This window comes from Hanamia caeni, assembly GCF_003721595.1.
Lineage (GTDB): Bacteria > Bacteroidota > Bacteroidia > Chitinophagales > Chitinophagaceae > Ginsengibacter > Ginsengibacter caeni.
The window spans coordinates 1-106,550 of record NZ_RJJR01000019.1 but is presented as its reverse complement, the minus strand read 5'-3'; the positions used below and the strand labels follow the sequence as shown (position 1 = coordinate 106,550).

Below are 106,550 nucleotides of genomic sequence, written 5' to 3'. Positions count from 1 at the left end.
TTTCCAGGTGAAAGAAAAGTTCATTTGCCGAAGCAATCTCCAGGTAAAGAATAACTTCATAACTACGAGATTGCTCGTCGCTATAGTTTTTAATTAAAAAAATGAAATTATTCAAGCTCCCCGCAATGACGATTAAAAGGAGATTGCTTCGTCGCTATGAGATTAATTAAAAAAATGAACATTATCCAAGCTCCTCGCAATGACGATTAAAAGATGAACAGTCACCAACTTATCAGCATCACGAACATTACCAGTGCAAACTCACCACCGCGGCGTCATTGCGAGGCAAAAGAAAAAATTCCAGGTGAAAGAAAAATTCATTTGCCGAAGCAATCTCCAGGTAAAGAATAACTTCATAACTACGAGATTGCTCGTCGCTATAGTTTTTAATTAAAAAATGAAATTATTCCAGCTCCCCGCAATGACGATTAAAAGGAGATTGCTTCGTCGCTATGAGATTAATTAAAAAAATGAACATTATCCAAGCTCCTCGCAATGACGTTTAAAAGTGAACATTCTCCAACTTATCCGCATAACGAAAACTGCCAGTGCAAACTCAATACTGCGGCGTCATTGCGAGGCAAAAGAAAAAATTCCAGGTGAAAGAAAAGTTCATTTGCCGAAGCAATCTCCAGGTAAAGAATAACTTCATAACTACGAGATTGCTCGTCGCTATAGTTTTTAATTAAAAAAATGAAATTATTCCAGCTCCCCGCAATGACGATTAAAGGGAGATTGCTTCGTCGCTATGAGATTAATTAAAAAAATGAACATTATCCAAGCTCCTCGCAATGACGATTAAAAGATGAACATTCTCCAACTTATCAGCATCACGAACATTACCAGTGCAAACTCACCACCGCGGCGTCATTGCGAGGCAAAAGAAAAAATTCCAGGTGAAAGAAAAGTTCATTTGCCGAAGCAATCTCAGCGTTCCTTGAAATAATAAGAAGATTGCTTTGTCGCTAAACGAGGGTCCACATATTGAGGTTGAGTTGCGGAAATTGTACCTTTCCGAAGTGGGACGTTCTGTGGAACCGGCATTCAGATATATTGGCAGCCTTATTGCTATATATCCGGCTAAGGTTACTATACCCTATAATCCAATACTGACTGCAAATCCTACAAACCTCTAAATAAAAAACTTCTGTCTCATCAAAAATATTTCACTTCGGGCGCGAATAACGATACGCTTCTTCAGCTCGCCTTTAGTAATGTAGCACAGGCAAACCTCGTTACGATTGTCAGCAGCGGAAAGATCATATTGACTAATAACGCCGCACGCAAACTGACTGGCTATTCTAAAAGAGAGTTATTAAACAAAAGCATCACATCTTTTTTCACTGCAAACGAAAGCAGTTTTAGAAAAATGCTCAGGCAAAGGAATGCTGAAGGGCAAGCGGTAGCCCGTGTAAAAGTTTTAAAAAAAAGTGGGGAGTCGCTCACCTGTGAAATCACTTCTGCTGTTTTTACGGATGAGGATGGAATTGAAAAAGCGATTACCACCATTGCTGATATAAGTCAACGCATTCTGAAGCAAAAAGAAATTGACAATAGAAAACATGAATTAGTCGAAGCCAATATTATTCTTGCTAAATCAAAGCAAAAAAAGATTGAAGAAAAGAAAGATAAAAAAGTGGCACATGATATCGTTGTTGCGCAGGAAAAATCGGATGCAAGATTTGCGGAAAATAACGAATGGATAAAACACATAGCCAAAACGTCGTACGATGTTATGTGGGACTGGGATATTGTTACCGGTGAAATCTATGTAGGTGATAGTATTGAGGAAGTATTTGGTTATAAAGTGCAAAATAATACCGTATATTTTAATCATTTTAGCCATTGCCTTATCCGGGATGAAAAAAATGTTGTTGAAAAAAAACTATGGGATACCCTTTTTTCAGATAATAAAAGCTGGGACGATACCTATATGTTCAGACGCTGTGACGGATCTGTGGCCTCAACTACCAGCAGGGCGAGCATTGTGAGAGATGAACAGGGAAAAGCGATAAGGCTTATCGGGGCTATACAGGATGTAAGCAAGCTGCAGGAACTTGAAAAAAAGCTTAAGGAAAATTCTAATGAAAAAGATAACAGTGAAATATTGCTGAAAGCTTCCCATCTTTCTTTTGAGGGGATATGGCACTGGAATCTGGTAACGAATGAATTTTTTTTAAGCGACAGATTTGAAGAATTATTTGGATATGGCACAAACCACAATGCCGGCGATATGGCTGCAGATTGGGTTAATTACTTCCACCCTGATGATAAAGAAGCTATCACAAAAGGCATAAACGACGCAATTGCATCACCGGTTATGTACTGGGAAAATACTTGTCGCTTTATTAAGGCCGATGGTTCCATTGCCAAAGTATTTAACAGGGCAACCATTATTAGAAATAAGGATGGAAAGGCCAGCCGTATAATAGGGGTTATGCACGACATTAGCTGGCAAATGGAAAAGAAGGCCGCGGCTGAACCAACGTACGATAAAAAACCGGTTCTTATTGAAAAAATAAAAAACATCATTGTGAATTTGGTTCATCATTCAGATGACCAGTTGCAAATGAATTTTTCAGATTACCTCAGCAAGGAACTGCATTATGATTACACTTATCTCTCTAATCTTTTTTCAGAAGCAGAAGGCATTCCCATCCGCAAATTTATTATTGCACAAAAAATTGAGCGGGTGAAAGAATTAATCATTGCGGGTGAATTAACCCTTACACAAATAGCCTTGAAACTTCATTACAGCAGTATCGCTCATTTGTCCAACCAATTTAAAAAGGTGACCGGTTTAACCCCATCTTACTTCAAACAACAGCACTAAAACCACCTACCGGATTTGTAATATGTGTGAAAGATGTAACTCTTTTCGCAAAATCATGTAACACCTCTACAGATTTTATTGACCTAATGTGGCGTTTTATTATCGTGTAAAAAATAAAAACACGACAATTAATTTAAAACACAGTTATGAAAAACAACTCTCTCCAAAAGGAGAAAACACTTAGGCACACATGTAAAGGCTACTCTCGCATTTTCCACAAATGGTTTATGTTATTACTACTGATTGTTTTTGCAGCGGCATGTAAAAAAGTTAACGAAGAACCGGGGACCATTGGCGTTTGTCCCAAGGTAATATCTACCAGCCCTGCCGATACTGCTTCGGCGGTTAGTCTTAACAAGACAATAGATGTCATGTTTAATGAAGTGATGAACGCTTCTACTATCAATGGGGCGACATTTACCATAACAAGGGGAACAACGCCCATTGCCGGGGTGATCACTTATGCGGGTACAACCGCAACTTTTTCGCCAGCCGATAATTTTTTGCCAAATACCAAATATACAGGAACAGTTACTTCGGGTGTTAAAGACCCGGCAGGCAATGCCATGGTAAGTAATTATGTCTGGAATTTTACAACAGGAGCAGGTCCGGATGTAACAGCACCAACAGTCATTTCTACCGATCCGGTGAATGCAGCCATAGGTGTGGCCCTCAACAAAAAGGTTTCAGCTACTTTTAGTGAAGTAATGGATTCTTTATCCACTACTACCAGCTTTACATTAGTAAATACAACGCTTGGCGGAACTGCCGTAAATGGTTCGGTTTCATATGCAGGAACAACGGTTGTTTTTTCTCCATCCGCTAATCTTGCTGCCAATACCACCTACACTGGTACCATTACTACCGGCGCTAAAGATGTGACCGGCAATGCACTTGCAGGCAAATACGTATGGAACTTTACAACGAGCGGCGATGCTACGCCACCCACTGTAATTGCTACAGACCCACTTAATGCTGCTACCAGCATAGCTTTGAATAAAAAAGTCACCGCAACATTCAGTGAAGCAATGGATTCCTCAACAATTAATTCTACTACCTTTACCCTCAAACAGGGAGCAAATGCAATTTCAGGAACGGTAAGCTACTCAGGTACTACTGCTACTTTTACTCCATCAGTTAATTTCGCTGCAAGCACTACTTATACAGCCACCATTACAACGGCAGCAAAAGACGTTGCAGGCAATTCACTGGTAAGTAATTACGTGTGGAGCTTTACTACAGCGTCAATACCACCTCCATCATTTTTGGGAAGCGCTGCTCTTTTTGGAGCGTTTGGCGGAAATGCGGGAATCACCAACCAGGGATTAAATACGATAATAAACGACGGAAGTATCGGTACAACTGCCGCTTCTACTTTAATAACAGGATTTCATGATGGAAAAACAAACGCTATTTATACAGAAACCCCACTTAATGTAGGAGATGTAACAGGGGGAATTTTCACAGCTCCTCCAACTCCCGGAAATGCAACTTCATTTACCATTGCAACGAAAGCCCTTGCAGATGCAACCATTGCTTATAACAGTATTTCGCCGGCTTCAAAACCAGGTGGAACTGATCCGGGTGCAGGTGAACTGGGAGGACTTACACTGGCTCCGGGTGTCTATAAATCTGCAAGCGGCACTTTTAAAATAACCAATGGGGATCTTACGCTCGATGCTAAAGGAGATCCGAATGCGCAGTGGATATTCCAGACCGCAAGCGGTTTAACAGTTGGTGTTGCCGGTCCATCAGGTGCCCGCAGTGTTAAAATGAAAAACGGCGGTCTGGCAAAAAATGTATATTGGTATGTGGGCAGTGCAGCTACTATTAACGGAGCAGGCGGCGGCATTATGAGCGGAACTATTATCGCTTCTGCAGGTGTTACTTTCTCTACCGCAGGTAATGCAGTTCAAACGGTATTGAATGGCAGAGCACTTTCCTTAAATGCCTCAGTTACCATGGTAAACACAACCATCAACGTACCACAATAACAACAATTATTAAACACCTCTAATTTCATCCCGCCGCAGGGCGGGATTTTTTCCCAATCAATACAATTAATTTTTAAAAAATATTTCATGTTACAATTTCATATATCGAAGAAAAAATTTGCAACCCTATTTCTGATGTTAATTTTTGCAGGGACCGCAGTGAATGCACAAAAGGTAAAGCGAACACAACCCGTATGGTGGTTTGGCGAATCGGGTGCCGCAAACTTTAATACTTATCGCGGTACCACGCAAATGCTGAACAGCAATTTAACAGTGCCGGCTGCATTTCACAAAGGATATGCTGTGAAGCCTTATCTTTCTTTACTTACTGAGTACAGGCCGAATAAAGTATGGGGTGGTATGCTCAATATAGGTTACGATAACCGCGGAGGAAAGTTTGATGGCGTAATAGCACCATGTAATTGTGCAGCAGACCTGTCAACCAATATCAGTTATGTAACTGTTGAACCGAGTTTACGCCTGGCTCCTTTTGCAAATGCCTTTTATATTTTCGCGGGACCTACGTTCAGTTTCAATGTGAGTAAAGAGTTTACTTACACACAGGAAAAACAAGCCGATACCAGGGGCGACTGGAGCGATATACACAAGACTGTATTTTCAGCCCAGGCAGGCGCAGGCATTGACATTCCGGTTTCTGCACGTGCAAGTGCAACACAGATGACCGTTTCTCCATTTGTGTCTTTTCTTACCGACTTTGGTCATGAACCACGGTCTGTAGAATCATGGTCATTCTATACAGTTCGTGCAGGCATAGCATTAAAGTTTGGAACTTCAAGGAAATCAATTGCAAAATCAGTTGAAGAACCTGTAGCAACCATACCGGTTGTCCAGGAAAAGGAAGTGCAGTTTTCAGTTCGCGCACCTAAAGTTGTTCCATTAAGCCGCCAGGTAAAAGAAACATTCCCGCTTATTAACTCAGTATTTTTTAATGCTGAATCAACTGAGATACCTGCCCGGTATATCCTGCTAAATGAAGATCAGGCAACCGCATTTAAAGAAACACAATTACAGGAAGGCCAGCCTGATAATTTAAATAATGGCCGTTCAACAAGGCAATTGGCAGTATATCATAATATTTTAAACATTATGGGAGATCGCATGCGTAACAATCCGAAAAGTACTATTACTTTAATTGGCGCATCAGATAAAAATCCGGCTGAAGGAAAAATAATGGCCGGAAATGTGAAGCAGTATTTGGTTAGCGTTTTTGGAATAGATGGTTCAAGGATAAGTATAAATGGAAGAGATAAACCTGCTATATCATCAGAACAACCCGGCGCTGACAAGGAGCTTGCGTTATTACGTGAAGAAGACCACAGGGTTGATATTGTAAGCACTTCTCCTGAATTGCTGATGCAGGTGGGAGGAAGTAGTTCAGCATTTTTAAAACCTGTAGAAATAAATACTACAGAAGCTAATCCATTAGACAGCTACGTTCTGTTTAATACAGACGGCGCTGCTGAATCATTAAAATCATGGTCGGTTGATGTTACTGACGAACAGGGTAACGTAAAGCATTATGGCCCTTATACACAAGACCAGGCTTCAGTTTCAGGAAAAGAAATTTTGGGCAGCAGCCAACAGGGCAATTATAAAATTATGATGATTGGGCAAACAAAAAATGGCGGTACCATTAAGAAAGAAAGCTCAGTTAGCTTAATGAAGATGGGGGATCCTAAACAGGAAGGATTACGGTACAGCATCCTGTTCAATTTCGATCAATCAAAATCAATTGCTGCTTATCAAAATTTCCTTACTGATATTATAGCGCCACTTGTTCCTGAGAATGGAACGGTCATTATTCATGGCCATACAGATATTATAGGAGATGAAGGATACAATCATACCCTATCCCAGGAAAGGGCAACAGCGGCTCAGCAGACCATTGAGCAGGCACTGGCAAAAGCCGGAACGAAAGGTGTAAAATTTCAATCGTATGGATTTGGTGAAGATGCAGGCACCGCGACTTTTGAAAATACAATTCCGGAAGAAAGATTTTATAACAGAACAGTAATTATTGATATTATTCCTGCTAAATAAACTAAAGAATTATTTAAAACAAAGATGCACAGGACTCAGATAGTTAAATCTGAGTCCTGTGTTTTTATTTTAATCTGACTCGTTCTAAAAAAAGTTTACAGGTTAATAGCTGTAGGCGGGGACGCCAACAGCAGCAGGGGATAGCAGAATAAAAACTCTCTTTAAAAGTTCGTTTACTGTAAACTATACTTTTCGGTCATTCGGTCCTCAAACTCTTTACCGGGTTGCGTGTTGCTGCCTTTAAAGTATTGGCACTTACAACTGCCAACGTTAATAAAAGGATTACTGCGCCTACAATAGCAAACATCCAAATGCTGATGGAAATCCGGTATTCATATTTTTGCAGCCAATTGTGCATCACCCACCAGCTTACCGGAACCGCGATCAGGAAAGCGATTAATACCAACCTCAAAAATTCTTTTGATATCAACAATATCAGTTGTTGTACGGAAGCACCCAAAACTTTCCGGATGCCAATTTCCCTGATCCTTTTTTCTATCGTGAATGCTGCCAGTCCTGCTAAACCTATGCAACAAATGAAAATAGCAAGCGCTGCAAAAAGATTGCTGAGTTTACTGATAAGATTTTCGTTAATGAATTTCTTTTCAAATTCTTTATCTGCAAAACTATAATCGAAGGCAAAACCTGGATTGTATTTCTTGAAAATCGGTCGAATCGAAGAAAGTGCTTTTTGAGGTGTAACGCCGTCGTTCAGCCGAACGCTTATGATGCCGGCATTTTGTTGCTTGTAAAGAATAATCATGGGATCAACCGGTTTAAACGGAGATTCCTGAACCAGATTACCAACGATTCCAAGCACTGTATATTCTTCGGATTTTCTTCCATAACGGATCTTCATTTCTATAGGATCTTTAACATCCATCGCCGTTACCGCCGCTTCATTCAGTAACACATAACTGCTGTCAGCAGGCGTTCCTGTAAAATCTTTTCCCTTCAGCACTTTAATGCCCATTGTTTTTGTAAAATCATTACCTACGAGCAACCCTGTAAAAATCATATTCACGAACCGGGATGGTAGAATAGCCTGTCAACCTGCAAAATTTGCTGGGGCATTGCAGCACACAACTCCTTCGGGAAAGCTGGTATCGTTTCGTGAGCCTGGAACATTTGCAGAGTTGTACATTTTATGCTTTACCTTAGCGCTGTCTTTTCATTGGCAGCATTCAGCCCTCGTTGTGGGGTTTTATCATATGTTGCAATCCGTTTTCAGTTTAGTTATTATCATTTTAGTTACAGGTTTTTGTTTTCTTTTATCAGTTTAGTGTAATGTTCTGGCAGTTATTTTATTGATTAACTTTTAAAAATTAACATTATGAATCTTTCTGAATTTATTGTATTAGGTGAGGCAGAGAAAAAATGGCAACTAATGAACAATGGTGTGGCATTGGCAAAACGAACCTTTGAGCATCAGATCATTTTCCTTTTTCAGTTAGAAGATTATTACGTGGAAGCCTATTGTAACGTTGATGACAAGGCAATTGTGGAGTTCAGGATATTACCGGATACCGATGCAATCAGCCCTTACCTGGAGGCGATTCCGATAGATGAATTGCTGAATTGATTTTTGGTTTATTGAATACACATCGGTTGTTATCCTTTTGAAGGATGAGTGAAGAATTATTTATTTCTTTGGCGATATGAAAATAACAATTACCTTCGCGCAGTTAAATTGAGCCTCGCATTAGTATTCATTAATTTTATTGCTTACGCAAATCTGCATCATAGTTAGTTTCTTACTTCTCGCCTTTCTCATTCATCATTAATCATTTAATTTTTTCAAGAATGAACATTTATGTTTCAAATTTAAGCTTCAACGTACAGGATGAAGACTTAAAAGAATTTTTTACTCCTTACGGAGAAGTTACCTCTGCTAAAATAATTACAGAGAGAGAAACCGGCAGATCAAGAGGCTTTGGCTTCGTTGAAATGGCTGACGAAACAGCTTCCAATAAAGCAATTACAGAATTAAACGGCGCCACTGTAGAAAACAGGGCTATCAGCGTATGTGTTGCGAAACCAAGGGAAGCGCGTCCTGCATCCAACAGAAATTTCAACAGCGGAAATAGTTATAACAAAAACAGGTATTAATATATTTTCCGAACAAGTTTAAAAGAGGCTGTACCGAAAGCGATTTTGGTGCAGCCTTTTTATTTTGCAAAAGTGAATAGATCTTTGTGTGTAACCTTTAGCATTTGTTATCCGCCGCGGGTGTTCCCTCTTTGTCTTCGTATGCTGTTAATCCATTCTTTTTTAGGGCAATGACCAAACTCATCGCCCGGGTTGACTAAAGTTACCGGGTTTGAAAACAGCTAAAGGTATTTTTGCTATGTAAACAATAATTGTATCATCAACTAAAACATGAACTATGAACACACAATTAGCAAGGAGAACAGAACGATTGCCTTTCTTGTTTGATGACTTTTTTATGAACCCATTGCAGGATTGGTTTAGCGGTGGTTTGTCTGCAAAACCTCTTGCAGCACCTCTGGTTAATATTTCTGAAAGAAAAGAGGATTACCTGGTATCATTGGCTGCGCCCGGATTACAGAAAAAAGATTTTAAAATTGATGTAGAAGGAAACCTTCTTACAATCAGTTGCGAACTGGAGGATACAGAAGAAGAAAAAGAAGAAAAATTTAGCAGAAAAGAATACAGCTATTCATCTTTCGAGCGCAGCTTTACGCTTCCGGACGAAGTAAATAAAGAAAAAATTGATGCCCGGTATAATGATGGCATTCTTGAAATTATGTTGCCTAAAAAAGAGGAAGCAAAAAAGCTAACTATCAGCAAACAAATTGAGGTTAAATAATCAACTTAATCCATCCGGAAACATCCCCGCAATTTTTTTGCGGGGTATTTTTTAAATAAATTTTTGGGTGATATATATATCAGGTAGGAAACTGTTTTGTGTTACTCTTTCTGATGTTGTTTGATGATAATTTTATAAAATTTTCAATTGCCTTATTATGACTGTTAACACATTAAATAGCGGCCACGGCAGCGACTCTCACTTAAAAAAATTAAAGAAAGAAATTTCTGCCTGGAAAACCCGGTTGTACCTGCGAATGGAAGAAAACCTTGTTTTAAAAGATATGCTTGCCGATATTCTCAAAAATAATTTTGACAATAGCCGCCTTGACCAGATTGAAGAGTTCCAGAATAATTTTATTAATGAAGAACAGCTAACAAATGATTTAAGAAAAGAAATCGTTGAATTGCAAAAGCAGTCTTCTAGAATAATGGACGACTCAATGCAAAAAGAAGGATTTAATGAAAAAATGAAAAAATTCAATGAAGAGCTAAAGCAATCTGATTTGCGCTTTCAGTCAATGGTTTCCACGTTTCTTAGCTTCCGGAATCAAATAACCGGCTGATATTTATTTTAGAAAATAATTTCTAAATATAACTCAGGCGTTAACTAAATGGATAAATTGTACTAATTGAGCATCAATTCCAGTTTTTTTAGATTCAGGATTTGGATGCTTCCATCATCGTTAATGTCTATCAATTTCTCGTTCTTAAAATCGCTGAGCGTGCGTATCATGGATTCTTTGGCTGTGCCTGCAATGGAGGCCAGGCTTCCCCGGCTGATAACGATACTTCCCGGCTGAGCTTCGTTTGTGTAATACTTCCTGTACAAAATCACAAGTGCGTCTGCCACTTTTTTTCGCAAAGAGTTGTAAGCGAGATTTACCAGGTGCTCTTCTTTTTCGGCAATATTTTTAGCGAGCAGCCTGATGAATCTTTGTGCTAGTTCTCTATTATTATTAATCATCTGTTCAAAATCTTTCCGTGGGATCACTGCGATTTCAGATGATTCAAATGGAACGGCAGAATCCTTGTACAGCGTATCTTCCAGCAAAGGAACATATCCCAGGAAATCACCTTCTGAATAGAGTTCGGTTACCAGTTCTTTGCCATAATCATTACTTTTAAAGGTCTTTACTTTGCCTTTAATGATGTAAAACAGGTAGTAGGGCCGGTCGCCCTCGGAATAAATTGATTGCTTCTTTTTGTATTTATTAATATTGCGCCCCTCGGCAAACAGTTGATAGTCATCTTGTCCTAGTGTATTTTTCATCAGGTATTGAAGTTCATCCATCCGTGAAAGCTCTTCCTTTATGCTGCTTATTTTTTTCAGGCGGCTGTCAACCGCATTTAGCAACTCGGTGCCGGTAAAGGGTTTCGTGATATAATCATCAGCGCCCAGCTCCATCCCCTTGCGAAAATCACTTCTTTCAGTTTTAGCAGTTAAGAATATGAATGGAACATTTTTTAGCGCATCATTTTTATGTATCGCGTGAAGAACGCCATAGCCGTCGAGGAAAGGCATCATAATATCACAAATAATCAGATCGGGCTTGTGTTGCATGGCTTTCACCATTCCGGCTTTTCCGTTTTCAGCCACGATTACTTCATAATTGCCTAATTGCAGAATTTCTGCGGCATTGTCGCGTATGTCCTCATTATCCTCAATTAATAAAATCTTTTTCATTTATTGTGCTTATTATGTTTTAAAAGTAACTGTAAATTTCGTTCCATTATCTACCTCGCTTTCGAAACGAAATTCTCCATCCATCATTTGAACATACCTCAAAACAATATGCAGCCCAAGCCCTGTGCCCTGGATATCCTGGGCATTCCTGGCGCGAAAAAAACGATCTGTAAGGTGCTTTTGATCTTCCTTTGGAATTCCCATACCATTATCCTTCACCGCAAGCATGATTTGGCCATTGCTGCGGCAGGCTTTTATTTTAATAGTGGATGAATCAGATGAAAATTTGCTTGCATTGGAAATAAGATTTATAAGAATGTGTTTTACCAATGAGGGATCCAAAACCGCTGATGGTTCGCCTTCAAATGTATATTTTATTTGCTGTTCTTTTTTAAGCGTATTCTTTAGTTCATCCACAGTTTCGGCCACTAAGTCGCGCAAATTAAATTCTGTAAATTTTGCTTCCAGCTTTCCCGATTCAATTTTGCCAAGGCTAAGAAAATCATTTAGAATATCTGTAAGCATGTTTACTGATGATACAATTCGCTGCACATGCTTTTCGCGTTTTGGCTGATCTTCCTGTGATGTATATTTTTCTATAAGATAAGCAGACGAAAGCACAGTGCTTAGCGGCGTCCTGAATTCATGAGAGGCCATGGATACGAACCTGGATTTTAATTCATTTAATTCTCTTTCAATTTTTAAATCTTCACGGAGATTTTTTTCTGCCTGTTTTAGCATTGAAATATTTTTAATAATCACCCCTATATTATTCACAGAGCCATCTTCTTCAATTAAAGGAAATGCATCCATAATATAAGTTCCATTCGCAATCTGATAAGGAAGCTCAAAGCCAGTAATAAATATTTTATCCTGGAAAATGCTTTCCAGCATTGGAAAAATTATTCTACGCAATGGTTTGGGAAAGAATGGAAATATTTCGTTTCCGATAAGCATTTGTATATCTGCATTAAGAAGTTTGTGCAATTCGCCGCCGGTGTACACAAAATGCAGATCACGATCGATGATGCTGATAGTTCCATCCGGATAATTATTTAATAACTGTAAAAACAGGAACTCCGTTTTTTTAAATTTTTGTTCTGCTTTTATTTTTTCTGAAATATCGAAAGCAATCCCCAAAAAGCCCGTAGGTGCCTTTTGCCCATTTACTAATTGCGTAATGCTCAACCATACGGGAAATATTTCTCCGGATTTATTTATATAATTGAACCTTTCTTCTGCATACAAATTGCGACGCGCTTTTTCCACTAAAACGTCGAAGTCATTAAACTCTTTTTCACCGAACTCATCAATCAGTTGTTGCCTCTTTAGCCGGATTTCCTGTTTATCATGAAAAAGCAACGGTGTTTTTTTGTTCAAAATCTCCTCTTCAGTATACCCCAGCTTTTTGGCTGCTTCCGGATTAAAAAGCCGGATGGTGCCTTTGTCATCTGTAGCAATTATCATGGCGCCTGCATTTTCCAATATGGCCTTTTGAAAAGCCTGCACTTTTTCCAATTCCTGTAAAGTAATTTTTAATTCCCGCGTGTCGCCGTTCGTACTTATAATTTTTTCGTTCCCTGCCATATGTATAGTATGTGATCTTTTAGAGTAATTTACTAAGTTCTTAAATTGGCTCTTCCGCCGTAATGATTTTCATCATCCACTTATATGATTTAGCACATAATGCAGTTAGATGCTAATTTCCAATCGTTGTTCCGGAATTTAAATCTTAATTATTTCCTGGTTTACAGCCTAATACCATTCCGCCGGCTTTTCCTAATCAACTTCTGTACAGGGCTTAAGATTAGAGTATTAGAACGAAACCTAATTTGATTTAAAATCAAAGGGAAAAATATAAGCCGTAGGAGCAAAGGATTATTGCATTAAGTAACGGAGCAGTGACTTTAGAAATCGGGAAAAAGTGCGGACTGATTTTTTAATAAGTATCGTTGTTGATTTCAATCCAATAGCCATCCGGGTCTTTAAAATAGATTTGTTGAACGCCATCTACTCTTTTTGTTATCTTACCCTCTTCGCGCTGCCAGCTATAAAAAGGAACCTTGTTTTTGGTGAGATTATCAATGAATTTTTCCATTGATGAAACGCTGAAACAGAGATGCGCATTTATATCATGCTCCTCAACGGTTTTGGCACCGCTTATCAAATGAAGCTGGCTGTGGGCCGCTATTTTGAACCAAATATGCCTTCCGTCGTGAAAGGGTTCGGGAATCATTTCGAGGCCTACAATGCTCTTATAAAAATCGCCACTTTTTTGCAGGTCGTTTACATACACCGCCACATGATTTAAAGATGGATGATCATTTGCCTGCGCCTTTGTGGTATGGGAAACTATCATAGTGAAAGCAAATAACAGCAGTATTCGGGCAAAAATTTTTTTCATATCAAACAATTTTGAACAGCGCACGAAAATATACATTTGAGCTAAATAAGTAGAAAAAATTTTCTATGATTTCGCGCAGCCAGGTTTAAAATAAAAATCACTGTTATTTCATGGTTTACTGGTATGTAGTATTGAACATAAGCTATCCATTAAAAAACGCTATTGGTGAAAACACCAACGGCGTTCCCGGGGCGGCTTTTAGCAAGAATATTGGATGTGATTTATTTTAGATTGTGAATGTTGCCGAAAAGTATCAGGCAAATATTTCCACTTAGCTATATTAAAACCTGCTTTATAAACTTAATGATCTGTCAACTTATATTTTCTGTAAGAAAGGGGCGGCAACATCCTTTGGGTTTTCGGAGAATGATGGTAACCAATTTTATTCAACAAGCACACCTAAATATTTAATTCATCTGTCCTGGAAAGCGCCCTTAAATGTGAATCAAAGTAACAATATAACATCGTAGGTAAGTTACTAAATTAATTCCAGATTTGGCTTTTAAGTGTAGTCAAAAAAGATTCAATTTCTAATTTAACAAAACCAATGCTTTTATGGCTTTTGCCTGCTCCAGATTTCATAAATTTTGTCACCTTTTGAGCTGAGCCCACTGTGATGCCATTGTGAATCTTTGAGTTCTCCGTTAAATGTTAAGCGCGCGCCCACCCGCGAATTATCTCTTGAAAAAAACTCTATATTTTCAGTGTATTTTCCGTCTGTAAAAGTATAAGTGCCGCCGCCTGTTCCTGAAAATTGTTTTGTATCAGGATTTATGGCAAACCATTGAAACCTGTTACCTGAAAGCATTTTTAAAGTCTTACGTGCGCCTGTTTGGTGTATAGGCACTACCTTCCCTTCCTGCTCGCGGGCGCTTATTTTCCAAACACCGGCCAGTGGCGCGTTTCCAGCATCAATACGGTTATATATTTTTTCTGATCCATTCTCATTGATCGATAATTTATTGTCTTTAACATCCACAATAACCGATTTCTCTTTTCCTACCTCATTGCTGTCTGCTGAATTGAACTCCATAAAAATATTCATGCGGCCATCATTAATTTTTGCAGGCCCGCCCCAGGTTTGCAAAAAACGGTTGGGAGTATATTCACTTTGTGTAAAATATCCATCCTGGTATAGCAATACCGTTTGTTTTGAATCGCTGGTATTTTGCCAGGCTCCTTCTATTTTTTGAGAAGAGGATATAAAACCTGTTAAGAGAAAAATGGCAGTAAATAAAAAATTGATATTCTTCATGATGGTGCAATTTATTATTACTGAAGATAGCCAAAATAAAGGTATTTAACGAATAAACCAGTATGCTGATGATACTTGATTGTTGAGCCCGCCGCTTCATTTTTCAAAATAAAAAATAAAGATATTTATGGCTTTACTGTACTTTTAATTAAAGCCAATATGAATGGTAAATAATTATTTTTTCTTCTTGTTTTTTTTCTCATTTCTGGTTTCAGGCGCTGCAGCTCAACACGTTTCTGAAAACACAAAACACCAAAAGCTCATCTATACGGTTGACAGTATTTTACAAAGCCAGGTGGATAGAAAATTAATTCCCGGTGCGGTAGTTGAAATAAAGAAAGGCAAAGAAATCCTTTGCAAAAAGGCTTTTGGCTTTGCTGAAAGAAATGATTACCACAACAAGCCTTTAGCTCACCCCGAAAAGATGACACCTGGAGACCTGTTTGACCTCGCTTCGCTGACTAAGGTAGTAGGGACTACTACGGCGATTATGTTGTTAGTAGACAGGGGTCAAATTCATGTAGACGATCCTGTAAGCAAATACATTCCTGCTTTTGGCAGCGGCGACAAAAGACAAATTACGATTCGCAATTTGCTTACGCATACTGCAGGGCTCATTACGTGGTATCCGCTCTTTTACCGCGCTTCCGGCAAAGAGGAAACATACAGGCTGATTCATGAATTGCCGCTTGCGTATCCGGTAGGTAAAATCAGAAAGTACAGCGATCTTGGATTTATTCTTTTGGGAGAGATTGTTGAAAAACTTTCAGGAATGCCACTGGAGGAATTCGACAGCCTATATATTTTTCAACCGCTGGGCATGCACCATACCACTTACAATCCTCTTGCAGCAGGCCGCTTTGCAAAATTTGCTGCTACTTCTCATGGTAATCCTTTTGAGACAAGAATGGTGCACGATTCTTCGCTGGGATATGTATTTAAAGAAATAGATCCTAATCAATGGAACGGCTGGCGGCATTATAATTTGCGTGGAGAGGTAAATGATGGAAATGCATGGTATGCACTACATGGCGTCAGTGGCCACGCAGGTTTATTTTCAACAACAGATGATTTGCAAAAGCTGGTTGATATGCTAAAGAATAATGGGAAAGTGGGGGCCAGGCAATTTATATCAAAAAAAACGCTTGAATTGTTTTTAACCAGGGATGAATTCAAAAACGGGCTCGGGTGGATGATGGACACAGAAGATTCTTTTATGAATAATGCGCCGGCAGGCACTTTTGGCCATACAGGCTTTACAGGCACAAGCATTGTAATTGTGCCGTCTTTAAATATTTCTGTTATTTTATTAATTAACCGTCAAAATATGGGATTGTTAGACACTGGTTTTTATTACAATGTGAATCCCGTACGGAAAGAGATTTTTAATGCAGTTTTGAATTATTGCAAATGATCACAAAAATCAGGATTATCATTCCCTGATGCAATTATTGTTATTTTCGTATAAATCGTTTTTAAAAATGAAAAGAGCGCATTCAGATTTTTTATTTGTATATAGTTCTTTGCGGATGGGTTTTCAAAGTGAAAAATATGAATACATACGCAGGTATTTTTCATTTGAAGGCAATGCAAAAGTAAAAGGCCTGCTGAGTGATTTAGGCAATTATCCCGTAGCTACACCCACTGATGAAAATTATTTTATAAAAGGAGAATTGTATAAAATAAATGATCCTAATGAATTTTCTTTTGCCATTGGCCAGTTAGACGATTATGAAGGCGTAAGCCCCGAAATGGATGAAACTGCAACTTACAGGAGGGAATTGTCTGAAGTATACTGCGACGATGGGAGCGTGGTGGATGCCTGGATTTATTGGTACAACGGCAATGTAGCTGGAAAGCCTGTTATAGCTTCGGGCGATGTTATTGATTATGTGCAATCGAAAAGCTAAGCTAACTTTTTGGCAAAATAAAAAATGGTATTATTTTTTGCTTTACTGCTATTTCATGCTGGTTAGCTTTAGATAGCCCGGATGGATTTTATCTTCTTCCACTTCCTCTCCTTTTGAAATAATTACGCTGTACTTTGATTTATGTTCAGGTATTAAAATATCTTCTACCTGGTAAACATCATCAACATCAATTCCATATTTATCATCAATGTGTGAGGTGGCTTCCTTCAGCGTATTTGTTGTAAAAAACGTTGTCTTTTTTGCCTTGCTGATTGCAAGCGCGCGGGTAGGTTGTACAGTCAATATTGTATAGTGCTGCTCTTCCAGCTTATTGGCCTGGTATCCCCCAAGATTGATGAAAAATAATTTGTTTTGCAACTCCCTTTTTTCATCTTTTAAACCGATAGCAATTTTATAATCTTCAACTTTGGTTACTTCCCGCCAGGCGTCTATATGCAGCGTACTGCCTGCTTCCGGCCAGAAAGCCTTTATAGCAGGAACCAATTCTTTTAATTCCCGGGCAATGCCAAAAAAGAAATCATGTTGCTCCACGTTTCGTCCCGGCGCTTTTGAGCCAATCAATAAAAGAAACAACTTCAGTGTTTGATGAGGCTCAGGCAGCTTGTTCATAATTATTTATTAATTTTCGCTAAATTAAATTGTTTGTCGAATTGAAAATTCAATTTCAAATGTTAGTACAGAAATTATCGCAATAGTGCCGAAAAATTGATTTTATAATTCCGAAGCATGCTAACAAAATTGATTGTTGTTCTTGTTTCAATAACTACCTTGCTACAAATTTATTTATGAGATGAAAGAAGTCACCATTGAAGATCTGAAAATTGTGAGCGAGTTTCAGCAGGTTCCCAATGATCAGTTGGAATGGCTTATCAGCCAGGGCGAACCGCAGGAACTGCAAAAAAATGAATTACTGTTTAATGCCGGTGAGCCGGTGGTTACCTGTTATATTTTGTTGGAAGGAAAGATGAGAATTTGTGCGGTTCAATCGGGAAAGCAAAAAGAATTGCGCATTCTTGATCCGGGGCAGGTAACTGGCTATCTTCCTTATTCGAGAGCCACCGTTACGCCCGCGTTTTGCGAGGCAATAAAAGATTCACGTGTATTCAAATGTTCAAAAGACAAATTAATAGCCGGCTTCGGAACTCATTATCAACTAATAGAGGCAATGGTGCACATGATGCTGAGCCGCGTGCGCGAGTTCACGGCTATACAACAGCAGAATGAAAAAATGTTTGCGCTTGGCAAGCTGTCAGCGGGCCTTGCACATGAGCTTAATAATCCGGCTGCAGCCATTTCGCGTGCTGCCGCTTTGTTGCAAACCCAGGTGAGCCGGTTGCCTTACCTGTTCGAATCTGTTGCAAACCTGCAAATAGAACCTGGTAAGATTGAAAAAATCAGCAAGCTTATTATTAACAAGATCAATTCTGAGCCGTCGCCATTATCAATGATGCAACAGGCAAACCTTGAAGATGAACTAACGGACTGGCTATACGAAAACAATTTAGCAGATACTGATCCCGAAGGATTGGCAGAGCGGGGTTTTACAACTTCTGAGCTGGATGTTTTTAAAGAATGTTCTACAAAGGCGCATCTCCCTGTATTGCTGGAGTGGGTGAGCAATTACCTGGTCACTCATAAAATGGCTGATGATATCCGCGTTTCTTCAGATCGGATATCCACGCTCGTGAATGCTGTGAAGAATTTTACTTTTATGGATAAGAATTCCGACAGGCAATTAACTGAAATACATTCCGGCATCCGAAACACGTTAACGATGCTGAATTATAAAATCAGGAAAGGGAATATCACTGTGATAGAAAATTACGATACGACAATACCTGCCATAAAGATTTTTCCGGGTGAAATGAACCAGGTGTGGACCAATCTTATTGATAACGCGATTGATGCGATGGAACCCAACGGCAAGGGCACTTTAACGATTACCACCTCTTATGACGAACGGTTTTTGAAAGTAAGCATCAAAGACGACGGTACAGGCATCCCTGATGAGATAAAACAAAATATCTTCGCCCCGTTTTTTACAACCAAACAAATGGGGAAGGGATCGGGCCTTGGCCTGGATGTAGTGAGCCGCATCATGCTTCAGCATAATGGGGAGGTAAAAGTAAATTCTCAGCCGGGCCAAACAGAATTTGAAATTTGTCTTCCTTTCTAAGCGAAAAAGATAGTAACATGGACCAATCAATCATATTTGTTATAGACGATGATGTGCAGGTGCTTCGCGCCATCACCAGGGATTTGAAAAATAAATACCGGCAGGATTACCGCGTGCTCAGCACTTCCTCAGCAAAAGAAGCGCTTGATAGTTTGCTTGAATTAAAGAACCGTGGCGAATCGGTGGCGATGTTTATTTCAGATCAGCGAATGCCCGAAATGGAAGGTGTAGAATTTTTATCACAGGCGATGCAATATTATGATGAAGCAAAAAAAGTGTTGCTCACTGCCTATTCAGATACTGATGCGGCCATAAGAGCGATTAATAATGTGAAGCTTGATTATTATCTGAGCAAGCCATGGGATCCCCCGGAAGAAAGATTATATCCCGTTATCAATGATTTGCTGGATGACTGGCAAAATAATTTTCATCCTGATTTTAAGGGTATCAAAATAGTTGGCTACCAGTTTTCACCAAAAAGCCACGAAATAAAAGAATTCTTATCAGGCAACCTGATTCCCTACCAATGGCTGGATGCTACTGACGAAGATGGTAAGCAATTGTTGGAATTAAATAACCTGGTGGCGAAAGATTTGCCGGTAATATTTTTTGAAGACGGCTCTTTAATTAAAATACCACGAATAATTGACGTGGCCAAACGTATCGGCTTAAACCCCGATGTCAAAAATGAAATATATGATGTAGTAATCATTGGCGCCGGCCCGGCAGGATTAGCCGCATCTGTGTATGGCTCGTCAGAAGGGTTAAAAACTTTGCTTATAGAAAGAAGAGCTCCGGGCGGGCAGGCTGGTACCAGCTCGCGCATTGAGAATTATTTGGGATTTCCTACAGGATTAAGCGGCGCAGATCTCACACGCAGGGCCATGGCTCAGTCTGTCAGGTTTGGTACTGATTTTCTGTCTCCGAGATACGTGAAGGCCATCCGGACACAGGATAATTACAAAAAAATAATTTTAGGAGATGATAGTGAAGTAATGACCAGGTCGATAGTAATTACAACGGGCGTGGATTACCGCCAATTGACAACGCCGGGAATTGCCCAATTTAAAGGTGCCGGAATATATTATGGCGCTGCGAATACGGAGGCGTCGGCCTGCAAAGGCAAACCTGTTTACATTGTTGGTGGCGGCAATTCTGCCGGGCAGGCTGCTATGTATTTATCAAAATTTGCAAAGCAGGTAAATATTTTGATAAGAAAAGATAGCCTGAGTTATACGATGTCATCCTATTTGATCGACCAGATAAATAGTGTAGAAAATATTTCGGTATGTATTGCCAGGGAAGTGGTAGAAGCCGCAGGCCAGGAGAGTTTGGAAAGGCTGACGATCAAAAATTTAATAACGGGAGAGGTATATACGGAAAACGCTTCTGCTTTATATATTTTCATAGGCGCCAGGCCCTTTACCGACTGGCTGGATGACCAGATAATTAAGAATGAGAAGGGATTTATCGAAACGGGCAGAGACCTTCAGCATTATGAAAATTTTAAAAAGATATGGAAGCTTGAAAGAAATCCCTATCTACTTGAAACGAGCCTCCCTGGAATTTTTGCTGCCGGCGATGTGCGTGCAGGCGCCATGAACCGCGTTGCTTCAGCAGTAGGGGAAGGCTCTATGGCCATAAGTTTTGTACACAAATACCTGGCGGAGATCTAAACTTTCCCTCGAGGCAGTGTTATTAATAAAAGCCTTGCTGTAACTTTTTCAACAGAAATTACTCTAATATTTTGTAATTATTATTTCCATACGATTTTTAGATATTATTTCACTTTAATCAAAAACTATATCATGGCAGATTATCCAAATGAGGAGCATGTTGTAAAAATTCTTAAAACAGAAAATGTAACTCACAATGTAAAACGTTTTACGCTTGCTAAACCTGACAATTATGTATTCACTCCAGGGCAGGCTACCGATATAGTGATTAATCTTCCTGAATGGAAAACGGAAAGAAGGCCTTTTACTTTTACCGGTCTTAATGAATGGGACCATCTTGAATTTACGATTAAAATTTATGATGACCACAAGGGCGTTACCAATAAGTTAGGCACTTTGCATGCCGGCGATGAGCTGATATTACACGACATCTGGGGAGCAATCCACTACAAAGGCGAAGGCGTGTTTATTGCGGGCGGTGCCGGAGTTACTCCGTTCATCGCTATTCTGCGGCAATTGCATAAAGAAAATAAAATCGGAAACAACAAACTTTTATTTTCAAACAGAACAACTAACGATATCATTTTGAAAGACGAGTTTACCACCATACTTGGCGATAATTTTATCAATACCATCACCCAGGAAGAAACGGAAAAATATGATCATCGTTTGATCGATGAAAATTATCTGAAAGAAAAAATAAAAAATCTTGATCAATACTTTTATATCTGCGGGCCTGATCCGATGATAGAAAGTATTAAAGGAATTTTATTGAAAATAGGAGTGAAGGAAGATAAGATTGTTACAGAGGAATTTTAGATTCACCTGCTTTCAAAATAGGCTGTTTCAGTTGGATTGAACTATAATTTTTCCAGCTTTTAAAACCCATTTGCGGTAAGGTGGCAGTAAACAAACCTTTAAGGAAGATTTTTATTTTGAGCAAAATATGGCTTCCCCAAAAAACACCAACATTCAGCAAATCCTACTGCTTAAGAACAAAGTCATTATCAAAGAAACATGCCTTTCTTACCAATTAATACACCCATCCTGCCAATGAATGAGAATATAATACTGTGTAATAATTTGTAAGAAATCATAAAGTATAATAGGTCTATTTTTATAATCCCCTTTATCTAAAGAAAAAAAATACCTATAATTTCTAAATTAAGATTTTCCGACACTAAAGCAAGGCGCTCCGGCTCGCAAGAAGAACAGTAGTAATTATTGAATTGAGTGAAGATTATAATCCATATTCTGTGATACTCAGAATCCGTATTCTTTACATTATAATTTAAATAAGATTCTTGCTCATCAATTATTACATCAAACCCCATCCTTCGTTATCAGCTTTTGTTGATAATTATATCCTGAGTAGTTCGGGCAAGGATAAATACTCATTCGAAAGCTGCTGGCCGGCAAGTAATAAAACAAACATTGCCTTTTATCTTGGCGATAAGCCACAGCATAAGACGGTAACCGAAAACAGCCCGACCTTTTGTGGCAAAAGAAATTGCATCGTAGGGGCTTCTACCGGCCCTGGTGGTATCATCTCTTTTAATGGAAGGTTCCATGCTTTTCTTATGGACTTTAAAGCGAATGGGATAAACAGGATCTTTGGCTTACCCATGTATGAGCTTTCTGATGAGATATTTTCTTTGGAAGAAGTTTTAGGAAACCAGGCCGCCATTTTGGAAGAACAATTAGCCTATGCAACAAACGTCTGGCAAATGGCCTGTATTGCTGATAAATTTTTACTTTCTTTTCTCAGCAGGCGTGTAAAAAATAATACTTTTTCGAACAACATTGCTCTTGCCTCAAATTTAATAAACACCCATCCAAATACATTAAGCATTAAACAGTGGGCCTGCAAAACCAATATGAGCATCCGTAATTTTCAAAGAAGATTTAAAGAGCAGGTTGGCGTTTCTCCAAAACTATATGCAAAAATTGTTCGCTTTGATAAAGTTCTAAAAAGGAAAATAATGCAGCCGGGTGAAAGCTGGTCCTCTGTTGCTTATGAGTGTGGCTATTTTGATCAGATGCACTTAATAAGAGACTTTAAAGCGTTTACCGGTTTTACACCTTTTGATTTTTTTAATCATCAGCATCCTGAACAGGTACAACTGATGCCAATCACGCGTTTTACATTGGCTGATTTTTTTCAGATACAGCGCCTGAAATCCGACGCTGCGGGGATTATGAGCGGCAGAAATAAGAACAGCCTTCCCGCTAATCATGAGGCACCCGAAGAACAACTTGTGATAGTAAACAGGGAAGAATAAAGTTGTCGCGTTTTTACTATTTCCGGAATGCCGGGCTTTTTACTTTTAAAATTATTTTTTTATCCAAATCCGGTAAAACAGCTTTTAAGCAGAATTCATTTCCCCTGACAGCCATCCCGCATTTTAAAACAATCAAACATCAATATGAAACAGACAATTCTTACGACAGCATTCTTAATTTCTATGTCTTTGGCAATTCACGCTCAAACCAGTGTGCAAGACAACAGTGCTGAACAGGAAGTAACGACGGTAGTCGAACAATTAAAAGATGCATTAATGAAAAGCGATGTCGCTTTTTTTGAAAAGTATTTCGCTGATACGTACATCTTTACTGACCCTGGCGGAAAAGTAAATGGCAAGGCAGATTTGGTTGATTTTATTAAAGCAGGCAACCTGAAATTTGAATCAATCATTCCGGATGACAGGAAAGTTACTGTATATGAAAACGTAGCTGTCGTGACCCAACATGATACTGAAAAAGGGCATGTCGGACACGAGGATATATCCGGTGAATACAGATGGATGTACATTCTGAAAAAGCAAGGTGATGATTGGGAAATCGTTGCCATGCAGGGAACGCGGGTTATGCAGGCGAAATGAATTTATGAGATCAATTTAATAGCCTTGTCCTGCTTCCGTAGGGGGAGGGATCAAGGCAAAGCACCTAACAAAGTTTCATTAACTGTTACATTTTCAACCTGGCATCAATGAAAACAATCGAACTTATTTTTTGCAGTCAAACTCAAGTCAAACTCAAGTAAAATGCGAATTAATCTATCCGGAAGTAAAAATGCCAAGAGATTAATATGTACTTTATCTCTTGCCGTTATTATGGTACACTGCTGCGGCCAGGCAACGATTTCGGGCATTGTTTTAAATAAGGAAAATCAACCTCTTGGTGATGCCAGTGTATTATTATTGAACGCTAAGGATTCTTCCCTTGTGAAGGGCACCATTTCTTCTAAAAAAGGAGAATATACTTTTTTCAAAATATCCCGGGGAACTTATTTTATCGCGTCATCATTTGTGAATTACAAGCAAGGCTATTCCGATTCAATATTGATTTCGAGTGCCACACAGGACATAAATCAGCCTCCTCTGCATCTTTCAGAGAATGAAAACACTTTGGAAAAAGTAACCGTTGAGAAGAAAAAGCCTTTGGTGGAAGCGCTTATTGACCGGTTGGTGGTAAATGTTGCGGGCAGTATTACCGCTGCAGGCAGCACCGCCTTGCAAATACTGGAGCGTTCGCCGGGAGTGGTGGTAAACAGGCAGAATAACACCATCGCCATGATGGGCAAAGAAGGTGTGCGGGTAATGATCAATGGGAAACTGAATTATATGCCTGTCTCCGCGGTATTGGAACTGTTAGATGGTATGAGTGCAGGCAACATTGACAGAATAGAACTCATCACAACACCGCCTGCCAATTTTGATGCCGAGGGCAACGCCGGCTATATCAACATCGTATTAAAACAGAATGATAACCTGGGTACCAACGGATCATTTTCCGCTACACAGGGATATGGAAAAGGATGGGTAACACAGGCCAGTCTGAATTTCAATCACCGTACAGCGAAGTTGAATATCTATGGAGATTTTTCGTACTCACGTGTTAAAGGTATATTCGCCGGTACTTCGTATAACCGGATATCTAACAATGGTAGTATCTATGAAACATACGGCACACTCGACAGGACCGATATCACCCGCACGCATACTGCGCGCCTGGGCTTGGATTATCAGCTTAGCCGTCGTACGGTAGTCGGTATTTTGCTTACCAGCAATGGCCGCTGGTATAGACAGTCAGAACATAACCATACTACCTTTAACCTGAACGGCCATCCCGACACTACGTCGGTAAGTACCAACACCGAATTGAATAACTGGCAGGATTACGGAATTAATATAAACCTGCAGCAGCAGTTTAATGAAGGTAAAAACCTTTCTTTTAACGCCTCCCATCTGCATTATAAAAACAACCAGCCCTTCCATTATTACAGCCAGTATTATGATAAAACAGAAAATTTTATGTATGATGAAACTTTTCGTAACGGGAAGATTACGCCATTGAATTTTTGGATTGGCGCTTTAGACTATTCCGGCAAGATGTCACAAAAACTAAATTTTGAAGCCGGTATAAAAGGCACCCTCGCCGATTTTAGGAATAACCTCCTCTTTGAGCGATTTATCCAGAGCAATTGGGTAAAAGATGATGCTCTTTCATCCAATTACACCCTGAAAGAAAATTATTCTGCTGCATACCTTTCTCTCGATATAACGACAAGTGTGAAGACGTCCGTAAAGGGCGGCCTGCGCTATGAATATACCAATTCAAACCTGGGGTCTGAAACTGAAAAAAATATCGTTGACCGTCATTACGGAAAACTGTTCCCTACTTTATACCTTTCTCACAAACTGAATGAAAAAAATAGTATAAACCTTTCGTATAACAGCCGCATAACAAGACCTGCATACACCGACCTGGCTCCTTTCACTTATTATAATACCAAGAATTCATTATTAACGGGTAACCCTGCGTTGCAGCCGGCCATTGCTCATGCTGTTAGCGCGGGATACACTTTTAAAAAATATTTCCTACAGATTACTTTCACAAAAGAAAACAATGCCATCACATCTTTTCAGCCCAACGTTGATTCGGTTTCTAACAAAATAATTAACAAGCCAGAAAACCTGGATAATCAAAAACTGTTAACATTCGTACTCTCTATTCCTGTTGCTGTTACGAGCTGGTGGAGTATGCAATACAATATTACCGGAAAGTGGCAGCAGGTAAACGCGGAATATCAAAAAGAACCGATAAGGATTGAGCACAAACAAGTCATCATTAATATGAGCCAGTCGTTTATACTGCCTGCAAATTTTTCGATGGAATTATCCGGCTTTTACAACTCCCGCAGTCTGGATGGAATTATGGTATTTAAACCATGGGGGTCTCTCGACTTTGCTGTACGAAAAAAATTAGGCGATAGGGATAATATTAACTTTTCTGCCAGCGATCTGCTTAACAACTCCACGGATTACCGTGGGTATACCGACCTGCCAGAAAAGAACCTTGTTGGAGATATTCATTTACGGTTTTCATGGAGAACCTTTAAGCTAACCTATATCCGAAACTTTGGAAAGCAAAAGCTTAAAGCCAGCCGCACAAGAACCACAGGAGCAGAAGAGGAAAAGGGGAGGGCAAATTATTTTAGATAAATCTTTTTATTTAACCCCGCACAATTAAACTAACATGAACCAAAAAGTAACTTCCTTCTTCATTATAACAAGCCTCCTATTATTAAATTTATCTTATTGCATCAATCCAATCAAAGCCCAACAAAAAATAATCCAACTCTACGATAAAGTACCTCCCGGCGCAGAAAGCTGGACCTGGCAGGAAAAAGAAACAACTAAAAATCCATTCAACACGAGGTTGATCTATAACGTTACTCATCCAACTTTAATGGCATTTATACCCAACTCTTCCATAAGCAATGGTACTGCAATTATAGTTTGCCCGGGTGGCGGTTTACAAACTTTATTCATCGAGCAAGTTGTTGATATAGCCCATTGGTTAAATGAAAAAGGAATAACTGCTTTTGTTTTGAAATACAGAACCTATCATTTGGTAACGGATGATGCATGGACAGAAATGGTGAAAAACACCAACGATAAAGATTTTGAAAAGAATGTTGCTCAAATTTGGCATCTGGAACTGGAAGATGCAAAAACAGCCATTACTTACCTTCGGCAACACGCAACAGAATATAAAATTGATACTGCCAGAATTGGCATTATGGGCGGTTCTGCAGGAGGCACTTTATCCGCATTGCTGGCATACCATTATACACCTAAAACAAGACCTGATTTTGTAGCTTCATTGTATGGCTTAATTGCAGATTCTGTTCGTAAATCCGGCGCAGTACATCCCGATGCACCACCTTTGTTTGTTGCAGCCGCAACAGATGACCAAATGATTCCCGTTTCAAATAGCATTCGTCTATATAATGATTGGATAAACTCAAACCATTCAGCAGAACTGCATATTTTTTCAAGAGGCGGACATGGATTTGGCATAAAGAAACAGAACCTGCCTTCAGACCAATGGGCGGATCTTTTTTTATATTGGTTGAATAAGCAAGTCTTATTAAGCCAATAGCGTATTAAAATTAACCCGAACGTAGTTTTTAGCGTCGAATAAAATAAAGAAAAAGTTCGGAACAAGATATGAGCCGGACGAATTAGCAAATTATAAAAATCACTTTAATAAAAAATATTTTAGATGAAAACCAAACTCTTTTTCCTCGTCTTTCTCTTCGCATATCCTTTCCATTTTTTCGGACAAAATATGGCTAACCTAAAACCATGTACACCCTGTGAACAACTCAAAACGCTTCAACTGCCCGACGTTACAATTTTAAAAGCGGAAACGCTCTTGCACGATACCATCAAAAGCCCGGTACCATGGAACTCTTCCTATGTGGTTACTGTGCCGTTCTGCAAAGTGTTTGGAAGAATAAGTAAAGAAATTGATTTTGAGTTGCTGTTGCCGCAACAATGGAATGGCAGGCTGCTGATGTCTGGAGGTGGCGCTTTTGCAGGATCCATTCAAAACGATTTGATTGATTATGTGAACAAGGGATGTGCAACGGTTGGAACCAATACCGGGCATACAGCGGAACCAGATCAGGCAGGCTGGGCGCTAAATAATATGGAGCGGCAGCTTAATTTTGGCCGCCTCGCTGTGCATCGTACTGCCGTTGTGTCTAAGTCGGTTATGCATACTTTTTATTGTGCAGCCCCTTCTTATACTTATTTTTTTGGCTGCTCACGGGGTGGCGGTCAGGCAATGATGGAGGCTCAATTTTATCCTGAAGATTTTAATGGTATAGTAGCCGGCGCTCCTGCGTTTAACTGGCCTGCAATCGGCGCCAAGTATATAAAAGAATCTTTAATGAATTATCTTGACACCAAAAACCGGGACGAGCCTGTTATTACCCGCGATAACCTGAAACTATTGCAGGAGCTTGTGTTAAAGCAATGCGATACTATTGATGGCGTGAAAGATAACATCATCAATGATCCCAGAAGTTGTAAATTCGATCTTTCAATGTTGCCTGTCTGTCCTGATAACAAAGCAGGTCCGGGCTGCTTTTCCCAACAGCAGGTAGCTGCCATTAAAGCTATTTACAATCCACTGATGGTGGACAGCCAAATGGTTTATCCGGGATTTCCCTATGGGTTGGAAGGTGAACCTGGCTCATGGGATATGTGGATAGCCGGGACAAAAGAAATGCCATCCTTTCATTACACGTTGGCGACCGAAATGTTTAAATATTTAATTTTTAATAACCCTTCATGGGATTATAGCAAATATGACTTTAAGAATTTTTTTGAAGAAACCCGCTATGCTTCATCTTATTTGGATGCTACCAGTATAGACTATAGTGATTTTAAAAGAAATAATGGAAAGATGATACTCTACCACGGCTGGAACGATCCTGCGCTGTCTGCCTTTGCAACCATTCAGCATTATGATGATGCTGTGAAAATGGATAGGGATTTAAAGTCTTATATACGTTTATTCTTGCTACCCGGCGTATTGCATTGCGGAGGTGGCACAGGGCCGGATTATGTGGACTGGGTAAAAATCATTGAAGACTGGACGGAAAATAACAAGACGCCTGAACGCATAATATTATCAAAAATTGAAAACGGAAAGACGGTAATGACACGGCCTGTTTATCCTTATCCCGAAGTGGCTGCCTACAAAGGAAAGGGAAACCCGGCTAATGAAAAGAATTTTGAACTTAAGACAAACTAAAAATAATATGAGTAATAAATTTACTCCTTTTCTTCGTCTTTCTATTCGCATATCCTTTGCATTTTTGCGGACAGAATATGAGTATATACTTCACCTGAAATTGACTTGCTAATCCAGTAAACAAATCTTTAAGACAGATTTTTATTTTGTTTACATTAGCATGAATGAATACATTCATATACAGAAACGAAATTGCTCTTGGAAAAGCTGCGGGCGAAAAAGCCGCTCAACTCATCAGGGAAGCGATAGCGAATAATGGAACAGCCAACATTATTCTTGCTACCGGAACCAGCCAGTTTGAAACTTTAAAAACTTTGATCGACGCCAAAAATATTCAGTGGGATAAAGTGGTAATGTTTCATCTTGATGAATACATTTCTCTGCCAATCACGCATCCGGCAAGCTTTAGAAAATATTTACTAGAAAGATTTTTATCCCAGGTAACCCCGCTTAAAGATGCATGGCTAATCAATGGCGAAGGGGATGCTGATGAGGAGTGCCGGCGTTTGAGTGATTTGATCCGGAATCACCCCATAGATGTAGCCCTGATTGGAATTGGCGAAAACGGCCATCTTGCCTTTAACGACCCGCCTGCCGATTTTGAAACTGACAAACCTTATATCATCGTTGATTTAAACGAAGCCTGCAAAAAGCAGCAATTAGGCGAGGGATGGTTTGACTCATTTGAAGAGGTTCCGCAAAAAGCAATTAGTATGTCGGTAAAGCAAATTCTAAAATCAAAAAATATTATTTGCTCTGTGCCTGGCGAAAGAAAAGCCGAAGCGGTAAAGCATACCTTGGAAAATGAAATCAGCAATTTATATCCGTCTACTATTTTGAGAACGCATAGCCACTGTTCTCTTTTTATTGATGATACCTCTGCTTCCGGTCTGCGTTCTGACACAAAAGAAAAAATCAATGCCTGAGCAAATCATTAAAATTATAAACGGCCGTATCATTATCTCTGATCAAATATTGGAGCACGAAACGATTGTTATTTCCGGAAAAAAAATACTATCTATTGACAAGGAAGATAAAGAAGTTGCCGGCGCAAAAGTTATTGATGCCAAAGGAAATTACGTCTCGCCTGGTTTTATTGATATTCATGTTCATGGCGGTGGTGGCCACGATTTTATGGATGGAAGCGAAAGTGGATTTTTAAAAATCGCTGAAACGCATGCTCAATACGGAACTACTTCCATGTTTCCTACTACGCTTACAAGTAGCAAGGAAGAACTGTTTCAAACACTGGCTATTTATAAAAATGCAAATAAAAAAAATAGTAGGGGCGCTCAGTTTCTTGGTATGCATCTCGAAGGTCCTTACATTTCAACGAACCAAAAAGGCGCACAGGATGGACGTTATATACGAAATCCTGATCCATCAGAATACAAAGAAATTCTTTCGGCTACTTCTTCTATTAAAAGATGGAGCAGTGCCCCTGAACTAAGAGGAAGCATTGAATTGGGAAAATATCTTGCATCAAAAAATATTTTGCCGGCCATCGCTCATACAGATGCGATTTATGAAGAAGTACTCGAGGCTTTTGAGAATGGATATTCTTTAATTACACATTTATATTCCGCCATGACAGGCGTTACCCGGAGAAATGCGTTCAGGTTTGCCGGCGTAATTGAAAGCGCCTACCTGATTGACGGCATGGACGTTGAGATTATTGCAGACGGCGTTCACTTACCAGCTCCGTTACTAAAGTTGGTTTATAAAATAAAAGGTGCCAACAGGATTGCCCTTATAACCGATGCAATGCGGGCAGCCGGAATGCCTGAAGGAGAAAGCGTTTTAGGCAGTCTTCATAATGGATTAAAAGTAATTGTTGAAGATGGAGTAGCAAAGCTGCCTGACAGATCATCCTTTGCGGGAAGTGTAGCCACCACCATTCGTCTTTTAAAAACGATGGTAACCATAGCTGGTGTGCCTTTGACCGATGCCGTAAAAATGCTTACAATGACACCTGCGCGCATCATGAATGTTTTAGAAACAAAGGGAGAATTATCACCCGGCAAGGATGCAGATATTGTAATTTTTGATGACGAATTTACCGTCGAAAAAACGATGGTGCAGGGAAGAATAGTTTATAGCAGAGGCGAGGCACCATTCAATTCCTGACATGAAGGAATGGTTTGACATTGTTCAGACATATCATCATTCTCTCAAAAAAAAAATTCTATTACTTATTCTTTTACTGTAAAGCGATTGCGCCTTTATGTTACAAATTGTCGATAAAGAATTTGCTCAAAGTTTCATGTTCGTCACATGTGCCAGCGTTTTGTTTTTTTCGCCGAACGATTGAAATAAACTCACATTTTCAGCTTCTTTAACATCCACATAAGGAACTCCTTTTTGCACAGGTGCTTTAACGAAACGAAAGTCAACGTTTTTTGCACTATCCAAAACGAAAGCCGGCCTTCCGTCGGGATTGATCACATGAAGATTTATGTTTTGCATTTGCAGCCCGTCAATATCGCGGATAAAGAATCCATACGAAGGCAACACGCCAAATCGCCCGGGCTCAGGGTACGCTTTATCCAATTCCGGGTTTAATTTTCCTGCCTGCTGTGCGCTAATTCCTCCTTTGAAATAAATATTAATATCGTGCAAGCTTACGTCTTCAATGTCGTGTCCGGGAATTCCACTGATGATGGCGCCGGTTTTCGCATCCACATTCCAGGCCACCATGTTGCTGATAATTACTCTTCGTAACGAGCCTACAGGAGTTCCTTCCGGGCCGCGCATTCTTGCAGCAAGCCTGATAAATATCGGTGCATTCACAATGTCGCGCATGGTGATATTGTTTATGGTTACATCCTCAAGCAATGCGCCATCCACAGTTTCCAAAGCGAGCCCGCCGCAATAATCAAACACGCAATTGGAAATCGTAATATTTTGAAAACCTCCGTTGGATTCTGTGCCCATTTTAATGCGGCCCGTTGGTCTTCTGCTTTCATTTTTTTTGTAGGTTTTATCTAAAAAGCTTCCTTCTTCAAAACCGCTCACTTCGCAGTTCGTAATCATTACGTCTTTTGTGGGCCTCGCAAAACCAAGGCCATAGCTGCTTTTTAAAACTATCGCATCATCAAGCGGTGAGTTGATGCTGCAATTTGAAATTTTTACATCCTGGCAACAATCAATGTCCATTCCATCGCGGTTGGTATCCATCGTCACATTATCGATGGTAAGATGATCCACGCCTGTTGCCAGCACTGCAAACCATCCTGCGTGCAACATGGTGATATCGCGGATTAAAACATTCCTGCATTGGTAAAGGCTGATTGATTTATTTGGCCGTTTATCATCCTCACCTTTGTTACTTCTTTCCAATCCTTTTCCCCAAATCATACCCTGTCCAACGATGGCAATATCATGAAGATTTTCTCCCCATATCAAACTGTTATGCCAATGCCGGTGCCCAAAATCTTCGAACATATTGTCTACCTTCTGCTCGGGCAAATCGTATTCATTATTGCTTTCAGAAGGCGCTGCGATAAGGGTGGCGCCGTTATCGAAATACAGCGTGATGTTGCTTTTTAAATGAATAGATCCGCTCAGATAATTTCCGGCAGGAAAATAAACAGTACCTCCGCCTGCCTTCGAAGCTCCCTCAATCGATGCATTTATATATTTTGTATCAAGGTCTTGTCCATTGCCTTTTGCACCTGCATTTTTTACGTTGTAAAAGCCGGATGAATTACTCGTTGTTTGGCCGGTTGAACAAAGGGTAAAGAGGCTTACAATTGCCAGCAGCAAAAGAATCTGTTTCATTTTGAAAAATTTGATTGAGAGGTAATAAAAATTTAAAGCTAAGAATTATGAGAAAAAATGACTGTTTTTTTCGGCAAACAAGATCCCAACTCGTTTAGCAATACAAAAAAGGATGGCCTTTTTTCAAAGCTATCCTTTTAGTTTGCAAATTTTGGTGTTGCTATTTTTTACTAAAATCACCTGCGTACACGAGTACGAACTTAGAGGTATCGAAATACTTTTTAAAGGCCGCATGCACTTCATCTACTGTCAGCTTTTTCGTTTTGTCTTCAAATTCAGTGAATTCATCAAGGTTTCTTCCATCTTTCAAATAATCTGAAATCTGTGCTGCCAGCAAAAATTGTTTAGGAAGATGGATTTGTTTTCTTAAGAGCAAGCGGAATAATAAATTGATTTATTTGTTGCTTTACTGCCAAAAAAAATTATTTTCTGTTTATCAGTTTTTCCAAAGCGTTTAGATGGAGGTTAAAAGCTTTACGGCCGGTTTTTGTAGCCCGGTAAGAAGTTTTAGGCTTTTTACCTACGAATTCTTTTTTCACTTCTATGTAATCATTCTTTTCCAAACCCGTAATATGGCTGGCTAAATTACCGTCTGTAATATCTAATGTTTCTTTCATTTCTTTAAATTCAACCCATTCATTCACCATCAGGATAGACATGATCCCCAGGCGAATCCTGCTTTCAAATTCTTTATTTAAAGATTGGAATAAATTCATTTTCGCGAAAAGTTAATGATATTTTTTTTGCATCATAATCCCGTAAACGATGTGCAGTACGCCAAAACCAATTGTCCAAAAGATAAGCCCATAGCCAACCAGGAACAATGAAATTAAACCCAGGATTAGTTCGCAGTATCCCAAATATTCTACATCATTAAAAGTATATTTACTGGCGTTCATCAGCGCGAGGCCGTAAAATATCAGCATGACAGGAGCTACCAAACCAAAATAACCCTGGAAAAAAAGAGCAATACAAAAAATGCCTCCCGCAATAAGAGGAATAAAAAGGCTTATTACAAGCCTTTTGGAAAGCGCGTTCCATATTTTTTGATTGTTTCGTTTGCTTTTTTGAAGGGTGAAATAAACTCCAAAAAATATCGCAATCACCAGTGTTGCCACACAGATGATAATTAGCTTCGTAAGCAATGGTGCAGGCAGATTAACAGGACTGTTTCCAAAATAGGCTCCGCCATTATTTTTAATAAGATAATAGGAGGCCAAAGCTGCAATTAAGGCAACGATTCCTGCTATTACGCCCGACATGCCGTTTAAAGAAATAAAACGCGACGAACGCTCCATCATAGAGCGGATGTGTTCGATATCGTCCTGGTGCTTATTATTCATGTTAAAAGTACTTTGAGCAACAAAGCTAGTTAAGGAATAAGAAAAAAGAAATTTTTTCTAAAAAAGTTGATAATGATTTTAGTTCGCATATCTTCAGAATGAACAAAGCAAAATAAAAATTCTCATTTATTTATCTGTCTGCTGTTTCAATATGAAAAAATAAACACAGTTTGCCAATTGAAATATGTGCTTAATGGCTTACCCTTTTAGCAGATCTTATATTTTTTCTCAATGAAGATTCTCTAATGATCAATTCTGATTTAATAATAATAGTACTGGTGGCGCCAAGGTTGGCTTTTCCTTCGAGATGATTAATTAATGCATTGGCTGTTATGGTTCCCATTTGTTCGCCCGGATAGTTGACCGTTGTTATTTTTGGATTCACCACGCGGCTAATGATATCATTATTAAATCCCACTATGGCAATATCTTTTGGAACAGAATAGCCTGCATCTTTAATGGCTTGCATGCAGACGGCAGCACAGTTATCATTGGCTACAAAAAGGCCGTCAGGCATAAGTTTCATAGACATTAACCGGGCAGCAGCGTCAAGTGCGCTGACCTCGTCCATATTATTAATCAGCAAGTATTTTTCATTAAACGGGATCTTGCTTTCCTCCAGCGCTTCTTTATAACCTTTCATCCTGTCTGCATATACATTTCGTGTAAGGTTGCCCGTTATATGCGCTATTCTTTTACATCCCTGGCTTACCAGGTGGCGCGTTGCTTCATATCCTGCTTTAAAATTATCAATTACCACGTTGGTGCTGGATTGACCGAAGCTTATCCTGTCAAAGAAAACAACAGGAATATCCTTATTAAAAAAGGAATCAAAATGCGAAACGTTTTTCGTGTCAAACGCGAGAGAAACTATTAATCCATCAACACGCCTGTTGAACATGGCCTCTGCGTTAATGGCTTCTTTTACCTGCGATTCCTGCGATTGGGAAATGATGAGATTATATCCTGCTTTATTGGCTACCTGTTCAATTCCGGAAAGGACGGAGGCGATAAAGTTGCTGTTAAGCGTTTGTACGATTATACCGAGTGTGCGTGTCTTTTGGTGCCTTAAATTTTTTGCGAATAAATTGGAACGATATCCCATAGCCCTGGCCGTTTCAATTATAATTTTTTGCGTCTTCCTGTTTACTGAAAAATGATTATTTAAGCCGCGGCTTACAGTTGCGGAGGAGATGTGCAATTTCTGAGCAATATCATAAATGGTAACTTCCTTGCTTTGTTTCATTTAACAATCGGTTGTTTAAAACAGTTTTTTAAAAAAAGGATTAAAAATAAAAAAATTAATTGGTTATAGATTTGAAAACTTTTATCACATGCTAAAACGTTTGACTGTAGCGGGTTTTAAAAAAAAATTGGTCCCGGCAACCGATTGCAGCATATTCTGTTATAAAGAGAAAAATTATTGTAACCGGTTGCATTTTAAAACTTTTTACCTACTTTTATTTTATGGTTTTATTAACGTATTGATAATTCCTAAGGTAACGATTCAGATATGCATCAAATTCGCTTTCATTTTTTATCGCTTTTTTTTTATTGTGTTTCTGTAGCTGAAAATGCATGGAACAGTTTTGGACAGCCAAACAGAATTCCAATTGAAATGGGCAAATAGCCATGCAAAAAGATTATATGATTTTGAAAACATATCACTCAGCATTTTGAAATGAACCAGGGGATGAAAATAAAAAATCAAGATAAAAGCCTGCCTACCGGACAGGTTGATTTGTTTACTGCGATTTTAGATGCAGGAAAATTACAGCGCCTGCTTTTTAAGGCTTTCGTTGTATCATTTATAATCATTCCCATATCTGCACAGAAGTTGACAGCTCAGCAGAAACATGTAAACTGGAAGAAAATACATGTGCTGGTGTATACAAAAAATGGCAAAGGTTATGTGCATGATAACATTCCCTCTGCAGTAGCCTGCATTCAAAGGTTGGGAAAACAAAATGGATTTTCAATAACCGTTTCTGATAATCCTTCGGATTTTAATAATGACAATTTAAAAAAATTCAATGCCTTAATTTTTACCAGTACCAATAATGATGTGTTTGAAACGGATGCTCAGAAAGTGGCCTTGATGCGCTACATCCAGTCGGGTGGCGGGTTTGTAGGCATCCACTCTGTGACAGGTACCGAACGGACATGGCCGTGGTTTATACGGCTTGTGGGCGGAACTTTTGTGCGCCACGCAAAGCATCAGCCTTTCAGCGAAATCGTTATTGACACCACCAATATATCTACTACGTTTTTACCACGTCATTGGCAGGTGAATGACGAATGTTATTACACCAAAGATATTAACCCCGATCTCCATGTGCTTACCGTTCACGATTTAAGCACCGTTACTGATAATGAAAAGCCTGTGATGTATGGAAATGTTTTTCCTTCAAGCTGGTGCCACCAATTTGATGGCGGGCGTGAATGGTACACAGCTTTGGGGCATGATGGAGAATTTTATTCTAACCCGGTATTTGAGAAATTTATTTGGGGCGGAATACAATGGGCCGTTGGAAACGCTAAGCCATTGGATTATTCAAAAGCACATGCAGTAAGCCCGGACGATCCACTGCCCTACTAAAAAAAATCATTAAACTTTTAAAAATGAAAAACCTGAATATGAACTCAAAAGAATCCGAAAGCCAATTGAACAGGAGGAAATTTTTGTCCTCTTCTGTAAAAGGAGCGGCAGGCGCTATCGCTATGGCGCATCTTCCCGGCGCAGCAAATGCCTTTCCCGATATAGTGCCCTCCACTGTATTGGGAAAGGGCGCGCCTTCCAACAAAATCAACATTGGGGTAATTGGCGTTGGCCGTATCGCCCGTGGATGGGACATTCCAGGCACTGCTCAATGGGATTTGGCCAACATTATGGCCGTGTGCGACTTAGACTCCAACCGCATAAAGCAGGGAAAAGAATTTGTGGATGGCCTTTACACCAAGAAAAAAGGAACATCCTACAATGGAACAAAAACGTATGATGATTACCAGGAATTACTCGCCAATAAAGATATTGATGCGGTGCTTATCTGCACACCGGATCACTGGCATGCTTTAGCGGCCGTACACGCGGCCAGGGCAGGGAAACATATTTATATGGAAAAACCAGCTTCACTCACAATTGCCGGCGGAAGAATTCTAAGTGATGAAGTGTACCGATCCGGTATTACATTTCAAATTGGTTCGCAGCAGCGCTCTTTGTCGCCGTGGCCGCAGTTTCATAAGGCCTGCGAACTGGTTAGAAATGGGAGAATAGGAAAAATTGAAACGATTTATGTAGGCCTGCCTACCGATGATCCGAAAACATCGTATCCTGAAAAACCAATGCCCGTGCCTTCCAACCTTAATTATGAAAAATGGTCGGGAAGTACGCCCTATTCAATTTATACCGAGCACCGCGTGCACCCGCAGGATGGAACTTTTTCCCGTCCGGGCTGGCTTCGCTGCGAACAGTACGGCGCAGGAATGATCACTGGCTGGGGAGCACATCATTTTGACATTGCCAACTGGGGAATGGGAACAGAATATACCGGGCCGGTAGAGATTTCCTGCCAGGAGGTCGTGTGGCCGCCCAAAGATGCATTGTGGGATGTGCACGGGCCGTTTAAAACAGAGAGCGTTTTTGCAAATGGCGTGAAAGTGCTTGCCAGCAACAGCTACGACAATGGCGTCAAGTTTGTAGGAACAGAAGGCTGGATTTTTGTTGGCCGTGGCAATTATACCGTTACTGCCAGCGACCCCGTCTCAAAAGAAAAAAATCAAAAATCGTTATCCGCAAGCGACCCTAAAATATTGGATTCTGTTATCGGGCCTGACGAAATTCATTTATACAAAAGCAAAGATCATCACCTCAACTGGCTGGAGTGCATCATCAGTGGCGCGCCTACCATAGCGCCAATAGAAGTAGGCCATCGCGCATGCTCAGTATGCCTGCTCAATGCCATTGCGATGAAACTGAGACGAAAATTATATTGGGATCCGGTGAAAGAAAAATTCAATAATGACACAGAAGCCAATGCCATGCTGCATCGGGCAGAGCGCTGGCCTTATCAATTGAATTTAGAATATGATTTAAAAACAGTAATCTAACTGATACCAATGTATAAAAAAGCTCTTGAATATAACTCTGTAATTATTTTATTAATATCCGCTTTAATGATATCCGGTTGCCAGCAAGGATCAGATAAAGATGCTTCTTCATCAAATGCCTCAAACGGGCAGGAAATAAAATTGATTACCCTTGCTCCGGCTCATTTTCATGCGGCATTGGTGCAAAAAATCATGTACCCGGGCATCGATTCTGTTGTGCATGTATATGCTCCCAAAGGACTTGGATTAACAGAGCAATTGAATTATATCAAACAATACAATAGCCGTGCAGACGATCCCACGCATTGGGATGAAAAAGTATATGAAGGCGAAGATTATTTACAAAAAATGCTGGACGAAAATAAGGGTGCGAAAAACACAGTTGTCGTTCTCGCGGGCAATAACCAGCTTAAGACAGAATACATAAAAAAATCGGTAGATAATAGTTTAAATGTGCTGGCAGATAAGCCAATGGCGATTAACACGGATGGCTTTGAAATGCTGAAACAAGCATTCCAGGATGCCCAAGACAAGCATGTGCTTTTGTATGATATCATGACAGAGCGTTCCGTGGCAGCAACTGTTCTTCAAAAAAGATTGGCTCATAATTCCTCAGTTTTTGGCGAATTGCAAAAAGGCACTAAAGATGCGCCTGCTGTGATAATGGAAAGCGTGCATCGTTATTTTAAGCAGGTTTCGGGCAAGCCCTTAATTCGTCCTGATTGGTTTTTTGACCCCACACAGCAGGGCGATGCTATCACAGATGTGGGAACTCATCTTGTGGATTTGGTTCAATGGGTATGTTTTCCAAACGTGGCGCTTGATTATACAAAAGATATTACGATTAATTCTTCCAAAATATGGCCCACACCGCTTTCGCTGGCCCAGTTTTCAAAAATTACCAATGAAGACAAGTTTCCTGGTTTTTTACAAAAATATGTGAAAGGCGATTCTTTGATGACGCATGGCAACGGTTCGATTAACTATTCTGTTAAAGGCGTTTTTTCGAGGATAACTGCGTTGTGGACTTATGATGCGCCTGCCGGAGCCGGAGATACTTATTATTCTTTATTAAAAGGCAGCAAAGCCCATCTTGAAATCAAACAAGGCGCTGAAGAAAACTGGAAAGCAACGCTATATGTAAGGCCTGTAAATCCAAACGATACAGGCAGTTTATCAAAAGCTTTGAATGAGGCAATAAAAGATATCAACCAGGAAATGCCTGGCGTAAGCATGTCATGGGTTACCAATGGATGGCGTGTAAATATTCCCGCAGAATATGACAAGGGCCATGAATCGCACTTTGGCGATGTGATGAAAAGATACCTGCAATATCTTAAGGAAGGAAATCTGCCAGCCTGGGAAGTGCCTTGCATGATTGCTAAATATTACACCACCACCAAAGCTTTGGAAATGGCGCAGCAGTGAAAAAGCTGATCAGGAAGATGAATTATCCTTATGAAAAATTTACTCTCGTTTGGTCTTTGACCAACGGGATCAAAAAGTTTGAAAGCCTGTTAAAACAAAAAAACTCCTTATTTCTGCTTTTACTGTTTTAGTAAAAAATAAACCAACCTTTCATTTTTTAACACAAAAAATTTTTTATTATGAGACCACTAATTCGAAACACGTTAATGGTTGTTTTCGTCGCTCTGGTCAGCGCGCCAATGTCGCTGCTGGCCCAGAATCTCTCAGTCCAGGGCACTGTAACCAGCGATGATAATCCCGGAGGCATATTGGGGGTTACGGTGGCTGTTTCCGGAACAGCCAATGCTACTTCCACAGATAAAAGTGGACATTATGTGCTCCGTAATCTCAAGCCAACGGACTCACTCGTTTTTTCCTTCGTGGGATTTAAAGATCAAACGGAAGCCATAAAGGGAAGAAGACAGGTTAATATCAAATTAGAACGAAATGTCTCCTCGCTGGATCAGGTGGTCGTAATCGGCTATGGAACCGCAAAGAAAAAAGATCTTACCGGCGCCATTTCTTCAGTAAATGTGGCCAAACTTCAAAATGAAAATCCTACTTCGGTCCAGGATGCCATGCGCGCAAATGTGCCTGGCCTCAGCGTGGGCGTGACGTCGGGCGCTAAGCCTGGTGGGTCTCTGCAAATAAGAGGAACCAATTCGTTAAATGCCGGGACCTCTCCCTTGATAGTGCTGGATGGAGTAATCTATTACGGTGCTTTATCCGACATTAACCCGCAGGATATCGCCACGGTGGATGTACTGAAGGATGCGAGCGCAGCAGCAGTTTATGGCGCCAAATCTGCCAGTGGAGTAATATTGATTAACACCAAAAAGGGAAAACCCGGAAAACCGACAATCAATTTTAATTCTAACCTGGCCATTGCCACTATGGAAATTAATCAGCCAGTTTACCAGGGGCAGGACTTTGTAAACTGGCGCGTGGATGTGCAAAAAAGTATTCATGGTTTTAATGAAAAGCCTTATCAATTTGACGATCCGCGTACATTGCCATCGAATATCTCCATAGACGACTGGCTGGCTTATGATGCTTCCAGTGGCGACCCGGTTTCTGTGTGGCTTACCAGGCTTAATTTTCAGCCGGTAGAGCAAAAAAATTACCTGGCAGGCCATGCCATTAATTGGTACGATATGATGTTTCAGAATGCCTTGCAACAAAACTATACATTAAGTGTTTCAGGCGGCACAGATAAGTTTTCTTACTATTGGTCTGGCGGTTACCTTAACAACAAGGGAATTGTGGTGGGTGATAAATACACTACCATTCAAAGCCGGCTAAAGATTGATGCAGAGATAACTAAATTTCTGACAGTTGGTGTGAATACACAATTTGCAGACAGAGATGAAAGTGGCGTGCCGGTTAATTGGGGACTGATTGTTCAAAATTCACCTTATGGAAGTTTTTATAATGACGATTCTACAGACTACCGGTATAGCCCGCAGGATGACCCGGGGGCGGGAGCAAGAAACCCGTTTATTAAAACAAAATATACTAACCGGCTGAAAAAATATTATACACTGAATTCCATCATCTATGGTAAGGTTTCCCTGCCTTTCGGAATAAAATATACCGTCAACTTTTCTCCTGAATTTGAATTTTATAATTATTTCAACGGCAACGGTGTAAAAGACCCTGACTTTACAAAAATTGGCGGCAGGGGAGAAAGGGAGAACCACCAAATTTATCAGTGGCAAATTGATAATATCCTGAGCTGGAACAAGACATTTAATAATGACCATCATATTGATGTTACGCTTCTTGCTAATGCAGAAAAATACAACTATTGGCAAAATGATATGGTAGGCACCGGTTTCGACCCCAGCGATGTGCTCAGCTATCATAATATGGGAGCGGCGCTAACCCAGACTATTTCAAGTGATGACGAATACAGCACGGGTGCCGCTTATATGGCGCGGGTATTCTATTCTTATAAGGATCGTTACATGCTCACATTGTCTGCAAGGCAAGACGGCTATTCTGCCTTTGGTCAAAAATATCCCTGGGCGCAATTTCCGGCGGCAGCGTTTGGCTGGGTGTTTACAAAAGAATCGTTTTTTAATGCACCATGGTTTAATTATGGAAAACTTCGCCTTTCTTACGGCATCAATGGCAACAGGGACATAGGGCGTTATTCAGCATTATCCAACCTCGCGACAGGCAAATACCTTGTGGTGAATCCTGATGGCACTACCAGCGTGGTTTCGCAGTTATACGTAACCCAAATGGCTAATCCCGATCTTAAGTGGGAGCAGACCAGCGCTTACAACATTGGGCTGGACTTTTCGCTGCTTCGCAATGTGCTCAGCGGCAGCATTGATGTGTATAAAGGGAAAACTACCAACCTGCTCGTAAATCGCAGCTTGCCTGATGTGGTGGGATTTGCTAATGTGCAATCCAACCTCGGTGAGGTGGATAACAAAGGGCTGGAAATAAGTTTAAATTCAAACAATATTAACCGGCAAAATTTCCGATGGAGCACCTCTTTTAATTTCTCTTTAAACAGAAATAAGATTGCGCATTTGTATGGAAATATGGTGGATGTAACTGATGCCGATGGCCATGTTATTGGCAAAGAAGAAGCCAGCGATATACCTAATGGATGGTTCATAGGCCACCCGATTGATGCCATCTGGGACTTGAAAGTGTTAGGCGTGTATCAAACCAGCGAAGCCGATTTAGCCAATACGTACGGTCAGAAGCCCGGAGATTTTAAAGTAGAAGATGTGAACGGGGATGGCAAGTACACCAACGAAGACCGGATGTTTTTGGGTTTTTCAAAGCCTCGTTACAATTGGACGTTGAGAAATAATTTTACTTTCCTCCGGAACTTCGATTTTTCATTTTTGATTTATTCTTCATGGGGATTTATGTCTTCTTTTAACCAGGCAAAAAATAAAGGGGGTTTCCCCGATCGTACGGATGGATATGTGTATCCCTATTGGACACCGGATCATGCCACCACCGACTTTTCGAGGATTTTCTCCAGCGACGGAAGCGCCAGCTATAGCGTGTATCGCAAAAGAAATTTTATCAGGCTGGACAATGTAGCCCTTGCTTATACCTTGCCGAAAAACCTGGTTGAACGAGCAAAAATAGAAGACTTGAAATTTTACATTTCCGTAAAAAATGCAGCGGTGTATGCTCCCGACTGGGAGTACTGGGATCCTGAATGGGATAGTTCCGGTCCGGGCCCAACTCCGAGAACCTTCACTTTTGGATTTAACCTCACACTCTGATTGTTCAACCTTAAATAAAATGATCATGAAATCAATTAATAAAAAAATAATTTATGGGTTGTCAATCACGTTGATAGCTATATTGACCAACCTCAGTTGCAACAAAAGTTACCTGAAACCGAAACCCCTTTCATTTTATACGCCGGACCAGACTTATACCACCGCCGCCGCCTTGCAGGATGCATTGGTGGCGTGCCAGAGAAATCTGAGGTATGATTTTTTTGGGGATGGCGCACCAATGATTACACAATGCATATTTTCTGATGTGGCTGTGGAAGGCACTACCGACAAATCCGGGCCTGCCCAGGATATGAATGTGGACATTACGCCTGATGCGATCAATTCAAAAAATGATAATGCAGACCATAACCGTATTTATTGGTTTTGGGAGCAAGGTTTTTACAGGCTGAAATATGCCAATACAGTTTTGGCCTATATCAATGTGCCAAAATGGGATACCACTGACGCCACCCAATTGGCCGAGAGAAATGCGCTCGTTGGCGCTGCTTATTTTTTCAGGGCTTATACTTACTATGTTCTCACCAATTGCTTCGGTGATGTGCCTTACGCGGGAAAATTATATTCAGGTCCCAAGCTGGATTTTCAAACTGTTGACCGGAAAGTGATTTTGCAGGAAATGAAAAAAGAACTGGAATGGGCTGTGCAGTGGGTGCCGGATGGCGTACCTAAAGGACAGGTATCAAAAGGCGCATGCCAGCATTTACTGGCAAAAATAGATTTGTGCCTTGGGGATTTTGACGGAGCCATTGCAGCAGCTTCCTCTTTGATTGATGGAGGCGTGTACCATCTGATGCAGAACCGCTTTGGTGGAGAAACCGATATGGATCCAAGATTTGCCGATACGGGCTATAATGTGATCTGGGATTTGCACCGGCCACTTAATAAAGTTCTGCCGGCTAACACAGAAGGCTTATTTTATGTGATTGATCTCGAAGGATATATTGACAATGGCGATTACAGCGGAGGCAGTAGCGTAATGCGGCAAACCGTTCCCAACTGGGATAATAAAATTAATACGCCGTTAGGTCACACCGGAACAATCAGAACCACCGGGATTGAATATGATCAGCAAACCGCCTACGGCAGAGGGATTGGCAGATGCCGTGGCACATGGTACAGCACACATGATATTTGGAACAATGATGATGGCGACCTCAGGCATTCCCGGCAAAACTGGATGCGCATGGAAGATATGGTTTACAATAACCCGAAATTGATCGATCAAGACGATCCGTATTATGGAAAAAATCTGCAACTCTACAGTCAGTCGGGTGCGCTTTTGTGCAGCGATACTATCAGGTGTTGGTATGATTGGCCTCAATACAAAACTTTCGTACCTGATCATCAAAATTCATTAAACAATGGAGGGCATACACCATGGTATGTTTATCGTTTAGCGGAAACTTATCTCGTGCGGGCAGAAGCTTATTTTTGGAAAGGAGATCTGGCAAACGCTGCTGCGGATATTAACGTGGTAAGAGAAAGAGCCCATGCACAGCCCATTGATGCGGGCGACGTGACAATTGCCACCATCCTTGATGAAAGAGCAAGGGAATTGTATTATGAAGAATACCGCAAAGTAGAGCTGACCCGCATTGCTTACATTTATGCTCAAACCGGCCAGGCCGATTATAAAGGCCGTACTTACAGCATGAGCGATTTTTCAACAAAAAATTTCTGGTACGATTGGATCATGGACCACACAGAGTTCTACAATAAAGGCGTGCATACCATTCACGGTGATGAATATACGCTCAGCCCGTATCATGTTTTATGGCCTATACCGCAGTCAGCGATAGATGCAAATGTGAATGGCCACATCAATCAAAACCAGGGTTATAGCGGCTCTGCAGGCAATGTGCCTCCGTTGGAGACATTGCCCGAGGACTGATAGGCAGCAAAAGTGACAGCTTTTCAAAAAGGTGTCACTTTTAAAATAGTGAAGCAACCCCGCCTGACCGGGTCAGTAGGGCAGCAAATAACGAGGATTTTTATTTTTATCGCCAGGGTCTGGTCTCACCCAATGAGATCAGAAGAATTATCCGAAACTTTTATGTCGTTGGCCGGTAGACCAGGCGGCGGCAAAAAATAATTTAACTTGTTGCGCGATTGAAATATTCAAAATAATTTCTTTCAAACCCTGTAAGTCTGCCTGTCGGCAGACAGGGGCGCTAGTTTGGTAGAAAAAATTTAATAAAATCACAAAGCTATGTAAGCCTGGCTGTCGGCAGACAGGGGCGATAATTTTTGTGTCGCCCCTACAGGGCTCAACCCAATTAAAATATAACAATTCTACCAAAATGACGCGTCTACGGCGCTTTTGGGGTTATTTTCAATCACACAACGGCTTAATTTAATAATTTAATAATCCAATAATTAATAACCAATAGTCCATGCTCCACACCCAACTAAAAATTCCCATATCTTTGAAATCCATCCCATTACCATCTAATGAGCATATACGCAATTCAGCAATACCACAAAGAGCTTGAGAAGATCATTCACTATGGAGGAAGCAAAAAGGAAACGGCAATCCGCAACAGCTTTTATAACCTGCTGAATGAATACGCCCGCAGCAAAGACCTGATGCTGATACCGGAAATCTCTACAAAAAACAAAGCCGGAAAAGTTATTACGCCTGACGGCACCATCAAAAACAGCATGCGCAACGACTGGGGCTATTGGGAAAGCAAAGATGAAAGTTGTAGTTTCAATTTTAAATACTTCACAATTAGGTGATCAAAAATTTGTAACCTGAATAGAGACTTTTACTAAATTTGTTGGCATGACGGGAAGTGTGGAAATTAAACCATTTAAAAAGGAACTGCCCAGCCAGTTTGCGGATAGGTTAGGACAGTTATATGCAAAGAAAGTTACAACGATTCATAAAAAAATCAACGGCCAGTTTTTTACGCCAACAAAAATTGCTCATTTCATGGCAGGGCTTGCGTCGCAGCCAAAAAATAACGTCAAAATATTAGACCCTGGTTGCGGAACTGCGATTCTTTCAAGCTCTCTTGTTGAAACACTTGTCAGACAGGATAATAATTTGGCAGAAATTGAATTAGTTGCATATGAAACCGATGCGGATATTTTGCCATATACAAATGCGATTCTTGATTATCTAGGCAAGTGGTTAAAGCAATACAAAGTCAAATTTGTTTCAAAACTTGAAACTATCGATTTTGTGCTTGCAAATAATGATTGTTTTGAACAAAATGCCACGCTCTTTTCGCAACCTAAAAATGCAACTTTTGACATTGTTATTTCAAATCCACCATATTTTAAAATAGCAAAAGAAGATAAACGTGCAGTTATTGCTAAACCCATCGTGTGGGGACAACCAAACATCTATTCAATTTTTATGATGGTTGCTGCAAAGCTTTTAAAAGAGGATGGGGAACTAATTTTTATTACTCCGAGAAGTTTTGCATCTGGAAATTATTTTCGGGCTTTCCGTAAAGCCTTTTTTGATGAGATCGGGATTCAGCAAATTCATTTGTTTGGTTCCAGAACCGACACTTTTGATCGGGATAATGTTTTGCAGGAAACATTGATTTTGAAAGGAAAAAAACAAAAAATGAATGGCAACCTTTCTTCTATTCTCGTAACACATTCAAATGGAATAAAAGACATTAATAGTTATACGGAAAAGTTATATAGCACTGACGAATTAATTGATTTTAAAACTAAGGAAAAAATAATACACCTGCCAGCAAACAAAACGGATGATAATGTGATTAAGCTTTTTAAATCGTGGGCAGGAAATTTGCAGAAATATGATATCCAAATTTCTACAGGGCCAGTAGTCTCATTCAGGGCAGCAGAATATTTATTCGAAGAACATCAAAATGGAAATATTTTTTTAGTTCCGCTCTACCAATTAATCAATACATCAAAAATGCATTTCGAGTGGCCTGTAGTGAAACGAAATAAGCCGCAATACATTCAATATTGCGAAGCCACCAAATCGCTTTTGCTGCCGAATAAAAATTATATTTTTCTGCGTCGCTTCAGTGCTAAAGATGACAAGAGCAGATTAGTTGCCTGTCCTTACTTTGCAGATATCTCTCAAGGTGAGTTTATTGGTGTTGAAAACCATTTGAATTACATCTTCAGACGAAAAGGTCTTCTTCAGAGAAATGAAATTTTAGGTATTTCTGCATTATTAAATAGCAACCTTTTCGATACTTATTTTAGGACATTCAATGGAAATATAAACGTCAGCGCCACAGAATTAAGAGAAATGCCATTTCCGCCGTTAGACGAAATTAAAGCAATTGGCAACCAGATAATTTTATTGAACGATTTTTCCCAATCAAAGATTGACCAAATCATAAATGAACACTTTCAGTTAAAACATTTATTTGCTTATGAGTAAAATTGATGAGGCAAAAACAATTCTTAAAGAATTAGGATTGCCTGTAGCTCAACAAAATGAAATTTCTGCTTATACTTTATTAGCACTTTCTGGAATCAAACCGAACCGTAAATGGGCAAATGCCACAAGAGAAAGCCAAAAAATTTCAAAAGGTATCATGGCATTTTGTAAGGATGTTTATAAAAAAGAGTACGCACCTAACACAAGAGAAACTTTTCGCAGACAGGTTCTTCACCAATTTGTTCAGGCAAGAATAGCCGATTATAATCCTGATAATCCTTCTCTTCCTGTTAATAGCCCCAATGCTCATTATGCATTAACTACTGAAGCTCTCGAAGCAATTAAAGCTTATGGCACAAAAGCGTGGAAAGAATCAGCAAAAAGATTTAAATCTGAAGTAGGGGAACTTTCAAAACGATATCTTAAAGAAAGAAAGCAAAATCTGATTCCGGTAAAGTTAAGTAATGGTAAGACTCTTAAACTTTCTCCAGGAAAACATAATATCGTACAGGCAGCAATTGTACAAGATTTTGCGGCACGTTTTGCAAACGGAAGTGAAGTATTGTATTTGGGTGATACTTCAAATAAAGATCTATATGTTGACAAAAAAGTTTTGAAAGAAATTGGAATTCCAATCACACAACATAGCAAATTACCAGATGTTGTTCTATTTGACAGAAAAAGAAACTGGCTCTTTTTAGTTGAAGCGGTAACTTCTCATGGCCCGGTTTCACCAAAAAGAGTCATTGAATTAGAAGAATTATTGAAAGATTGTAAAGCAGGGAAAATTTATGTTACAGCGTTCCCCGATTTTGCTGAATTAAATAAGCATTCGTCCAACATTGCGTGGGAAACAGAAGTCTGGGTGGTCGATTTTCCTGCTCACATGATCCATTTTAATGGAGATCGTTTTATTGGGCCAAGGTAAAAATGTCCCCCGGCCCTCGAATGGATACTCGTTCAATATAAAGAAAAGAAACCCAAAGACCCAACGATAACAGAAAAATTCAACACGTATAAATTCGCTGATTATAAAGATCAGGTGATTGATTTGTTGAAGCGCGTTTGCGCGGTGAGCGTGGAAACGATGAAGGTGGTGGGGGAGATGGAGTAATAGGGTTACCAACCTTCGAAGGTTGGCAACCCTGATGGAAAAAGGATTCTGTCAGTAAACGAACAAAAGACTAAGCTTTTAATTTTAAGATATGCCTGAAGGAAACCAAATCTGAAGGTGGTGAATTACCGGAGTGGCTATTGATGCAACGTTCTCCAGGTTTGTAGTGTCATGATAAAAATTCTTATGCGAAACAATTTTAAATTTATAATTTTTCTGTTTTTATCTCTAATAGTTGGTTCTTGCAAAAAGGCTGGCCATACCGATGAATGTTTTCCCGGAGTTCCGACGATCAGGCAAATTATTGACAGGCCAGCAGTTATCAAAGTAACAGCGACAGTAAATGCAGTTAAAAGTTGTAATATTGTGTTGGCTGTAATGTTGCGACACCAAAATGGACAAAGCGTTAATAATAAAAAATTTGTGTGAACTCCTGCTTGACGATAAAAAGAATGATTGCTTTGATTTTGCAACAACACATTATCCGTTTGCATCCAACACCGTTTTAAAACGGCAATATTCAAAATACCAAATGTGCCGTGTTTTTCTTAGAGACGGTTTTATAGACAGTATTCAGGTGACAAATTATTATTTCCTGGATTGATTAAGTTATTGACAATCGAGTTTCCGGAAATCTTTAGGTATCACAAAAACTGGAAGATGACAGAAACGCATTTAATTTATTGGGAATTATGCCCAACGATTGACCATTTAGTTCCTGTTGCAAGAGGCGGACAAGACAACGAGAACAATTGGATAACCACTTCAATGATTCGTAATTCAGCAAAATCTAACTGGACAATAGAAGAACTTGGTTGGACACTTCATAACAAAGGACAACTTTCAAATTGGGATGGACTTATTAATTATTTTATTGACCTATCAAACAAAAATCCTGATTATGAAAAAGACAACTATATAAGCCAATGGAAAACTGCTCTCATAAAAGCAAAAAAAGAAATACAAGATCAAATAAAATACTAAACTGCTAACTCAACAACAACTAACAATGAAAAAACTTATTCCAACATTTTTATTTTGTTTTCTTTTGGCACAGGCTTTTGGTCAGACGACAAGAAAAATATCTTCTTACATCTTCGCAAATTATAACAATACACTTTACGACTATACCAGTGGTAACAACCCTTGGGGAGTGGGACTTGGACTTCAGGCATTCTTAATTAACAAAACTAAGTTTAAACCCACAATTGAACTTACAGCAGACACTTATTTGGAAGATAATAAAGTTTTGCGTTTGAATCCTGATGGAAGCATACCAAATAATGACAACGCTGTTGAAGGAATGGTAAATTTGCTTGCGGGTGCTTCATTTCACCCCAACCAAAGTGTCTATGTATCATTTATGGCTGGACCTGGTTTTATCAGTGGACAAACTTACTTAGGTATAAAACCTTCATTTGGATTCTATTTTTCAAAAACTCAAAGGTGGACGGGAAAGATTTCTTACATTAATGTTTTTAATCGGACTAAGATAGCTAATGCAGATTTTGGTTCCTTAAGTTTAGCAATAGGCGTGAGATTATTTTGACAATGTACATCATGCTGGCGCAGGTCTCCCGACCTGTGCCTGACCGTCACTAAACCATTATATTTCATTCATAGTTTTTTAAACCGCCAGCGGTCCGCCCGGATTGCATAAATAAGCACCAATAATCTACAGATGCCTCTCCCAAATCTACAAATAACAGCCAATTAATTTTAGATACCTGTATAGTAAGCACAGCGGCCTGCATCAATTGTTCAGATATTGACAAAGTAGCGCCGGATATCTGCCAATACGTTGAAGATAGGTGCGGCTAAAGTGCAGATAACTGCCAATAAGCGCCGGTTATAAGTACAAATGAGACAAATGAACTCACATGATTAAAAGATATGGAGTTCGTTCTCTCAGCGTACTTGATTGTATCGGAATGGATGAGCCTGTCAAAATAAAAGTACCCGGATATTCGTTTGGTATAAACAAACTGATTGATTGATAAATCTTATATTATGAATGAAAAGAGCAAAAAATACAATATTCCCCAGGAAATTCTCTATGCTGTTTGTCTGTCTTCCTGGGAATTGTGTAGAAAAAATCTTGAAACATTTGCCGGATTTAAGGCTTATTATACCGAAGCATTTATTTATGAGGCAATAGCATCAGTACGGAAAGCAAGGGAACTTCCGGGAATTCTCCACAACAGGGCCACAAGCAAAGAAGCGCGCATTGATTTACAATTGGCGGGCAGGCAGGTAATGGACAACTGGCAGTTGCTTAAGCTTTATATCAACAAAGCGTTCGGCAAAGACATGGCAGCTATCAAACTGGAAGCGGCGGGGGCTTCAATTTATACCAAAGCGGCTTTATACAACTGGAGCGCCGTTCGCAGCCTGGCAGATGTGGCTGGTACATTTATAAGAAATAACAAAGAAGCGCTTACGGAGGGCAATAATATGCCTGAAAAATTCCAAACGAGGTTTGTGGCAGATGGTGACAAATTCATTGGCCTGTCAATGGCATTTGGCAGTATCACAATGGAAAACCAAATGGCTACACAATTAAAAATAAATGCCAACAATGCCATTTATGAAAGCGCCATAGAAATGCTGAAAGATGGCCAGCAAATATTCAGGTATGATGCCATCATAAAGAGGCAGTTTATTTTTAATTACCTCGTTTCTGTCCACTCCGGCAAAGGCTCAGCCAGCTTCAGCGGCTATATTACCGATGAAGTTAATCACCCGGTCGAAGGAGCAACCATCCAGTCTCATAATCAAAAATATACGGCGATTGCTGATAGCAAAGGTTACTACTGCATTTCTCACATTGCAGAAGGAACTTACGTTTTCAATATCACAAGGCCAGGTTACGAGCCTGTTGAACAGGCATTCACATTTACGGCAGGCACAGCGCGCAAAGAAGATTTTATTATGAAAAAGCACATGCAGTTGGTTGCATAAAAAAAGAATATCTCCAACGAATGCTTTCTTAAATTGCCTGGCAAAATCTGCATTCAGGAAGTTTATCCTCGTCTGGTCTGGCCAACGGGATAAAAAAATAGTAAAGCAACAAATAGCCAAAATTTATATTTTTGTAATTAGAAAAAAATTTCTAAATAAATTATAAACAATGGATTCAAGAAGAATTTTTTTAAAGAAAACCACCTTCGGAATTGCTGCAGCTACCTTAAGCCCGGTGCTAAGCAGCGCGGGCTCTTTTGCTTATAGCGCTCCAAAAGAAGATGCCTCGCTTCCTTTGGGCATCGCCGATTACACGTTTTTGAATTTTGATATTCCCCAATCCATCAAAATGATGCAGCGGCTGGATATTCATGCGATGACTTTAAAAAACTTTCATTTGCCTTACGACAGTACGAAAGAGAAAATTGATGAAGTGGTAAAGGAATACAAAGATGGCGGCGTCAGCATTTATGGAGTTGGCGTTATTTATATGAAAAACAAAGCAGAAGTGGACCAGGCTTTTGAATATGCAAAAAATGTGGGCGTTTCGATGATCATCGGAGTGCCGGAACACGACCAGATTGATTACGTTCAGGAAAAAGTAAAATCATACAATATAAAGCTGGCTATTCACAACCATGGGCCGGAAGATAAAATGTATCCTAATCCGCAGATAGCTTATGATCTGATAAAAAATAAAGACCCTCGCATGGGGCTTTGTCTCGATATTGGCCACGCCCAGCGGGCCGGAGTCGATCCTGCTAATGCCGTTTTAAAATACAACAAGAGGATTTTTGACATGCACATAAAAGATGTGACAAAGGCGGAGCAGGATGGAAAAGCTATTGAGGCAGGAAGAGGAATTATTAATTTTCCGGCATTGGTAAAGGCGCTTCGCAAAATAAAATATCCGGGCCATTGCGGTATCGAATTTGAAAAAGATATGAAAGATCCTTTGCCCGGAATTGCTGAATCGGTCGGATATTTCCGGGGCGTAAAAGACGGCGTTTCGTAAAATCTTTTTGAAAGTGATTTTTTTGTAAAATAAATTATTTGGTGAAGCTAACGTTGGCTTTTTTATTTCACTAAAGCAGAAAAATAAAATCCAGTTATTTGTTTATTTACCGCTATTCCTGACTATATCAAATTCTATTTTTTTAAAAATGCTGAAGTGCTTGCCTGTACTGCATAAGGGAGGATGTTAGCTGCTAATTTCTATTTTTCTTAACGAGTGTTTTCCCAATTTCGAAAATCGTTTTCCCGATTTCGGAAATCATATTGGTACGCTTACATAATTTTTGCAATTCTTAATAATTCGTAAAACTGTAAGTAAAAATTAATATGATTCAATTCAAAAAGTCCGGGATACTTTATCGGTATATCTTTTTTCTGCTCATGTTCGTTGCTCCATTTTCTGTTCTTCATGCAGAAGGCGATGAAGATGGAAGCTCAAATATAAAAGGAACCATCGTAACCAATGAAGGCTTGCCGGCCGTGGGTGTTACGGTTACATTAAAAGGAACCAAAAGAAATGCAATCACAGATGATGATGGAAATTTTCATTTTAAAAACATCTCTGCCGGAGAATATTTTGTAGGAGTTCATTTGATAGGATATGAAGCCATCGAAAAGAAGGTTGATGTAGATGAAGGAAAAACGGCCCTGGTTCATCTGCAACTGGAGATATCTGAAAAAAAATTGCAGGAAGTAATCGTCACAGCGAACCGCTATAAATTAGTGCAACCAACAAGTGATTATGTTGCGAAAATTCCTTTAAAAAATTTAGAAAATTCACAGGTGTACACCACTATCACCAAAGATCTTTTGAAGCAACAAATGGTCTATTCGGTTGACGATGCAGTTGCCAACGCCGCAGGGATTCAGAAAATGTGGGAAGCTACAGGTCGCGGCGGAGATGGCGGCGCATACTACAATTCGCGTGGCTTTATATTATCAAGCCAGTTACGAAACGGCGTTGCCGGAAATATTACCAGCCGTATTGACGCAGCCAATATCGAAAGCGTAGAAGTAATCAAAGGCCCATCTGCCACGCTGTATGGAAGCCCTCTGACGTCTTATGGCGGATTGATTAATCGCATCACCAAAAAGCCTTATGATAAATTAGGCGGAGAAGTTTCTTATTCAACAGGAAGCTATAGCTTCAACCGCTTGTCTGCCGATTTTAATACGCCGCTTGATTCTAACAGGCGCATTTTATTCCGCATGAATGCCGCTTATAATTATGAAGGCACATTCCAGGATAATGGATTTTCAAAAGGATATATTTTGGCGCCAAGCCTTACCATAAAAGCCAATGACCGGTTGTCTTTTTCATTTGATGCAGAATTGTATAATGGTGCTAATACTTCCAAACAATTTATTTTCTTTTACTTCCCCACTTCACAATTGAATGCAACCAATCCCAAAGAGTTGGGAATTGATTATAACAGAAGTTATAGCGCACAGGACATTCAGCAGGTTTCCAAAAACCAAAATTATTTTGCGCAAATGGATTATAAAATCTCCAGCCAATGGCGCTCGCAAACTAATTTTAGCAGCACCAATAGTTTTTCTGACGGACCTTATGCTTATTTCTATGTAATTCCCAATTCTGTGGTAACCGGAAATCCTGATGCTACCGGCGCAGATTATCTTGCAAGGGCTGACCAATCCACTGCTAACAGTACCGCCCAGGCAACCGAGATTCAACAAAATTTTATTGGCGATTTCAAAATTGGAAATTTAAGAAACCGCTTCGTCGGTGGCCTTGATTTTTTCGCGCAAAATTCCAACCAGCTTTTTTATGGTTTGGATTTCGACACCATTCCTAAAAGCGGAACTATTCCGGCTTACGGAAATTTTGATAAAGACAATCTGAACAAGGCATTACAAAATAACACGCCATGGACTTATCCTTATCGCTATAAAAATAATACCTACAGCGCTTATGTAGCTGATGTTCTCAATATCACTGACAAACTGATTGCGTCTGCTGCTATTCGTGCGGATCATTTTCATAACCTTGGCAACTTTGACCAGGCTACAGGAAAATATTCCGGAGAATATGAGCAGACTTCATTCTCGCCAAAATTCGGATTAGTGTATCAACCGGTAAAAGATAAAATTTCTCTTTTTGCAAATTATCAAAATGGCTTCACCAATGTGGCCGGAACTGATTATGAAGGCAAAACTTTTAAGCCTGAGCAAGCCAATCAGATTGAAGGTGGAATTAAATTAAATGCATTTGGCGGAAGGTTAAATGGAACCGTTAGTTATTACGATATTGAAGTGAAAAATATTGTTCGCCCTTATGCTGAAAATCCCAATTTTTCTATCCAGGATGGAACACAACTGAGCAAAGGAATTGAAGCAGAGATTCTCGCGAAACCCGCCACAGGACTTAATGTAATTGTTGGATTTAGCTATAATGAATCAAAATATGATAAAGCAGATCCTGACGTGCAGGGTCGCAGGCCGGCAACGGCGATGTCGCCTTATGCTGCCAATCTTTGGATAGGGTATAGCTTGCTTTATGGAAAGGCGAAAGGCCTTGGCTTTGGATTTGGCGGAAATTATGCGAGCGATAACAAAATTGTGAACAGTGTGTATTACGGCGTTTTCACATTGCCGGAGCGTGTTATTCTAAATGCCACTGTATTTTTTGACCAGCCTAAATACAGGATTGGTTTAAAAATGGACAATCTTACGAACAAAGAATATTGGATAGGATATACAACAATGAATCCACAGAAACTGAGAAGTGTAACGGGAAGTATTTCTTTTAAATTTTAAAAGTCACGTGCTTTAAAGACCTGTAAGGTTTTCAAAACCTTACAGGTCTGCCCCCGGTTGTTTAATCAAAATAATAAATAGAAATACAAGGTTAAAACAAAGAATAAGAATAAATTCTGATTACAGGTTATGACTTTTAAAAAAATCATCAGCGTATCGCATCTCTGGCTGGGCATGGCTTCCGGAATAATAATCGTATTTCTCGGAATCACGGGTTGCATACTTTCCTTCCAAAGGGAAATAGAAACGCTGCAAACTTTCAGATATGTTGAGCCGCAGGAACAATCATTTCTTTCGCCTTCTGTTTTGAAAGAAACGGCTACTCGTTTGCTTCCGGGAAAGACGTTGCACAGTGTGTTGTATGGTTCCAAAAAAGAAGCCGCGCAAATGATTTTTTATCATGACCTTGATTATTATTATACCATTTTTATGAATCCCTACACCGGAAAAGTGTTGAAGGTGAAGAATATGGATAAAGATTTTTTTCGGATAATAGTAATGGGGCATTATTATTTATGGCTGCCACCAAACATAGGCCAGCCAATAGTTACATGGGCTACGTTTATTTTTTTGATATTGTTAATCACCGGCGTTGTTCTGTGGTGGCCGCGCAATAAAGCCGCCACAAAACAGCGCTTTAAAATAAGATGGAATGTGCGCTGGCGGAGAAGAAATTATGATCTGCATAATGTACTCGGCTTTTACATCACATGGGTGGCAATTATCCTGGCTTTATCCGCGATGATTATGGGATTTCAATGGTTTGCCAAATCGGTCTATTGGGTAAGCTCGGGAGGAAAAACGTTACCGGCTTACTATGAGCCCGTTTCTAAAACAGTGGCTTCAAACAAATCGGCAATTTCTGCGGAAGATAAAGTATATGAAATAATGAAAGCTCATTATACAAATGCAGAGACAATTGAAGTTCATTATGCGGCCAACGATTCTTCGGCAATTGCAGCAGGCGCCAATCCTGATGCGTCCACTTATTGGAAAACAGATTACCGTTATTTTGATCAAAATTCTTTGGAAGAAATACCGGTGACCAGTCTTTATGGCCGTTATAAAAATACCTCGGTAGCAGATAAATTGGCGCGTATGAATTATGATATCCATGTAGGGGCTGTGCTCGGCCTTACCGGAAAAATTCTTGCTTTTTTTGCGTCGCTGATTACTGCTTCTTTACCCATTACCGGCTTTTATATTTGGTGGGGCAAAAAGCATAACAAGAAAAAGACAAGAAACTATAAAATCAAAACCCGCGAGCTGCAGGAAGTTTTTTAATATTCCTGTCGAGAATAAAAAGCGGCTTAATTGTTCCTTCACTGTAAATTTTCTTTAAAAAAAATTTGCTTATTTTCAAAACTGAGAATTGGATTTTTTTCCCATTTTAAAACTATCAGTTTTTTAAAATGTTTTTACCGAAATTCGTTGGATAATTATCCATCAAAAATTTCAAATACTTCTCAAGCCAAATGAAAGGGCATTTTTCAAAATCCAATCGCTTAAAATCCAATCGTTCTTCTTTTTTGATAACCATTTTTTCAGCGCTGCTATTCGGAACGGGCTGCCAGCAAGGAAACAAACAGCTTACGAAAGAAGAATTAAGAAAAAAATTAGACAAAAAGGAATCTCCGGTTCTTGCTCCTTCTGAAACGTTGAAGCATTTTGTTTTAGAAAAAAATTTCCAAATTCAGTTAGCTGCCTCGGAACCGTTGGTGAGTGCTCCCGTGGCTTCCAGCTTTGATAATCAAGGCAGGTTGTGGGTTGTGGAAATGAATGCTTACATGCCCGATACTTCCGGTAATGGCGAGCAGGAGCCGGTTGGTAAAATTGTAATTCTCGAAGACAAAAATCATGATGGTGTATTTGATGACCGAAAGGTTTTTATGGATTCGCTCGTGATGCCCCGCGCTCTTTGTTTGTTTGATGATGGCATCCTCGTGGCTGAGCCGCCAAAGTTGTGGTTTGTAGAAAAAAATGGTGATAAGGCTGGCCAAAAATTTTTAGTGGACAGCGATTATGCAAAAGGAGGAAACACAGAACACCAGCCCAATGGCTTATTGCGCGGACTGGATAACTGGATATACAATGCAAAATCGGCCAACCGTTATCGCAGGGTAGGTAAAAATAAATGGCTGAAAGAGCATACTCATTTTCGCGGCCAATGGGGCATTTCGCAGGATGAATTCGGAAGATTGTATTACAACAATAATTCTTTTAATTTATTGGGAGATTATTTTTCGCCGTCGCTGGGCGCCAATAATCCGCATCAGGCTAGGGTTGCAGGTTTTGATGAGGGCATCGTTTCTGATAACAGCGTATTTCCGATACACCCAACGCCGGGCGTGAACCGTGGCTACCTGAAAGATGTTTTGGATGATAGTTTGCGCTTGATAAATTTTACTGCAGCATGCGCCCCTCTTGTTTTCAACAGCCCTGCTTTCGGAAAAGAATATTATAATAATGTATTTGTGGCAGAGCCTGCCGGAAATTTAATCAAGCGTGATGTACTTACTTTTCATCCGGATTCCACCACGGGAAAAGAAGCGTATCATGATAAAGAATTTTTGGCCAGTGACGACGAACGTTTCAGGCCGGTAAATTTGTATGTGGGGCCTGATGGCGCTTTATATGTGTTAGACATGTATCGCGGAATTATTCAACACAAAACTTACCTGACGCCTTATCTCGCTAGTGAAGCCATTGCGAGAGGTTTGGAAACACCACTTAACTGTGGGAGAATTTATAAAGTGACAAAGAAAGGCACCAGCTTAACAACGCCTTCATTTAATGAAAACAATGATTCTCTTTTATCTTACTTAAACAGCTCCAATCAATGGCTTCGTGAAACGGCACACAATTATATTTTTGACAAACAGTTGAAAAACCTTGCATCGTCTCTTCGAAAAATGCTTAAGACCGATACAAACCTGATTGGTAAAATCAATGCCATGTGGGCTTTGGAAGGATTGGGTGGAATAAGCAATAAAGACCTGGAGGAAATCTGGCCATCGTCTTCTTTTGAGATGCAACAGCAGATATTAACTTGCGCTATCGCAATCATGCATAGTAAAAAAGACGCTGATTTCTGGCTTCCGAAATACGATGCTATGTTGCAGCAAAATGTTCCCGGAACCGCGCCTTACCTTGCTTATCTTGGCGCGGCAATCATAAGGTATACTCCTCAGGGCAATGATTTGCTGATGAAGATTCTCAATCAATTTCCCGGAAATCCGTTCGTTGCCGATGCCGTAATCAGCGGTCTTCATGATAAAGAAAAACCATTCCTCCTGTTCTATCAACAAACTGTAAAAGATACTGCTGATTTTTTTGCAAAACGATTGCAGGCCGTAATTCAGAATGCTGAAAAGCAGCGCCTGGCTGCAATTGCCAGCAAAAAGTTGGATAAAGATATGCTGGCGGGCCTCAAGCTATTCCAGCAGAATTGTAAGGTTTGCCATGGCGATGACGGTGAGGGAATAAAAGGATTGGGCGCGCCGCTGAATGGTTCAAACTGGGTGCTCGGCGATAAGAATAAAGTGATTTCAATTGTGTTGTATGGTCTTACGGGCCCGATAAAAGTTGGAGATAAAATGTATGCGCCGCCGGATGTATCCGAAGCGATGCCTGCGATGGCTTCGAATGAAAGTCTTGGCGATAAAGAAATCGCCGATATAATTTCGTATATCCGTAATGCATGGAACAATAAAGCCAGCAAAGCAACGGAGGAAGAAGTAAAAAACATTCGTCAGAAATATCACGGCCGCCAGGAACCATTTACCATGAAAGAATTGATGAAGTAATTGTTATATTTATCTTCTCAGCAAAATAAAAAATTCAGTTATTTACCGGTTTGCTATACAGTTAGAAATTATTTTCTAAAAGTGATATGACTAATTAAAACAAAAAAGAATGATATGAAGAAAATACAAATTACTTTACTTTTTTTGCTCATTGCAGGCATAAATTCTTTATCTGCACAGGATTTAAAAGCAGAAATTAAAATTGATGCGCAGAGAAAAATCGGCCATATTGATTCTTTAATTTATGGAAATTTTACTGAGCATCTTGGCAGGTGTATTTATGGAGGTATTTATGATCCTTCCTCAAAAGAGGCCGATGAAAATGGATTCAGAAAGGACGTGTTAGCGGCTGTTAAAGATTTGCATGTTACCCAGGATCGCTGGCCCGGCGGTAATTTCGCCAGTGGCTATCATTGGATGGATGGCATCGGCCCTGTTGATAAAAGGCCGAAACGGAAGGACCTTGCCTGGGGCGCGATAGAAACCAACCGCGTAGGCACTGATGAGTTTATGCAATGGGCAAAAGAAGCCAATGTGCAGCCTTATCTGTGTGTAAATTTGGGAACGGGAACTATAGAAGAAGCAAGAGATTGGGTAGAATATTGCAATGCCGATACCGGAATTTATTACAGCAATTTGCGGGCATCAAACGGTCATGTGCAGCCATACAATATAAAATATTGGGGCCTCGGAAATGAAATGGATGGCCCATGGCAAATGGGACACCTGAATGCTGAAGATTATACCAAAAAGGCGCTGGAAGCCGCCAAGCTCATGAAATGGAGCGATAATAAAATTAGTCTAGTGGCCAGTGGCAGCAGTAATTATAGTGCTGATTGGCAACATTGGAACACCACTGTTATTGATGGGCTTTTTGATTATGTTGATTACATTTCTCTTCATCATTACGCCGGCAACCGCGACCATGATCACTATAAATTTATGGCTTCTACAGAAATGGTAAATAATGTGATAGACATTACGAGAGGTGCTATAAAAGCTGAACAACAAAAAAGAAAATCACACAAACCTTTATACATTGCTTTTGATGAATACAATGTATGGTATAGGACCGGTGGAAAAGAAGGACTGGAAGAACATTATAATTTGCAGGATGCGCTGGTGGTAGCGCAATACCTGAACACATTTGTGAGAAACGCAGACATCGTAAAAATGGCCAACATGGCGCAACTGGTAAACGTGATAGCACCCATGATGATTACGAATGACAAACTTTGGAAGCAAACTATTTACTATCCGCTACAACTTTTTGCTGCCAATTGTTATGGCGAATCGCTGGATACATATCTCAATTGTGATACTTATGATGCAGGCGATTATAAAAAAGTTCCTTACCTCGATGTTTCTTCGGCGTATAATGATAAAACAGGCGAGTTGGTGATTAATGTGGTAAACCGTCATCTTGAAAAATCTATTGAAACAAATATTGCAAACCAGTTTGGAAAACTCCAGGGGAAAGCAACTGTTTACACCGTAAATTCAGGAAACATAAGCGATGAAAATTCAGTAGATCAGCAGAAAGTGAAAACTCAAACAAAAGAAATTTCTGTAGAAGAAAACGGACTTGTGTATTCTTTTCCGCCGCATTCTTTCACAATGATAAAAGTGAAATTGAATAGATAACGTGTTGGATGGAAATGAAATATTTTAATTGAAAATACCAGTAAAGCAATAAATATTGATGATTCTTATTTTGTATTTGGATCATTATAGTGGTTCAATCATCAATCCAAAAGGTTGAAATTGATACTAGGCATTTGTCAAGGGGAATGGTAAATTAAGCCCCTCCACAATTAATTTTAATTAGATTTGTAAGAGAATATTAGAACGATGGACAATACACTTTTATACAGTAAACTCTCTCATCTGCCGGATAATCTGAAATCTGAAGTTTCTGATTTTATAGATTTTTTACTGGCTAAAAATAAGAAGCCAAATAAGCGTAAAGCTAAATTTGGGAGCGCCAAAGGTATGTTCAAGATGAAAAAAAACTTTGATGAACCTATTGAGGATTTTAAAGATTATCAATAAAGCAATCAAAATAAGTATAAACAGAGTTGAATTGAATACTTCGTTTGAACAGATTGGAGAAGAGATTAATAATAACAATTTCAAGATGCTTCCGATAACTTTTCAGGATACATTGATTATTTCATCTTTGCCTTTTCATCATAGAGATCCGTTTGACAGACTTCTTATTGCTCAAAGCTTAAACAATAATTTTATTCTTATTTCAAAAGACAAATTTTTTGATAACTATCAGATAAAAACCATTTGGTAATTAGAATCTAGCTAAATATTTTTTTTTAGCTTCGTCTCCTGTGATTCAATTTCTTTAACGTAACTCAAACAAAATTTCATGCAATTCAAATTTCTAAAACATTTTTTGCTCACTGTTATTTTCAGCGGGTTTTTTTATTTTTTATTGCCTGCCCAAACAACTTTCAAACCAAACAAAGAATCGCTGCATCAATACCAATATCCTGAATGGTTTCGTGATGCGAAGCTTGGATTCTGGGCGCATTGGGGCCCACAGGCTGTGCCCCGTCAGGGCGATTGGTATGCGAGGAAAATGTATGAAGAAGGCAGCGACGACTATAAATATCATGTGGCGCATTACGGCCATCCGTCTAAGTTTGGATACAAGGATATTATTCCCTTGTGGAAAGCAGAGCGATGGAATCCGGAAAAATTAATGGCGCTTTATAAAAAAGCTGGCGCTAAATATTTTGTGAGCATGGGCACGCACCATGATGATTTTTTTCTCTGGAATTCCAAAATTCATAAATGGAATTCTGTGAATTATGGCCCTAAAAAAGATGTGGTGGGGATATGGCAGGCTGCTGCAAAAAAGGAAGGATTGAAGTTTGGCGTGTCAGAACACCTGGGCGCAAGCTTTACCTGGTTTCAATCCAGCCATCGGGCAGATACTATGGGCCCAATGAAAGGCATTCCTTATGATGGCGCTAATCCGATGTACCAGGATTTGTACCACGCCAAAGCAGATTCCAACGACCATGGATGGCTAAGCATTAATAAAGAATGGCAAAGAGAGTGGCTTTTTAGCATTAAAGAATTAATTGACAATTACCATCCTGATCTGCTCTATTCGGATAGTCAGTTTCCTTTTGAAGAATACGGCGAAAACATGCTGGCTTATTTTTACAATCAAAATATGGCCAATAACGGAGGAAACCTTGAAGCGGTATATACCTGCAAGCAGCCTTCAGATGGAATGTGGGTGCACGATTTAGAGCGCGGCGTGCAGGATTCTATTAGTCCCTTTCCATGGCAGACAGACACTTCCATCGGCGACTGGTATTACCGCACCGGCCAGAAATATAAAACGCCGACAGAAATAATCCAGATGTTGGTAGATATCGTCAGCAAGAATGGAAACCTGTTAATTAATATTGTACAAACGCCTGAAGGCGATTTGGAGCCGGATGTAATCAAAATTGTAAATGAAATAGGAATGTGGACTTCTGTAAACGGCGAAGGTATTTATGGCTCTCGTCCGTGGAAAATTTATGGAGAAAGGCCAACTGCAGAAGCCGTTGTAAAAAGTTCCAATTTTAATGAAGATAAATTAAAATACAGCGCACAGGATATTCGCTTTACAACAAAAGAAAATGATTTGTATGCTTATTGTTTGGGCGAACCCACAAAAGATATTCTTATTAAATCTCTTGGAAAAAATTCAAAATTATTGGATAAGAAAATTGCCTCTGTCACTTTGTTGGGCAGCAACACGAAAATCAGGTGGACTCAAAAAGGCGATGCACTGATTATCAAAAAGAATTTTAAAATGCCTGTGCAGGAAGTGCCGGTTTGTGGCTTTAAAATTGAATTTAAATAAAAGCAAATGAAAGTTTTGGTTTGTACTGAGCCTGGGAATTTTGAATATAAAACGCTTCAAAAGCCGCACTTGAAGCCGGGTTACGCTATCATAAAAATTAAACGTATCGGAATTTGTGGCACTGATTTGCACGCCTTCGAAGGCACCCAGCCGTATTTCAGCTATCCACGGATTTTAGGTCACGAACTATCAGGGGAGCTGGTTGATTTTGATAATGCGCCTGGCTTCGAAAAAGGGGAGATAGTAACTTTCATTCCATATTTTAATTGTGGCCACTGCATTGCATGCAGGATGGGTAAGCCAAATTGCTGCAGCAGTATCCGGGTTTGCGGCGTGCATTGCGACGGCGGAATGGTAGAATATTTAATGGTTCCTTCCGAAAGTTTATTGCATGGAGAGGGTTTGAGCCTTGATGAGCTTGCATTGGTAGAGCCACTGGCTATTGGCGCTCACGGTGTAAGGCGCACGCAGATTGCGAACGGTGAAAACGTGTTGGTAATTGGCGCCGGCCCCATCGGTTTGGGAACTATGGAAATGGCAAAAATTGCTGGCGCTAATGTGATAGCGATGGATATTAATGAGCAGCGGCTGCAGTTTTGTAAAGAAAAATTACATGTGAGCTTTACGCTGAATGCGGCGGGCAAAGATGTTATACAGCAACTTGCTGAAATTACAAACGGTGATATGCCCACAGTGGTAATAGATGCCACAGGAAATTTGAAAGCTATTAACACGGGCTTTAAATATTTGTCTCACGGTGGAAAATACATTTTAATAGGTTTACAAAAAGGAGAAATTTGTTTCAGTCATCCTGAATTTCATAAAAGAGAAGCTACGCTGATGAGCAGCCGGAACGCTACAAAAGAAGATTTTGAAAAGGTGATGCTGGCGATGAAAAATAAATTAATTGATCCTTCCAACTACATCACACATCGGACAATTTTTACAGACGTCAAACAAGAATTTGCTCAATGGCTTAATCCCGCAAATGGTGTGATAAAGGCAATGGTATCCATGGAATAAATTTTCTGTTCGTCAGGATGGAACATCATTAAGAAATTTTTTGGCCCTTTGCCTGAAGGCAGCACTTTGATGATCGATTTGGGTTTTTATCAGCAATTTTATTTCAGGAATTATCTCAGGATATTTTTTAGCCAGGTTTCCCAAAATCGTCAGAGAGAAAGCTTTAATAGCTACCGCTTCGTTTGGAGATTCAAGGTAATGGAAACAGAGATTCATCACATCGCCTTCATATTCCTCTGGAAGGGGAACAAATTGCAAAAGCCGAACGGTGTTGCGTTTGATTGCATTATGAAGTGGCTCTTTTTTTAAATTTTCAATTAATTCGTCAAAGTTTTCTTTGATAAATCCGGGATGAGCAATCGCACAATAGCTCAGCGGCCATGCAGCTCTTTGTGTTACCCGGCTTTCATCCGTAAGGAAGAACCTGAAAAGTTCATTAAACCGGGAAACATCCTCACCCACCCAGGCAATTATTTTTTCACAATTGGCTTTGGTATGTTCTTTTAATATTTGCCGCCGGAGGTTCATCCTTTTAGAAAATATTTTCTAAATTATTTTTTTGCGCTTTTGGTAAAGTTGTTCAACAGTTTCTTCATATTTTTTACTTCATCTTTGTTGACGGAAATATATTCCAAAACTTCATTCATTTCTTTATTTACAAACTTCATTTCACTTTTTTTCAAAAATGAAGCCGAACTGTGAAATTCTTTGGCGCCTGTTTTTTCGGCTATTGAAATTATGTTTGCGGAATTGATGCCAGAGCCCGGCATTATAATAATCCTTCCGTCTGATTTGCGTATTAGTTGCGATAAAAGGCTGGTACTTTGCTCAGCTTTTGGTTGTAATCCTGATGTGAGAATTCTCTCAAAACCCAGTGCTATAAGATCTTCCATAGATCCAAACGGATCCGCCACCCTGTCGAAAGCGCGGTGAAAAGTAACCCCCATAGGATAGGCAATGTCAACTAATATTTTACATCTTTCTTTGTCCACATGGCCGTCCGGAGTTAGAGCGCCTGTAACGATACCATCGCAACCTGATCGCTTACAGAATTCGACCTCCTTCATCATCATTTCAAATTCATTATTAGTATACAGGAAATCTCCACCGCGCGGGCGAATCATCACATACAAATCAATTTCCAGTTTTTCCCTCGCTGATTGAACTAAGCCATAGGATGGCGTAGTGCCTCCTTCGCCCGGCGAACCACAAAGCTCAATCCTATCGGCGCCTGCTTCCTGGGCGGCAAGGCAACTTTCAATATTGAAACCGATTATTTCTAAATTATTTTCCATGGTAAATCCGAATTATAAAATAATCTCTAAACCGTCTAAACCTCTCCACTATCTAAACCTTTCTAAACCATCTAAACCCTCTCAATCTCTCACTTCTCACTCCAAATCCTATGATACGCCCAAGTCATAAAAGTATTTGGAAGCATAAACTTTTTCTTCGCCATTACTTTTCACTGAAAAAACAAATCCTTTTTGAATGGCATACGCCCCATATTCTCCCTTATTATTTAAAGCCAAAAAGCCTACCTGCACTTTTTTTGCTTTTTCCTCACTGCGATGAATAATTCTCTCAATTGCCTTACGGCAGGCAACTTCAGGCGAATAGCCCTGCCGCATAAATTCTACAACGAGATGCGTACCACATATACGTATCACCTCTTCACCCATTCCACTCGAAGTAGCAGCGCCTACTTCGTTGTCTACAAAAAGGCCCGCGCCAATGATTGGCGAATCACCAACCCGTCCGTGAATTTTAAAAGCCATTCCACTGGTAGTAACTGCGCCGCTCATATTTCCTGATTGATCCAAAGCTACCAATCCCATCGTATCATGATTGATGGAACCGTCATCAAAAAACTGTGGCGCAAAAGGGCCATTGCCATTTTTATTTTTTCTTTCTGCATCTTTATTTTCGATATTAATTTCAGGCTTGTACTCATTTTTTTTCAACCAGTTTTCATACGCCTGCCTTGCAGGCTCTGAAAGTATTTGTGGCTGCCTTTCAAATCCGTTTTCCAAAGCAAATTGCTGTGCTCCCTGTCCTACCAACATGATGTGGGGGGTGGTTTCCATAATTTTTCTTGCTACGGATACGGGGTGCTTAATTCTTTCTAGTGCGCCTACAGAGCCACAGTTGGCTTTTTCATCCATAATGCATGAATCGAGCGTAACAATTCCATCACGGTCGGGATAGCCGCCAAGGCCGATGCAACAGTCTATGGTATCTTCCACATATCTTGCGCCTGCCTCCACCGCATCCAGCGCACGGCCATTTTTAGAAAGAATTTTCCAGGCTTCCTTATTTACAAACCGCCCATTATCCCATGTAGAAACCACAATAGGTTTGGTTTGCGGTGCACCGTTGTTAAAAACATTTTTTAAAGAAACTAGTGGGGCCGAAAGGGTGGAAAGCTGTAAAAATTTTCGTCTGTTGATCATCGGGATTTATTTTTTCAAAATTAAAAAACAATAGTAAACAAATTTTTATCACATTTTTTTATTTTGGAGGGAAGAGAAAATTAAAGCCGGACAAATATAATTTCTTGGTCAGCAGATTGTATTTTTATAAAATTCATTTACGATTAATTATTTCATCACTTTAATACCTAATAGTTTTTTGCATGGCTGAGATGAAGCGGAGTTTAAGCCTGTGGCAGGCGTCAGCGATTAACATGACTGACATGGTGGGCATTGGCCCTTTTATCACACTGCCGATGGTAATTGGAATGATGAACGGCCCGTACTTTTTATATGCGTGGCTTGCGGGGGCTTTTCTTTCCATTGTTGACGGGCAGGTTTGGAGCGAGCTGGGCGCCGCATTTCCTGAAGCCGGTGGCAGTTATAATTTTTTACGAGAAGCTTACGGAAAAAACAAGGCCGGAAAAATGATGAGCTTTTTGTTTGTATGGCAAACGATGATACAGGCGCCGCTTGTGATAGCCTCTGCAGCCATTGGCTTTGCAAAATATTTTTCATTTCTCGTTCCTCTTACATTTTATACGGAAAAATTTGTGAGTGGCGGAGTGGTAATCTTAATTGTGATTTTATTATACCGGAGAATTGAAACCATTGGAAAAATCAGCATCTTTCTTTGGAGCGGAGTGCTTATTACCATGTTTTGGATAATTGGTGGCGGTATTGTTCATGGAAATTTTTTATCGCCGATAAAAAATATCAATAACGGCCTATCGGTAGATTACGCATTTGTGACTGCCATTGGATTTGCCAGTGTAAAATCTGTTTATAGCTATTTGGGCTATTACAATATTTGCCATTTGGGAAGCGAAATAAAAAATCCATCAAAAAATATTCCGCGAAGCATTTTGATTTCCATCATCGGCATTGCAGTTTTGTACCTGATGATGAACGTAAGCGTGGTAAGCGTTATTCCCTGGCAGGACGCAAAAGAAAGCGAATTTGTTATAAGTGAATTTATGCAGGCCCTGATGGGACATACCGCTGCAACCATAATTACGTGCCTGGTGCTATGGGTAGCTTTTGCTTCCGTGTTTTCTGCAACCCTTGGTTATAGCCGTATCCCGTATGCTGCCGCCAGGGATGGCGAGTTTTTTAAAATTTTTGAAAAACTTCATCCGACCAAAAACTTTCCTTATGTTTCTTTATTGTTTTTAGGTGGCGTTGCATTTATTTTCAGTATGCTTTTTAAGCTGAGTGAAGCCATCAGCGCTATTCTCGCAATGAGGATTATGATTCAATTTGTAGGCCAGGCAGTTGGTTTATTGATTCTGAGATCGCGTAAAAATGGAGTTTATTTTCCCTACAAAATGCCATTGTTTCCATTGCCGGTTATAGTCGCCATTTTGATGTGGTTGTTCATACTTATTTCCACCGGAACTAAATTGATGTTTGCCGGATTAGTAGTTATTTTTCTTGGCGGTATTGTTTATTTTATAAAAGCAAGGATTCGAAATGAGTGGCCTTTTCTATCTGCAAAAAAGTAGTAGACAAATAAATAACACGGATTTTTATTCTGAAGAAAGATCTGCTATAGCAGCAATATTTCGCAAATGCAAAATTTCTTTTTGTAACAAATCAATCTTTTGCAATAAATGATTTATCGTCTCAATTCCTTCTACGTTGATTTCAAGATCATAGTGCAGGCGCACAAATTTTTCCAGTTTTTCCAATTCATCGGAAGGAATGTAGGAATTGTGCTCTACCGATGTAACCCTTATCAATCCTGAATCTTGTAAAGAACTGATAAAGGAGTATTCGATGTTATGATAGACACAAAATTCTTCAGCAGGTATTAAGTCATCGTTTTCCATATCAAAAATTTTAGGATGATAATTTTGATAATTCGGTGAATAATTCTTTTTGTTTCGGCGTCAGATTCGTAGGCAATTTGATATTCCATGTAATATACAAATTACCAAACTGGCCTTCTTTTTTGTAAACCGGGAAACCTTTTCCTTTCAACCGGATTTTGGCGCCGTTCTGCGTCTCAGGCGCCACTTTCAGCTTTATCTTACCACTTAAAGTATCAATAGTTTTTTCACCGCCGAGCAGGGCTGTATAAAGATCAAGGTCTTCAGTTTTGTAAAGATTATTTCCTTCGCGCTTCAAGTCCTGTTCATTTGGTATTACGAAAGTTATGAAAAGATCGCCATTGGGCCCTCCGTTTGCACCGGGGCTGCCATAGCCTTTCAGCCTGATTTGCTGGCCGTTTTCAACGCCCGCCGGAATCGTTATCCGCACATTTTTTCCGTTGATAGTGAGTGTTTGTTTATGAGTAGTATAGGCATCTGCTAATGACAGCCGGAGTTCTGCATTATAATCTTGTCCCCGATATTTGGATTGGCTTCTTCTGCTTTTTCCACCGCCGCCAAAAAGAGATTCAAAAAAGTCAGAAAAACTTCCTTCATCGCCGGAAGAATACGTGTATCCTTCGCCGCCACCAAAACCCTGTCCAAATCCGCCAAAATCTCCAAATCCGCCGCCGGCTTGCTGCCCCTGCTGCCTCCTGGCTTGTTCATATTGATCCGCATGCTTCCAGTTTTCACCATACTGATCATATTTTTTTCTTTTTTCGGGGTCGCTTAAAACTTCGTGCGCTTCATTTATCTGTTGAAATTTTTTATGGGCTTCTTTGTCATTCGGGTTTACGTCGGGATGATATTTCCTGGCAAGTTTGCGGTACGCTTTTTTAATATCAGCGGCAGACGCATTCTTTGCAACATCTAATGTTTTGTAATAATCAACAAAATCCATCTTATATTTTAGCTTTTATGAGTTTTGAATAAAATTAAGAGATAATAAAATAAAAATCTGCAAATTTTAAATCCTTTACTTTGCGGGAAATGAGATATCAAAAATAATACTCAATTTTTTTTGCTCCATTAAATGTGCCTTGAAATGAAAAAAATAGCTTTTGTTTTATTGCTGTTTTCCGGCTCGTGTGCGGCGCCACGCGTGACAACAACGAATGTTACAAAGCGCGATAATCTTGTTATCGACGGAAAAATATTTGTGACCGCTTTTCAGCAAAGGTCAGCAGAATATAGAGCGTTGTGTTACCAGGCTTTCAACATAGCTCGCATAAAGCTTGCAGAATTTAACCATGAACGATCCTTGAAGCCGCGCGCAATAATGACTGATATTGATGAAACCATACTGAACAACAGCCCCTATGAGGCTCATCAAATATTGCAGGGCAAAGATTATGATGCTGATTCATGGCGCGAGTGGACTGCAATGGGAAAAGCTGACACCCTGCCCGGTGCATTGCATTTTTTGCAATTCGCTTTCGCTTCGGGAGTAGAAATATTTTACGTTTCAAATCGCGGCGAAGATGAACGCGAAGGCACATTAAAAAATCTGCAGCACTTTAATTTTCCCAATGCTGACGATGCACATCTGCTACTCAAGCAGGAAACATCTTCAAAAGAATTGAGAAAAAATACAATCTCCAACACACATAATATTGTGCTGCTGATGGGCGACAACCTGAATGACTTCAGTAATTTGTTTGAAAAAAAATCTTCAGATGAAAGAGAAAACGTAGCCGACAACTTTTCTGCAGAATTCGGAAACCGCTTTATCGTATTGCCGAACCCGGTGTACGGCGATTGGGAATCTTCGTTGTATCATTATGATTATTCACTTACGCCAGCGCAAAAAGATTCAATTATAAAATCTGCAGTAAAAGGATATTAAGACTGTGTGCTATTGGGAAATCCATTCTTTTGCTACATCCAAATCTTCCATCATAAATCCTTTGGTGTGGCCAGGAATCAGCTTCCCAAAAATATCGGTGAAGTTTTTAATTGTTTTTTGCGAAGAAACAATGCAAATCTTTTTCCATTCGGTAAAATATACAAAGCCGAGCAGTGCATCCTTAAACCAGGCTTCCGCACTGTAATTTTGCAGGTCGGTATTTAATACCAGCAAATAGTTGATTTTGCCCTGCTCTTTGTAAATTTTGCTTACTAAAGGATTTATAACTTCATCATAGTCCTTTCCTGTAATTTTTCCGGTGGCGTTAAAGGCCGCCACATAAGGCGGTAAACCCTGGATAGTTTCAATCATAACTTGAATTTTAAAGAATGAATGGATAAGCAATACGTAAAGTTAGAATTTTTAAACAGAAAACTCCTACCCGTTATTGCAAGTTTTTTATAAGATGAATTGCATCCTATTTTATTAGGGCTAGTGCTTAACTTGATAGACGTTTCAAATATTTGGGTTCGTCAACCATTCCACTCGCAAAAGTTGATCTCTTCCGAACTTTTATACTAATTTTGTATCCGAATGAATACAAGCACAAAATGTACTTTATTGAGAAAACAATAGAATTTGATAAATGGTTGAGGAAGTTAAAAGATGCGAGAGCAAAAGCAAAAATTTTGTTTAGAATTCAGAAATTAGAAATAGATGAACACTTTGGTGATTGTAAACCTGTGGGAAATGGGATTAGTGAATTGAAAATCGATTATGCAAAAGGCTATAGAATATACTTTAAACAAAAAGGCGGAAAGATTATTATTTTGCTTATTGGTGGAGATAAATCAACCCAACAAAAGGACATTCAAAAGGCCAAAGAAATATGGAATAACCTAAAATAATTAGAAAATGGGAACATCAAAATTTGATATTGCAGATTATTTAGATAGCAATGAAATGATTGCTGAATACCTTAATGAAGTTTTAGAAGAAGGGAGCGATTCTGAAATAATTACTGCAATCGGAAATGTTGCAAAGGCAATTGGAATGACGAAAATCGCAGAGGAAACAGGACTTAGCAGGCCAAGTTTGTACAAGGCTTTATCTGAAGGTGCAAAACCTCAATTTTCGACAATAATGAAAGTTTTGAAAGCTGTTGGCGGACAAATAAAAGTAAATCCAATTACTGCTTAAAAACTAACGCATAATATCGGTAAGTTTAAATAAAAAAGGCATTTCAAGGAAGATGGAAAAAGATTTGCACGTTTTTGAATTAAGAGGAAAGTGTGCTTAAAATTTTAATCATTTTTCCTCAACAAAGATAGCCCGGATGCACACACCATACAATAGAATTTATACGGCATCCGCAAAATATATATTTACGGAACGTTTGGTAAAAGAACGATTCCGGCGTTAGTGTATTTACGGAAGATAAAATTTTTATCGTGAGAAATGCCGTCGTCATTCATTTAAAGCCAGCGATTATTGTATGAATCAAAATACAAAATCCTGTTATTTTTTGCTCTACTGATTTTTATTTACAGAGCGAGCTGCATTTGTAACTAAAATTTTACAATAACATTTACCTCACTCATGTTATGCATGTATATATTTGCACAATGATTTTACCGATCATATACCAATTACCCATCGCACTCCGATATTACATCGTCTGCCGACGTTGATAGGAAACCTTTATCCGCTCTGCAACTAACAATTTTTTTTACCCACGTTTTTCTTATTACATAATGAACACACTCCTGGAAATTAATCCTTCCATTTTGCCTGGTACAGCGTTACATGATGCGCCGGCAATGGTTTCCTTTTTAGATACTTTTTTAGAGCAAAAGGAATTAACGCCCCGGCTTGTAGCCGATGATTCCCTTTTAAAAGAAGTGTACCATCTCAGGCTAAATGTGTGGGAACACTCAGGCAAAACAGAATTTGTAAACAGGAATTTATACCCTGATGGATGGTATGATGAATTAGATGAAACAGCTTTTCATTGGATAGTTGTAAATGATGAAAATAAAATTATTGCATCTGCGAGGTTGAACCTGTTTTATTCATTCGCTGACTTTCCCTATCATCTCTCAGTTCAAAAATTTTTATTGCCTCAAAAATGGCCTTTCGCTTTTTATAGCCGCCTGGTAGTGCATCCTGATTACAGGCAGAAAGGGTTGAGCAGAAAATTGTTTAACGTTCGTGATGCGTTCTGCAAAGAAATAGGAGTGCAGTGGTCGCAGGTTTTTATTAACAATCCTGCTATTATGTGCCAGTTTGAAAAATCAGGATTTGTGAACATCGGGAAGGCCCAGGTAGCCTATCATCCCTCAGCAGACGCTCATTCAGTAAATGTGCTTATAAGAAATGATTGAAGATTTTTAAACAATATTATTTGGAAAATCAAATATTTAGTGAGATTTTCCACAATTCGAAAATACCATTGTAAGAATGACCATTGTTTTTTACGAAATTTACAAACCTTGGAAGATTACAATCTAAAATTTTAATATGACAGCAATAAACGAAAAAGTGATGAACCATGCTGTGCCTGCCAGCAATGGGGTAGACATGTTTTTGAAAAATCTGACTAAGAAAAATCCGCATGAAACTGAATTTTTGCAAGCTGCTCATGATGTAGCGGATTCCATCATTCCATTTATGGAAGCGCATCCAAAATATAAAAAGTTTAAAATTTTAGAACGAATTGCAGAGCCGGAACGGGTGATTATGTTCCAGGTGCCATGGCTGAACGATAAAGGCGAAATAGAAATCAACCGCGGATACCGTGTGCAGATGAGCAGCGCCATCGGCCCTTACAAAGGAGGGCTGCGTTTTCACAGCAGCGTAAATCTTAGCATTCTTAAATTTCTTGCTTTTGAACAGGTGTTTAAAAACAGCCTCACCGGCCTTCCAATGGGCGCCGGTAAGGGCGGTTCAGATTTTGACAGCAAAGGAAAATCCGATAACGAAGTGATGAAATTCAGCCAGAGCTTTATGAATGAATTATACAGGCATATAGGCTCTAATGTCGATATACCGGCAGGAGATATTGGTGTGGGCGGAAGGGAAATCGGGTATCTTTTCGGACAATATAAAAGAATCACAGGCAGGTTTACAGGCATGCTTACCGGAAAGGGAAGCGAATTTGGCGGAAGCCTTATAAGGCCTGAAGCCACCGGTTATGGCCTGGTGTATTTTGCAGAAGCTATGCTGAAAACGAGAGGCCAGTCTATAAAAGGAAAAACAATTTGTATTTCAGGCTCAGGCAACGTATCTCAATACACTATTGAAAAATGCCTGGAAATCGGAGCCAAAGTAATTACGCTGTCCGACTCTGAAGGGTTTGTGTATGACCCTGCAGGCCTTGATTTTGAAAAATTGAATTTTATCCTGGAATTGAAAAATGAAAGAAGAGGCAGAATCAGTGATTTTGCCAGGAAATTTAATCTGGAATTTTTTGAGGGTGAAAGGCCGTGGAAAATTCCATGTGACATTGCTTTTCCAAATGCGACGCAAAATGAATTGGATGGAGAAGATGCCAAAACCCTTTTAAAAAATGGTTGTATATGTGTGGCGGAAGGCGCTAATATGCCATCCACTTCTGAAGCCATCCATGAATTTATAAATGCCCGTATTTTATACGGACCCGGCAAAGCAGCAAATGCAGGCGGAGTGGCGGTTTCCGGACTTGAGATGTCGCAAAATTCGCAGAGGCTTTCATGGACAAGGGAAGAAGTGGATAATAAGCTGAAACAGATTATGCAACAGATTCATGGTAAGTGTGTAAAATATGGAACTGACGGAGACGGTTACATTAATTACGAAAAAGGCGCTAATATCGCAGGTTTCGTTAAAGTTGCCGACGCAATGATAGCGCAGGGAGTGGTATAGCCGTTTTAATCTGAAATAATATTTTTATCTTGGGTAGTAAACCAACAAATAATTTATTTTTTTATTCTCCTCGTAAAAAGGTAAAAAATAGTGTTTTATGCACGTAAATAAATTATCGTTTTCAAATAAGTAAACGCTATTATTTGGGGAAAAACTTCCTTCTATCTAAAAATGAAAACTTGCCCGCTGTTTTAGAACTTTCCTTTTTTGATATTTTTTCAGTATAAAATTGATTTAAATGCCTTAGGATTACTGGTTTAAATTATTTCATTTATTAAACCTTTAGTTTGGCATGATGATTTCAATATTCATTTCCAAACCGAATTTAAAAATCATTTAAATCAAAAATTATGAAAAAGATTTTTTTGTTTTCATGTATAATAGCGCTTTTGGCGTCTTGTGACAGCCCCGGCACGCAAAAAGAAGAAGTTAATGCCACAACAGATACTGTTAACAGAAGCCTTGCCACACCTACTCCTTACACTGCTGCAGCTGGCGATGTTAAATTTGAAGATCATAATCTCTACATTTATAAGGAAGACAAATGGGTAACTACTGACAAAGAACAAACTATGGGAAATGGAATAGTTGTTCACACAAATGGAACTGTAACTAATGGTAATCTTACTGATACACTAGCGCAGGGAGAGATTGTTTCGCACTCCGGCGACATGTATGATAAGGCAGGCAATGCCATCAATGATGCGTGGAACGCGGCTAAAGAAGGTGTAAATACTGCCGCAGATTCTATCAATTCAGGTGTGAATGCGGCAGGAGATGCAGCCCGCAAAGGTGTGAGCTCGGCAGGCGAGGCAGCTAACAAAGCCGTAAAAGATACAAAAGATGCTTTGGACAAAAAATAGCAGAAATAAATTTTCTTAAAAAAAGTTGAGTGTAATGCTCAACTTTTTTTATATAAATAAAAAAGCATTCTTTTTATGCGTTTACCGTTAGCTCAACATTTTAAAGAGTGAGCAGGCTACAGCCACGCATATCACTCATATCTCTTCGGCCCATCACCTCAAATGAATTATCAGGATGCAATCTGCCAACATCATCGGTGGCAATGAAGCTGCACGAAAAAAGATTGGCGAAATCAATAATGTTGATGAGGCCGCTAAATGGTTTTTTATTATAAGCCACAGCTTTAACAGCAAATGGGTCGTTATATTCCCTTAAAACAATTTTCATCCAGGGAGGACAAAAGAACACTCCATGGCCTTTAGAATACGCCTGTGAAAGCAGTTCCGTCATTCCATATTCGGAATGAATGGCTGACAAGCCCAATTGTTTTTTTAATTCTGTATGCACTTCTTCGCGGGTAATTTCTTCACGTTTCCCTTTCATTCCGCCGGTTTCCATCACTATGGTATTTTGAAGTTTCAGTGAATATTTTTGTGCAAAATCCAAAAGCGCGTACGTTACCCCGATTAGCAAAGTGGGCTTTTGTGTAATTTCATTTTTTACCAGCGCCTGGTAAAGCTTATCATGTTCATGAAGATAAAAGCCACTTCCATTTTGTACGCTTTTTTGTACAAGATTGTTCACCATATAAACAAGCGATGAATTTTCTCGTTCCAGGTAGCCGGGCAATAAAGCAAGAATGCACCATTGTGCAGGCCTTCCATAAAAATGATTGAATGTTTTTAAAAAGCTTTTGCGGTAGAGCGATGCCGTTTTTACCAGGTGGCGGCTGGTATTGGCACCAGTAGTGCCGCTGCTTTCGAAAACAATTTCTGGATTAAAATCTGTTGTTTTCACCTCGTGGGTCTTGAAAAATGAGATGGGAAGAAACGGAATCTTTTCTATGTTATCCACGCTTCCAATATTTATTCCAATGGCATCTACATAATTCCTGTACAGTTCATTATTATGATATTGGAATGAAAAAATCTCTAACGCAACCTCATCAAAATTATAATAGGCGGCATTAAATATTTTATCCTCTAATTGTTCTATTTCTAACTTATTATTCAGTTTTTAATAATTAAATTTGAAAAAATTAAGCTACAAAGATGCGTTACAAAGTTTTATTTTCCATATTGATAGTGGCTATCTTATCTGGTTGCTCCAAAGATAAATTTAAATCAACGCCCTCCTTAAGGTTTAAATCGGTCAGCTCAAAAATTATTCCTCCTAATTCGGGCATTCAATTTACTCTTGAATTTACTGATGCCGAGGGCGACCTGAATGATTCTCTTTTTATTCAAAAGGTTGAGCCTACTTGTACCAATAGCAATTTTACCGATTATTACACTATTCCCTCATTTCCCGTTACCAAGAATGAAAAAGGAGATATCCTCGTTAATTTCAGGTATTTTGATATCGCTCCCCAGTGCCAGAGAAACGATACTGCAACTTTTCGTTTTGTTATAAAAGATAAGGCCGGGCACATAAGCGATACGGCTGCTTCACCTCCGATTGTTCTTCTTTATCAATAAAAAGTGCGGATAAAAAAACTATGGGAATTTATTCTGTTCAGCAGCATCTTTGTCGCTTGCTGCGCGGTTGGTTTGTGTATCGAAACCAATATACTGCTGGGGCTTCCATTCAATTCACCGGGCTTTTATTGTTTCGTTTTTGGCGCTACTTTACTACAGTACAATCTTCATTATTCCACAAAAAAAAAAGCGGTAAAAAATTCACAGAGATTACAATGGTCGTTTCAAAATAAACAAGTCCATTTTATATTGCTGGTGATTGCCAGCCTGTTAATATTGTTTAGTTTTTTTAGCTTTCATCTCAAACATTTTATTATCCTTGCGTGCCTCGCCGCTGTTTCTTTTTTATATTCTTTTCCATTTTTGCCGATGGGTAAAAGAAGAAAAATTAAAGATTACGGATTTTTGAAAATTGTTACCCTGTCGTTGCTGTGGACTTTAGTCACCGTTTGGTTTCCGGTAAATACCATGCACGTGGACAACTGGCTGTTTTTTTTAGTTTTTATAAAGCGCTTTATATTCATGTTTGTTCTTTGTTTATTATTTGACCTGCGTGATATTGAAATAGACCGGGAAGAAAGAATTAATACGCTTCCTGTGAAGCTGGGCAAGGCGGCATGTTATAGGCTATCGTATGCCTTGCTTATTCTATTGCTGCTGCTGTCCGTGGTTCAATATATTTATGTTCCTCAATTATCATTTTTGGTGGCAGTGGTTATTTCTTTGCTCATTACTTTTTGGGTGATTGAACAAACAAAAAAGAACAATTCAGACATCATTTACCTTGCCGGAATTGATGGAATGATGCTGCTTCAGGCTGTGCTGATATATGCATTCAGTTTAAACCTTTAAATTTGCAAAACTTTTAAAAAGAAAATTTAGATATGGCAAAAAGTAATAAATCTGCTTTCGGAATCTCAGATCAATCCAAAGAATTCTTAAAAAATTATATGAATACCGCCTCGCCGATTGGGCTGGAATATAATGGACAAAAAGTGTGGCTTAATTATATAAAAAAATATGTGGACACCACTTTTACCGATCCTTACGGCACTGCCGTAGGCGTTATTAATCCTGACCAGGCATTTAAAGTTGTGATTGAAGCGCACGCTGATGAAATTAGCTGGTTTGTGAATTACATCAATCCTGAAGGGCTTATTTATTTGAAAAGAAACGGTGGCGTTGATCACCAGATAGCTCCATCGCAACGGGTGATTATTCATGGAAGGAAAGGGCCTGTGAAAGCGGTTTTTGGCTGGCCGGCTATCCATACCCGTCATGGCAATGACGACAAAGAAAATCAACCAAAGGTTGAAAATTTATTTCTTGACTGTGGTGCAAGAAATAAGAAAGAAGTAGAAGATTTGGGAGTTCATGTGGGCGCTGTGGCCACTTATACAGAAGGTTTTGATGAAATGGCTTATGATAATTTAGTGGGCCGTGCATTTGATAATCGCATCGGAGGATTTATGATTGCAGAGGTGGCGCGGCTTTTAAAAGAAAATAAAAAATCTCTTCCTTATTCTTTATATGTTGTAAATGCGGTGCAGGAAGAAATTGGTTTGCGTGGTGCTGAAATGATAGCAAGAAGAATAAAGCCTGACGTAGCAATTATCACTGATGTAACTCATGATTCTACCACGCCAATGATCAATAAAAATAAAGAAGGCGAATGCAAATGTGGAAACGGCCCGGCGCTTACTTTTGGGCCTGCGGTGCATAATAAATTGCTTGCGTTGATTGAGGAAACGGCGGTTAAAAATAAGATTCCGTATCAATTATCCGCTGTGAGTCGCAGCACCGGCACTGACACAGATTCTTTTGCTTATGCTAATGATGGTTGCCCTTCCGCATTAATTTCTATCCCACTCCGGTATATGCATACCACGGTTGAAATGATCAATAAAGCGGATGTGGAAAACACGATAAAATTGATGTATGAAAGTTTGCTTGCATTAACGCCTAAGACGAATTTGAGCTATTTTTAAAGAACAAATTTTTTTGAGAGTAGTAAAAGAATAAATAGTAAAGAATTTTATTTTATTGGTGATACTTCAGAATTCAATAAAATACCCTTCAAGCCATTTTGAGTTATTTTTGTTTAAAATTTTAGGCCATGGAATCAATAAGAGAAATTGTTATTCCTGAAAATAACAAAATAGAATTGACAATTCCTGATAATTTTATCGGAGAACAAATTGAGGTATTTGCAATTAAAATTGATAAAGAGACAGATCAATTTAAAAGAGATAAATCGTTTGATGCAATCAAATTAGATCTTTCCGGATTCAAATTCAACAGAGAAGAAGCTAATGAACGCTAATATTTTTTTTGATACAAATGTGATTTTATATTCTTACTCAATTCTGAATAATCAAAAAAGTTTGATTTCAAAGAATCTTATCAATAGTACTCAATCAATTATCAGTACGCAGGTTTTGCAAGAAATGTGTAATGTATTGATAAAAAAGTTCAATCTTGACATGACCTCTATTTCAAACGCATTGTCGGAGATGGAGCTGAATTTTGATGTAAGAATTAATACGACTGAAACCATCCGGAACGCTTTAAAAATTCATTTTAAATACCTGTATTCCTATTACGATTCTTTAATAATTTCATCAGCTCTTGAAAATAAATGTTCTGTTTTATATTCTGAAGATTTACAGCACAATCAAAAAATAGAAAATACTTTAACCATCTTAAATCCATTTATTTAATGCAAATTCGAAACGATTGGACCAAAGAAGAAATTTCTGAAATTTATCATACACCATTATTAGAGCTAATTTATAAAGCGTCTACGGTTCACCGTGAGTTCCAGGAAACAGGTGAAGTACAGGTTTGTACTTTGCTTTCGATCAAGACCGGTGGTTGCCCTGAAGATTGCGCGTATTGTCCGCAGGCTGCACGTTACCACACCGGCGTTGATGTGCAGGCATTGATGAAAAAAGAGGAAGTGCTTGCATATGCGCAAAGGGCAAAAGATGCAGGTTCTACACGTTTTTGCATGGGAGCAGCATGGCGTGAAGTGCGCGACAATCGTGATTTTGACCGCGTATTGGATATGGTAAAAGGAGTAAATGAAATGGGAATGGAAGTATGCTGCACGATGGGCATGCTTAGTGAAAGCCAGGCAGAGAAATTGCAGGCCGCAGGGTTGTATGCTTACAATCATAATGTAGATACTTCAGAGGAACATTATGCAGATATTATTACCACCCGCACTTACGATGACCGTTTAAGAACTTTAGGCAATGTTCGCAAAGCAGGCATCAGCGTATGCAGCGGTGGCATTATTGGATTGGGCGAAACACATGAAGATAGAATTGGAATGTTGCATACACTATCAACTTTGCCTTCTCATCCCGGGAGCGTTCCTATCAATGCATTGGTTAGAGTAAAAGGTACGCCGCTGGAAGGAAATCAAAAAGTAGATATCTGGGATATGGTAAGAATGATAGCAACAGCGAGAATTATTATGCCTAAAGCGATGGTACGCTTAAGTGCAGGTCGCGCCGAAATGACAATCGTTGAGCAGGCGCTTTGTTTCATGGCTGGCGCCAATTCAATTTTTTCCGGTGAAAAATTATTAACTACTCCCAATCCGGATTTTGACCAGGATAAAATGATGTTTGAATTGTTAGGCTTGAAACCGAGGGAATCTTTTAAAGAAGCTGCTACCGCCACTGAGAGCGGTTTTGTGGAAAATGCCTTAATTAGCTGATTAGCTAATTGGCTAATTAACTAATAAGTTATGGAAAAACAGATTCTTCTCAATGCGTATCGTTTGATGGTAACTGCATGCGAAATGGCAAAAACCTATGATGAGAACCGCCAGGTATGCAGGTATGTTCATTCTACTTCGCGCGGCCATGAAGCTATTCAACTGGCAACTGCTTTTCACTTACTACCCTGTGATTATGTGAGCCCTTATTATCGCGATGAAAGCCTTTTGTTGGGCCTTGGCTTTACGCCATATACGTTCATGTTACAATTATTGGCGAAAGCTGATGATATTTTTTCAGGAGGTAAAGTTTATTATTGCCATCCTAATTATCGTGGTGAAGATAAGCCTACAATCATTACGCAAAGCAGCGCCACAGGCATGCAGGCTATTCCGGCAGCCGGTATTGCGCAAGGGCTTCAATATTTACAAAAAATAAATTCACCCTTGTTTAAAAAGGGAAAGCAAGAAGAAAATCCAGTGGTCATTTGCTCGCTTGGCGATGCAAGCATGGCGGAAGGCGAAGTAAGCGAGGCCTTGCAGGTAGCGGTTTTGAAAAGATTGCCGATAATTTTTCTTGTGCAGGATAATAATTGGGGAATAAGTGTTGCTTCTTATGAAGCGCGCAATATGAATGCCTACAGATTTGCAAAAGGCTTTAAGGGATTAAATCGTGTATCCATCGACGGTAGCGATTTTTTCGAAAGTTATGCCGCGATGAAACGCGTAATAAAACAAGTTAGAAAAAACTCAGGGCCTTACCTTGTTCATGCAAAAGTGCCTCTGTTGGGCCACCATACGAGCGGCGTTAGAAAGGAATTTTACCGTTCAGAAGAAGATCTTGCAGCGCATGCCAAAAACGATCCACTTCCCAAATTAAAAAAGCGATTGCTTCAAATGGGGTTTGAAGAAATGGAACTGAATAAAGTGAGTGAAAAAACTATTGGTGAAGTTGCCCGGCAATTTGAAAAGGCAAAAGCCGCGCCTGAACCGGATCCTGCGAAAATCGCTGAACATATTTTCGCTCCTTCAAATGTAAAAGAAGAAGGCGAACGTTCTCCTGCCGGAAAGGAAAAAATCGTAATGGTAGATGCTGCATTATTCGCCATCAGGGAAATAATGGAACAATTCCCGGAAGCCGTTGTTTACGGTCAGGATGTAGGCCGCAGGCTGGGCGGCGTTTTTAGGGAAACTGCTACATTGGGTGATCAATTTGGCGATCACCGGGTTTTCAATACAGGGATACAGGAGGCCTATATTATTGGCTCTACGGTGGGCATGTGTGCCACGGGCGTAAAACCAATTGTGGAAGTTCAATTTGCTGATTATATTTTTCCGGGCATCAACCAGCTTTATACGGAGGTAGCCAAAAGTTGCTTTTTAAGTGATGGAAAATTTCCGTTGCAAGTAGTCATTCGTGTTCCTATTGGCGCCTATATTGGTGGCGGACCTTATCACAGTGCAAGCATTGAAAGTTTATTGTTGGCAATTAAGGGAATCAAAATCGTGTATCCTTCTAATGCCGCTGATATGAAAGGTTTAATGAAAGCAGCGTTTTTGGATCCCAACCCGGTGATGATGTTGGAGCATAAAGGCCTGTATTGGAGCAAAGTGCCGGGCACTGAAGATGCAAAAAGAGCTGAGCCTTCGGGCGACTATGTATTACCGTTAGGCAAAGCAAATATCGTTTTGCATCCGGATGAGAATAAAATGAATAAGGGCGAAAGCTGTTGTGTGATCACTTATGGAATGGGTGTTTACTGGGCAAAAAATGCTGCGAAAAAATTTCAGGGTAATATAGAAATTATTGATCTCAGAACTTTATTTCCCTTAGATGAAGAATTGGTTTTTTCAGCAGTAAAAAAACATGGGAAATGTTTGGTGCTTACAGAGGAGCAACAAAATAATTCATTTGCCGAAGCGCTTGCAGCAAGGATTTCAAAAGAGTGTTTCCGGTTTTTGGACGCTCCTGTAGAGGTGCTTGGTGCTATGAATCTTCCCGCCGTTCCGTTAAATATTTTATTGGAAAATCAGATGCTGCCAAATAGTGAAAAAGTTAGCGAATCACTCAAAAAATTATTGACTTACTAATAAGTAGCTTTGGATGCTTCAACAGTAAACGGATAAATAACCCGGTTTTATTTTTTATTGTTGAACTTTGTACGCATCCGGAAGAGCGCTATGCAACTTTTTGAAATACTTAATCCTAAGCTACTATGATTCAATGGCACATCGGTTGTTCAGGATTTCATTATAAGGACTGGAAATGTGTTTTTTATCCCAAAGAAATCCCACAACGAAAATGGTTCGAATATTATGCAGAACATTTTAATACGCTTGAATTAAATGTTACCTTCTATAGGTTCCCGAAAGTTCCTATGTTAAAGAGTTGGTATGACAGAAGCCCTGCTAATTTTACTTTTGCAGTGAAAGCCCCAAGAGCAATTACCCATTTTAAAAAACTTAATGATTGTGGTAAATTTTTTAAAGATTTTTATGTGACGGTTGAAAAAGGATTGAAAGAAAAAGCAGCCTGCATTTTATTTCAGTTTCCACCGAACTATACTTACACCGAAAATCGCCTTGAAAAAATAGTGTCCAATCTGTATAAACAATTTTCAAACATAGTAGAATTCAGGCATTATAGCTGGTGGAATGAAAATGTGTACAAAACCCTTGAACAACATAAAATTACTTTTTGCGGCATGAGCCATCCGTTATTACCTGATAAGGTAATCGCCAATTCGCCCATTCTGTATTACAGAATGCACGGGGTGCCTGATTTGTATCGCTCTTCTTATTCAACTGCTTACCTGAAAAAAATTGTTAATGAAATAAAATCCCAGGCCATGGTAAAACAGGCGTTTATTTATTTTAATAATGATTACGATGCCGTTGCGATTAGAAATGCAAATGAGATGAAAGCCATCGTGAATCATAAATGAATTTGGCAAGCCGGGACAACACGTTTTGTTCAAGGAATAACAGTCAACAGCAGCTTACGTAGCTTTCAGGCAGCACTGACAAGTAACGTTTATTGAACTAAGCCTTAACCGTTTTTTCCTATCCAAGAGGATTGTTTTACCTTCAACACTGATTTCGTCTCTTAAAAAATTACCTCCCTCAGAAAATAGTAACGAACAGTACTAACTGTATAAACAGGCTTCGACTGTTTCTGCAAAGTTTTTACCTGTCTTTATTTACCGGAAATTAGGCATATTGAGATGAGATTAATTGTATGAAGAAACGTATTTTTTTTGCTCCACTAATTGCTTTATCCGTTGTTACAACATCGTGGTCACAGGATTACTTGCCTGCTTATAAGATCACCGCTGACACCGCAGCCTATATTCTTTTACCTGCCGGCAACTGGCAGATGATGGCGGATACAACCGGCAATCTTACGTTAGATCAGGCGATCAATTCTAACCAGTTTCAAAATAATGATCCAAAAATTAATTATAAGACTCGAGTTTACTGGCAGCGCTATCAAATTATCAACGGTCTTCCAAAGGAAGCAAAAATATCTTTGCCGGAAGCTTCTTTTCGCGCCGATTTGTATGCAAAAATTAATGGTGATAAATGGCAGCATTTTATCACGGGCGCCGGTGTAAAATGGAGCCAGCGTGACGGATTGAAAAGAATTCCGGCCTTCATGCTTTCTATTCCAGCCGATGATACGCTCACCGTTTATAAAAGAATGCATTGGAATTTTATTGATGCACAACCTGACTCTATAAAAATGTCTTTTAGCTTTACCGATAAGCTGATCGAATACAATTATGTAAAGAATGAATCTCATAATATGAATGAAATCCAGGATACATTTCTGCTGGGAATGTTCATCCTGTCTATGGTCATTAATTTTTACTTTTTCCTGGTAGTTCACGAAAAAGAATTTCTTTATTTCACACTGTTTCTTTTGATGGCAAGCATAGAAGCGCTATGTAGTTTAAACAATGTTTTTCTCAGGGAAGAACCTCAGCTTGTATTGTATTTATACATTTTTGCCAATAGTCTTTCCAGCTTTATGCTCATACAATTTGTGCGTTATTTTTTAAAAACCTTTCATCGCTTTCCACGTTGGGATAAATATCTTCTGGCCTTTGGCTATGCGCAGATTTTCGTTCTTTTATTCACCTATTTTGCATCGGCAGCTTTTCATATTAATCTTGCAAAACCTTCACATGTTTCACAAAATGTAGTCAATTTAATTTATGAGATTTCACTTCTGACAACTCTATTATTTTATGTTCGGGATAAAGAGCGGATTACACGACTGGTGCTGGTTGCGCTGATGCCGATTTTACTTCTCGGATTAATAGCTTATGCTTCAGCCGTTGCTTTTGGATTGTATTCTACAAGGCTTGGCTCTCCGGATATTTCGGGTTATGAATCGGGATTTAGCCGTGCGGCATTTTTTATTTTGATTCTTACTTTTTTCTGGATGATGACTTTTTTCACGTGGGTGTTGTTTCTCCGGTTTTCCAATCTGAGAAAAAAAGTGGCTCAGCAGGCATCGCTTGATCAGATGAAATCAACATTTTTTACCAATATTTCCCATGAATTTAGAACGCCGCTCACGCTTATCATCGGGCCTATTGAAGATCTGCTGAATGATAAAAAAGCGCAGAAATTCAGGGAGCCTTTGCTCTACATTCACCGTAATTCAAAACGGTTATTGCAACTAATAAACCAGCTTCTGGATTTATCCAAACTGGACGTAGGAAATTATCAATTGAACACTTCAAGGGATGATATTATTCCTTTTGTAAAACAAATCGTGCATTCATTTTCTTCCATGGCGCATAAGAAAAATATTTTGTTGGAAACAGAAGTTGACCCGAGATTAAAAAATGACTTGAGAAATGAGACAGTTTGGTTTTATTTTGATGAAGATGTTTTAGAAAAAATTTTGACCAACCTTCTTGCAAATGCTTTTAAGTTTACCCCGGCCGACGGCAATATTATTGTAAGTATTTGCCTTTCTGAAAATGGCATGTTGGAACTGAAAGTAGAAGACACCGGAACCGGTATTCCTTCAGAAAAACTACCTTTTATTTTTGATCGTTTTTACCAGGCGGATGATTCTCATAAAAAGCAATATGAAGGCACCGGTATCGGGCTGGCGCTTGTAAAAGAATTGGTTGAATTACATAAAGGAAAGATTACAGTGAAAAGCACTATCAACAGTGGAACAACTTTTAGCTGTTATTTTCCTTTTAATAAAAAAAATCTTTCAAAAAATACAGCCATAAATAAAGCATTGTTTGAAAATCCTGTAGAAGTAATTACCGAAACAGAAAATGTGGGGCATGAAGAAAATGTAAATGGCAGCCAGGCCAGCGTGTTGATTGTAGAAGACCAACAGGATGTAAGAAAATATATCAGGAGCAAATTAGCAGATATTTATACAGTTTTGGAGGCGAAAAACGGAAGAGAAGGATTTGAAATGGCTCGCCAACATATTCCTGACCTCGTCATCAGTGATGTGATGATGCCCGAAATGGATGGTTTCGAATTGTGCCAGCAATTAAAAACTGACGATTTCACCAGCCATATTCCGGTAATATTGCTCACGGCACGCGCAGAAGATTCCGATAAACTGAGCGGACTGAAAACCGGTGCGGATGCGTATTTGATCAAGCCCTTCAATTCAAAAGAATTATTATTAAGGGTTCATAATCTCATTGAACTGCGGAATAAACTTCGTAAAAAATTCAGTGGTAAATTAATAGTAAAGCCAAGCGAAATAACTGTGACATCACAGGACAGCCAGTTTATGCAGCGCCTGCTTGATACGGTAGAAAAACATATCAGCGACGAAAAATTTTCCGTTGAAGAATTAGGCCATGAATTTGGTATGAGCTCTTCGCAAATCAACCGGAAATTAAAAGCTATCATCAACCAGTCTGCCGGAACATTTATTCGTACTATCAGAATGGAAAGAGCCATGGAATTATTAAAAAATGATCAGGCCACCATTGCCGAAATTGCTTATGAAACCGGCTTTACCGAACCTGCCTATTTTTCGAGGGTTTTTAAAAACCACTTTGGAATTTCACCATCAGAGGTAAAAAAATAGGAAGCTTATCCGGCTTAGCATTTTCAAAATAAAAATCTTACTTATTTCTTTTTTTACTGTATCGAATTGACTATTTTCTAATTAATGTCAATTTGGATAACCGGTGGCAAAATTGCATTTTTCGCCTAACAAGAAAAATAAAATAAAAATTCTGATTATTTCCCTGTCTGCCGCCCGGCAGGTCAATTTGCTATCCTTTTCTACGTTGAAACATGCTTCTCGAATCAAAATGCGTGATTTATCCAACCTTTTGCGCCAAAAGTATAAGTGGCTGCATCTTACTCACTTTAATTTTACCTGGATAAAACAAACAGATGTCGCAACCAATTTTCTCCCGATAGTGGGTTTTGAATTCCGGCGTCTTCGTTTTCCACTCAATCATTTAAAAAATTTTAAAAACAAAACAACATGCAAACAAAAAAAATGCTCTTCACAGCTATTGCCTTCATGGCATTCTATTTTACTGTTAATGCCCAAAATAACCAGGAACCCAAACCTTTTGTGATACATACTATGTACATCAACAGAACCGGTGCAACGCTGAAAATGAATGTGGATTCTTTATTGGAAATCTTCAAGAAAACTGCGATGGATGCCAACCCTTATTTCACCAGTTCTAAAATTGTAGCACACATGTGGGGACATGATAGCAGGGAGGTACTTATGATTTTTGAATTAAAAAGCATGAATGACTTACAAGCCGCTTTTGAAAAGGAGTTTAGTCTTTTCAGAGAATATGTAAAAACTCATAAAGATTTTGGGGATCAATGGCTTAGCTTATTTCTGAATCCCGAACACCACTCTGATGAAATATATGGGGTAGTGGCAGAATAATTTTTATAATCTTATAAAATAAAAAACATGAAAAAAACAATGCTTTTCGCACTTATTTGTGCTATCGCCGGATGCTTCGTTTTTACCAGTGCTTCAGCACAAAAATCAGATGAGGCGGCCATTAAAAAAGTATTAAACGAAGAAACCAGCAATTACTTTCATAAAAATTATGATGGCTGGGCGAACACATGGGTGCATGATACGGCAGCCAGCGTTCTTAATGCAAGCGCCAACGGCTATAGCCAACTGCTCGGCTGGAATGCCATCGCAGCCCAATACAAAAATGACATTGAGGAACTAAGTGTGAGAAGTGAGGCTGAAATTGCACCATTTCTCAACAAAACGGATTATCACATTTATATAAGCGGAAATATGGCCACAGTTTCATTTAAGGAAGGCAGTAAAAATCCGAACACCGAAATGCGCACTTTAGTAAAACAGAACGGCGCGTGGAAAATTCTGAATTTTACTTTAATAAACAATGCCGCTTATGTGATGAATAATGTTATGAGCAACATGAGGGCTTTTGTGGGCAAATGGGTTTTGGATGGAAAAGCTACCATGGAGCCTTCTAATGGTGCTGTATTAAATTCTGCTGCATTTGAACTGAAAGAAACGCCCATCGGCATGGAGCAACTTTCATCTTTTATTTTTACCAATAACGGCCAATCATTTGCCCCTCCCACTGCTTATGAATATTTCATTCCTGACTTTAATACAGGCACCATTTCCTATACGTCTGTTCGTGAAAATCGCTTTGGACAAACCTTCACCAGCACAGGTAAAATAACTTCTGATAAAATAAATTCATTCACTGCAACTGTTATGTATCCCGATAAACCAACTGTTATCCAAACTGAATATACTGTTACCCTGCAAGATGGAAAGTGGCACCAGGTGGGCAAAGATTATGATAAAAACGGAAAACAAGTGAGCACAGAAACTATTGATTTACGACGCTTATAAAGTAATTAATTCGAGCTTTTTGGTAATTATTTAATGTGTCATTTCCAAAACCTTAAATGGGCTTTCCAAAGGTTTCAACATTCCCAAAAAATAAAAAATATAAACACATGAAAAAAGCAATTTCAAATTTCGCCATCAGTTTTATTTTACTGATTGCCGGCACCAACATTTCTTTTGCCCAAACAGACAGTAGTGTTCAAATTACATCGCAACCGCAAGATGCATCTGTAACCACAAAAGATAGAAGAGGGAACCCTTCTACAAAAAATATTCAGCACTACTTTTAACGTTGTGGCTACCGGTCAGAACCTTACATATCAATGGCAGAACAGTCTTGATCGTGGTGTAATATGGAGCAATGTACCAGCGGCCACATTATCCTCCTTAACGGTCAATAATATAGTAAGCGCAGATGATAGCATTCAATATCGTGTCATTGTTACCGGTGTTCATAACTCTGCGACTTCAGATGTAGCTACATTAAAAGTGGATGAAAGCATCAAAATCGGAGACTTACCAATAACGATCCCAGACAGTCAAATACAACAACCCAGAAGAACAGGCAGATGACCAATAATACTCAGGTCATAGATAAGGGACACCGAAACTCAGAGATATACAGTTGACCCCAACCCGGTGACCAACCATTCGCTTCTATCGGAGGCAAACTGAGTAGCCGATAAATTCAAAAACCGAAAACGGCTTTCCTAAAGTTTTTAAACATTCAAAACAATATAAAAAAATCAAAACACATGAAAAAAGCAATTACAAATTTCGCCATCAGTTTTATTTTACTGATTTCCGGCGCTAACATTTCTTTTGCCCAAACAGACAGGCCATATAAAGATGGCCCGATTTGGCAGGTTCAATTTGTGCATACCAAACCCGGTATGACGGATCTGTATTTAAAAAATTTAAGCGAAGGCTGGATAAAACAAATGCGGGCTGCAAAAGATGCCGGGCTGATTATGGATTACAAAATTCTCTCCGCGGAGCCAGCTTCTGAAAATGATTGGGACCTTTTATTAATGTATGAATTTAAAAATTATGCAATGCTTGATGGGGCAAGAGAAAAAATGGAAGCTATTGATAAAAAAGTTTTCAACGCCACTCCTGAAACGCAGCATAGCAATGCAGTTTCAAGAAATGATTTGCGCACATTGCAGGGAGGCAGGCTGACACAGGAACTTGATTTTAAATAAATGCTCAGGGGGAATGAAAAAATATTGAAATCTCTGAAACTATGGTTCTTCTCTGTGTTTAATAAAAAGGCTGCCTTATAGCCGGCAGTCTTTTTTAATCTCAATCTGAATAAACTCCTGTTTTAAAAATGAATTACATCCATAGACTAAATGCGCTAAAAATTTAGGTTTTGCGTGAAAAGTATAAATGGTTTGTTTCAATATGAGAAAGTAAATTCAATGGAACTTACCGATTTTTCAACGACAATCTGAATAAAAGCTCTGTAAAACTATAAACTACAATCATGTCAAACATTGTCATCACGGGCTGCAGCAGCGGGATCGGTTTTGCTACAGCAGTATTGCTCGCACAAAATAAATATACCGTTTTCGCTACCATGAGGCACCCCTCACAGAATACGGAACTACAAAACCTCGCGGAAAAAAAGAATCTGCCTATCATTATCCTACCGCTTGATGTTACAGAGGACGAATCGGTAAACAATGCCATCGCACAAGTGCTTGAATATACCAGCAGGATAGACGTGCTTATTAATAATGCGGGTACCGGTATTATAGGTGCGGTTGAAGAATTACCTGTTGAAACTTTCATCAAAGAAATGGATACTAATTTTATAGGCGCTGTAAGATGCACAAAGGCCGTATTGCCTCACATGCGCCAGCAGAAAATCGGCTGCATTATTAATATTTCTTCTGTGGGTGGCAGGGTTTTTAATGATTTTTCTGCTCCTTATTGTGCATCCAAAGCTGCGTTGGAAGCATTTAGCGAATGCCTGGCAATGGAGGTTTTGCCATTCGCTATCCGGGTAGCCGTCGTGGAACCAGGCGTCATTGACACGCCACTTCAGGATAAAGCCAAAAGCCAAATTAAAGAAACGCATTATCCAAATCTTGAACGGGCCATTGCTTTCTTCTCGGCCGCCACGGCTCATCATGTACCACCGGAGGTAGTAGCAGAAGTTATTCTTAAAATTATAAAGGGCGAAAGCACACAATTCCGTAATCCAGCAGGTCCGGATGCTGCGCCTGCTTTGCGTTTCCGCGCTTCCATGAAAGATGAGGACTGGATTGCATCCGCGGGGATGGATGAAGAAACCTGGATAAAAGCAATGGAAGGGATGCATTTAGATGTGAAAAAATATATGATTAATAGTCAATAAAATATTTCAACCATTTTTTACGATCAAGCCGTAAAGTGAGGGATTTAACGCAGGCCAAACAAGTATTTCATCTAGTAAAAACAAGGATGTCTATTATTTATCTTTCCAATTATAAACTGGATAATAAACCATCAAATCCTGTAAGTTTGAAAAAAAAGTGAATGACTACAGATAAAGAAATGACAACCGACCAGGAAAACAAGAAAAAGACAAAAACAGAAATTCAGTTTTTTGACAGTCCTCAAAACAGATGGGAAAATCTTATATACGCAATCAGCGTATTTGTTGAATTTATTAAAGGATTCAGGGCGCTGCATTTTGTAGGCCCTTGCGTTACAGTTTTTGGTTCAGCAAGATTTAAAGAAGATCATCTTTTTTATCAACAGGCCAGGGAACTGTCCGGCGAAATTGCCAAGTTGGGTTTTACGATTATGACCGGCGGCGGCCCGGGAATTATGGAAGCTGCAAACCGCGGCGCCAAAGAGGTTGGAGGAAAAAGCGTTGGCTGTAACATCGTATTGCCGCATGAGCAACATCATAATCCCTATCTTGATAAGTGGGTAAATATCAAATACTTTTTTGTGCGCAAAACTTTACTGATGAAATATTCTTATGCCTTTGTGGTGATGCCCGGCGGCTTCGGAACATTAGATGAATTTTTTGGGGCCATAACTTTAATCCAAACAAGGAAAATTAAATTATTCCCTATAATAATTTTTGATAAGGAATTTTATAAAAATATTGTGGAACACAATGAGGAAATGTTGAGAAGAGGAACCGTTTCCCAGGATGATTTAAATCTTTACCTGGTAACGGATTCGATTGATGAAGCGATTGAATACATTAAAGAAAAAAGCATCATTGCTTTTGGTTTGAAATATATGAAACCTAAAAAAGCCTTTGGTGGCTTTTTTGAAAAAGGGTTTAAGGAATTATTTTAATGCCTTGTAAATTTTTTCTCAGGTAAAACAGAAAGAATAATTGTTCTTATTTTTGTAAAGAATAATGTCCTGCATTTTTATTCTGCCACTTTTAAATTTAGCATTAGAAAATTTTTTCCAAATTTTTTTATGCATGAACATTCATTTTTTTTATTATAGAAAGGTTGCGTGTTAATTTTATTTTAACATAATGCAGCATGTTTGCCTCTTTAGGTGTCTTGGTTGATTAACGTGGTGTTCCTTTCCAAAATATTATATCCAAAGAAAATATTTCCAGTCATACCATGTTACGTATACATGTAATTCATCAAAAAAAATTGAATTAAAAATTGCATTATGAAAATAATTAAGCTGCGCGTTTGTACCCTTGTATTCTTTTTATTATTCTTTTCCGGTTATGCGTTTTCACAGGTTTCTGTAGCCGGAAAAGTCAGCGATTCGGCAGGAAATCCAATTGCTCATGCAACTGTATTAGTGAAAAACACCAATGTCGGCACTCAAACATCGTCAGAGGGAACTTTTACATTAAGTGCGCCAAACGGAGCCACTACGCTCGAAATAAGCTCCATTGGATATGAGACGCAGGACGTGCCCATAGGTAATGGCAACGTTTCCGTTACATTGGTTACATCAAGTACTGAGCTTGCAAATATTACTATTGTCTCAATCGGATATGGAACGCTTGATAAGAAAGAGGTGTCAAGTGCCATCACTCATCTTTCAGCCGATGATCTTACCAAAGTAGCGAGTAATAATGCGCTGATGTCCATACAGGGAAAGGTAGCAGGGTTGTCAGTAACGAATACTGCCTCGGCTGATCCTAATTCTTCGCCAAGTATCCAATTAAGAGGCGTGTCGTCAAGAGATGCGGGGCTGGGACCGCTGTATGTTATCAACGGCATACCGGGTGGAAATCTGGACAACATAAATCAAAATGATATCGAGTCTATTGATGTATTGAAGGGCGGTGCGGCTTCGGCGATCTACGGAACAAGAGGAAGCAATGGTGTAATTTTAATCACTACAAAAAAGGGAACGTCTACGCCTCATACTTTTTATGAGGGATATGCCTCATTTGATTATCCTACCAATCAACTGAATGTTCTTTCCAAAGCTGATTTCTTAAAAAATAAAAGGGGGGTAGACCATAACGGGAACACGAACTGGATGGATGTTGTAAAGCGGGATCCTTCATTTTCACAAAAGCATACGTTGCAATTTTCAGGCGGCAGCAGCAAAACAAATTATTTTGCATCGCTCGATTATAGAAACGCTGACGGCATTGATTTAAGATCTTCGAAAGAAGAATATGGCGCAAGAATCAATCTTAATCATACGTCGGATAATAATTTATATGCAATTACTTTTAATGTAGCGCCACGATATGCAAAAACAAACACCGCAGATTATAGTGGCTTCAATTATGCACTGACATTGAATCCTACAATTCCGGTATACGACAGCACAGGAAAATACAATTATATCACCACGGGATTTTTTGCGAATAATCCGGTGGAAGCCGCGAAAACAGTGCTTGATAAGCAGGAAATTAAAGAACTGGATATTAGTGGATCTTTCAAATTAAATATTCTTAAAAACCTGAATACAGTAGCCACCATCGGGCAAGTACACAGAACTTTCAGAGGTTTATTTTTTATTCCTTCTACGAATACGACTGTTATCAATGGAACAGGGCGCAACAGGGGATCTCAAAACCTGCAAGAAGATGATCAGAAAAGCTTTGAATGGACAGGAAATTATTCATTGGATGTTGGAAAAAATTCTTTTAAATTATTAGGCGGATATTCTTATCAACAATTTATGGCCTCAGGGTTCAATGCCTCCAATGAAGATTTTCCATCGGATGTATTAACTTTTAATAATATTGGCACTGGCTTGTGGAACATCGAAGAAGGTATTAACGGCGTGGGATCTTACAAAAACAGTTCAAAGCTTATCGCCTTTTTTGGAAGGTTGAATTATAATTTTGATCAAAAATATTATTTGTCTGCAAGCTTACGCAGGGAAGGCTCTTCAAAGTTCGGACAAAATAATAAATGGGGATATTTTCCTGCTGCTTCGGTTGCATGGCGTTTAGATCAGGAAGAATTTCTCAGGCCTGTTTCATGGTTGAACAGTTTGAAGCTGAGAGCCGATTATGGAGAAACCGGTAACCAGGATTTTGGAAATTATCTTTCTCTTGATACGTACAGCGGATATGGCTATTATGTTTTTAACGGCGTAACCTACCAGGTTTGGGGCCCAAGTCAAAATACCAATTATAACCTTCGTTGGGAAAAGGCGCAAAACTTCAATGTGGGTCTTGATTTTGAAATGTTTAATAACACGATTAGCGGCAGCCTGAATTATTACATACGAACCAATAAAGATTTGCTGGGATATTATTCTGTTCCTAACCCGCCAAATATTCAGGGAACTACTTATGCCAATGTAGGAACTATGAAAAATTCCGGCATTGAAATTCAGCTTGACGCAAAAATTATTAGAGGATCCGATTTTAATTATGATATAACCTTTGCCGGAGCCACCAACGACAATAAGTTTGTTTCCTTTTCGAACGAGCTATTCAAAGGACAAAAATATATTGATGTAGTAGGTATGCCTGCGCCGGGGTCTCCGGGCAATATCCAAAGATTGCAGGAGCAAATGCGGATAGGAAGTTTTTACACATTAAAATCTGCAGGTTATGATAAGTTTGGCCGGCTGCTGGTGTATAATAAAGAAGGAAAAATAATCCCTGCCAATTCCGCTACCAATGATGATAAACAGTTCGTTGGTAATGGTCTTCCAAAATTTACCGCAAGTCTTGGTAACACTTTCAGATATAAAAACTGGGACCTTGGCATTTTTCTGCGAGGCGCTTTTGGATATGATTTGTTTAATACTTACGCGTTTTATCTTGGTACGCCCGCCACACAATCTGATGCAAATGTTCTTACATCAGCTTATGACGGCAGCAAATATTCTAAGCTGACCAATCCGGCTACTTATTCCTCCTTGTCTGATTACTTCCTCGAGCCAGGCGATTTTGTAAAAATTGATAATGTAACATTAGGATACACGCAAAAGTTAAACACGAATTATATTCAGTCGTTCAGAATTTATGTTGCCAGCAGAAACCTGTATACTTTTACAAAGTTTACGGGTGGCGACCCCGATTTGATACAGGTGAACGGATTATATCCCGGAGTAAATAATTCCCTTTCTTATTATCCATCTACAATACAGTTATTATTCGGGATTCAACTCAATTTTTAATCTTAATATTCTTAGATAATGATACAAAATAATTATACAGGCAAAATATTAAAAAGTGCATTATTTGTTGTTTTACTGGCAGTGGCCGGTTGCACCAAATTAGATGAAACGTTATACGATAGAATCACCTCGGAAAATTTTCTGCAAACCAAAAACGATGTAACCCGTGATTTTTTGCGCGCATTTGAGCACAGCTACTGGAGCATCCAGGGAAACAACTTGTTTGCCATGCAGGAAGATCCGGGCGACCAGATAATGACAGCTAACCGCCAGGGCGACTGGTTTGATGGCGGCCAATACCAGCGCCTTCATTATCATACATGGACGCCAAATGATGGATATACAGACGGCGGCTGGGACGCTCTTTACCAGGGTGTGGATTTAGCTACTAATTCACTGGAAGACCTTGAAGCAATAAAGAACCCCGAAAAGTTCAGTATGACCCAGGTAGAACTCGACGATATGATAGCCGAACTTCATACGCTGCGTGCATGGCTCTATATCCGCCTGTTTGATCTTTATCGCAATATTGAAATCATTACAAAAGTGAAAGGCGAGTCCGAAGGACAGCCACAATCTACTCCCCAGGAAACTTTTGATTTTATAGAAAAAGAATTAATAGATGCAATTCCTAAATTACCAACCAACGATCAATTAGGCGAAAATACAATTGGAAGATGGACAAAAGGTGGTGCAGCGGCCCTGCTCGTAAGATTGTATTTAAATTCAAAAGTATATACCGGTATCGAACGTTTTAACGATTGTGCTGCTATGTGCCAGGATATAATTGACGGCAAATATGGAACTTATCAATTGGAAGACCGATGGGACGCTCCTTTTGATTATACGAACGGCCAGTCTAAAGAAACCATATTTGGTTTCCCTGGAAGTTTTGGCCTTACGCACTGGCAATACACCATTGATATGCAATTCGGTCTTTTGTCGTATCAGATTCCAAGGTATTTTGGCTTCACTGATTTTGGAGATGCAAATCCAAAATTTGGATTGCAACCAGGCCATGATGTTGATAGCGCCGAATACACATTTAACCTAGGAAAGCCTGTTGTGAAATTTTTTAATTACCCTGATGACTACCGATTAAAGCTTTATAGAAATCTGGGAAACAGTAAACGCGAAGGAATGTTTTTATTCGGCTATCTGCCTTATATCAATGCATCAGGAAAACAAGATACAGTTAGGGGGAATAAAGGATCTTATCCATTATACTTCAGAGACCAGGTAGGTATGTTTTTGGACGCAAAGCCCGGAACAAAAATAGCAGATAAGGAATCTGATATGAATCATGCTGATCATAATTCTGGTTGGTTTATGGCAAAGTATCCCTATTATCCAAGTGATGATCCGAATAAAATTTCATCCGCGTGGGCAGAGATCAGGCTGGCTGAAATTTATTATTCATTGGCCGAATGCAAATACCGCGCAGGCGATAAAGCTGCCGCTGCTGTTCTTTTAAATGCGGTTCGGGTTCGTAATTATCCTCCCGGTTCGCCCAGCTTATATAAGGAAGACGGCAGCCAGTTGGATGATCAGGAAATGATCGATGAATGGGGACGTGAATTTCTTGCCGAGGGAAGAAGGCGCACTGACCTGATTCGCTGGGGCGTATTCAATACCGGCACATGGTGGGACAAACAGCCGGATGCCGATAATCACACCGAAATTTATCCTATCGGCCAAAATGTTTTAAATAGTTCTCCCCAGTTAAAACAAAATCCCGGATACTAATAGAGAATCCGAAACATTTTTAAGCATAAAAAAAATATTATGACTCACATCAAAATAATCACTTTCCGGAAATTTTATAAGTTAAAATCCATAGCCCTGTTTTTTTCAATGGTGGCGCTGGCTGCGCTCAGCCTCACCTCTTGTAAAAAAGAAATTAAAGCCGGTGATCCGATAGCCCTTACTTACGACCAGGTATATATGGTGGGCAATGCTACTTCTATCGGATGGAGCATCAATGATGCAATTCCAATGACGCCAACTCCCGGAAACGCCGATGAATTTACATGGGAAGGCCCGTTGTTTGCCGGAGAAATTAAATTTCCAACAGCGTTGAGCTGGTCTTCAGATACTTTCATGTCTGCAACTCCGGGTCAGGCCATCAGTGATGATAAAGCATTACTCGCATTAAGCGGAAACCCCGATTATCATTGGGTAATCACAGATGCTGAAGCGGGCAATTATAAAATTACGCTTAACACAAAAGAGTCTACCGTCGTTTTTCAGAAGCAATGATAGGTGAGTAAAATTCAATTTAAATATTGAAAGGATATAGAATTCTTTAGGGAATACATTCATGATCACATCGTGAAGTGATCTTAAAAATTATTGAAAGAGAAATACGAATAGGAATAAGACTAGCAGTAAAAGGATAAATGGTTCGGATTTTAATTTTGGTTTATTGTGCGGCGACTAACGTGACTGTTACTCAAAGCCGCCATATAAGCGTATAATTATTTTACTTTTACATCCATTGTTTATTTCTTTATTAATTTTTATTACAAAACCTCCTGATGCGCCTGTTGCGGAATCATCTAATTTTATTTTTTTCAATTCTTATTTTACTTTCAATCCCTGGTTGCGTTTTTGCTGCTGCACCTCATATCCCGCCAGGCGATTCCATTTCGACCAGAATTATAGCTGCTGAAAAAATTAATCCGACCACCATTCAATTGGTATTTGCTGACAAGCACCGGATGACGATTGACTTTTATGGCGAAAATATTTTTCGTGTTTTTGAAGATACTTCAGGTGGGCTTATCCGAAGACCGGCGGCTAATCCACCGGCAGAAATTTTGGTCAATAATCCACGGAAACCCGTGTCAACGCTTACATTAGAGAGTACAGCAGATGAAATTACCATCGCTTCTTCAAAAATTGCTGTCTTAATTAATAAAAAAACTTCCTTATTCAAAGTAGAAAATAAACTGGCCGGTAAAGTAGTGCTTGCTATGCACGAGCCTGTAAAGTTTGGAGCAGGAAAAGTTACGTTGGTTTTGAAAGAAAATCCTGATGAATATTTTTTTGGTGGCGGCGTTCAAAATGGCCGATTCTCTCATAAGGGAAAAAGTATTTCAATCGTAAATGAGAATAGCTGGACGGATGGGGGAGTGGCTTCGCCAAATCCTTTTTATTGGTCAACAGCGGGATACGGTGTTATGTGGTACACTTTTAAGCCAGGTAAATATGATTTCGGTACAGAGAAGCAAGGCGAAGTTATTCTTACTCACAACACGGATTACCTCGATGTATTTTTTATGATTGATGATGGCGCGGTAAACCTGCTGAATGATTTTTACCAATTAACAGGCAATCCTGTTTTGCTGCCCAAATTTGCTTTTTATGAAGGGCACTTAAATGCGTATAACCGCGATTACTGGAAACAGGATTCTTCAGGAATTCTTTTTGAAGATGGCAAACGATACAAGGAGAGCCAGAAGGATAATGGCGGTATTAAAGAATCATTGAACGGGGAAAAGAGTAATTACCAGTTTTCAGCCCGGGCGGTAATAGACCGTTATAAAAATAATGATATGCCCCTTGGCTGGATTTTGCCGAATGACGGATACGGCGCGGGCTACGGGCAAACCGGCACGCTCGATAGCAATATCGCCAATTTAAAATCCTTTGGTGACTATGCGCGCAAAAATGGGGTACAAATTGGCCTTTGGACTCAGTCCGATTTGCATCCTAAAAAAGACGTAAGCGCACTGCTGCAGCGCGACATTGTAAAAGAAGTGCGCGATGCAGGCGTGCGGGTTTTGAAAACAGATGTAGCATGGGTGGGCGCCGGCTATTCTTTCGGCTTGCACGGCGTTGCAGATGTTGGCCACATCCTTCCTTATTATGGAGATAACGCCAGGCCATTCTTTATCACAGTGGACGGCTGGGCCGGCACGCAACGGTATTCATCTGTTTGGACAGGAGATCAAACCGGTGGCAATTGGGAATATATTCGTTTCCACATCCCAACTTTTATCGGGGCAGGTTTGTCTGGCTTGTCCAACATTACCTCAGATATGGACGGAATTTTCGGAGGTAAAAATCCGATTGTGAACGCACGCGAATTTGAATGGAAAACGTTTACGCCCATGCAGCTTAACATGGATGGATGGGGCGCAAATCCAAAATATCCGCAGGCGCTCGGTGAGCCAACTACTTCTATCAACCGCACTTACCTAAAATTGAAATCCGAATTGCTGCCCTATACTTACAGCATTGCTAAAGAAGCAGTTTCAGGATTGCCCATGATTCGGGCTATGTTTCTTGAGGAACGAAACCCTTATACACTGGGTGTTTCAACAGAATACCAATTTATGTATGGGCCTTATTTCCTGGTTGCACCCATTTATCAATCTACTGCTATGGACACTAACGGTAATGATATCCGCAACAATATTTATTTGCCCGAAGGAACGTGGATAGATTATTTTTCAGGCCGCGAATATACAGGCGGTGCTGTCATCAATAGTTTTGATGCGCCGCTTTGGAAACTGCCGGTCTTCGTGAAGCAGGGCGCAATCATACCAATGAACGCGCCCAATAATCACGTTTCAGAAATTGACAACCGTGTGAGAATTTACGAAATTTATCCATCGCAAAAGTCTGCTTTTACCCAGTATGATGATGACGGAATTACAGAAAGCTATAAAAAAGGGGATGGCGCTACAACCCTTATAGAATCAGGTGTTTCCGGCGATGTGGCGAATATTATTGTTCATCCGGCAAAGGGAGATTTTGAAGGTTTTGTAAAAAAGAAATCCACCATCTTTAAAGTTAATGTAACTGCAAGGCCGGCAAATATTGAAGTAAGTGTTGGCGGAAAGAAACAAAAAATTTCCGAAGTGAAATCACTGGAATCATTTGAAAAAAATAGCAACGTTTATTTTTATAATGCCGCACCCGACTTAAATGAATTTGCCACAAAGGGAAGCGATTTTGCCAAAATAAAAATGATTAAAAACCCACAGGTTTGGGTGAAGGTATCGCCCACTGATATCACTGTTAACGCTGTAAAGCTTCGTATCAAAGGATTTCAATTCAAATCAAAAGCTAAATCAGAAACTCATACCGGCAGCTTGGCAGCACCTGCAAATTTTCACGCGGCAGACAGCGGCAATACGGCTTATGCAATTACACTTAATTGGAGTGCTGTATCAAATGCAGACTATTATGAAATTACGTTTAAGGGTGTCCGTTATACAACTATAAGGAGCATTCATTTTTTATTTAATAACCTGCAGCCCGAAAGTGAATATCATTTTAAAATCAGGGCAGTGAATAAAGATGGTTATTCTGAATGGGCAAATGTTTCGGCTAAAACTAAAGTCAATCCGCTGAAATTTGCGATTCATAATATTACTGCCACATCTTCCGCGCAGGACGAAGAAGATTATGAAATCAGTAAGCTGGTTGATTTTGATGATAAGAGCATGTGGCATACAAAGTATGAACAAAAATCAGTTCCCTTTTCTATAATCCTTGATTTAAAAACGCTCAACCAATTAGACCGGCTCGAATATTTGCCGCGGATGAACGGCAGAAATGGTGTAATCCTAAAAGGTGCCGTTGAATACAGTATGGATAAGAACCAATGGATACCGGCAGGAAGTTTTGATTGGCTGCAGGATAATACTGCAAAGACTTTTCAATTTAAAAATCATCCCTCAGCGAGATTCATAAGATTATCAGTTTCCGATGCCGTAAATAATTACGGCTCCGGCAGGGAAATATATGTGTTAAAGGTTCCCGGCTCATAAAGCTACATGATGCAATCTTAGTAGATAAAAATTTGAATTGCCTGTTTCCTAAAAGGTGAACAGTGTTGCATAGTGTGTCTTACTGTTTATTTTTCTCCACTTATTATAGTTAGTATATTATTTTAGTTCATCATCCTATTGCCAAAACTATCGAAGGGGGCGCTGTGAGACAATCGTGAATTTTCCATTTCCTGTTCGTTGTCAGGTTAAGGTTTACCTCACCCGGACTGATTTACTTTCCCTGTTATGCAGTCTCCAGGGGCATGGTAGCGATTTCATATTTTATATTCCATTCTTTTATGGCTTCTAAAATTGGCAAAAAAGCGAGGCCTTTTTCAGATAACCTATATTCTACCCTTGGTGGTATTTCCTTGTAAGCCAATCTTTGCAATAATCCATCTTCTTCCAGCTCTTTTAGCTGTTCGGTCAATACCTTCCTCGAAATGTTGGGTACTATCGCGTCTAATTGGCCAAAACGAATGCTACGGGTGCCGATAACATTTATAATTATTGGCTTCCATTTATTACCAATAGTGCCAATGGCTCTCGTAAACGGGCAATTCGAATTACAAAATTTTTCGTCTCTCATGTTTTTAAATTTGTAGTTACCTAATAGTAACCAGAATAAACTATAATGGTTACAAAGATATACTATAGATGGTATCTTCGCGAAACAAATTTAAAACACGATAATGAGTAAGTTAAAAAACAAAGTAGCCGTTATTACAGGAGGTAATAGTGGTATTGGGTTTGGCATTGCCCGCGAATTGAAAAATGAAGGTGCTATAGGAGCTATTGTCGGCCGAAACCAGGAAACTTTAGACAGTTCTGTAGTTGAACTTGGCGAAAATTTTATAGCTATAAATGCCGATGTAACCAACATCGCCGACCTGGAAAGAGTGTTTAGGGAAACGGCTGAAAGATTTGGTAAAATAGACGTGATTGTGGCCAATGCAGGTGGTGCTGTTAGCGGAGTTGTATTTGGTTCTGTGGCAGATATTGGTGAAGCCACATATGATAAGACAATGGATTTAAACCTGAAAAGTGTTTACTTCACGGTTCACAAAGCACTGCCCTATATGAATGATGGTGGTTCTATTATTCTTATCGGGTCAAATGCAGCGCATCGGGCTTATCCTTCTTTTACGCTGTATGGTGCTGCGAAAGCCGCTGTAATCCATTTTGCAAAGGGATTTTCAAACGACCTTTTAGATAGAAAGATCAGGGTGAATGTAATATCACCCGGTACAACAGATACACCGGTATTTGACAAGTTCGTTCCTGCCGAACAATTGGAAGCTGTAAAAAAATATTGGGCAGATGCAATGCCGATAGGCAGAATCGGGCAACCATCTGATATTGGCAAAACAGCAGTTTTCCTGGCTTCTGATGAATCTTCTTTTATGCTTGGCGCTGAACTCCTTGTTGATGGTGGTCTCACCTATTTGTCGCCGGCTTAAATAATCATCCTGAACCAATTTTCATAGAATAGAAATCACATTATAAATAGAACTTGTAAAAAATAAATACAATGAGTACATCAGAAAACAAAGTAACAAAATACGCAATTATCGGTTTCGGCAATATCGGCCAGGCCCTGGCTAAATCGTTTGCCCGCAAAGGCATCGAAGTATCCGTTGCCACCACGCGCAACCCCGAAAGCTTCACATCCGAGGCGGCCGCAATCGGGACTACTATTATTCCTAAAACACTCGCTGAAGCGGTGAAGGCTGACATCCTCTTTTTGGCCGTCCGCTTCGAGTCGCACGCCGACGTCGCAAAGGCGCTGCCCAATTGGGATGGAAAGATCATCGTCGATGTGACCAACGCCTACGGTATACCTCCCGAGAAGTTGGGAGGACAGCCTTCTGCCAAGGTTGTCGCACATGCTTTTACTGGTGCAAGACTGGTCAAGGGCTTCAATCATTTGGTCGCTGCGGTGCTTGCCCAGGAGCCGGCCGTACACGGTGGCAGGAGAGTTGTATTCCTGGCGAGTGACGATGAGGGCGCTGCAGCGGAAATCGGTGCGCTTGCGGAAAAACTCGGTTTTTCACCCCTCCAACTTGGCGGGCTTTCTGAAGGCGGACTGCTGGTACAGGCACGCGGAAAAAGCTGGGGCCGGCTGATTTTTCAAGACCTGGTCAACTTCGCCTGATGAATCGCGATTGTAACTTTCGGGGAGCCATCGTTTTGCCTGTTACCCGGTAGCTTGCACAAGCTGACGGCTTCTTCAAATATTAACCCTCAAATAAATAACATAAATAATGAATAAATTAAAAAGTAAAGTAGCGGTAGTTACCGGTGCTTCAAAAGGAATAGGTGCAGGAATTGCAAAGGCGTTTGCCCGGGAAGGTGCAAAGGTTGTTGTAAACTATGCCAGAAGTAAAGAAGGAGCAGATAATGTGGTTAAGGAGATAACTGACAATGGCGGCACAGCTATTTCGGTGCAGGCCGATGTGTCGAAGGAAGCAGACGTGAACAGGTTGTTTGAAGAAACAACGGCAGCTTTCGGTGCCCTGGATATTTTGGTAAATAACGCAGCCTTTCACATTTATGAACCTATCGGACAAGTATCAGCAGATAGCTTTCATCAGCATTTCAACGTCAATGTTTTGGGGCCTATACTTGCCACCCAGGCATCTTTGAAACTGTTTAGCGATAAGGGTGGTAATATCATCAATATCAGTTCAGGTGCAAGCAAAATGCCTCTTCCGGCGGCCTCGTTGTACTCTGCAACGAAAGCGGCATTAGATGCGATAACAATTTCTTTGTCCAAAGAACTGGGTGCAAAAAATATTCGCGTCAATTCTATTTTACCGGGTGCCACGGAAACAGAAGGTGCACGCAATGCAGGTGTTACTACCGGAAGTGAGTATGAGAAAATGTTTATTGCCAATACACCACTTGGCCGCAGAGGTCAGCCGGAAGATATTGCGAAAGTTGCTGTATTCCTGGCTTCTGATGATGCGGCCTGGATTACGGGAGAGCAAATTTCCGTTTCAGGTGGCATGTATGGTTTTTAAATATAGTAAGCTCAAAAGATATAAGGCCTTTGGTACAAAAGCTACAAGCACTTAAATTGTTTGTGGCTTTTGTTTTCAAACGAAAGCTCTTAAAAATTTTATAATCACTAATTGCAGCTACATTTACACGGTGGAAATGGGAAATTATTTTCCTTATAATTATGAATGGTTGAAGGCACAAACGAAATATGAATTTACTAAACGATAAAAAAGTGCCATCATCGGTGCAGGGCCGGTTGGACTGACAATAGCTAAATTATTGCAGCAAAATGGCCAACACATAACCGTTTACGAAAGAGACACAGACCCGCAAGCAAGAATTTGGGGCGGAACGCTTGACCTTCACAAAAGTTCCGGCCAAAAAGCCATGAAAAGAGCGGGCTTGTTACAGACTTACTATGACCTCGCCTTGCCGATGGGAATCAACTTTGCAGACGAAAAAGGCAACATTTTATCAACGAGAAGACCAACACCTGAAGACCAGTTTGACAATCCCGAAATAAACCGAAATGCCTTAAGGAAAATGTTGCTCGACAGTTTGAAAACCGATACAGTTGTTTGGGACAGAAAACTTACAGGACTTGAACAGCAGGGCGAAAAATGGATTTTGCATTTTGAAAACAAACCGGGTGCAACCGCAGATTTTGTTATCATAGCGAATGGCGGGATGTCCGGCGCAAGGAATTTTGTTTCCGACAGCGAAGTGGTACAAACAGGTACTTTTATTATACAAGGCGACATTCATCAACCTGGAACAAACTGTCCTGATTTTTTTCAATTGTGCAACGGTAACAGGCTAATGACTGCATCTCAAGGCAATCTATTAGTGGCAAACCCATTCAATAATGGTGTATTATCTTATGGTATCATTTTCAAAAAACCACAAGAATGGGATAACGGAAACGCATTAGATTTTCATAATACAGAAAGTGTTGTTGCGTTCCTTTTAAAGAGACTTTCAAATTGGAGTGAAGAATACAAACAGCTAATTCGTTCAACTAGTTTTTTTGTTGGTTTGCCAATAAGAAAATTTCCATTGGATAAACCCTGGAGTAAAAATCGTCCATTGCCGATAACACTAATTGGTGATTCAGCCCATTTAATGCAACCTTTTGCCGGACAAGGCGTAAACATCGGGCTAATGGATGCTTTAATTTTGTCAGAAAATCTTACGAACGGAAAATTTGAAACCATCCAAGGTGCCATTGATGATTATGAACAAAAAATGTTTGTTTACGCAAGAGAGGCACAATCGGAATCAAGTAAGAATGAAATAAAAATGGGCAATACCGACTTTACATTCCAACAACTCATCAATCCGTAAATTAACAGAAAAACGCAAACACAAGATTTTTGCGTTTAGCATTTCTCGGATAAGTAACGAATACCACAAGTGGGAGAGGTGCGCCTGTTTTAATTTTTAATTGACCTCGCAGATTTTCTTAGAAGGCTTGCCGAACGAAAATAAAAATCTTCTTTAAATATCTGTTTACTGCCGGATACATTTCTATCAGAATTACCCTGATAGACAATCATCTTATTCCCAAATTCGATAAACAGAATACTTTTTTATTAGGAAGTTTGCATTGATTCACCGGTGAGTTTTACTTATGACGTTTTACAGGTTTCTTTTATTAATCCATGTCTTTTCTGCCATCCTGGGTCTTGGGCCTGGCTTCGTAATGATTTATATTGTTACAAGGGCAAATACTATGACTGAATTAAAGCACGCTTATTTAATCCGGAACAGGCTTCACATTTTTGTAATGATTGGCGGAACATTGCTCATTATAACCGGCCTTTGGATGGGCGCGCTGAATAATTATCTATTCCGGCAGGGATGGTATGTTACCAGCCTCATTTTGTTTTTGATTGCGCTGGCATTTGGGCCGTTGGTGCTGTCGCCACGCTCAAAGCCTATTAAGAGATTATTAAAAATACATGAGGGCGATGTAATTCCGCCAGCGTATTACAAAATGGCTGGCAAACTGTTTCTCTTTGAAAGAATTGAAAATGTAATTTTTTTGACAATAATCGTTTTGATGGTGCTAAAACCATTTTAAGGCCGGCCGCAAAATAAAGGCATATTGTAAATTATTTGCAATCATTAAATCGTAAAACTTACCTGCATCAGATCAAAAAAGTAATCTACAAAAGCAATAAAATCAATACTATGAATGAGGATATTAAAACAACAGAGGAATTAGACGTTCGGGTACTTGTCCCGATTGAACGCCATAAAAAACTTATAAAACTTTTTGGTGAGTTGCCGGCAAATCAAAGTTTTATTTTTATAAACGATCATGACCCCATACCGCTCTATTACGAATTTAAATCCATTTACGGCGACGTAGTGGGTTGGGAATACCTCAATCGCGGCGGGCGGGAATGGAAAGTAAAAGTAACGCGGACTGAAGCCTCCGGTGCCAGGGAATTAAAAGATGTAGCCACGCTTTTAGACCTTCGCAAAGCGGATAAAAAGTCATGGAAACAAATTGTTTTTCATCGCTACGGCATGATGGAACAAGGCACTACGATGGAACTGATCGCTAAGGAAAACCTTTCGGAAATCAGGAATATTTTTGAAAATAAATTTGCCGGCCAATTTGCATGGTCGTATAAAAAAGAAGTGCCTGATGAATATATTGTTCATATTAAGAAAGAGGTAAAAAGCGGGCTGGGTGATGATGGATTTTCGGTCGTAAACGAATTTGACTTACGCCCTTATCCACCTACGGAGCGGCATGAAATGTTTTATAAAGCGTTTGCAGATATTCAGCCGGGAGAAGCTTTTGAATTCTTTAATGATCATGATCCCAAGCCACTGTATTACCAGATGGAAGCGGAAAGCAAGGAGCCATTCAGGTGGGAATATCTTGAAAGAGGCCCGGAAGTATGGAAGGTGAGAGTCGTTAAAGTGAAGAGTGAAAGCTGAAAGCTGAAGGCTAAAGGCTAAAGGCTAAAGGCTAAAGGCTAAAGGCTAAAAGCTAAAGGCTAAGAGCTAAAAGCTAAAAGCAGGTTTAAACAATGAGGCTGTCTCAAAAGGATAGCCTCTTTTTTTTATTTTTAAATTTTAGGTGGGTTTATTCACAATTTGATGTAGATAAATTTTGTGTAGTATT

The 106,550-nt window shown here is 39.5% G+C and carries 91 protein-coding genes and 1 pseudogene; 72 read left to right on the top strand and 20 right to left on the bottom strand.

All coding sequences use genetic code 11. The features are described from left to right. Positions 1-1,147: 1,147 nt before the first annotated feature. From EFY79_RS19105 to EFY79_RS19095, 3 genes are all read left to right on the top strand, one after another. A complete protein-coding gene (locus tag EFY79_RS19105) occupies positions 1,148-2,833 on the top strand; it encodes a PAS domain-containing protein (RefSeq protein WP_317128046.1) in 1,686 nt (561 codons plus the stop codon). A 227-nt stretch (positions 2,834-3,060) separates the two neighbouring features. Next, positions 3,061-4,827 carry an Ig-like domain-containing protein gene (locus EFY79_RS19100; protein ID WP_123122347.1) on the top strand — a complete coding sequence of 589 codons (1,767 nt, stop codon included), beginning with the start codon at positions 3,061-3,063 and terminating at the stop codon, positions 4,825-4,827. Between the two features lie 87 nt (positions 4,828-4,914). Beyond that, on the top strand, positions 4,915-6,888 hold the full coding sequence (locus EFY79_RS19095) for an OmpA family protein (RefSeq protein WP_123122346.1): 1,974 nt from the start codon (positions 4,915-4,917) through the stop codon (positions 6,886-6,888). Positions 6,889-7,084: 196 nt separating this feature from the next. Here the strand turns inward: EFY79_RS19095 and EFY79_RS19090 are convergent, their stop codons facing one another. Beyond that, the gene (locus tag EFY79_RS19090; protein ID WP_148041980.1) at positions 7,085-7,906 is read right to left on the bottom strand and encodes an ABC transporter permease; all 822 of its coding nucleotides are present in this window, start codon (positions 7,904-7,906) and stop codon (positions 7,085-7,087) included. 315 nt (positions 7,907-8,221) lie between these two features. On the opposite strand from EFY79_RS19090, the gene EFY79_RS19085 reads away from it, so the two are divergent. The 4 genes from EFY79_RS19085 (at position 8,222) to EFY79_RS19070 (ending at position 10,283) form a co-directional block, all read left to right on the top strand. Continuing rightward, positions 8,222-8,470: a hypothetical protein gene (locus EFY79_RS19085; protein WP_123122344.1), complete on the top strand. Its 249-nt coding sequence runs from the start codon at positions 8,222-8,224 to the stop codon at positions 8,468-8,470. A 221-nt stretch (positions 8,471-8,691) separates the two neighbouring features. Continuing rightward, entirely contained in the window at positions 8,692-8,997 is a 306-nt protein-coding gene (locus tag EFY79_RS19080; RefSeq protein WP_123122343.1) for an RNA recognition motif domain-containing protein, read from the top strand. 277 nt (positions 8,998-9,274) lie between these two features. Beyond that, on the top strand, positions 9,275-9,718 hold the full coding sequence (locus EFY79_RS19075; protein WP_123122342.1) for an Hsp20/alpha crystallin family protein: 444 nt from the start codon (positions 9,275-9,277) through the stop codon (positions 9,716-9,718). Between the two features lie 157 nt (positions 9,719-9,875). Next, a complete protein-coding gene (locus EFY79_RS19070; protein WP_123122341.1) occupies positions 9,876-10,283 on the top strand; it encodes a hypothetical protein in 408 nt (135 codons plus the stop codon). Between the two features lie 62 nt (positions 10,284-10,345). Here the strand turns inward: EFY79_RS19070 and EFY79_RS19065 are convergent, their stop codons facing one another. The 4 genes from EFY79_RS19065 to EFY79_RS19050 form a co-directional block, all read right to left on the bottom strand. Continuing rightward, positions 10,346-11,404 carry a response regulator gene (locus EFY79_RS19065; RefSeq protein WP_123122340.1) on the bottom strand — a complete coding sequence of 353 codons (1,059 nt, stop codon included), beginning with the start codon at positions 11,402-11,404 and terminating at the stop codon, positions 10,346-10,348. A 12-nt stretch (positions 11,405-11,416) separates the two neighbouring features. Next, positions 11,417-12,991, bottom strand: coding sequence for a sensor histidine kinase (locus tag EFY79_RS19060; protein ID WP_123122339.1), 1,575 nt, complete (start codon positions 12,989-12,991; stop codon positions 11,417-11,419). A 352-nt stretch (positions 12,992-13,343) separates the two neighbouring features. Beyond that, entirely contained in the window at positions 13,344-13,808 is a 465-nt protein-coding gene (locus EFY79_RS19055; RefSeq protein WP_123122355.1) for a VOC family protein, read from the bottom strand. Between the two features lie 553 nt (positions 13,809-14,361). Further along, the gene (locus tag EFY79_RS19050) at positions 14,362-15,063 is read right to left on the bottom strand and encodes a membrane or secreted protein (protein ID WP_123122338.1); all 702 of its coding nucleotides are present in this window, start codon (positions 15,061-15,063) and stop codon (positions 14,362-14,364) included. A 187-nt stretch (positions 15,064-15,250) separates the two neighbouring features. Between EFY79_RS19050 and EFY79_RS19045 the strand changes: the two genes are divergently transcribed. After that, positions 15,251-16,477 carry a serine hydrolase domain-containing protein gene (locus tag EFY79_RS19045; RefSeq protein ID WP_158605254.1) on the top strand — a complete coding sequence of 409 codons (1,227 nt, stop codon included), beginning with the start codon at positions 15,251-15,253 and terminating at the stop codon, positions 16,475-16,477. Positions 16,478-16,544: 67 nt separating this feature from the next. Next, on the top strand, positions 16,545-16,973 hold the full coding sequence (locus EFY79_RS19040; protein WP_123122354.1) for a gamma-glutamylcyclotransferase family protein: 429 nt from the start codon (positions 16,545-16,547) through the stop codon (positions 16,971-16,973). Positions 16,974-17,021: 48 nt separating this feature from the next. Here EFY79_RS19040 and EFY79_RS19035 read toward each other — a convergent pair whose 3' ends face one another. Next, positions 17,022-17,603, bottom strand: coding sequence for a DUF1543 domain-containing protein (locus EFY79_RS19035; RefSeq protein WP_123122336.1), 582 nt, complete (start codon positions 17,601-17,603; stop codon positions 17,022-17,024). A gap of 181 nt (positions 17,604-17,784) precedes the next feature. Here EFY79_RS19035 and EFY79_RS21955 point away from each other — a divergent pair, with 181 nt between their 5' ends. The 10 genes from EFY79_RS21955 to nagA all read left to right on the top strand — a co-directional run bounded on the left by EFY79_RS21955 (position 17,785) and on the right by nagA (position 31,085). Continuing rightward, a complete protein-coding gene (locus tag EFY79_RS21955; protein ID WP_123122335.1) occupies positions 17,785-19,170 on the top strand; it encodes an ATP-binding protein in 1,386 nt (461 codons plus the stop codon). Between the two features lie 17 nt (positions 19,171-19,187). After that, on the top strand, positions 19,188-20,846 hold the full coding sequence (locus EFY79_RS19025; RefSeq protein WP_123122334.1) for an FAD-dependent oxidoreductase: 1,659 nt from the start codon (positions 19,188-19,190) through the stop codon (positions 20,844-20,846). Positions 20,847-20,978: 132 nt separating this feature from the next. Beyond that, the gene (locus EFY79_RS19020; RefSeq protein WP_123122333.1) at positions 20,979-21,665 is read left to right on the top strand and encodes an FAD-binding oxidoreductase; all 687 of its coding nucleotides are present in this window, start codon (positions 20,979-20,981) and stop codon (positions 21,663-21,665) included. A gap of 485 nt (positions 21,666-22,150) precedes the next feature. Beyond that, a complete protein-coding gene (locus EFY79_RS19015) occupies positions 22,151-23,128 on the top strand; it encodes a helix-turn-helix domain-containing protein (protein ID WP_123122332.1) in 978 nt (325 codons plus the stop codon). Between the two features lie 144 nt (positions 23,129-23,272). After that, complete coding sequence (locus tag EFY79_RS19010) at positions 23,273-23,728, top strand: nuclear transport factor 2 family protein (protein ID WP_123122331.1); 456 nt, start codon at positions 23,273-23,275, stop codon at positions 23,726-23,728. Between the two features lie 162 nt (positions 23,729-23,890). After that, on the top strand, positions 23,891-26,350 hold the full coding sequence (locus tag EFY79_RS19005) for a TonB-dependent receptor domain-containing protein (RefSeq protein WP_123122330.1): 2,460 nt from the start codon (positions 23,891-23,893) through the stop codon (positions 26,348-26,350). Positions 26,351-26,384: 34 nt separating this feature from the next. Continuing rightward, on the top strand, positions 26,385-27,293 hold the full coding sequence (locus EFY79_RS19000; RefSeq protein WP_123122329.1) for an alpha/beta hydrolase: 909 nt from the start codon (positions 26,385-26,387) through the stop codon (positions 27,291-27,293). 123 nt (positions 27,294-27,416) lie between these two features. Beyond that, positions 27,417-28,958 carry a tannase/feruloyl esterase family alpha/beta hydrolase gene (locus EFY79_RS18995; RefSeq protein WP_123122328.1) on the top strand — a complete coding sequence of 514 codons (1,542 nt, stop codon included), beginning with the start codon at positions 27,417-27,419 and terminating at the stop codon, positions 28,956-28,958. 164 nt (positions 28,959-29,122) lie between these two features. Beyond that, positions 29,123-29,884 carry a glucosamine-6-phosphate deaminase gene (locus tag EFY79_RS18985; protein WP_123122326.1) on the top strand — a complete coding sequence of 254 codons (762 nt, stop codon included), beginning with the start codon at positions 29,123-29,125 and terminating at the stop codon, positions 29,882-29,884. Continuing rightward, positions 29,877-31,085, top strand: coding sequence for an N-acetylglucosamine-6-phosphate deacetylase (gene nagA / locus EFY79_RS18980; protein ID WP_123122325.1), 1,209 nt, complete (start codon positions 29,877-29,879; stop codon positions 31,083-31,085). The genes EFY79_RS18985 and nagA overlap by 8 nt, the downstream gene beginning before the upstream one ends. 126 nt (positions 31,086-31,211) lie before the next feature. On the opposite strand, the gene EFY79_RS18975 is transcribed toward nagA, so the two are convergent. The 5 genes from EFY79_RS18975 to EFY79_RS18955 all read right to left on the bottom strand — a co-directional run bounded on the left by EFY79_RS18975 (position 31,212) and on the right by EFY79_RS18955 (position 35,327). After that, complete coding sequence (locus tag EFY79_RS18975) at positions 31,212-32,738, bottom strand: rhamnogalacturonidase (RefSeq protein ID WP_123122324.1); 1,527 nt, start codon at positions 32,736-32,738, stop codon at positions 31,212-31,214. Positions 32,739-32,898: 160 nt separating this feature from the next. Beyond that, on the bottom strand, positions 32,899-33,114 hold the full coding sequence (locus tag EFY79_RS18970; protein ID WP_123122323.1) for a hypothetical protein: 216 nt from the start codon (positions 33,112-33,114) through the stop codon (positions 32,899-32,901). Between the two features lie 46 nt (positions 33,115-33,160). Next, a complete protein-coding gene (locus tag EFY79_RS18965; RefSeq protein WP_123122322.1) occupies positions 33,161-33,454 on the bottom strand; it encodes a winged helix-turn-helix domain-containing protein in 294 nt (97 codons plus the stop codon). Positions 33,455-33,466: 12 nt separating this feature from the next. Further along, the gene (locus tag EFY79_RS18960) at positions 33,467-34,081 is read right to left on the bottom strand and encodes a hypothetical protein (protein ID WP_123122321.1); all 615 of its coding nucleotides are present in this window, start codon (positions 34,079-34,081) and stop codon (positions 33,467-33,469) included. A gap of 190 nt (positions 34,082-34,271) precedes the next feature. After that, a complete protein-coding gene (locus EFY79_RS18955; protein ID WP_123122320.1) occupies positions 34,272-35,327 on the bottom strand; it encodes a LacI family DNA-binding transcriptional regulator in 1,056 nt (351 codons plus the stop codon). Between the two features lie 447 nt (positions 35,328-35,774). Between EFY79_RS18955 and EFY79_RS18950 the strand changes: the two genes are divergently transcribed. From EFY79_RS18950 to EFY79_RS18910, 8 genes are all read left to right on the top strand, one after another. Then, positions 35,775-36,680, top strand: coding sequence for a ThuA domain-containing protein (locus tag EFY79_RS18950; protein WP_123122353.1), 906 nt, complete (start codon positions 35,775-35,777; stop codon positions 36,678-36,680). A 38-nt stretch (positions 36,681-36,718) separates the two neighbouring features. Continuing rightward, positions 36,719-38,188: a Gfo/Idh/MocA family protein gene (locus EFY79_RS18945; protein WP_123122352.1), complete on the top strand. Its 1,470-nt coding sequence runs from the start codon at positions 36,719-36,721 to the stop codon at positions 38,186-38,188. 9 nt (positions 38,189-38,197) lie between these two features. After that, positions 38,198-39,616 (top strand): putative oxidoreductase C-terminal domain-containing protein, encoded by a 1,419-nt coding sequence (locus tag EFY79_RS18940; RefSeq protein ID WP_123122319.1) that lies wholly within the window; start codon positions 38,198-38,200, stop codon positions 39,614-39,616. A gap of 179 nt (positions 39,617-39,795) precedes the next feature. Further along, a complete protein-coding gene (locus tag EFY79_RS18935; RefSeq protein WP_199727584.1) occupies positions 39,796-42,915 on the top strand; it encodes a SusC/RagA family TonB-linked outer membrane protein in 3,120 nt (1,039 codons plus the stop codon). A 25-nt stretch (positions 42,916-42,940) separates the two neighbouring features. Continuing rightward, positions 42,941-44,827: a RagB/SusD family nutrient uptake outer membrane protein gene (locus EFY79_RS18930; protein WP_123122317.1), complete on the top strand. Its 1,887-nt coding sequence runs from the start codon at positions 42,941-42,943 to the stop codon at positions 44,825-44,827. 560 nt (positions 44,828-45,387) lie between these two features. Continuing rightward, the gene (locus tag EFY79_RS18920; RefSeq protein WP_123122315.1) at positions 45,388-45,675 is read left to right on the top strand and encodes a hypothetical protein; all 288 of its coding nucleotides are present in this window, start codon (positions 45,388-45,390) and stop codon (positions 45,673-45,675) included. Between the two features lie 46 nt (positions 45,676-45,721). Continuing rightward, positions 45,722-47,317: an Eco57I restriction-modification methylase domain-containing protein gene (locus EFY79_RS18915; protein WP_123122314.1), complete on the top strand. Its 1,596-nt coding sequence runs from the start codon at positions 45,722-45,724 to the stop codon at positions 47,315-47,317. Then, complete coding sequence (locus EFY79_RS18910; RefSeq protein WP_123122313.1) at positions 47,310-48,245, top strand: BsuBI/PstI family type II restriction endonuclease; 936 nt, start codon at positions 47,310-47,312, stop codon at positions 48,243-48,245. Before EFY79_RS18915 ends, EFY79_RS18910 begins: the two co-directional genes overlap by 8 nt. Before the next feature lie 323 nt (positions 48,246-48,568). On the opposite strand, the gene EFY79_RS21315 is transcribed toward EFY79_RS18910, so the two are convergent. Then, positions 48,569-48,925 carry a hypothetical protein gene (locus EFY79_RS21315; protein ID WP_148041979.1) on the bottom strand — a complete coding sequence of 119 codons (357 nt, stop codon included), beginning with the start codon at positions 48,923-48,925 and terminating at the stop codon, positions 48,569-48,571. Between the two features lie 166 nt (positions 48,926-49,091). Here EFY79_RS21315 and EFY79_RS18890 point away from each other — a divergent pair, with 166 nt between their 5' ends. From EFY79_RS18890 to EFY79_RS18835, 12 genes are all read left to right on the top strand, one after another. Next, the gene (locus EFY79_RS18890; protein ID WP_148041978.1) at positions 49,092-49,415 is read left to right on the top strand and encodes an HNH endonuclease; all 324 of its coding nucleotides are present in this window, start codon (positions 49,092-49,094) and stop codon (positions 49,413-49,415) included. A gap of 25 nt (positions 49,416-49,440) precedes the next feature. Continuing rightward, positions 49,441-49,980, top strand: coding sequence for a hypothetical protein (locus EFY79_RS18885; protein WP_123122309.1), 540 nt, complete (start codon positions 49,441-49,443; stop codon positions 49,978-49,980). A gap of 461 nt (positions 49,981-50,441) precedes the next feature. Next, positions 50,442-51,392 carry a carboxypeptidase-like regulatory domain-containing protein gene (locus EFY79_RS18880; protein WP_123122308.1) on the top strand — a complete coding sequence of 317 codons (951 nt, stop codon included), beginning with the start codon at positions 50,442-50,444 and terminating at the stop codon, positions 51,390-51,392. Positions 51,393-51,561: 169 nt separating this feature from the next. Continuing rightward, entirely contained in the window at positions 51,562-52,407 is an 846-nt protein-coding gene (locus EFY79_RS18875) for a sugar phosphate isomerase/epimerase family protein (RefSeq protein ID WP_123122307.1), read from the top strand. Positions 52,408-52,733: 326 nt separating this feature from the next. Beyond that, positions 52,734-55,184, top strand: coding sequence for a TonB-dependent receptor (locus EFY79_RS18870; RefSeq protein ID WP_123122306.1), 2,451 nt, complete (start codon positions 52,734-52,736; stop codon positions 55,182-55,184). Positions 55,185-55,313: 129 nt separating this feature from the next. Next, positions 55,314-56,468: a PepSY-associated TM helix domain-containing protein gene (locus EFY79_RS18865; protein WP_123122305.1), complete on the top strand. Its 1,155-nt coding sequence runs from the start codon at positions 55,314-55,316 to the stop codon at positions 56,466-56,468. 191 nt (positions 56,469-56,659) lie between these two features. Next, a complete protein-coding gene (locus EFY79_RS18860; RefSeq protein WP_123122304.1) occupies positions 56,660-58,990 on the top strand; it encodes a DUF7133 domain-containing protein in 2,331 nt (776 codons plus the stop codon). 114 nt (positions 58,991-59,104) lie between these two features. After that, positions 59,105-60,634, top strand: a complete 1,530-nt coding sequence (locus EFY79_RS18855; RefSeq protein WP_123122303.1) for an alpha-N-arabinofuranosidase — start codon at positions 59,105-59,107, stop codon at positions 60,632-60,634. A gap of 207 nt (positions 60,635-60,841) precedes the next feature. After that, positions 60,842-61,042, top strand: a complete 201-nt coding sequence (gene vapB / locus EFY79_RS18850) for a type II toxin-antitoxin system VapB family antitoxin (RefSeq protein WP_123122302.1) — start codon at positions 60,842-60,844, stop codon at positions 61,040-61,042. Then, positions 61,008-61,292 (top strand): type II toxin-antitoxin system VapC family toxin, encoded by a 285-nt coding sequence (locus tag EFY79_RS22055; RefSeq protein ID WP_123122301.1) that lies wholly within the window; start codon positions 61,008-61,010, stop codon positions 61,290-61,292. The genes vapB and EFY79_RS22055 overlap by 35 nt, the downstream gene beginning before the upstream one ends. Positions 61,293-61,370: 78 nt before the next feature. Further along, complete coding sequence (locus tag EFY79_RS18840; protein ID WP_123122300.1) at positions 61,371-62,870, top strand: alpha-L-fucosidase; 1,500 nt, start codon at positions 61,371-61,373, stop codon at positions 62,868-62,870. Positions 62,871-62,876: 6 nt separating this feature from the next. Next, a complete protein-coding gene (locus EFY79_RS18835) occupies positions 62,877-63,893 on the top strand; it encodes a zinc-binding alcohol dehydrogenase family protein (RefSeq protein WP_123122299.1) in 1,017 nt (338 codons plus the stop codon). A 12-nt stretch (positions 63,894-63,905) separates the two neighbouring features. Here EFY79_RS18835 and EFY79_RS18830 read toward each other — a convergent pair whose 3' ends face one another. From EFY79_RS18830 to EFY79_RS18820, 3 genes are all read right to left on the bottom strand, one after another. Then, positions 63,906-64,421: a hypothetical protein gene (locus EFY79_RS18830; protein ID WP_123122298.1), complete on the bottom strand. Its 516-nt coding sequence runs from the start codon at positions 64,419-64,421 to the stop codon at positions 63,906-63,908. 23 nt (positions 64,422-64,444) lie between these two features. Then, positions 64,445-65,188 (bottom strand): copper homeostasis protein CutC, encoded by a 744-nt coding sequence (locus tag EFY79_RS18825; protein ID WP_123122297.1) that lies wholly within the window; start codon positions 65,186-65,188, stop codon positions 64,445-64,447. Between the two features lie 108 nt (positions 65,189-65,296). After that, positions 65,297-66,346 (bottom strand): N(4)-(beta-N-acetylglucosaminyl)-L-asparaginase, encoded by a 1,050-nt coding sequence (locus tag EFY79_RS18820; protein WP_123122296.1) that lies wholly within the window; start codon positions 66,344-66,346, stop codon positions 65,297-65,299. Between the two features lie 182 nt (positions 66,347-66,528). Between EFY79_RS18820 and EFY79_RS18815 the strand changes: the two genes are divergently transcribed. Further along, positions 66,529-67,869, top strand: a complete 1,341-nt coding sequence (locus EFY79_RS18815) for an APC family permease (RefSeq protein ID WP_123122295.1) — start codon at positions 66,529-66,531, stop codon at positions 67,867-67,869. A gap of 24 nt (positions 67,870-67,893) precedes the next feature. Here EFY79_RS18815 and EFY79_RS18810 read toward each other — a convergent pair whose 3' ends face one another. After that, the gene (locus tag EFY79_RS18810; RefSeq protein ID WP_123122294.1) at positions 67,894-68,196 is read right to left on the bottom strand and encodes a chaperone modulator CbpM; all 303 of its coding nucleotides are present in this window, start codon (positions 68,194-68,196) and stop codon (positions 67,894-67,896) included. Positions 68,197-68,206: 10 nt separating this feature from the next. After that, positions 68,207-69,139, bottom strand: coding sequence for a DnaJ C-terminal domain-containing protein (locus EFY79_RS18805; RefSeq protein ID WP_123122293.1), 933 nt, complete (start codon positions 69,137-69,139; stop codon positions 68,207-68,209). Positions 69,140-69,283: 144 nt separating this feature from the next. Between EFY79_RS18805 and EFY79_RS18800 the strand changes: the two genes are divergently transcribed. Then, positions 69,284-70,084: a 5'-nucleotidase, lipoprotein e(P4) family gene (locus EFY79_RS18800; protein WP_158605252.1), complete on the top strand. Its 801-nt coding sequence runs from the start codon at positions 69,284-69,286 to the stop codon at positions 70,082-70,084. Between the two features lie 9 nt (positions 70,085-70,093). Here EFY79_RS18800 and EFY79_RS18795 read toward each other — a convergent pair whose 3' ends face one another. Then, on the bottom strand, positions 70,094-70,456 hold the full coding sequence (locus EFY79_RS18795; protein ID WP_123122291.1) for a SpoIIAA family protein: 363 nt from the start codon (positions 70,454-70,456) through the stop codon (positions 70,094-70,096). 239 nt (positions 70,457-70,695) lie between these two features. On the opposite strand from EFY79_RS18795, the gene EFY79_RS18790 reads away from it, so the two are divergent. From EFY79_RS18790 to EFY79_RS18770, 5 genes are all read left to right on the top strand, one after another. Beyond that, positions 70,696-70,992 (top strand): type II toxin-antitoxin system RelE/ParE family toxin, encoded by a 297-nt coding sequence (locus EFY79_RS18790; RefSeq protein ID WP_123122290.1) that lies wholly within the window; start codon positions 70,696-70,698, stop codon positions 70,990-70,992. A 7-nt stretch (positions 70,993-70,999) separates the two neighbouring features. After that, positions 71,000-71,284 (top strand): addiction module antidote protein, encoded by a 285-nt coding sequence (locus EFY79_RS18785; RefSeq protein WP_123122289.1) that lies wholly within the window; start codon positions 71,000-71,002, stop codon positions 71,282-71,284. A 554-nt stretch (positions 71,285-71,838) separates the two neighbouring features. Continuing rightward, entirely contained in the window at positions 71,839-72,468 is a 630-nt protein-coding gene (locus EFY79_RS18780; RefSeq protein WP_123122288.1) for a GNAT family N-acetyltransferase, read from the top strand. A gap of 136 nt (positions 72,469-72,604) precedes the next feature. After that, positions 72,605-73,987: an NADP-specific glutamate dehydrogenase gene (gene gdhA / locus EFY79_RS18775; protein ID WP_233578053.1), complete on the top strand. Its 1,383-nt coding sequence runs from the start codon at positions 72,605-72,607 to the stop codon at positions 73,985-73,987. Positions 73,988-74,337: 350 nt separating this feature from the next. Next, positions 74,338-74,850, top strand: coding sequence for a hypothetical protein (locus EFY79_RS18770; RefSeq protein WP_123122287.1), 513 nt, complete (start codon positions 74,338-74,340; stop codon positions 74,848-74,850). A 100-nt stretch (positions 74,851-74,950) separates the two neighbouring features. On the opposite strand, the gene EFY79_RS18765 is transcribed toward EFY79_RS18770, so the two are convergent. Next, the gene (locus EFY79_RS18765; protein ID WP_262684940.1) at positions 74,951-75,925 is read right to left on the bottom strand and encodes a LuxE/PaaK family acyltransferase; all 975 of its coding nucleotides are present in this window, start codon (positions 75,923-75,925) and stop codon (positions 74,951-74,953) included. Between the two features lie 77 nt (positions 75,926-76,002). On the opposite strand from EFY79_RS18765, the gene EFY79_RS18760 reads away from it, so the two are divergent. The 20 genes from EFY79_RS18760 to EFY79_RS18665 all read left to right on the top strand — a co-directional run bounded on the left by EFY79_RS18760 (position 76,003) and on the right by EFY79_RS18665 (position 100,405). Next, positions 76,003-76,428 carry a hypothetical protein gene (locus EFY79_RS18760; RefSeq protein ID WP_123122285.1) on the top strand — a complete coding sequence of 142 codons (426 nt, stop codon included), beginning with the start codon at positions 76,003-76,005 and terminating at the stop codon, positions 76,426-76,428. Positions 76,429-76,431: 3 nt separating this feature from the next. After that, on the top strand, positions 76,432-77,280 hold the full coding sequence (locus EFY79_RS18755) for a UbiA family prenyltransferase (RefSeq protein ID WP_123122284.1): 849 nt from the start codon (positions 76,432-76,434) through the stop codon (positions 77,278-77,280). Between the two features lie 32 nt (positions 77,281-77,312). Then, complete coding sequence (locus tag EFY79_RS18750; RefSeq protein WP_123122283.1) at positions 77,313-78,416, top strand: M42 family metallopeptidase; 1,104 nt, start codon at positions 77,313-77,315, stop codon at positions 78,414-78,416. A 128-nt stretch (positions 78,417-78,544) separates the two neighbouring features. Further along, positions 78,545-78,751, top strand: coding sequence for a hypothetical protein (locus EFY79_RS18745; protein ID WP_123122282.1), 207 nt, complete (start codon positions 78,545-78,547; stop codon positions 78,749-78,751). Beyond that, positions 78,741-79,148 carry a PIN domain-containing protein gene (locus EFY79_RS18740; protein WP_123122281.1) on the top strand — a complete coding sequence of 136 codons (408 nt, stop codon included), beginning with the start codon at positions 78,741-78,743 and terminating at the stop codon, positions 79,146-79,148. Before EFY79_RS18745 ends, EFY79_RS18740 begins: the two co-directional genes overlap by 11 nt. Then, positions 79,148-80,155 (top strand): biotin synthase BioB, encoded by a 1,008-nt coding sequence (bioB, locus tag EFY79_RS18735; protein ID WP_123122280.1) that lies wholly within the window; start codon positions 79,148-79,150, stop codon positions 80,153-80,155. Before EFY79_RS18740 ends, bioB begins: the two co-directional genes overlap by 1 nt. 30 nt (positions 80,156-80,185) lie before the next feature. Further along, a complete protein-coding gene (locus EFY79_RS18730; protein WP_123122279.1) occupies positions 80,186-82,246 on the top strand; it encodes an alpha-ketoacid dehydrogenase subunit alpha/beta in 2,061 nt (686 codons plus the stop codon). Between the two features lie 125 nt (positions 82,247-82,371). Continuing rightward, on the top strand, positions 82,372-83,100 hold the full coding sequence (locus EFY79_RS18725) for a DUF72 domain-containing protein (RefSeq protein ID WP_123122278.1): 729 nt from the start codon (positions 82,372-82,374) through the stop codon (positions 83,098-83,100). A 293-nt stretch (positions 83,101-83,393) separates the two neighbouring features. After that, positions 83,394-86,240, top strand: coding sequence for an ATP-binding protein (locus EFY79_RS18720; RefSeq protein WP_123122277.1), 2,847 nt, complete (start codon positions 83,394-83,396; stop codon positions 86,238-86,240). Between the two features lie 408 nt (positions 86,241-86,648). After that, complete coding sequence (locus tag EFY79_RS18715) at positions 86,649-87,074, top strand: hypothetical protein (RefSeq protein WP_123122276.1); 426 nt, start codon at positions 86,649-86,651, stop codon at positions 87,072-87,074. Positions 87,075-87,101: 27 nt separating this feature from the next. Beyond that, the gene (locus EFY79_RS18710; RefSeq protein WP_123122275.1) at positions 87,102-88,040 is read left to right on the top strand and encodes a hypothetical protein; all 939 of its coding nucleotides are present in this window, start codon (positions 87,102-87,104) and stop codon (positions 88,038-88,040) included. Positions 88,041-88,147: 107 nt separating this feature from the next. Further along, the gene (locus EFY79_RS18705; RefSeq protein WP_148041977.1) at positions 88,148-88,327 is read left to right on the top strand and encodes a hypothetical protein; all 180 of its coding nucleotides are present in this window, start codon (positions 88,148-88,150) and stop codon (positions 88,325-88,327) included. Positions 88,328-88,331: 4 nt separating this feature from the next. Further along, positions 88,332-88,610 carry a hypothetical protein gene (locus EFY79_RS18700; RefSeq protein WP_123122273.1) on the top strand — a complete coding sequence of 93 codons (279 nt, stop codon included), beginning with the start codon at positions 88,332-88,334 and terminating at the stop codon, positions 88,608-88,610. 182 nt (positions 88,611-88,792) lie between these two features. Next, a complete protein-coding gene (locus EFY79_RS18695) occupies positions 88,793-89,242 on the top strand; it encodes a hypothetical protein (RefSeq protein WP_123122272.1) in 450 nt (149 codons plus the stop codon). A gap of 284 nt (positions 89,243-89,526) precedes the next feature. Beyond that, on the top strand, positions 89,527-90,402 hold the full coding sequence (locus EFY79_RS18690) for an SDR family oxidoreductase (RefSeq protein WP_123122271.1): 876 nt from the start codon (positions 89,527-89,529) through the stop codon (positions 90,400-90,402). Positions 90,403-90,563: 161 nt separating this feature from the next. Beyond that, positions 90,564-91,343, top strand: a complete 780-nt coding sequence (locus EFY79_RS18685) for an LOG family protein (RefSeq protein WP_233578052.1) — start codon at positions 90,564-90,566, stop codon at positions 91,341-91,343. A 336-nt stretch (positions 91,344-91,679) separates the two neighbouring features. Beyond that, on the top strand, positions 91,680-94,622 hold the full coding sequence (locus EFY79_RS18680; protein ID WP_123122270.1) for a SusC/RagA family TonB-linked outer membrane protein: 2,943 nt from the start codon (positions 91,680-91,682) through the stop codon (positions 94,620-94,622). 18 nt (positions 94,623-94,640) lie between these two features. Beyond that, positions 94,641-96,368 (top strand): RagB/SusD family nutrient uptake outer membrane protein, encoded by a 1,728-nt coding sequence (locus EFY79_RS18675; protein ID WP_123122269.1) that lies wholly within the window; start codon positions 94,641-94,643, stop codon positions 96,366-96,368. Positions 96,369-96,407: 39 nt separating this feature from the next. Beyond that, positions 96,408-96,881, top strand: coding sequence for a SusF/SusE family outer membrane protein (locus EFY79_RS18670; RefSeq protein WP_123122268.1), 474 nt, complete (start codon positions 96,408-96,410; stop codon positions 96,879-96,881). Positions 96,882-97,159: 278 nt separating this feature from the next. Next, the gene (locus tag EFY79_RS18665) at positions 97,160-100,405 is read left to right on the top strand and encodes a TIM-barrel domain-containing protein (RefSeq protein WP_123122267.1); all 3,246 of its coding nucleotides are present in this window, start codon (positions 97,160-97,162) and stop codon (positions 100,403-100,405) included. Positions 100,406-100,649: 244 nt separating this feature from the next. Here the strand turns inward: EFY79_RS18665 and EFY79_RS18660 are convergent, their stop codons facing one another. Continuing rightward, positions 100,650-100,994, bottom strand: a complete 345-nt coding sequence (locus EFY79_RS18660) for a winged helix-turn-helix transcriptional regulator (RefSeq protein ID WP_123122266.1) — start codon at positions 100,992-100,994, stop codon at positions 100,650-100,652. Between the two features lie 103 nt (positions 100,995-101,097). Between EFY79_RS18660 and EFY79_RS18655 the strand changes: the two genes are divergently transcribed. From EFY79_RS18655 to EFY79_RS18630, 6 genes and pseudogenes are all read left to right on the top strand, one after another. After that, positions 101,098-101,865, top strand: coding sequence for an SDR family NAD(P)-dependent oxidoreductase (locus EFY79_RS18655; protein WP_123122265.1), 768 nt, complete (start codon positions 101,098-101,100; stop codon positions 101,863-101,865). A gap of 71 nt (positions 101,866-101,936) precedes the next feature. Further along, positions 101,937-102,560 (top strand): NADPH-dependent F420 reductase, encoded by a 624-nt coding sequence (locus EFY79_RS18650; protein ID WP_123122264.1) that lies wholly within the window; start codon positions 101,937-101,939, stop codon positions 102,558-102,560. Positions 102,561-102,669: 109 nt separating this feature from the next. Next, positions 102,670-103,428: an SDR family NAD(P)-dependent oxidoreductase gene (locus tag EFY79_RS18645; protein WP_123122263.1), complete on the top strand. Its 759-nt coding sequence runs from the start codon at positions 102,670-102,672 to the stop codon at positions 103,426-103,428. Between the two features lie 188 nt (positions 103,429-103,616). Continuing rightward, positions 103,617-104,752: pseudogene (locus tag EFY79_RS18640) on the top strand (FAD-dependent oxidoreductase). 286 nt (positions 104,753-105,038) lie between these two features. After that, entirely contained in the window at positions 105,039-105,491 is a 453-nt protein-coding gene (locus tag EFY79_RS18635; RefSeq protein WP_123122261.1) for a DUF2269 family protein, read from the top strand. Between the two features lie 110 nt (positions 105,492-105,601). Further along, positions 105,602-106,363 (top strand): DUF2249 domain-containing protein, encoded by a 762-nt coding sequence (locus EFY79_RS18630; protein ID WP_123122349.1) that lies wholly within the window; start codon positions 105,602-105,604, stop codon positions 106,361-106,363. Positions 106,364-106,550 lie beyond the last annotated feature (187 nt).

What these genes read in the sequence shown, in the direction of transcription:
- gdhA (WP_233578053.1), top strand. Translation starts at nt 72,605, where the DNA reads ATGACAGCAATAAACGAAAAAGTGATGAACCATGCTGTGCCTGCCAGC.
- EFY79_RS21315 (WP_148041979.1), bottom strand. Translation starts at nt 48,925, where the DNA reads ATGCAAACGGATAATGTGTTGTTGCAAAATCAAAGCAATCATTCTTTT.
- EFY79_RS18940 (WP_123122319.1), top strand. Translation starts at nt 38,198, where the DNA reads ATGTATAAAAAAGCTCTTGAATATAACTCTGTAATTATTTTATTAATA.
- EFY79_RS18720 (WP_123122277.1), top strand. Translation starts at nt 83,394, where the DNA reads ATGAAGAAACGTATTTTTTTTGCTCCACTAATTGCTTTATCCGTTGTT.
- EFY79_RS18645 (WP_123122263.1), top strand. Translation starts at nt 102,670, where the DNA reads ATGAATAAATTAAAAAGTAAAGTAGCGGTAGTTACCGGTGCTTCAAAA.
- EFY79_RS19040 (WP_123122354.1), top strand. Translation starts at nt 16,545, where the DNA reads ATGAAAAGAGCGCATTCAGATTTTTTATTTGTATATAGTTCTTTGCGG.
- EFY79_RS18995 (WP_123122328.1), top strand. Translation starts at nt 27,417, where the DNA reads ATGAAAACCAAACTCTTTTTCCTCGTCTTTCTCTTCGCATATCCTTTC.
- EFY79_RS18750 (WP_123122283.1), top strand. Translation starts at nt 77,313, where the DNA reads ATGGCAAAAAGTAATAAATCTGCTTTCGGAATCTCAGATCAATCCAAA.
- EFY79_RS18710 (WP_123122275.1), top strand. Translation starts at nt 87,102, where the DNA reads ATGAAAAAAACAATGCTTTTCGCACTTATTTGTGCTATCGCCGGATGC.
- EFY79_RS19025 (WP_123122334.1), top strand. Translation starts at nt 19,188, where the DNA reads ATGGACCAATCAATCATATTTGTTATAGACGATGATGTGCAGGTGCTT.
- EFY79_RS18890 (WP_148041978.1), top strand. Translation starts at nt 49,092, where the DNA reads ATGACAGAAACGCATTTAATTTATTGGGAATTATGCCCAACGATTGAC.
- EFY79_RS18955 (WP_123122320.1), bottom strand. Translation starts at nt 35,327, where the DNA reads ATGAAACAAAGCAAGGAAGTTACCATTTATGATATTGCTCAGAAATTG.
- EFY79_RS18805 (WP_123122293.1), bottom strand. Translation starts at nt 69,139, where the DNA reads ATGGATTTTGTTGATTATTACAAAACATTAGATGTTGCAAAGAATGCG.
- EFY79_RS18855 (WP_123122303.1), top strand. Translation starts at nt 59,105, where the DNA reads ATGAAGAAAATACAAATTACTTTACTTTTTTTGCTCATTGCAGGCATA.
- vapB (WP_123122302.1), top strand. Translation starts at nt 60,842, where the DNA reads ATGGACAATACACTTTTATACAGTAAACTCTCTCATCTGCCGGATAAT.
- EFY79_RS18885 (WP_123122309.1), top strand. Translation starts at nt 49,441, where the DNA reads ATGAAAAAACTTATTCCAACATTTTTATTTTGTTTTCTTTTGGCACAG.
- EFY79_RS18655 (WP_123122265.1), top strand. Translation starts at nt 101,098, where the DNA reads ATGAGTAAGTTAAAAAACAAAGTAGCCGTTATTACAGGAGGTAATAGT.
- EFY79_RS21955 (WP_123122335.1), top strand. Translation starts at nt 17,785, where the DNA reads ATGAAAGAAGTCACCATTGAAGATCTGAAAATTGTGAGCGAGTTTCAG.
- EFY79_RS18985 (WP_123122326.1), top strand. Translation starts at nt 29,123, where the DNA reads ATGAATACATTCATATACAGAAACGAAATTGCTCTTGGAAAAGCTGCG.
- EFY79_RS18810 (WP_123122294.1), bottom strand. Translation starts at nt 68,196, where the DNA reads ATGGAAAACGATGACTTAATACCTGCTGAAGAATTTTGTGTCTATCAT.
- EFY79_RS18820 (WP_123122296.1), bottom strand. Translation starts at nt 66,346, where the DNA reads ATGATCAACAGACGAAAATTTTTACAGCTTTCCACCCTTTCGGCCCCA.
- EFY79_RS18725 (WP_123122278.1), top strand. Translation starts at nt 82,372, where the DNA reads ATGATTCAATGGCACATCGGTTGTTCAGGATTTCATTATAAGGACTGG.
- EFY79_RS18945 (WP_123122352.1), top strand. Translation starts at nt 36,719, where the DNA reads ATGAACTCAAAAGAATCCGAAAGCCAATTGAACAGGAGGAAATTTTTG.
- EFY79_RS18915 (WP_123122314.1), top strand. Translation starts at nt 45,722, where the DNA reads ATGACGGGAAGTGTGGAAATTAAACCATTTAAAAAGGAACTGCCCAGC.
- EFY79_RS18965 (WP_123122322.1), bottom strand. Translation starts at nt 33,454, where the DNA reads ATGAATTTATTCCAATCTTTAAATAAAGAATTTGAAAGCAGGATTCGC.
- EFY79_RS18635 (WP_123122261.1), top strand. Translation starts at nt 105,039, where the DNA reads ATGACGTTTTACAGGTTTCTTTTATTAATCCATGTCTTTTCTGCCATC.
- bioB (WP_123122280.1), top strand. Translation starts at nt 79,148, where the DNA reads ATGCAAATTCGAAACGATTGGACCAAAGAAGAAATTTCTGAAATTTAT.
- EFY79_RS19060 (WP_123122339.1), bottom strand. Translation starts at nt 12,991, where the DNA reads ATGGCAGGGAACGAAAAAATTATAAGTACGAACGGCGACACGCGGGAA.
- EFY79_RS19065 (WP_123122340.1), bottom strand. Translation starts at nt 11,404, where the DNA reads ATGAAAAAGATTTTATTAATTGAGGATAATGAGGACATACGCGACAAT.
- EFY79_RS18835 (WP_123122299.1), top strand. Translation starts at nt 62,877, where the DNA reads ATGAAAGTTTTGGTTTGTACTGAGCCTGGGAATTTTGAATATAAAACG.
- EFY79_RS19070 (WP_123122341.1), top strand. Translation starts at nt 9,876, where the DNA reads ATGACTGTTAACACATTAAATAGCGGCCACGGCAGCGACTCTCACTTA.
- EFY79_RS18795 (WP_123122291.1), bottom strand. Translation starts at nt 70,456, where the DNA reads ATGATTGAAACTATCCAGGGTTTACCGCCTTATGTGGCGGCCTTTAAC.
- EFY79_RS18780 (WP_123122288.1), top strand. Translation starts at nt 71,839, where the DNA reads ATGAACACACTCCTGGAAATTAATCCTTCCATTTTGCCTGGTACAGCG.
- EFY79_RS18770 (WP_123122287.1), top strand. Translation starts at nt 74,338, where the DNA reads ATGAAAAAGATTTTTTTGTTTTCATGTATAATAGCGCTTTTGGCGTCT.
- EFY79_RS18665 (WP_123122267.1), top strand. Translation starts at nt 97,160, where the DNA reads ATGCGCCTGTTGCGGAATCATCTAATTTTATTTTTTTCAATTCTTATT.
- EFY79_RS19035 (WP_123122336.1), bottom strand. Translation starts at nt 17,603, where the DNA reads ATGAACAAGCTGCCTGAGCCTCATCAAACACTGAAGTTGTTTCTTTTA.
- EFY79_RS18675 (WP_123122269.1), top strand. Translation starts at nt 94,641, where the DNA reads ATGATACAAAATAATTATACAGGCAAAATATTAAAAAGTGCATTATTT.
- EFY79_RS18865 (WP_123122305.1), top strand. Translation starts at nt 55,314, where the DNA reads ATGACTTTTAAAAAAATCATCAGCGTATCGCATCTCTGGCTGGGCATG.
- EFY79_RS18680 (WP_123122270.1), top strand. Translation starts at nt 91,680, where the DNA reads ATGAAAATAATTAAGCTGCGCGTTTGTACCCTTGTATTCTTTTTATTA.
- EFY79_RS18930 (WP_123122317.1), top strand. Translation starts at nt 42,941, where the DNA reads ATGAAATCAATTAATAAAAAAATAATTTATGGGTTGTCAATCACGTTG.
- EFY79_RS19080 (WP_123122343.1), top strand. Translation starts at nt 8,692, where the DNA reads ATGAACATTTATGTTTCAAATTTAAGCTTCAACGTACAGGATGAAGAC.
- EFY79_RS18745 (WP_123122282.1), top strand. Translation starts at nt 78,545, where the DNA reads ATGGAATCAATAAGAGAAATTGTTATTCCTGAAAATAACAAAATAGAA.
- EFY79_RS19020 (WP_123122333.1), top strand. Translation starts at nt 20,979, where the DNA reads ATGGCAGATTATCCAAATGAGGAGCATGTTGTAAAAATTCTTAAAACA.
- EFY79_RS19000 (WP_123122329.1), top strand. Translation starts at nt 26,385, where the DNA reads ATGAACCAAAAAGTAACTTCCTTCTTCATTATAACAAGCCTCCTATTA.
- EFY79_RS18840 (WP_123122300.1), top strand. Translation starts at nt 61,371, where the DNA reads ATGCAATTCAAATTTCTAAAACATTTTTTGCTCACTGTTATTTTCAGC.
- EFY79_RS19100 (WP_123122347.1), top strand. Translation starts at nt 3,061, where the DNA reads ATGTTATTACTACTGATTGTTTTTGCAGCGGCATGTAAAAAAGTTAAC.
- EFY79_RS18870 (WP_123122306.1), top strand. Translation starts at nt 52,734, where the DNA reads ATGATTCAATTCAAAAAGTCCGGGATACTTTATCGGTATATCTTTTTT.
- EFY79_RS19085 (WP_123122344.1), top strand. Translation starts at nt 8,222, where the DNA reads ATGAATCTTTCTGAATTTATTGTATTAGGTGAGGCAGAGAAAAAATGG.
- EFY79_RS19010 (WP_123122331.1), top strand. Translation starts at nt 23,273, where the DNA reads ATGAAACAGACAATTCTTACGACAGCATTCTTAATTTCTATGTCTTTG.
- EFY79_RS18825 (WP_123122297.1), bottom strand. Translation starts at nt 65,188, where the DNA reads ATGGAAAATAATTTAGAAATAATCGGTTTCAATATTGAAAGTTGCCTT.
- EFY79_RS18695 (WP_123122272.1), top strand. Translation starts at nt 88,793, where the DNA reads ATGAAAAAAGCAATTACAAATTTCGCCATCAGTTTTATTTTACTGATT.
- EFY79_RS18880 (WP_123122308.1), top strand. Translation starts at nt 50,442, where the DNA reads ATGAATGAAAAGAGCAAAAAATACAATATTCCCCAGGAAATTCTCTAT.
- EFY79_RS18760 (WP_123122285.1), top strand. Translation starts at nt 76,003, where the DNA reads ATGCGTTACAAAGTTTTATTTTCCATATTGATAGTGGCTATCTTATCT.
- EFY79_RS22055 (WP_123122301.1), top strand. Translation starts at nt 61,008, where the DNA reads ATGAACCTATTGAGGATTTTAAAGATTATCAATAAAGCAATCAAAATA.
- EFY79_RS18920 (WP_123122315.1), top strand. Translation starts at nt 45,388, where the DNA reads ATGAGCATATACGCAATTCAGCAATACCACAAAGAGCTTGAGAAGATC.
- EFY79_RS18715 (WP_123122276.1), top strand. Translation starts at nt 86,649, where the DNA reads ATGCAAACAAAAAAAATGCTCTTCACAGCTATTGCCTTCATGGCATTC.
- EFY79_RS18785 (WP_123122289.1), top strand. Translation starts at nt 71,000, where the DNA reads ATGGGAACATCAAAATTTGATATTGCAGATTATTTAGATAGCAATGAA.
- EFY79_RS18875 (WP_123122307.1), top strand. Translation starts at nt 51,562, where the DNA reads ATGGATTCAAGAAGAATTTTTTTAAAGAAAACCACCTTCGGAATTGCT.
- EFY79_RS18975 (WP_123122324.1), bottom strand. Translation starts at nt 32,738, where the DNA reads ATGAAACAGATTCTTTTGCTGCTGGCAATTGTAAGCCTCTTTACCCTT.
- EFY79_RS19055 (WP_123122355.1), bottom strand. Translation starts at nt 13,808, where the DNA reads ATGAAAAAAATTTTTGCCCGAATACTGCTGTTATTTGCTTTCACTATG.
- EFY79_RS19005 (WP_123122330.1), top strand. Translation starts at nt 23,891, where the DNA reads ATGCGAATTAATCTATCCGGAAGTAAAAATGCCAAGAGATTAATATGT.
- EFY79_RS18860 (WP_123122304.1), top strand. Translation starts at nt 56,660, where the DNA reads ATGAAAGGGCATTTTTCAAAATCCAATCGCTTAAAATCCAATCGTTCT.
- EFY79_RS18650 (WP_123122264.1), top strand. Translation starts at nt 101,937, where the DNA reads ATGAGTACATCAGAAAACAAAGTAACAAAATACGCAATTATCGGTTTC.
- EFY79_RS18790 (WP_123122290.1), top strand. Translation starts at nt 70,696, where the DNA reads ATGTACTTTATTGAGAAAACAATAGAATTTGATAAATGGTTGAGGAAG.
- EFY79_RS19075 (WP_123122342.1), top strand. Translation starts at nt 9,275, where the DNA reads ATGAACACACAATTAGCAAGGAGAACAGAACGATTGCCTTTCTTGTTT.
- EFY79_RS18910 (WP_123122313.1), top strand. Translation starts at nt 47,310, where the DNA reads ATGAGTAAAATTGATGAGGCAAAAACAATTCTTAAAGAATTAGGATTG.
- EFY79_RS18815 (WP_123122295.1), top strand. Translation starts at nt 66,529, where the DNA reads ATGGCTGAGATGAAGCGGAGTTTAAGCCTGTGGCAGGCGTCAGCGATT.
- EFY79_RS18630 (WP_123122349.1), top strand. Translation starts at nt 105,602, where the DNA reads ATGAATGAGGATATTAAAACAACAGAGGAATTAGACGTTCGGGTACTT.
- EFY79_RS18950 (WP_123122353.1), top strand. Translation starts at nt 35,775, where the DNA reads ATGAAAATAAAAAATCAAGATAAAAGCCTGCCTACCGGACAGGTTGAT.
- EFY79_RS18935 (WP_199727584.1), top strand. Translation starts at nt 39,796, where the DNA reads ATGAGACCACTAATTCGAAACACGTTAATGGTTGTTTTCGTCGCTCTG.
- EFY79_RS18660 (WP_123122266.1), bottom strand. Translation starts at nt 100,994, where the DNA reads ATGAGAGACGAAAAATTTTGTAATTCGAATTGCCCGTTTACGAGAGCC.
- EFY79_RS19050 (WP_123122338.1), bottom strand. Translation starts at nt 15,063, where the DNA reads ATGAAGAATATCAATTTTTTATTTACTGCCATTTTTCTCTTAACAGGT.
- EFY79_RS18800 (WP_158605252.1), top strand. Translation starts at nt 69,284, where the DNA reads ATGAAAAAAATAGCTTTTGTTTTATTGCTGTTTTCCGGCTCGTGTGCG.
- EFY79_RS18960 (WP_123122321.1), bottom strand. Translation starts at nt 34,081, where the DNA reads ATGAATAATAAGCACCAGGACGATATCGAACACATCCGCTCTATGATG.
- nagA (WP_123122325.1), top strand. Translation starts at nt 29,877, where the DNA reads ATGCCTGAGCAAATCATTAAAATTATAAACGGCCGTATCATTATCTCT.
- EFY79_RS18690 (WP_123122271.1), top strand. Translation starts at nt 89,527, where the DNA reads ATGTCAAACATTGTCATCACGGGCTGCAGCAGCGGGATCGGTTTTGCT.
- EFY79_RS18830 (WP_123122298.1), bottom strand. Translation starts at nt 64,421, where the DNA reads ATGAACCTCCGGCGGCAAATATTAAAAGAACATACCAAAGCCAATTGT.
- EFY79_RS18705 (WP_148041977.1), top strand. Translation starts at nt 88,148, where the DNA reads ATGAAAAAAGCAATTTCAAATTTCGCCATCAGTTTTATTTTACTGATT.
- EFY79_RS18740 (WP_123122281.1), top strand. Translation starts at nt 78,741, where the DNA reads ATGAACGCTAATATTTTTTTTGATACAAATGTGATTTTATATTCTTAC.
- EFY79_RS19095 (WP_123122346.1), top strand. Translation starts at nt 4,915, where the DNA reads ATGTTACAATTTCATATATCGAAGAAAAAATTTGCAACCCTATTTCTG.
- EFY79_RS18685 (WP_233578052.1), top strand. Translation starts at nt 90,564, where the DNA reads ATGACTACAGATAAAGAAATGACAACCGACCAGGAAAACAAGAAAAAG.
- EFY79_RS18730 (WP_123122279.1), top strand. Translation starts at nt 80,186, where the DNA reads ATGGAAAAACAGATTCTTCTCAATGCGTATCGTTTGATGGTAACTGCA.
- EFY79_RS19090 (WP_148041980.1), bottom strand. Translation starts at nt 7,906, where the DNA reads ATGATTTTTACAGGGTTGCTCGTAGGTAATGATTTTACAAAAACAATG.
- EFY79_RS18670 (WP_123122268.1), top strand. Translation starts at nt 96,408, where the DNA reads ATGACTCACATCAAAATAATCACTTTCCGGAAATTTTATAAGTTAAAA.